The organism is Streptomyces clavifer (genome assembly GCF_036345975.1).
In the GTDB taxonomy this organism is placed as follows: Bacteria; Actinomycetota; Actinomycetes; order Streptomycetales; family Streptomycetaceae; genus Streptomyces; species Streptomyces clavifer.
Window position 1 is genome coordinate 6,068,621 of sequence record NZ_CP107793.1, and the last position, 115,343, is coordinate 6,183,963.

The 115,343-nt window shown below is 72.5% G+C and carries 95 protein-coding genes and 2 pseudogenes (2 of these 97 running past the window's edge); 56 read left to right on the plus strand and 41 right to left on the minus strand.

The annotated features are described in order from the left end of the window. Window positions 1–513, minus strand: the 5' end (the start) of a protein-coding gene (locus tag OG927_RS26350) for an MMPL family transporter (protein WP_330320880.1). 1,659 nt of this gene lie to the left of the window's left edge; only the first 513 of its 2,172 coding nucleotides appear in the window; it begins with the start codon at window positions 511–513; its stop codon lies off the left edge, out of view. 41 nt (window positions 514–554) lie between these two features. Then, window positions 555–1,103, minus strand: a complete 549-nt coding sequence (locus tag OG927_RS26355; protein WP_056791854.1) for a TetR/AcrR family transcriptional regulator — start codon at window positions 1,101–1,103, stop codon at window positions 555–557. 258 nt (window positions 1,104–1,361) lie between these two features. Between OG927_RS26355 and OG927_RS26360 the strand changes: the two genes are divergently transcribed. Then, window positions 1,362–3,431 carry a hypothetical protein gene (locus OG927_RS26360; RefSeq protein WP_330320881.1) on the plus strand — a complete coding sequence of 690 codons (2,070 nt, stop codon included), beginning with the start codon at window positions 1,362–1,364 and terminating at the stop codon, window positions 3,429–3,431. Window positions 3,432–3,723: 292 nt separating this feature from the next. Here OG927_RS26360 and OG927_RS26365 read toward each other — a convergent pair whose 3' ends face one another. Next, complete coding sequence (locus OG927_RS26365) at window positions 3,724–4,206, minus strand: hypothetical protein (RefSeq protein ID WP_124280784.1); 483 nt, start codon at window positions 4,204–4,206, stop codon at window positions 3,724–3,726. A 634-nt stretch (window positions 4,207–4,840) separates the two neighbouring features. Here OG927_RS26365 and OG927_RS26370 point away from each other — a divergent pair. From OG927_RS26370 to OG927_RS26465, 20 genes are all read left to right on the plus strand, one after another. Next, entirely contained in the window at window positions 4,841–6,691 is a 1,851-nt protein-coding gene (locus OG927_RS26370) for a phage tail sheath C-terminal domain-containing protein (protein ID WP_330320882.1), read from the plus strand. A 28-nt stretch (window positions 6,692–6,719) separates the two neighbouring features. Next, window positions 6,720–7,244: a phage tail protein gene (locus OG927_RS26375; protein WP_124280782.1), complete on the plus strand. Its 525-nt coding sequence runs from the start codon at window positions 6,720–6,722 to the stop codon at window positions 7,242–7,244. A 29-nt stretch (window positions 7,245–7,273) separates the two neighbouring features. Then, window positions 7,274–8,005, plus strand: a complete 732-nt coding sequence (locus tag OG927_RS26380; protein WP_124280781.1) for a T4 family baseplate hub assembly chaperone — start codon at window positions 7,274–7,276, stop codon at window positions 8,003–8,005. Further along, window positions 7,998–8,732, plus strand: a complete 735-nt coding sequence (locus tag OG927_RS26385) for a hypothetical protein (RefSeq protein WP_209469472.1) — start codon at window positions 7,998–8,000, stop codon at window positions 8,730–8,732. The genes OG927_RS26380 and OG927_RS26385 overlap by 8 nt, the downstream gene beginning before the upstream one ends. A 4-nt stretch (window positions 8,733–8,736) precedes the next feature. Continuing rightward, complete coding sequence (locus OG927_RS26390) at window positions 8,737–9,675, plus strand: DUF4255 domain-containing protein (protein ID WP_330320883.1); 939 nt, start codon at window positions 8,737–8,739, stop codon at window positions 9,673–9,675. Between the two features lie 33 nt (window positions 9,676–9,708). Further along, on the plus strand, window positions 9,709–11,748 hold the full coding sequence (locus OG927_RS26395; protein WP_209469470.1) for an ATP-binding protein: 2,040 nt from the start codon (window positions 9,709–9,711) through the stop codon (window positions 11,746–11,748). Continuing rightward, window positions 11,739–12,026 carry a hypothetical protein gene (locus tag OG927_RS26400; RefSeq protein ID WP_124280777.1) on the plus strand — a complete coding sequence of 96 codons (288 nt, stop codon included), beginning with the start codon at window positions 11,739–11,741 and terminating at the stop codon, window positions 12,024–12,026. The genes OG927_RS26395 and OG927_RS26400 overlap by 10 nt, the downstream gene beginning before the upstream one ends. After that, on the plus strand, window positions 12,023–18,355 hold the full coding sequence (locus OG927_RS26405; protein WP_330320884.1) for an eCIS core domain-containing protein: 6,333 nt from the start codon (window positions 12,023–12,025) through the stop codon (window positions 18,353–18,355). Before OG927_RS26400 ends, OG927_RS26405 begins: the two co-directional genes overlap by 4 nt. Before the next feature lie 251 nt (window positions 18,356–18,606). Beyond that, window positions 18,607–19,047 carry a hypothetical protein gene (locus tag OG927_RS26410; RefSeq protein ID WP_124280775.1) on the plus strand — a complete coding sequence of 147 codons (441 nt, stop codon included), beginning with the start codon at window positions 18,607–18,609 and terminating at the stop codon, window positions 19,045–19,047. Further along, a complete protein-coding gene (locus tag OG927_RS26415) occupies window positions 19,044–19,730 on the plus strand; it encodes a hypothetical protein (RefSeq protein ID WP_209469467.1) in 687 nt (228 codons plus the stop codon). Before OG927_RS26410 ends, OG927_RS26415 begins: the two co-directional genes overlap by 4 nt. A 5-nt stretch (window positions 19,731–19,735) precedes the next feature. Further along, window positions 19,736–20,110, plus strand: coding sequence for a LysM peptidoglycan-binding domain-containing protein (locus tag OG927_RS26420; protein ID WP_124280773.1), 375 nt, complete (start codon window positions 19,736–19,738; stop codon window positions 20,108–20,110). Beyond that, window positions 20,103–21,242: a hypothetical protein gene (locus OG927_RS26425; protein ID WP_124280772.1), complete on the plus strand. Its 1,140-nt coding sequence runs from the start codon at window positions 20,103–20,105 to the stop codon at window positions 21,240–21,242. The genes OG927_RS26420 and OG927_RS26425 overlap by 8 nt, the downstream gene beginning before the upstream one ends. A gap of 37 nt (window positions 21,243–21,279) precedes the next feature. Beyond that, window positions 21,280–21,810, plus strand: coding sequence for a phage baseplate assembly protein V (locus tag OG927_RS26430; RefSeq protein ID WP_330320885.1), 531 nt, complete (start codon window positions 21,280–21,282; stop codon window positions 21,808–21,810). A gap of 22 nt (window positions 21,811–21,832) precedes the next feature. After that, the gene (locus OG927_RS26435; RefSeq protein WP_124280770.1) at window positions 21,833–22,174 is read left to right on the plus strand and encodes a hypothetical protein; all 342 of its coding nucleotides are present in this window, start codon (window positions 21,833–21,835) and stop codon (window positions 22,172–22,174) included. Beyond that, window positions 22,171–22,548, plus strand: a complete 378-nt coding sequence (locus OG927_RS26440) for a GPW/gp25 family protein (protein ID WP_124280769.1) — start codon at window positions 22,171–22,173, stop codon at window positions 22,546–22,548. Before OG927_RS26435 ends, OG927_RS26440 begins: the two co-directional genes overlap by 4 nt. Further along, complete coding sequence (locus tag OG927_RS26445; protein WP_330320886.1) at window positions 22,545–25,706, plus strand: putative baseplate assembly protein; 3,162 nt, start codon at window positions 22,545–22,547, stop codon at window positions 25,704–25,706. Before OG927_RS26440 ends, OG927_RS26445 begins: the two co-directional genes overlap by 4 nt. Then, entirely contained in the window at window positions 25,703–29,455 is a 3,753-nt protein-coding gene (locus OG927_RS26450) for a putative baseplate assembly protein (RefSeq protein WP_330320887.1), read from the plus strand. The genes OG927_RS26445 and OG927_RS26450 overlap by 4 nt, the downstream gene beginning before the upstream one ends. 22 nt (window positions 29,456–29,477) lie before the next feature. Then, entirely contained in the window at window positions 29,478–31,649 is a 2,172-nt protein-coding gene (locus tag OG927_RS26455) for a hypothetical protein (RefSeq protein ID WP_124280766.1), read from the plus strand. Window positions 31,650–31,716: 67 nt separating this feature from the next. Beyond that, the gene (locus tag OG927_RS26460; protein ID WP_330320888.1) at window positions 31,717–33,261 is read left to right on the plus strand and encodes a DUF6519 domain-containing protein; all 1,545 of its coding nucleotides are present in this window, start codon (window positions 31,717–31,719) and stop codon (window positions 33,259–33,261) included. Between the two features lie 28 nt (window positions 33,262–33,289). Next, window positions 33,290–34,159: a peptidoglycan-binding protein gene (locus OG927_RS26465; protein WP_056791868.1), complete on the plus strand. Its 870-nt coding sequence runs from the start codon at window positions 33,290–33,292 to the stop codon at window positions 34,157–34,159. Window positions 34,160–34,267: 108 nt separating this feature from the next. Here the strand turns inward: OG927_RS26465 and OG927_RS26470 are convergent, their stop codons facing one another. Both OG927_RS26470 and OG927_RS26475 read right to left on the minus strand, forming a co-directional pair. After that, entirely contained in the window at window positions 34,268–36,682 is a 2,415-nt protein-coding gene (locus OG927_RS26470; protein WP_330320889.1) for a GTPase-associated protein 1-related protein, read from the minus strand. 514 nt (window positions 36,683–37,196) lie between these two features. After that, window positions 37,197–37,955 carry a DeoR/GlpR family DNA-binding transcription regulator gene (locus OG927_RS26475; protein ID WP_056791872.1) on the minus strand — a complete coding sequence of 253 codons (759 nt, stop codon included), beginning with the start codon at window positions 37,953–37,955 and terminating at the stop codon, window positions 37,197–37,199. A 74-nt stretch (window positions 37,956–38,029) separates the two neighbouring features. Here OG927_RS26475 and OG927_RS26480 point away from each other — a divergent pair, with 74 nt between their 5' ends. Further along, window positions 38,030–39,235, plus strand: coding sequence for an MFS transporter (locus tag OG927_RS26480; RefSeq protein WP_056791876.1), 1,206 nt, complete (start codon window positions 38,030–38,032; stop codon window positions 39,233–39,235). A gap of 48 nt (window positions 39,236–39,283) precedes the next feature. After that, window positions 39,284–40,144, plus strand: a complete 861-nt coding sequence (locus OG927_RS26485) for a hypothetical protein (RefSeq protein WP_245376672.1) — start codon at window positions 39,284–39,286, stop codon at window positions 40,142–40,144. Window positions 40,145–40,296: 152 nt separating this feature from the next. On the opposite strand, the gene OG927_RS26490 is transcribed toward OG927_RS26485, so the two are convergent. Both OG927_RS26490 and OG927_RS26495 read right to left on the minus strand, forming a co-directional pair. Beyond that, window positions 40,297–41,889 carry an MFS transporter gene (locus tag OG927_RS26490; RefSeq protein ID WP_330320890.1) on the minus strand — a complete coding sequence of 531 codons (1,593 nt, stop codon included), beginning with the start codon at window positions 41,887–41,889 and terminating at the stop codon, window positions 40,297–40,299. A gap of 155 nt (window positions 41,890–42,044) precedes the next feature. After that, window positions 42,045–42,518: a MarR family winged helix-turn-helix transcriptional regulator gene (locus OG927_RS26495; RefSeq protein WP_056791884.1), complete on the minus strand. Its 474-nt coding sequence runs from the start codon at window positions 42,516–42,518 to the stop codon at window positions 42,045–42,047. A 220-nt stretch (window positions 42,519–42,738) separates the two neighbouring features. Between OG927_RS26495 and OG927_RS26500 the strand changes: the two genes are divergently transcribed. The 4 genes from OG927_RS26500 to OG927_RS26515 all read left to right on the plus strand — a co-directional run bounded on the left by OG927_RS26500 (window position 42,739) and on the right by OG927_RS26515 (window position 46,792). Next, window positions 42,739–43,194: a MarR family winged helix-turn-helix transcriptional regulator gene (locus tag OG927_RS26500; RefSeq protein ID WP_056792488.1), complete on the plus strand. Its 456-nt coding sequence runs from the start codon at window positions 42,739–42,741 to the stop codon at window positions 43,192–43,194. A gap of 382 nt (window positions 43,195–43,576) precedes the next feature. Then, window positions 43,577–44,605 carry an L-threonine 3-dehydrogenase gene (gene tdh, locus OG927_RS26505; RefSeq protein ID WP_124280761.1) on the plus strand — a complete coding sequence of 343 codons (1,029 nt, stop codon included), beginning with the start codon at window positions 43,577–43,579 and terminating at the stop codon, window positions 44,603–44,605. Window positions 44,606–44,662: 57 nt separating this feature from the next. Continuing rightward, window positions 44,663–45,856, plus strand: a complete 1,194-nt coding sequence (locus OG927_RS26510; protein WP_056791886.1) for a glycine C-acetyltransferase — start codon at window positions 44,663–44,665, stop codon at window positions 45,854–45,856. A gap of 30 nt (window positions 45,857–45,886) precedes the next feature. After that, window positions 45,887–46,792, plus strand: a complete 906-nt coding sequence (locus OG927_RS26515) for a LysR family transcriptional regulator (RefSeq protein ID WP_209469460.1) — start codon at window positions 45,887–45,889, stop codon at window positions 46,790–46,792. Between the two features lie 15 nt (window positions 46,793–46,807). Here the strand turns inward: OG927_RS26515 and OG927_RS26520 are convergent, their stop codons facing one another. Both OG927_RS26520 and OG927_RS26525 read right to left on the minus strand, forming a co-directional pair. After that, entirely contained in the window at window positions 46,808–49,399 is a 2,592-nt protein-coding gene (locus OG927_RS26520) for an ABC transporter permease (RefSeq protein ID WP_209469459.1), read from the minus strand. After that, window positions 49,396–50,136, minus strand: a complete 741-nt coding sequence (locus OG927_RS26525; protein WP_056791892.1) for an ABC transporter ATP-binding protein — start codon at window positions 50,134–50,136, stop codon at window positions 49,396–49,398. Before OG927_RS26525 ends, OG927_RS26520 begins: the two co-directional genes overlap by 4 nt. A 146-nt stretch (window positions 50,137–50,282) precedes the next feature. On the opposite strand from OG927_RS26525, the gene OG927_RS26530 reads away from it, so the two are divergent. Then, window positions 50,283–51,512, plus strand: coding sequence for a sensor histidine kinase (locus OG927_RS26530; RefSeq protein ID WP_209469458.1), 1,230 nt, complete (start codon window positions 50,283–50,285; stop codon window positions 51,510–51,512). After that, window positions 51,500–52,171, plus strand: a complete 672-nt coding sequence (locus tag OG927_RS26535; RefSeq protein WP_056791896.1) for a LuxR C-terminal-related transcriptional regulator — start codon at window positions 51,500–51,502, stop codon at window positions 52,169–52,171. Before OG927_RS26530 ends, OG927_RS26535 begins: the two co-directional genes overlap by 13 nt. A gap of 187 nt (window positions 52,172–52,358) precedes the next feature. Here the strand turns inward: OG927_RS26535 and OG927_RS26540 are convergent, their stop codons facing one another. Then, window positions 52,359–52,745 carry a VOC family protein gene (locus OG927_RS26540; RefSeq protein WP_124280758.1) on the minus strand — a complete coding sequence of 129 codons (387 nt, stop codon included), beginning with the start codon at window positions 52,743–52,745 and terminating at the stop codon, window positions 52,359–52,361. 108 nt (window positions 52,746–52,853) lie between these two features. Between OG927_RS26540 and OG927_RS26545 the strand changes: the two genes are divergently transcribed. Both OG927_RS26545 and OG927_RS26550 read left to right on the plus strand, forming a co-directional pair. Further along, window positions 52,854–53,489 carry a nucleoside/nucleotide kinase family protein gene (locus OG927_RS26545; RefSeq protein ID WP_056791900.1) on the plus strand — a complete coding sequence of 212 codons (636 nt, stop codon included), beginning with the start codon at window positions 52,854–52,856 and terminating at the stop codon, window positions 53,487–53,489. Between the two features lie 69 nt (window positions 53,490–53,558). After that, window positions 53,559–54,689, plus strand: coding sequence for an aminopeptidase P family protein (locus tag OG927_RS26550; RefSeq protein WP_330320891.1), 1,131 nt, complete (start codon window positions 53,559–53,561; stop codon window positions 54,687–54,689). An 87-nt stretch (window positions 54,690–54,776) separates the two neighbouring features. Here OG927_RS26550 and treZ read toward each other — a convergent pair whose 3' ends face one another. Then, window positions 54,777–56,537, minus strand: coding sequence for a malto-oligosyltrehalose trehalohydrolase (gene treZ / locus OG927_RS26555; protein WP_056791903.1), 1,761 nt, complete (start codon window positions 56,535–56,537; stop codon window positions 54,777–54,779). 202 nt (window positions 56,538–56,739) lie between these two features. Here treZ and OG927_RS26560 point away from each other — a divergent pair, with 202 nt between their 5' ends. Both OG927_RS26560 and OG927_RS26565 read left to right on the plus strand, forming a co-directional pair. Further along, entirely contained in the window at window positions 56,740–58,098 is a 1,359-nt protein-coding gene (locus OG927_RS26560; protein ID WP_056791904.1) for a GH1 family beta-glucosidase, read from the plus strand. A gap of 246 nt (window positions 58,099–58,344) precedes the next feature. Beyond that, the gene (locus OG927_RS26565) at window positions 58,345–58,911 is read left to right on the plus strand and encodes a DUF1707 and FHA domain-containing protein (protein ID WP_056791905.1); all 567 of its coding nucleotides are present in this window, start codon (window positions 58,345–58,347) and stop codon (window positions 58,909–58,911) included. An 82-nt stretch (window positions 58,912–58,993) separates the two neighbouring features. Here the strand turns inward: OG927_RS26565 and treY are convergent, their stop codons facing one another. Together treY and glgX are read right to left on the minus strand one after the other, a co-directional pair. Continuing rightward, entirely contained in the window at window positions 58,994–61,399 is a 2,406-nt protein-coding gene (gene treY / locus OG927_RS26570) for a malto-oligosyltrehalose synthase (RefSeq protein WP_330321359.1), read from the minus strand. A 118-nt stretch (window positions 61,400–61,517) separates the two neighbouring features. Beyond that, window positions 61,518–63,674, minus strand: a complete 2,157-nt coding sequence (gene glgX, locus OG927_RS26575) for a glycogen debranching protein GlgX (RefSeq protein WP_330320892.1) — start codon at window positions 63,672–63,674, stop codon at window positions 61,518–61,520. A 378-nt stretch (window positions 63,675–64,052) separates the two neighbouring features. Here glgX and OG927_RS26580 point away from each other — a divergent pair, with 378 nt between their 5' ends. Further along, window positions 64,053–65,285: an SAV2148 family HEPN domain-containing protein gene (locus OG927_RS26580; RefSeq protein WP_056791908.1), complete on the plus strand. Its 1,233-nt coding sequence runs from the start codon at window positions 64,053–64,055 to the stop codon at window positions 65,283–65,285. Between the two features lie 243 nt (window positions 65,286–65,528). Beyond that, on the plus strand, window positions 65,529–66,242 hold the full coding sequence (locus OG927_RS26585) for a 3'-5' exonuclease (protein WP_056791910.1): 714 nt from the start codon (window positions 65,529–65,531) through the stop codon (window positions 66,240–66,242). Window positions 66,243–66,257: 15 nt separating this feature from the next. Here the strand turns inward: OG927_RS26585 and OG927_RS26590 are convergent, their stop codons facing one another. Together OG927_RS26590 and OG927_RS26595 are read right to left on the minus strand one after the other, a co-directional pair. After that, entirely contained in the window at window positions 66,258–66,611 is a 354-nt protein-coding gene (locus OG927_RS26590) for a DUF4333 domain-containing protein (protein WP_319102538.1), read from the minus strand. A gap of 198 nt (window positions 66,612–66,809) precedes the next feature. Continuing rightward, on the minus strand, window positions 66,810–67,676 hold the full coding sequence (locus OG927_RS26595) for a phosphotransferase enzyme family protein (protein ID WP_056791914.1): 867 nt from the start codon (window positions 67,674–67,676) through the stop codon (window positions 66,810–66,812). A gap of 125 nt (window positions 67,677–67,801) precedes the next feature. Here OG927_RS26595 and OG927_RS26600 point away from each other — a divergent pair, with 125 nt between their 5' ends. From OG927_RS26600 to OG927_RS26640, 9 genes are all read left to right on the plus strand, one after another. Continuing rightward, entirely contained in the window at window positions 67,802–68,737 is a 936-nt protein-coding gene (locus OG927_RS26600; protein ID WP_124280754.1) for a carbohydrate ABC transporter permease, read from the plus strand. After that, window positions 68,734–69,573, plus strand: a complete 840-nt coding sequence (locus OG927_RS26605; protein ID WP_056791918.1) for a carbohydrate ABC transporter permease — start codon at window positions 68,734–68,736, stop codon at window positions 69,571–69,573. The genes OG927_RS26600 and OG927_RS26605 overlap by 4 nt, the downstream gene beginning before the upstream one ends. Further along, entirely contained in the window at window positions 69,573–70,874 is a 1,302-nt protein-coding gene (locus tag OG927_RS26610; RefSeq protein ID WP_209469455.1) for an ABC transporter substrate-binding protein, read from the plus strand. The genes OG927_RS26605 and OG927_RS26610 overlap by 1 nt, the downstream gene beginning before the upstream one ends. 54 nt (window positions 70,875–70,928) lie before the next feature. Next, a complete protein-coding gene (gene mgt / locus OG927_RS26615) occupies window positions 70,929–72,128 on the plus strand; it encodes a macrolide-inactivating glycosyltransferase (RefSeq protein WP_330320893.1) in 1,200 nt (399 codons plus the stop codon). 388 nt (window positions 72,129–72,516) lie between these two features. Continuing rightward, a complete protein-coding gene (locus OG927_RS26620) occupies window positions 72,517–73,719 on the plus strand; it encodes a S8 family peptidase (RefSeq protein ID WP_056791924.1) in 1,203 nt (400 codons plus the stop codon). Between the two features lie 80 nt (window positions 73,720–73,799). Further along, entirely contained in the window at window positions 73,800–74,348 is a 549-nt protein-coding gene (locus OG927_RS26625) for a DUF1697 domain-containing protein (protein ID WP_124280751.1), read from the plus strand. Then, window positions 74,341–74,724 carry a nuclear transport factor 2 family protein gene (locus OG927_RS26630; RefSeq protein WP_056791928.1) on the plus strand — a complete coding sequence of 128 codons (384 nt, stop codon included), beginning with the start codon at window positions 74,341–74,343 and terminating at the stop codon, window positions 74,722–74,724. The genes OG927_RS26625 and OG927_RS26630 overlap by 8 nt, the downstream gene beginning before the upstream one ends. 729 nt (window positions 74,725–75,453) lie before the next feature. Beyond that, a complete protein-coding gene (locus OG927_RS26635; RefSeq protein WP_079099384.1) occupies window positions 75,454–76,368 on the plus strand; it encodes a S1 family peptidase in 915 nt (304 codons plus the stop codon). Window positions 76,369–76,538: 170 nt separating this feature from the next. Next, complete coding sequence (locus OG927_RS26640; protein ID WP_056791931.1) at window positions 76,539–77,189, plus strand: DsbA family protein; 651 nt, start codon at window positions 76,539–76,541, stop codon at window positions 77,187–77,189. Between the two features lie 26 nt (window positions 77,190–77,215). Here the strand turns inward: OG927_RS26640 and OG927_RS26645 are convergent, their stop codons facing one another. From OG927_RS26645 to OG927_RS26710, 14 genes are all read right to left on the minus strand, one after another. Next, window positions 77,216–77,968, minus strand: a complete 753-nt coding sequence (locus tag OG927_RS26645; protein ID WP_056791933.1) for a sirohydrochlorin chelatase — start codon at window positions 77,966–77,968, stop codon at window positions 77,216–77,218. 6 nt (window positions 77,969–77,974) lie between these two features. Beyond that, window positions 77,975–78,853 carry an ABC transporter permease gene (locus tag OG927_RS26650; protein WP_056791935.1) on the minus strand — a complete coding sequence of 293 codons (879 nt, stop codon included), beginning with the start codon at window positions 78,851–78,853 and terminating at the stop codon, window positions 77,975–77,977. Continuing rightward, window positions 78,840–79,631, minus strand: coding sequence for an ABC transporter ATP-binding protein (locus OG927_RS26655; protein WP_056791938.1), 792 nt, complete (start codon window positions 79,629–79,631; stop codon window positions 78,840–78,842). The genes OG927_RS26650 and OG927_RS26655 overlap by 14 nt, the downstream gene beginning before the upstream one ends. Before the next feature lie 48 nt (window positions 79,632–79,679). Next, a complete protein-coding gene (locus OG927_RS26660) occupies window positions 79,680–80,795 on the minus strand; it encodes an aliphatic sulfonate ABC transporter substrate-binding protein (protein WP_056791940.1) in 1,116 nt (371 codons plus the stop codon). Between the two features lie 234 nt (window positions 80,796–81,029). Then, window positions 81,030–82,385, minus strand: a complete 1,356-nt coding sequence (locus tag OG927_RS26665; RefSeq protein WP_056791944.1) for a sulfate adenylyltransferase subunit 1 — start codon at window positions 82,383–82,385, stop codon at window positions 81,030–81,032. 1 nt (window position 82,386) lies between these two features. Continuing rightward, window positions 82,387–83,322 carry a sulfate adenylyltransferase subunit CysD gene (gene cysD, locus OG927_RS26670; protein WP_056791945.1) on the minus strand — a complete coding sequence of 312 codons (936 nt, stop codon included), beginning with the start codon at window positions 83,320–83,322 and terminating at the stop codon, window positions 82,387–82,389. After that, window positions 83,319–83,888 (minus strand): adenylyl-sulfate kinase, encoded by a 570-nt coding sequence (gene cysC, locus OG927_RS26675; protein WP_079099393.1) that lies wholly within the window; start codon window positions 83,886–83,888, stop codon window positions 83,319–83,321. Before cysC ends, cysD begins: the two co-directional genes overlap by 4 nt. After that, entirely contained in the window at window positions 83,888–84,604 is a 717-nt protein-coding gene (locus tag OG927_RS26680; RefSeq protein WP_124280750.1) for a phosphoadenylyl-sulfate reductase, read from the minus strand. Before OG927_RS26680 ends, cysC begins: the two co-directional genes overlap by 1 nt. Continuing rightward, window positions 84,601–84,780, minus strand: a complete 180-nt coding sequence (locus OG927_RS26685) for a hypothetical protein (RefSeq protein WP_056791952.1) — start codon at window positions 84,778–84,780, stop codon at window positions 84,601–84,603. Before OG927_RS26685 ends, OG927_RS26680 begins: the two co-directional genes overlap by 4 nt. Further along, window positions 84,777–86,474 carry a nitrite/sulfite reductase gene (locus OG927_RS26690; protein ID WP_319105152.1) on the minus strand — a complete coding sequence of 566 codons (1,698 nt, stop codon included), beginning with the start codon at window positions 86,472–86,474 and terminating at the stop codon, window positions 84,777–84,779. The genes OG927_RS26685 and OG927_RS26690 overlap by 4 nt, the downstream gene beginning before the upstream one ends. Window positions 86,475–86,590: 116 nt before the next feature. Beyond that, window positions 86,591–86,674, minus strand: a complete 84-nt coding sequence (locus OG927_RS26695; protein ID WP_310591794.1) for a putative leader peptide — start codon at window positions 86,672–86,674, stop codon at window positions 86,591–86,593. Window positions 86,675–86,809: 135 nt separating this feature from the next. Further along, window positions 86,810–87,496 (minus strand): GNAT family N-acetyltransferase, encoded by a 687-nt coding sequence (locus OG927_RS26700; protein WP_079099383.1) that lies wholly within the window; start codon window positions 87,494–87,496, stop codon window positions 86,810–86,812. A gap of 47 nt (window positions 87,497–87,543) precedes the next feature. Beyond that, entirely contained in the window at window positions 87,544–88,836 is a 1,293-nt protein-coding gene (locus OG927_RS26705) for a GAF domain-containing protein (protein ID WP_056791958.1), read from the minus strand. Between the two features lie 266 nt (window positions 88,837–89,102). After that, window positions 89,103–90,734, minus strand: coding sequence for an acyl-CoA dehydrogenase family protein (locus OG927_RS26710; RefSeq protein ID WP_330320894.1), 1,632 nt, complete (start codon window positions 90,732–90,734; stop codon window positions 89,103–89,105). A 17-nt stretch (window positions 90,735–90,751) separates the two neighbouring features. Here OG927_RS26710 and OG927_RS26715 point away from each other — a divergent pair, with 17 nt between their 5' ends. Next, a complete protein-coding gene (locus tag OG927_RS26715; RefSeq protein ID WP_079099382.1) occupies window positions 90,752–91,948 on the plus strand; it encodes a YihY/virulence factor BrkB family protein in 1,197 nt (398 codons plus the stop codon). Between the two features lie 61 nt (window positions 91,949–92,009). After that, window positions 92,010–92,780, plus strand: coding sequence for a DUF6597 domain-containing transcriptional factor (locus tag OG927_RS26720; protein WP_330320895.1), 771 nt, complete (start codon window positions 92,010–92,012; stop codon window positions 92,778–92,780). Here OG927_RS26720 and OG927_RS26725 read toward each other — a convergent pair. The 4 genes from OG927_RS26725 to OG927_RS26740 all read right to left on the minus strand — a co-directional run bounded on the left by OG927_RS26725 (window position 92,708) and on the right by OG927_RS26740 (window position 96,560). Next, window positions 92,708–93,112, minus strand: coding sequence for a VOC family protein (locus tag OG927_RS26725; protein WP_330320896.1), 405 nt, complete (start codon window positions 93,110–93,112; stop codon window positions 92,708–92,710). The two genes, OG927_RS26720 and OG927_RS26725, sit on opposite strands and share 73 nt — an antisense overlap. A gap of 99 nt (window positions 93,113–93,211) precedes the next feature. Further along, the gene (locus OG927_RS26730; protein WP_330320897.1) at window positions 93,212–94,753 is read right to left on the minus strand and encodes a 3-hydroxyacyl-CoA dehydrogenase; all 1,542 of its coding nucleotides are present in this window, start codon (window positions 94,751–94,753) and stop codon (window positions 93,212–93,214) included. 59 nt (window positions 94,754–94,812) lie between these two features. Next, window positions 94,813–95,592 carry a CoA-transferase subunit beta gene (locus tag OG927_RS26735; protein ID WP_056791971.1) on the minus strand — a complete coding sequence of 260 codons (780 nt, stop codon included), beginning with the start codon at window positions 95,590–95,592 and terminating at the stop codon, window positions 94,813–94,815. A 50-nt stretch (window positions 95,593–95,642) separates the two neighbouring features. Then, window positions 95,643–96,560 (minus strand): CoA transferase subunit A, encoded by a 918-nt coding sequence (locus OG927_RS26740; RefSeq protein WP_199862764.1) that lies wholly within the window; start codon window positions 96,558–96,560, stop codon window positions 95,643–95,645. 155 nt (window positions 96,561–96,715) lie between these two features. Here OG927_RS26740 and OG927_RS26745 point away from each other — a divergent pair, with 155 nt between their 5' ends. From OG927_RS26745 to OG927_RS26760, 4 genes are all read left to right on the plus strand, one after another. After that, window positions 96,716–97,612: a LysR family transcriptional regulator gene (locus tag OG927_RS26745; RefSeq protein ID WP_056791975.1), complete on the plus strand. Its 897-nt coding sequence runs from the start codon at window positions 96,716–96,718 to the stop codon at window positions 97,610–97,612. 108 nt (window positions 97,613–97,720) lie between these two features. Beyond that, window positions 97,721–98,947, plus strand: a complete 1,227-nt coding sequence (locus OG927_RS26750; RefSeq protein ID WP_330320898.1) for an acetyl-CoA C-acetyltransferase — start codon at window positions 97,721–97,723, stop codon at window positions 98,945–98,947. A gap of 120 nt (window positions 98,948–99,067) precedes the next feature. Beyond that, complete coding sequence (locus OG927_RS26755) at window positions 99,068–100,411, plus strand: MFS transporter (protein WP_209469450.1); 1,344 nt, start codon at window positions 99,068–99,070, stop codon at window positions 100,409–100,411. A 25-nt stretch (window positions 100,412–100,436) separates the two neighbouring features. After that, window positions 100,437–100,895: a MaoC family dehydratase gene (locus OG927_RS26760; protein WP_056791983.1), complete on the plus strand. Its 459-nt coding sequence runs from the start codon at window positions 100,437–100,439 to the stop codon at window positions 100,893–100,895. Window positions 100,896–100,910: 15 nt separating this feature from the next. Here the strand turns inward: OG927_RS26760 and OG927_RS26765 are convergent, their stop codons facing one another. From OG927_RS26765 to OG927_RS26780, 4 genes are read right to left on the minus strand one after another with little or no spacing between them, the layout of a single operon-like run. Next, window positions 100,911–102,389: a sialate:H+ symport family MFS transporter gene (locus OG927_RS26765; protein WP_330320899.1), complete on the minus strand. Its 1,479-nt coding sequence runs from the start codon at window positions 102,387–102,389 to the stop codon at window positions 100,911–100,913. 41 nt (window positions 102,390–102,430) lie between these two features. Further along, on the minus strand, window positions 102,431–103,111 hold the full coding sequence (locus OG927_RS26770; RefSeq protein ID WP_056791987.1) for an N-acetylmannosamine-6-phosphate 2-epimerase: 681 nt from the start codon (window positions 103,109–103,111) through the stop codon (window positions 102,431–102,433). Further along, the gene (locus OG927_RS26775) at window positions 103,108–104,052 is read right to left on the minus strand and encodes an ROK family protein (protein WP_330320900.1); all 945 of its coding nucleotides are present in this window, start codon (window positions 104,050–104,052) and stop codon (window positions 103,108–103,110) included. Before OG927_RS26775 ends, OG927_RS26770 begins: the two co-directional genes overlap by 4 nt. Further along, complete coding sequence (locus OG927_RS26780) at window positions 104,049–105,008, minus strand: dihydrodipicolinate synthase family protein (RefSeq protein WP_056791990.1); 960 nt, start codon at window positions 105,006–105,008, stop codon at window positions 104,049–104,051. Before OG927_RS26780 ends, OG927_RS26775 begins: the two co-directional genes overlap by 4 nt. 155 nt (window positions 105,009–105,163) lie before the next feature. On the opposite strand from OG927_RS26780, the gene OG927_RS26785 reads away from it, so the two are divergent. Then, window positions 105,164–105,853: a FadR/GntR family transcriptional regulator gene (locus OG927_RS26785; protein ID WP_056791992.1), complete on the plus strand. Its 690-nt coding sequence runs from the start codon at window positions 105,164–105,166 to the stop codon at window positions 105,851–105,853. Window positions 105,854–105,941: 88 nt separating this feature from the next. On the opposite strand, the gene OG927_RS26790 is transcribed toward OG927_RS26785, so the two are convergent. From OG927_RS26790 to OG927_RS26805, 4 genes and pseudogenes are all read right to left on the minus strand, one after another. Then, the gene (locus OG927_RS26790; RefSeq protein ID WP_124280742.1) at window positions 105,942–107,114 is read right to left on the minus strand and encodes an FAD-dependent monooxygenase; all 1,173 of its coding nucleotides are present in this window, start codon (window positions 107,112–107,114) and stop codon (window positions 105,942–105,944) included. 97 nt (window positions 107,115–107,211) lie between these two features. Next, window positions 107,212–107,433 (minus strand): annotated as a pseudogene (locus OG927_RS26795) (NEW3 domain-containing protein); the annotation flags it as partial. Between the two features lie 81 nt (window positions 107,434–107,514). After that, a complete protein-coding gene (locus OG927_RS26800; protein WP_330320901.1) occupies window positions 107,515–108,516 on the minus strand; it encodes an acetylxylan esterase in 1,002 nt (333 codons plus the stop codon). Window positions 108,517–108,682: 166 nt separating this feature from the next. Then, entirely contained in the window at window positions 108,683–109,414 is a 732-nt protein-coding gene (locus OG927_RS26805; RefSeq protein ID WP_056792001.1) for a FadR/GntR family transcriptional regulator, read from the minus strand. 169 nt (window positions 109,415–109,583) lie between these two features. Here OG927_RS26805 and OG927_RS26810 point away from each other — a divergent pair. From OG927_RS26810 to OG927_RS26830, 5 genes and pseudogenes are all read left to right on the plus strand, one after another. Beyond that, window positions 109,584–111,179, plus strand: a pseudogene (locus OG927_RS26810) (ABC transporter substrate-binding protein). A gap of 74 nt (window positions 111,180–111,253) precedes the next feature. Further along, window positions 111,254–112,204 carry an ABC transporter permease gene (locus OG927_RS26815; protein ID WP_056792006.1) on the plus strand — a complete coding sequence of 317 codons (951 nt, stop codon included), beginning with the start codon at window positions 111,254–111,256 and terminating at the stop codon, window positions 112,202–112,204. A 1-nt stretch (window position 112,205) separates the two neighbouring features. Beyond that, window positions 112,206–114,176, plus strand: coding sequence for a dipeptide/oligopeptide/nickel ABC transporter permease/ATP-binding protein (locus tag OG927_RS26820; RefSeq protein ID WP_330320902.1), 1,971 nt, complete (start codon window positions 112,206–112,208; stop codon window positions 114,174–114,176). Then, window positions 114,173–115,192, plus strand: coding sequence for an ABC transporter ATP-binding protein (locus tag OG927_RS26825; protein WP_330320903.1), 1,020 nt, complete (start codon window positions 114,173–114,175; stop codon window positions 115,190–115,192). Before OG927_RS26820 ends, OG927_RS26825 begins: the two co-directional genes overlap by 4 nt. Further along, window positions 115,189–115,343, plus strand: partial view of a dihydrodipicolinate synthase family protein gene (locus OG927_RS26830; protein ID WP_330320904.1) — the 5' end (the start) only. 781 nt of this gene lie beyond the right edge of the window; only the first 155 of its 936 coding nucleotides appear in the window; its start codon is at window positions 115,189–115,191; its stop codon lies beyond the right edge, outside the window. The genes OG927_RS26825 and OG927_RS26830 overlap by 4 nt, the downstream gene beginning before the upstream one ends.

Genomic DNA, 115,343 nt, shown 5'->3' on the forward strand with positions numbered 1-115,343 from the left:
GGCCTCGGTCGAACCGATCTCCGGCACGCCCCGCATGATCTCGCCGCCGTGCTCGACCCGGAGGTCCGCGACGGACGAGCCCGCTTCCCTGAACGCCTCGCGCTGGGCGTCGGTGATGTCGTCGGTGACCGACGCGAACTGCACCTGGATGAGGGCGTAGCGGCCGTCCTGCGAGACGGCCTTGGACACGAACGGGTCGACGACCGCGAGGACACCGGGAACCTTCCCGGCCTCCTCGGTCACCGGCGCCACGGCCGAGGGTGTGAGCTTCGTGCCCTCGGGTGCGGCGACGACGATCGTCCCGGTGGCGCCACCCGCCTGCGGGAATTCCCGGGAGAGCGAGTCCAGGGCCTTCTGGGACTCGGTGCCCGGTATGGAAAACTTGCTGGTGGTGGGCCCCATGAAGGCTGCCGCGCCTCCCCCTAGCAGGGCGAGCAGCAGAAGCCACAGGGCGAGGACACGCCCTCGGCGGCGGAAGGAGAGCCGGCCGAGCCGGTACAGCAGGATAGCCATGCTAAAGAGGCGTCTTTCTCTTCGGTCTGGACGACTTCTGTTCAGCTGGTGGGATGTCCGAGGGTTCTGAGTGCTCCTCGGACCAGTTCGGTGCGCATGGTGTCCCGTGCGACGTCGACCTCGGACGCGACCGTGACGGCCACGCCCCCGATCACCATCTGGGCCGTGACACGCGCACGCGGTTCTTCGGACCGGCCGGCCAGCGCGTCCGCGAGCTCACCGACGGCTTCGGGGATGACGGCGAGCACCGGGTGGCCGAGCATGTCGGGCAGTTCGGCGAAGATGATCTTCACTTCCAGGTGGAAGCGCATCGCCAGGCCGACGTAGCCCGCCACTGCCGCCTCGACGGCCTGATCCCCGTCCAGCACCGCCAACTCCTGGCTCAGGGCGGAAAGTCCCTCCGCCGGTGAGGTCAGCAGTTCGGTGAGGATCGCGTCCTTGCCCGCGAAGTGGTAGAGCAGGGAGGCCTTGGAGCAGCCCGCCTCGACGGCGATGTCGTTCAGCGAGGTCCCCTTGAAGCCGTGCTCGGCGAAGAGGCGCAGGGCCGAATCGAGGATGTGACGGCGCATCGCGGAGGGCGGACGTGGCATGGGCTCACCGTAGCTGACCGATCGGTCAGCCCTGACCGATCGGTCAGGCGTTTCGCGTGACACCCATCACTCGGGCGCAGGCCGTCCGGTCCTGGTGCGTGAGGCTCGGAGGGCGGCACTCACCGGGACTGCGGCGCCGCGGGCGCCGTGCGCGGAGAGCCCCTCGGCCGGCCCCGGACTGTCGGACCCGCGTGGCAGGGTGGGTCACGGACGGGGGAGCCGTTCGCGAAGGATTCCGAACGGCCCGAGGAGCAGCACGTGAACGACCCCGGCACCGCCCAGGCCGCCCGCCGCACGAAGCGGACACGCTCGGACCTCGCCGTCATCACGGCCTGGTGGCGCGGGCTCGGAGACGACGGGTTCCTCGTGCTTCCGCCGCCGACCCGGAGCCGCTACACGCAGTCCGACGGCCACGAGGACGCCGCCGAACTCCTCGCGGTGCGGGGGCTCACCGGCCCCGTCTCCTTCGCGTACTGGCACTGGCAGTCCCACGGGCGGGCCTTCGGCCGCTCCGGTGCCCTGGAGGGTGAACTGCTGCTGCACTGGGGCGGGGACCACGCCGTCACCGCCGCCGGGCTCGGCGAGGGGCCGACCGGTTTCCGGGTCGTCGACGGCGGACCGAAGGGCGCCTTCCAGCTGGACCGGATCACCGGCCGGGACGACGCGGGCCTGCCCGACCCCGCGGACGCCGACGGGGTCCGGCAGTTCCTCGCCGCGCTCGACGAGCCGCTGGACCGCACCACCGCACCCTTCCGGTACCGGCCGCTGTCCGCCGCCGAAGCCGCCTGGCTCCACGAGCGGCTGCGAGCCCCCTTCAGCCTCTCCGACGCGACCCGCTTCGCGGTCTCGTTGGAGCGGCGGGACGAGCTCACGCCCGATGAGACGGAGCTGCTGCTGCGTGCCTGGCGGGAGGAGTACGAAGGGCGGCTCGCGGAGTGGCCGGCATGGAGGGAGTTGCTCCACGCGCTGCTGCGCCATGGTGATGAGGAGGCGTGGGAGATCATCGCCGCCCTCGGCTCCCGGGCGGCCGAAGTCCTGCCCCGAGTGCCGTCCGAGCGCGGCCTGGCCACGGCGCGAGCGTTCGCGCTCGGCGGCGACAGGGCCGCGGTCCGCCCCTGGCTGGCACTCCACCGGTCGCTCCGCGAGCCCGACGCGATACGGGCCACAGCCGCCATCGCGGCGGAACTGGAGGCGCACGACGTACCGGAGTCCTCACTGCGGGGGTTGCACGACGCGCTGACCGGGGCCGTCACGTCCGACTGGCGCCGGGAGACGGGCGAGGCATACCGGGCGGGCCGGTCCTACGCGGCCCTCGCGGCGGTCCGATTCGCCCTCGACGAACGGCTGCCGCGCGCCCTGCGGGCCCTCGCCGCTGACGCGGCCCGGGACCGGGTGGACCTCGTGCGCGAGGAGGCGCTCCGCCCCGGCGCGGCCCCGCTCGCCGGCACGGACACCTCCGAAGTGCTGGCCGACGTGGCCCGCTACGAGGCAGCCCGTGACGGGCTCCTGTCGGGCACCGGCCCGGACCTCACCGCCTCCGAAGGCTCACTGGGTGACGTGTGGCACCGGTACCGGACACTCACCGAAGCCGACGTGAGCTGGCTGCGGGGCAGGACGGCCGCCCCGGAGACGGGTCTGCAGGGGCTCGGGTTCTGCCTCGAACTCCTCCTCGCCCACGGCGTGGCCACGGCGTCCGATGTCGATGCGCTGCTGCCGCACCGCCTGAAGGACCTCACCAAGAAGTACCGGACCACGTACACCGAATGGCGCCACCCGCTCGTCACCCTGACCTGTCTCGCTCTGGACCTGGACCATCCGGTGGCGGGAAAGCTGGTCTCCTGGTGGAACGGGGCCCGGCCGCTCTGGAAGGACGAGCTGCGGCTGCTCACCCACCTCGGCGCCCCCGACGAGGCCAAGGCCGCCGAGCTGTGGGACTTCGTCACGTCGCCGGTCCACGACGTCGGCCAGCTGATGACCTGGGTACTGGTCCGGGCCCGCCTCGACGGGGAGCACCCCCTGCTCGTGGCCGACCGGCTGCTCGGCACCCCGGGCATCCGCGAGTACGTCCTGCACCGGGTGCTGATAGCAGTGGCCGACCCCGGACAGCCGCTGTGGCACTACAGTGTCGACCCCCGCAGCTGGAGCTGGTGGCAGCGCGCCCTGGAGGTCGCGGAGCACCCCGGCCTCTCGGCCGAGGCCCGCTCGGTCGGCCTGCGCGCCGCCCGTCAGCACTCTCTGGTCCGCTCTCCGGACCTGGTGAGCCCGGCGCCGACCGAGGCCGTACGTGAGGCGGCCCGGTCCTGGATCGAGCGGCACGCCGACGGGTGAGGAGCGGCCGGGATCGTGTCGCCGAGGTGGCCGGACGGCGTCCCTGACGCGTGTCGCCGACCGCGGCCACGACCTTCGACGAGTGGTGCCGCGCCCTCCGGGCCTGCGGCACCGCACCCGGGATCGCCCGTCGCGGCGCCCCGCACCGCTCAGGACCTGGCAGGGCACGCCGGGTCGCCGAGCGGACCTTCACCGGACTCCGCGGCGCCGGAGGCGCGACCACCTCGGCCGACTCCAGGTAGCGCTCGTCGAACTGCCGGCAGGACCCGCGCTCGAACGTCCACGGGTGATCTCAGGAGATCCCCTGGTCCCGGTCGGACTCCGAAGCCGCCTCGGCGCGCAGCAGCGGGTGCACGACCCCGGGGAACACCCGGGCCCGCACGACCTCCTCGGCCGACCCGCCCTGGATCACGGTCTCCGCGACGCCCCACGGCCGCCCGGCCAGGCGCACGGTCAGGGTGTACGACGACGAACAGCCCATGCACTCGTAGCGGTCCGCCCAGGCCTCCACGTCCGTGACGCTTCCCGGGTACCGCTTCACATGGCGGTGGCGGGCGTGGCAGTGGTCGCACGTCTCACCCGGCTCGCAGGTGCCGCCGCAGGGGCAGGGCACGTCCAGCGACTCGGCGGGCTGCCAGCGCTGGACGAGCATGGCGTCGCGGGTCGCGCCCATGTCCTTCATCGCCTTCAGATTGCGCGCGGCGACGTTGTACGACTCGCCGGTCGAAGCCATCCGGTCCCGGATGACGTCCTTGCGCCCGCGGTTCGTCGTCATGTGTTCCTCCTGGGTGTACGCAGCCCGCCAGGAGGCCCACGAAATCGTTCTCCCTACGGTACCTGCCGCCGCGCACCCGGGGCCCCGGGCCCGGCCGCCGCTCCGGCCGCCTCCGCCGGTGGCGCCCGGGGCCCCGGCCCCGTCGGCACGGCCCGTACGGTCCGCGGACATCCCTTGCGCCCCGAGTGTGATGTCTGTCCGAGATTCGAACCGAAAGGCAATTCTCTGTGATCCGCATGCACGGCGGCGCGCCGCCATCGAGCCAATTCGGCTTGAATCCCTCATGGGCTCCGGTTTTTCTGTGAAGCGATGGTGAATTGAATCTTCATACGCTGATGGGAAAATCCTCTGACCATGTCGAATCATTAATTGGCGAACCGGTCACGCGGCATATCCGAATGACTGAATCAATCCCTTGACCGTCTCTCGTGGTGCGCTCCACACTCGCAAGAGGAACTCATGCATCAGGAGCCACGAGCGCACACGGATGCGGATGGCCCTGCGAGACCGGATATCGCACGGGGTGAACGACGGGGGATACACGCGGGGGATCGTGCGTGCGGATTCGACATGGGCACGCGCTTCCTCCACCTCTTCCTCTCACCTCTTGGTGCGCAGCGGGAATGGAGGGGGAATGCCGACGCACATGGGCTATCCCGGTGTGTACATCGAAGAACTTCCCAGCGGCGTCCGCACGATCGCCTCGGTCACCACGTCGGTGACCGCGTTCGTGGGGCACACCCGCCGGGGTCCGCTCAACCAACCGGTACGGGTCACCAGCTTCGCGGACTTCGAGCGGCGCTTCGGCGGACTCACCTCGCAGAGCGCCCTCAGCTACGCGGCGCACCAGTTCTTCGGCAACGGCGGCACGCTCGCGGTGATCGTCCGGGTGGCCGCGGCCGGCACGGGCGAGGACGCGTGCGTCACCCTCCGCTCGACGGAGGGGCACAGCGAGTGCCCGGTCCTGGAGGTGCACGCGAAGGAGCCCGGCGTATGGGGCTCGGGTCTGCGGGTGGCAGTCGACCACGACACCCCCGCGCCGGACCGTACGTTCAACCTCCAGATCGTCGACGCCCGCGGCAGGGCCCGGGAGTCCTTCACGGGCCTGTCCATGGACGCCGGCCACGGCCGCTTCGTCGAGACAGTCGTCAATGCGGGTTCCTCCCTCGTCCGGGTGAAGGCATTGGACGAGGACCGGCCGGACCCGTCGGGCACGGTCTCCAAGCCCTTCGCCGCGGACCTGCCCGGCCTGGAAGTCGAGCTGAAGGTCAAGATCGGCGATGTGGATCGGGAGTTCACACTCTTCGAGCCCGACCGCGACGGCGAGCCGCCGTGCAATGTCACCGAGCTGGCCCTCCTGCTCGAACGCAAGCTGCGCGCCCTCCCCGACGCCCCCGGGAAGCACACGTTCGCCGGGTCCGAGGTCACCGCCTTCGGCAGGCGGCTCCAGGTCGTCGCCGGGTCCGTCGACCCGGACGACGTGGTCCGCTTCGTCGGCGAGTGCGCCAACGACCTCGGACTCGAGGCCTCGGTCAACCCGCCCGTCTTCGCGCTGGAGGGCGGCAGGGACGGCGACCCGCCCGGCCCGCGCGACCTCATCGGCAGCGAAGGGAGCAAGACCGGTGTCCAGGCGCTGCGCGACGTGGACGACGTCAACCTGCTGGTCCTGCCGGAGCTGTCGGCTTACGAGTCCACCGAGGACATGGTCACCGTCCTGTCGGCGGCCGAGCAGCTCTGCCGGGAGCGGCGGATCTTCCTGCTCGTCGACTCTCCCTCGACCTGGGGCAGCGTCGATGCCGCGCGGGCCGGCATCGGCGCGTTCGAACCCGTACGCAGCAGCCACGCGGCGCTGTACTTCCCGCACCTGCGGCTGACCGACCCCCTGACCGGCCGGCTGCGCTCCTTCCCGCCGTCGGGTGCCGTCGCCGGAGTGATGGCCCGTACCGACGGCGAGCGCGGGGTGTGGAAGGCGCCCGCCGGCACCGAGGCGCGCCTCGCGGGTGTCCGGTCGCTGACGGTCAGGCTGACCGACCGGGAGAACGGGTTGCTCAACCCCTTGGGCGTGAACTGCCTGCGCACCTTCCCCGTGGTGGGTCCCCTGGTCTGGGGCACCCGCACGCTGGAGGGCGCGGACGCGCTCGACAGCGAGTGGACGTACGTACCGGTGCGGCGGCTCGCGCTGCACGTCGAGGAGAGCCTCTACCGCGGCCTGCAGTGGGTCGTCTTCGAACCCAACGACGAGCAGCTGTGGCAGCAGATCCGGCTCAAGGCGTCGGCCTACCTCAACGACCTCTTCAGGCAGGGCGCGTTCAAGGGCGGCACACCGCGCGAGGCGTACTTCGTGAAGTGCGACAAGGACACCACGACCGACGCCGACGTCGACCGCGGCGTGGTCAACGTCGTGATCGGCATCGCGCCGGTCAAGCCCGCGGAGTTCGTGGTCGTCAGGATCCAGCAGTTCGCCGGGCAGTTCGACCTCTCGTAACCGAGGAAAAGGAACACGAAGGAAACCGATGGCTGAGTTCCAGATAAACGCCCATCGCTTCGACCCCTACAAGAATTTCAAGTTCCTGGTCCTCTGGGACGGTCGAACGGTCGCGGGCATCAGCAAGATCAGTCCCCTGAAACGCACCACAGAAGTGGTCAAACACCGTCACGGTGGGGACCCGAGCTCACCGCGCAAGTCACCGGGCCGCTCCGAGTTCGAGGGCGTCACACTCGAACGAGGCGTCACCCACGATCCCGAATTCGACCGCTGGGCCAACAAGGTCTGGCAGGTGGGCGCCGGGCTCGGCTCGGAGGTCTCGCTCCGGGACTTCCGCAAGGACCTCATCATCCAGGTGCTGAACGAAGCCGGGCAGGTGGCCGTCTCGCACAAGCTCTACCGGGCCTGGGTCAGTGAATACCAGGTCATCGGCGAGCTCGACGCCAACGCCAACGCCGTCGCCATCCAGAGCGTGAAGCTGGAGTGCGAGGGCTGGGAGCGCGACTACGAGATCCCGGAACCGGTCGAACCCTCGTTCACCCACCCCGCCTGAACGGCGCCGTGAATCCGGGGAGGGCCCCCGTGGGGCCCGACGAACTGCTGGCCGCCTGGGAGACCGGACTGCCTCTGGGGGCGGCCGAGAGGTCGCTGCTGCTGCACCGGGCGGCCCGCCCGGGGGCCGGTACCGACGAGCTTCTGTCGGTACCGGTCGGCGAGAGGGAGGCCGATCTGTTCGCGCTGCGCCGGTCGCTCTTCGGCGAACGGATGCAGGTGCGGATCGAGTGCGGTGCCTGCGGTGAGGCCATGGAGTTCGACCTCGACGCCGGTGCGCTGAGCACGCGTCCGGCGGACCGGCTGCTGCGCGTGACGGACGACGACTGGGTGGTCGATTTCCGGCTGCCCACCGTCGCCGACCTCGCGGCGGCCGGTGCGGCCGCCTCGTCCGCCGGGGCGCGCAGGCAGCTGGTGAACGGCTGCACGGTGCGGGCACTGCGGGGCGGCGAGCCCGTCCCCGCGGAGCGGCTGGACACCCTTCTGCCCGAACGGGTGGAGCGGCTCATCGCCGAGAAGGCCGCCGAGGCGGACCCGACGGCCGAGGTGACGCTGAACGTGGCGTGCCCGGAATGCGGTGGGGCGACCCGGGCCGAGCTGGACATCACCTCCTACCTCTGGACCGAGCTGGACAACTGGGCGAGGGACGTGCTCCTCGACGTCCACCTGCTCGCCACCGCCTACGGGTGGAGCGAGCCGCACATCCTGGCGCTGAGCCCCCTTCGGCGTCGCTACTACCTGGAGCTGTGCACCGATGGCTGACTACTTCGACCGGCTGCTCGCCCGGTACACGCCCGTGCCCGCGGCCGAGGGCAGCGGGGAACCCGCCGCACGGGTGCGGCCCAGGCTGTCCGGCCCGTTCGAGCGGGTCGAGGCGCTGCGGTACGGCCCGCCCGGGCCGGGCGAACCGGAGGCACTCGTCCCCTCCGCCCCGCGTGCCGATCGGCACCCGCCCCGGCCGCTGCGGCCGGTCCGGGAGGTGCGTACGGAGCGGCACACCGTGGTACGCACCGAGAGTGCGCCGCAACCAGGCGGGACGGAGCGTCCGCTCCGTCCGGCGACGGCTCCGGCGCCCCTGCTCCGGCCCTCGGCTGCTCCGGCCCCGAACGTCCGGCCGGGTGGGGCCGACCGAGCGCGTGAGGTACGCCGGGGGCGGCCCTCCGTGCCGGACGCCTCGACGCCGGCGTCCGCCATGGGGGATGCGCCGGCACACAGGGCCGCCCCACCGGCGCGCGCGGCAGCGCTCGCCGTGCCGCGCGGCTCCGACTCCGCCGCGGCACGGGGCGCGGCACTCGGCTCGGTGGGACGGCGCGCACCCCGCCCGGCGGAACGCGTCGTGCACGTACAGATCGGCCGGCTCGAGGTCAGCGCGGCGCCGCCGCCCGGTGCGGACGCGTCACCGGCCGGGCGCCCGGCACAGCGGCCCGGCCGGCCGGCCCCCGTACTGACGCTGGACGACTACCTGTCGCGCGGCGGGAAGAGGGACTGATGACATGAGCAACGCACTCGCCGTCGCCACGGTCACCCAGGCGCTCGCCCTGCTGATCGAGAGCAATCTGGGACCCGAGATGGACATCGCGGTCAAGGTGGAGACCCGCAAGCCCCCGTCGGAGGCACCGAGTGAGCCGACCGTGACGGTGTTCCTCTACCAGGTGACCCCGAACGCCGCGATGCGCAACAACGATCTGCCGACGCGAGCCGCCGACGGCACCCTGCGCAGCAGGGCGGCCGCGCCGCTGGACCTGCACTACGTGATCAGCGCGTACGGGGAGGAGACGGAGCTTGTCGGGCAGCGGCTGCTGGGCTGCGTCATACGGACGTTGCACGAGATTCCCGTGCTCCCGCGGGAGCTGATCGAACTGGCCGCCGAGCGGCCGCATCTGGCGGGCAGTGACCTGGCGGACTCGCTGCAGAAGGTCCGCTTCACACCGACGGTCATGGACGTCGACGAGACGTCCAAGCTCTGGGGCATGCTGCACCAGACCCCGTACACCCTGTCGGTGGCCTATCAGGCATCGCTGGTGGTGATCGAGGGCCGGGAGAAACCCGTCCCGGCGAAACCGGTGGAGCAACGCACGGTGCGGGTGGTGCCGTTCGGTGCTCCCGGTGCGCCCCTGCCGCCTGGAGTGGATGGGGTCGACGGGGGTGCCGCAGGGGCTTCGACGGCTCCGGCCGCTCCCGCACGGAAGGCCGTGGCGAAGAAGGCCGCCCCCGCACGGAAGGCCGCCGTCAAGAAGGCCGGGTCGGCGAAGGCCGCCGCGAAGAAGGCCGCGCCTGCGCGGACCTCCTCCGAAGCCGCGATGGGCGCACCCGCCCAGGTCCCTGGCGAAGCGGCGGCCGAGCCCACCGGGGCCGCCCGGCGAGCGACCCCGCCGCGTCCCCGCAGGACGACCGGGAGCGGCGGCACGACGACACCGGACGGCAAGGGCTGAGCCGGAGTGCGGAACACGGGGGGTGGTGAGGGCATGGGCACGTACGAAGGGGCCGGCCGGAGCGAGGGCCGCAGCGCCGCAGCACAGGGGCGGGCGCTCCTGACCGAGGTCCACGCCGTCCTCGCCCGCATCGACAGCCATGCCGGGCGTGCGACACACGGCTCGGGCCCGGCCACCGACGTCCCGTCCGGCAGCGCAGCCGGTCCTGCCGCGTCCGCCTCCGGAACCACTCCACCGGGAAGCGCCGTCGGTGCCCCACCGGGCGCTCTTCCCGGCCCCGCGGCTCTCGACGCCCTCGTCGCCTGCTTCGGCCTCAGCCCGTTCGAACGCGAGATCGTCCTGCTGGCAGCCGCGGCCGAGCTGGACCCCACGACGGGTGCCCGTTGCGCCGCGGCCTGCGGGGATCCGGAGCGCACGTACCCCACCTTCTCGCTCGCCCTTGCCGCGCTCGGCGATCCGCACTGGAGCGCCCTCACCCCCGTCGCCCCGTTGCGGCGCTGGCGCATCGTGGAGCTGGACGACGAGACCCGGCTGGCCACGTCCCGGATCCGGCTCGACGAGCGGATCCTGCACTTCCTGGCCGGCTCGCCGTACCTGGACGCGAGGCTGCACGGCCTGCTGCGCCGGACCACCGCACCGGAAACCCTGCCCGCCTCCTACGAGCTGGCGGCGGGCCGGGTCGCGGCGGGCTGGGCGGGGACGGGCCGCGATGTGCCGCTGCGGGTCGAGCTGGTCGGCGGTGATCTCCGTACCCGCGCGGACATCGCCGCGGCGGCGGCCCGCGACTCGGGGCTCGGCCTCTACGCGATGTCGGCCGCCGACCTTCCGTCCGCGCCGGCCCCCCGTGACCTGCTGGCCCGTCTGTGGCAACGCGAGGCGGTTCTGCTGCCTGCGGCACTGCTCGTGGAGGTCGGCGACCTGGACCGTGAACAGTCCGCTGCCACCGATGCGTTCGTCGGAACCGCGGCCGTCCCGCTGGTCGTGTCGAGTACCGATCCGCGGCAGACGGCACGCCCCCGCGGTACCCGCGTCGTCGTGCCGCCGCTTGGCGCGGACGAGCAGCTCGGGGTGTGGACCGAGGCGTTCGCCGATGTGCCGGACGTGTCGGAGGGCGACCTGCGTGACCTCGTCGCCCAGTTCTCGTTGCCGCCCCATCTGGTCCGTTCGGCGGGAGCGACCGTGGCCAGGGACCTGCCCGGCGAGGACCAGCTGGACGCCACCGGCCTGGCCTGGCAGGCCGGCCTCGCCGAGGCCCGGATGGGCATGGACGAGCTCGGCCGCCGGATCGAACCGCAGGCCGCCTGGAGTGATCTGGTCCTGGCGGAGCGGCAGTTGCGGGTGCTGCGCGAGATCACCGCGCACGTACGGCAGCGGCCGACCGTGTACGAGGAGTGGGGCTTCGCCGGGACGCTGCGCCGCGGGCTGGGCGTCACCGCGCTCTTCGCGGGCGGTTCCGGCACCGGCAAGACCCTCGCCGCCGAGGTGATGGCGAACGAGCTGGGCCTGGACCTGTTCGTCATCGACCTCTCCCAGGTGGTCAGCAAATACATCGGTGAGACCGAGAAGAACCTGCGCAAGGTCTTCGACGCCGCGGAGCAGGGGGGCGCACTGCTGCTGTTCGACGAGGCCGACGCACTGTTCGGCAAGCGCAGCGAGGTCAAGGACTCCCACGACCGGTACGCCAACCTCGAAGTCAGCTACCTGCTGATGCGGATGGAGGCGTACCGGGGACTGGCGATCCTCACGACGAACATGAAGCAGGCGCTGGACACGGCCTTCATGCGCCGTATCCGCTTCGTCGTCGACTTCCCGTTCCCGGGCGAGGGCGAGCGCGCCGAGATCTGGCGCCGGGTCCTGCCCGCGCGGGCGCCGACGAAGGGCGTCGACCCTGCGCTGCTCGCGCGCCTGACCGTGGCGGGTGGTTCCATCCGCAACATCGCGCTGTCCGGCGCGTTCCTCGCGGCGGAGGAGGGGGACCGGCTCCAGATGCGCCACATGCTGGAGGCCGCCCGTACCGAGTACCTGAAACTCGACCGTTCCCTGACACCGTCGGAGGTGCACGGATGGGTCTGAACGAGCAGCAGCGCACCGTACGGGTGGACATCGGCGAGCTGGTCCTCGACGGGTTCGGCACGGTGGACCCGGAACGCGTCTCGGAGGCCTTCCAGGCGGAGTTGGGCCGGCTCGTAAGGGAACGGGGCGTGCCGCTCGCCGCCGACGGCGGACAGGCGCTGGACGCCCTGGCGGGGCTGCCCCCGCTGCCCGCGTCGCTCTCCGCACGGCGGCTCGGCCAGGAGCTGGCGCGCGCGGTGCACACGGGCCTCTCGGGCGGGGGCGAGGTGACTCGATGAGTACGTCCCACTCGCAGGAGACGCGGCCGGACCAGGCCGGCAAGCGCCGTAAGCGCAAAGAGCGTGCCGCGACCCGCGCGCCCGAGCCGAAGAACATCGTCAGTGGTGCGGGCCAGCCGCTCGACCTGAGCGTACGACGGGAGCTGGAGGAACGGCTCGGCCACGACTTCGGCCGGGTACGGCTGCACACCGACCGGGACGCGGGCGCGCTCACCGAGATGCTCGGTGCGGACGCGGTCGCGGTCGGGCAGGACATCTTCTTCCGCGAGGGCGCCTACCGTCCCGGCACACCGGACGGTCAGCGCCTCCTCGCCCACGAGCTGCTGCACACGGTGCAGAACCCGCACGGTCTGGGTGCGCTGCGGGCCGGGCGTGACCTGGGCGAAGTGAGCCTGCCGCAGCAGGCGATGGAGCGTGAGGCGGAGTCGGCGGCGCAGGAGTCCGTACGGGACGGCGAGGCCGGAACCCAGGTCGAGGAGGGGCAGTCGACGCCCGGCTGGCTGCGGTACGCGACCGTGGACGCGGACCGGAACCGGCTGGAGCAGATCGATCCGGCAACGCTGGTGGAGCGGCTGGCCAACTCGGTCGTACGATCGCTGCGCGGCGACCCGGAGGACCGGTCCAAGCGCACCCGAAGGCAACTGGCGCGGTTGCCCGAGGAGTTGCAGGACACCGTGCTGGAGCGCCTGGAGACGAGGCTGCTCAGCTCGGAGCACGAGCGGCTGCTCGACCTCGTCGACGAGGTGGAGGCCTACGACGACCTCGAGCGGAGCTCGCTCGACGCCCCGGCTGCCGAGAGCGATCCGGTCGGGGAACTGCGGTACGAGCGCGAGACTGCGCAGCGGTCGGCGGAGGAGCAGCGGGAAGAGGAGCGGCAGCCCGCGCCCGCGCCGGGTCCGGAGAAGGACCAGGAGGACGAGGGCGGCGCTCCCGGCAGTACCCCGGAGAACGGAAGCTCCAGGGGGAGCGGCGAGCAGGGGCAGAGGCAGGGGCAGGGGCAGGGACGGGACCCGGGTGCCGCTTCTGCGGCGCCGGCCGCCGCACCCCGGCAGCAGGCATCGTCCGCCTCCTCGGGTTCCGCCTCGTCCTCGCCCTCCGGCGGTGGGGCGGAGACCGCAGGCTCAGGCGAAGGCAAGGAAGGCCAGGAGCAGCAGGGCGCCCCGGCCGCGAGCAGGGAGGAGTCCGCGGCAAGGAACCGTCCGGGCGCCGTCGACGCGCTCGTGGCGGGTCAGCAGCTGAAGCCGGAGGACAAGGGCGGCTCGGAGAAGCCCACGGGTTCTCCGTCCGCGGCCGGCAAGGACGCCCAGCTGTCCGGGGCGTTCGGCACGCTCGACGGCGTACGCGCCCAGGATCTCGACGGCCCGGAGGAGAAGTCCGACGACATTCCGTTCGGTACCGGCAGCGCGTCGGAGGTCGAGGTCGGCGGTGGGGAGCCGAGCGCCTGGGACGTCACGCTGCGTCCGGAGGACTTCCTGCCGACGCAGGACCTCGACGTGTCCGCCGTACCGACGGCGGACACGCCGGACTCCTACCCGTCCGCCACCCCGTCGTTCCCCGCGCCTCCGGTGACCAGGGCCGATCGGGTGCAGGCAGAGCGGGATGCGGAGGACGCAGAGGACGCGGCGGCGGAGTCCGAGCCCGAGCAGGACGGTGCCGTCGCACTTCCGGCTACGGTCCCGTCGGCCGAGGCGGACGAAGGCACGCAGGGGGACTCCCTGCTCGGCGGGATCGCCCTGGAACAGGCCACCGAGGTGCGGCCTGTGACGGGCTCCCGGGACCCCAAGAGCGGCGCCGACCCGAAGGCCGGTCCCGTTGCCGCGCAGATGGCCGTCGAGGAGGCACCCGGCACGTCGGAAGCCGGAAGCGACGCGAAGGAGGCGGCAGACAAGGAGGAGAAGGGCACTCCAGCCGGGGGCGGCGCGGCGGCAGCGCAGGAGAAGGCCTCGCCGCAGGCGGTGGCCGGCAACGCGACGGCGCCGGAGCCGGCGGTCAAGGAGGAGCAGAAGAAGGCGGACGCGGCTCCGACGGGCCGGAGCGGACCGGCGGCGGGCTCGCGGGCCCCTTCGCCCGCACGGGACACGCATGTCTCCGGCGGTTCCGCTGTGGACACGTCGGGCGGCGCACCGAGCGCGTCGACGGGCAGCGGCCCGGCGAAGAGCGGGCCCGTTTCCCGTACGGAGAGCCCGGCGCCGGAAACCCCCGTGCCCACCGCGGCCCCCGAGGCCACGAAGACTCAGGACGCCCCGACAGCGGCGAAGACCGCACCGGCTCCCCGGGCCGCGGCGTCAAAGCCGGCCCCCGCTCCCGGGGGGTCAGGCGGCGGAGGCGGAGGAGCGAAGGCTGCCGGACCGGGCAGGGGGAAAAGCTCAGGAGCGGCCCCGAACCTCTCCGGAGTGGCTCCGGAAGCGGGCCTGTCCACCGCCTCGAAGCTCAAGCCGCACAAAGCACTCCAGGCGATGACCGGCGTGAGCGGCTCCGTGGACCGCACCGTCGGCGACGAGCACAAGGCCCTCGCTGCCGCGCCGCCCTCGATGCTGCGCCCGGCGGGCGCCCCGCAGACTCTGGAGGGCAGGCCGAAGGCCGACGCGCCGGCCCGGTACGCGCAGGATCCGGCGGCGAGGTCCGAGGCCCCGAAGGGCGAGAAGGCCGAGGTCGAGGGGGCCAGGGAGCCCGAGGGCCAGATCGAGGCGGAGAAGGCGGAGGAGCCGGGCGGCTGGGACACCTTCAAGATGGCCCTCGGCTTCGGCCTGGCCAAGGTCGCCAACTTCTTCGGCGCCGACATCGACGAGTCGGAACTGGCCGCCAAGTTCGCCGGGCTGCCGACCAGGGACGAAGCGCTGAGGAAGGCCCAGGCGGGCAACGCGCCGGGTGTGGAGATGGAAGGCGCCGCCGAGCGGACGGCCGGCGAGCAGGGCGCGGCCGTCGACACCAAGGGCCGGGAAACGGTGGCGGCGGGAAGGGACGACGCCGCCCGCCCGATGGGAGAGAACCAGGTCTACCCCAACGCTCCGAAGAAGCAGATGACGGCGAAGGTCCCCGGCGGACAGGGCGGTGGGGGCGGCGCACCCGACGGTGGCGCCGGGACCGGGGCGGTACCCCCCGAGGCGGCCTCCGAGGTGGCTGAGCACGAGCGCGGACCGCAGTTCCGGGCGGCGTTCAGCGATGGCCGGAAGGGCATGTCGGAAGGACGTCAGACCAGGGACGCGGACTTCCGCGACTCGCAGCAGAAGCACAGGGCGAAGGTCGACGCCGAGATCGCGACCAACACCCGGAGCCAGGCCGGCGCGCGCGACAAGGCCCTGGACGAGGTCACCGCCGAGCGGGCCGACTGGCGCACCGAGCAGGACGCGGAACTCAAGACCCTCGGCACCAAGAAGACGGAGCGGCACGAGAAGGTCCGCACGGACGTCAAGGACAAGGAGAAGAAGACCGACGAGGACGTCGTCAAGGAGAAGGCCGACGGCGACAAGAAGATCCAGGACGAGAACACCAAGGCCGAGAAGGACGCCGAGAAGAAGCGCGACGACAGCGTCGAGGAATCGGGCGACTGGGTCAGTAAGGCCTTCGACTGGATCAAGAAGAAGGTCATCGAGATCAAGGACGCGATCGTCCGCGTCATCAAGGCGGCACGTGACGCGGTCGTCGGGGTCATCAAGAACTTCAAGGAGACGGTCGAACGCTGGATCAACGAGGCCCGCACGTTCATCGCCGACGCGATCAAGAACCTGATCAACGACCTGATCGAGTTCGCGAAGTCGATGGTTCGGGCCGTCGTCGAACTGGCCAACCGCATCAGGAAGACCATCACGGGGCTGATCGCGGCAGCGATCGCCTTCGTCAACAGGCTCGCCACAGCGCTGAAGCAGGCCGTCAGGGATCTCCTGGACGACATCGGCAAGCTCCTGAGCAGCATCCTCGACCTCCTGAAGAAGATGCTGCGGGACGTGGTCAAGGCAGTCGTGGACGCGATCAGGTCGGTGCTGGACTTCGCCGCCGCGCTGCTCGCCGCACTCGGCGATTTCATGCTCATCGCAGTCGACTTCCTCAGTGACCCGGGCGGATGGCTCGGCGGCGCCAAGAACTCCGCGGTGGACGGAGCGAAGAACCACCTGTTCCGGGAGGTTCGGGCGGCCGTCAAGCAGTGGTTCCAGTCGAAGATCGAAGAGATCATCGGCATTCCGAGGGCCGTCATCGAGAAGCTGATCAAGGGTGGCTTCACCCTGGAGAAGATCATCAAGGAGACGTGGGACGCCATTGTTCCGCAACTCCCCTTCATCATCGGCGAGATCGTGATCACCAAGGTCATCGCCAAGCTGATCCCGGGCGCGGGGTGGGCGATGGCCGTGATCGACGCGATCCGCGTGGCCATCGGTGCGCTCGGCGAGATCCTGCGGGCGATCGGAGCGGTCATCTCCTGGCTCAAGGCGGTCCGCCAGGGGGGCGCGGGCATCCTCTTCGCGAAGGCGGTCGCGGCGGGCATCGTGGCGCTGCTCGAAATGGCCTACGAGGCACTGCTCAGCGGCATCGGCAAGTACGTGGCGAAGGTGGGCCGGCGGCTGAAGGGGGTCGCCGCCAGCCTGGGCAAGGGCCAGGGCAAGGGCAAGAACAGGGACGGCGGAGGCTCGGACGACGAGGGCGGCGACAAGAAGGCCCGGGAGCAGGTCCCGAAGAGGGACACATCGCCCCCCGGCAACCGCCCGACCACCACCGCGTCCCCGAGGCCCGGCGCGAAGCCGGACCTCACCGGGCCCGGGAAGCCCAGGACCACCCCGGGCAAGGACAGGGACGACGCCAGGCCGGCCACCCGCCCGACGCCGTCCCCGAAGCCCGAGCCGAAACCGGAACCCCCGGCCGAGCCGAAGACCGAGCCGGACACGAAGCCCGGCCCGAAGGACGGCACCCCGGGCAGGCGACCGGGCGACGACAAGGACTCCACGAAGCGGGTGGCCGACGACAAGAACGGCCCGGACAAGCCGAAGGACCAGGACCCGGTCCGGCCCAGGACGAAGCCGGATGACAAGAACACTGCGGGCAGGCCCGGGCCCGACAGGGACAACGGCGGAAAGAAGCCCGAGCCCGAGGACGGGAAGAAGGACCCGAAGCCCAGGTCCGACAAGGACAAGGACAAGGACAAGGACAAGGACAAGGAAAAGGGCAAGGGCGGCAGGAACCCGGGCAAGGACGGAAGCAGGACCGGCCCGGGCAGGCCCAAATCCAGGACGGAAAGGGACCGGCGCAAGGACGAGGAGGACGATTCCAAGGCCGACCGTCTGCGGGCCATCGTGGCGCGCATTCGCCCTGTCATCGAGGCGAAGCTCGAGAGCGGAATTTCGCAGCCTTCACACCGCGCCATGCTCGAAGGGCTCCGCGCTCACTACCGTCTCACGAGCCTCGGTAAGTCCCACGACCAGGACTTCGAGGTCAGGGCGCGACTGAACCCGTCCATGCCCGTCACGGGCGGCCACACAAGCAGCGAGGACCGCAACGACTATCTGAGGCGGCAGAACGCCGTCGAGCCCCCGCTCCCGCCGACGAAACTCCCACCTTTCAAGGACGGGCCGGAGAGGGCTCCGAGTCTCAAGGCCCATCACATCAAGCCGACGACACCGGCGGGGTCGGAAGCGAAAGACAGGTTGAACGCATTGCCCAAGGGGTGGGACGCGGTCTCCCCCAAGTACAGCAGGGGCGGTGCGTGGGTACGCATGCACCTGCTACCTGCGCCGCTGGGAGGTGAAGCCACTACCTCCAACCTCGTCCCCGCGCGCGGGGACCAGAACAAGGATGCCGCGACGTCCGTGGAACATCCCGCCGCCAAGTCACTCGGCAACGTCGTCCGGAACTCCAAATGGAAGGGGAAAATCAACAAGATGATCTGGTACGACGTCAACGTTTCCTACTTCGGTGACGGCACATTCCCGGGGTTCCCGAATTCCGTGTCCGTCACCTGGGGAGGATATGGCCATCCCCACGGCCACTGGCAGCGGGATCCGGCCGCCGGGATCTGGTCGCGCGGGTTCCAGCCGCCACCGCACAAGGAGGACCTGCCGTCACCCGTCGCCGACGTGAATCAGGATGACGCACATGTCATCCGCAGGGCGACCGGAGTCAGCCTGTACTTCGCCAAGCGCATATCCGACTTGACGCAGCCGAATCGGGGCCGGGGCAAGACGTTCGCCAACATGCGCGCCTTGAGCAGGGCGCTCAACGTGGGAGATCACCTGCGGCCGGGGGAGTCCGACGAGACCCATACGGGTGGCAGTCACAGAAACAGACTGGAGGCTCTTGTCCTCCTCAGGAGAGCCGCGCGCAAGAAACGGCTGACCTTCTAGGTGATCGCGGAGAAATCGAAATGACGAACTTGACGGCATGGGAGCAGGAATGGGTCCAGGTCCAGGAAGATCTCCGGAGAAATCCTGGGGTACAGGTACTCCGGGACGTCCAAGGGCCCATCACCCGGGAAGACCCATCCCGTGATGCGGGAGGTTCGGAGGACGGCCCACCGCTCGACCCATCCCTCTACGAGCGGTCTGTCCGGTTCTCCGAGATCGGCAGTCAGTGGCAGACGGTGGAGCCGTACCCCTTGATCACCGGTGAGTTCTCTCTCACTCCTCTGGCACAAGCGGTGCGCGAGGATCCGCCCCCATTCGCATCCTCCTTCCACTCGAAGAAGGAACAACGCATAGGACGGGAGCTCCGCGTCATCGACGATGCTCCTTTCACCGGCGCAGGCTCGTTCGCCGCGATCAGGCTGCAGCCGGCGGTGACCAACCCCGAGGTGTGGTTCTCCGACGACGACCGCGGACTGTGGAAAATGGACCTCGACTACAGCACGTACGTCGGTCTTCTCCGTTTCACCAAGGGCGCGTTCGACTGGCAGCACCTCTTCACCCAGGCCCCGTTGGGGGACGCAGAGTTCCAGCGGACAGCCGAGCGGATCGTGAACATGGCCGACGCGCTTCCGCGGATCTTTCCGAACGTCGACCACTCCGGTTGGCACGCCCGGCTGGAGGCCCGTCTGTGACCCGCTACGCCGACATCCCCAAGCCCATCCGCTCCGGAATCGTCGTGGTCGACCCCGAACGCGGCACCCCCCAGCGCATCATCGTCCTCCAGTTCAACCCCGACACCCTGGAACGCAGCCTCGCGCCCCAGTCCGCTGGCGGGAGCGGGGATTCCGGGGGAGGCGGCAGCGGGTCCGGGGACCGTAACGAGGCTCTGAGGCTCAAGGGGCCCGCCCAGGAGACCTGGAAGTTCACCGCCGAGATCGACTCCACGGACCAGTTCGAGGTCGCCGCTCCCGACGGGATCCACCCCGAGCTGGCCACCCTCGAAATGCTGGTGCACCCGACCACCGCCCAGCTGCGCGAGGCCGGCCGGCTGGCCAGGCAGGGGACCATCGAGATCAGCCCGATCGAGATGCCGCTGACCCTCTTCACCTGGGGCAGCAAGCGCGTCATGCCCGTGCGGCTCACCGAACTGTCCATCAACGAGTCGGCGTTCGACGTGCACCTCAATCCGATCCGGGCGAGCCTCGGCATCGGCATGAAGGTGCTCAGCGTCAGCGATCTGCCCGCCGGGCACCGCGGGGCCGATCTGTACATGGCGCACCTCGCGCAGAAGGAGCAGCTCGCCAGGGCCGCGCGCGGCGGCGGGCTCACCTCGCTGGGACTGGCCGGGGGCAGCACCGTCATGGGGAGGGGCTGAAGGAGATGGCGGAGATCGAACCGTACGAGAACGCCCTGGACGCCATACCCGGCGCCCACCCCTACCCGCGCTCCAGCCGCTACCACGACGCCGAGATCGGAGTGCACCGGATGCCCGACGGGACCGAGGTGCGGTACACGAAGCGGCGGTTGCTGCCGGCGTTGGACGAGGCGGCTCGGGAGAGCGCCCCGCACACCGTCAGCAGCGGAGACCGCCCGGACCTGCTCGCACAGCGGTACTTCGGCGACCCCGGCCAGTGGTGGCAGATCGCCGACGCCAACCCGGTGCTGGACCCGCACGAGCTGACGGAGGAGGCGGGCCGCACCATCGCCGTCCCGCACGCCGGGGGCTTCCCAGGGACGGGAGCGCGGTATGTCTGACCAGCCCGTGGGGAGCGGGCCCATCCACATCACCCTGGAGACGGGGCCCCGGCTGACCCGGCCCGTCCCGCCCGAGGTCGTCGAAGCACTGCTGTCCGCCCAGATCACCGCCACCGCGGGCGAACGCAGCGGATTCCAGCTGGCGTTCGACCTCACGAAGCAGGGCGCGCTGTCCCGGCTGCTGCTGCCCGAAGGGTTCTTCGACCCGAAGACCCGGGTGATCCTCTCCGTGAGCGTGAAGGGCACGGCATGGGTGCTGCTCGACGGACTGATCGTGCGCCAGGAGGTCGGCACGAGCAACCAGCCGGGGCACTCCACCCTCACGGTGACCGGTGAGGACCTGACCCTCCTCATGGACCTGGAGGAGCGCACCGACCGGTACCCGAACCTCCGGCCCTCCGGACGCGTCGCCCGCATCCTCTCCAAGTACGCCGACTACGGCATCGAGGCACGCGTCTTCCAGGAACAGATCGAACAGCCGCCCCGCGAACAGCTGCGGGTCGACTACCAGTCGGGTACCGACCTGGGCTATGTGAACGAGCTGGCCCGGGCGAACGGCTACACGTTCTACCTCGAACCGGGGCCCCGCCCCGGCCACTCCACCGCCGTCTGGGGCCCGGAGCCCCGCGTCGGACAACGCCAGCACGCGCTCAACGTGAACATGGACGTCAACTCGACGGTGGACCAGCTGACGTTCGCCTACGACGGGACGGCGAGGGAGGAACCGCAGGCCCGGGTGCAGGACCCCGCCACCAGGAACAGCCGGCTCCTGCCGCAGCCCGACATCCGGCCGCTGCGCCCCCCGCTCGGCCGCCGCGCCACTCCCGCGCTCAAACGGCGGACGCTGTCCGGCACGGCGAAGAAGGAGTCGGCGCAGGCGCAGGCGGAGCTGCTCGCGCGGGCCGCCCTGTCCGCCGACGCCATCTCGGGTTCCGGATCGCTGGACGTGAACCGGCACGGCTACATCCTGCGTCCGCGTGAGCTGGTCGGGGTCCGGGGCGCCGGGGTGACGTACGACGGCGACTACTTCGTCAAGTCCGTCACCCACACCATCAGGCCCGGCTCGTACCAGCAGAACTTCACGCTCTCGCGCGAGGGCCTCATCGCCCGGAGCGGCACCGTACGACCGTAGCGGCCGCGGCAGCGGTGGCGGACCAGGAGAACTACGCATGGCTGCAGGACCGAACAACAACTTCCTCGGCAAGTTCCGGGGGCGGGTGGTGAGCAACGACGACCCCCTCAGGATCGGGCGGGTCACGGTCAAGGTGCCGGACGTCCTGGGTGACGAGACGTCCACCTGGGCCATGCCCTGCCTGCCGTTCACGGGACCGCAGTCGGGGCAGTACGCCGTGCCCGCCGAAGGGGCGGGCGTATGGGTGGAGTTCGAACAGGGGGACGTCAGCTTTCCCATCTGGACGGGCTGCTGGTACGGCGCCACCTCCGAGCTCCCGCCGGACGCACTGACCGGAGGACCCGCGCACCAGAACGTCGTGATCCAGACGTCCGACCGGCACAAGTTCGTCATGGGCGACGTGCCGGACGGCGGCGAAGGCATCCGCCTCCAGGCCGCGACCGGGGCGTACATCCAGGTGGACGGGAAGGGCGTGACGATCTCCGACGGCCAGGGCGCCTCGATCGTGCTGGCGGGTGGCGAGGTCGACATCAACGACGGCCGGCTGATCGTGGCCAAGAAGCAGTAAGCAGACAACGGGGAGAGAACTCTTGTCCACCAGCTCAGGGACCATCGTCAGCGCCACCGCGACGCTCCACTGCCCGCACGGTGGCCGCGCCTCGGCGACCTCCGGGCACGCGGCCGTCCTCCTGGACGGCCTGCCCGTGCACACCGCCACCGACACCTTCGTGGTGACCGGGTGTCCGCACACCGTCGATGGGGTGCCGCATCCCTGCACCACCGTCCGGTGGAGCCCGCAGCCGGGCGGCGTACGTGTCGACGGCGCGCTCGTCCTGCTGCACACGAGTGCGGCGCAGTGCTTCGGCGCGGCGCTCGTGCCGCAGGGCCCACCGGCCGTCGACGCGCCCCGGCGGGGGGTGACCTGCCGATGAGGACCGTACGCAGTGACCTGGCGTTCCCGTTCCGCAGCGACCGGCGCGGCCGGACGGCGCACGCCCCGTACGACGAGCACGTGCGGGATCTGGTCGAGCAGCTGCTGTTCACCAGCCCCGGGGAACGCCTGATGCGCCCCGACTTCGGCTGCGGACTGCTGGACCTGGTGTTCACACCGAACAGCCCCGAGCTGGCCTCGGCGCTCGAACTGTCCGTGCAGGCCTCGCTCCAGCGCTGGCTGGGCGAGCTCATCGACGTGGAATCCCTGGACGTGGTCAGCGAGGAGAACGTCGTCCGGGTGTATCTGCGCTACGTGGTGCGCTCCACCGGGAGCCTCCGCGACGAGGTGTTCGAAGGAAGCGGGCCCGTATGAGCGGCAGGGGCAGGGAGGTGGTCCTCCGGACGGACGGCAGGCGCGCAAAGGTGCGCGCGGCGCTGCTCCACGGCGTGGACGCCGTGGAGGTGGGCGACGACGGGTTGACCCTGACTGTGACGTTCCTCGGCAAGGCCCCGCACGGGCTGTGCGCCGAGAACATCCGCATCGACGGCGGCCGCCGCGTCACGGGCATCGAAGCCGTCGAGGTGACCGTGGAGCGGGAGGAAGACGCGGAGCTCGACGACCGGCTGCTCGTGACGGTCGACCGCACCGGGGACACCTCGCGCTACCGGCTGTCGGTGGTGGAGGCCGATGCGTACGGCCGTCCCGGCACGGAGCCGTTCCCCGGCTTCGACCAGCGCTACTTCGGGGCGGACTTCGACTTCCGGACCGACTGCCCCACGCCCTTCGACTGCGCGGACGACACGGGCGGCGGCGACCCCGGCCCCCGGGTCGAGGCGCCCGTCATCGACTACACGGCACGCGATTTCGACTCCGTACGCCGGCTCATCCTGGACCGGCTCGCGCTGACCACGCCCGACTGGGTGGAGCGCAACCCCGCCGACCTCGGCGTGACGCTCGTCGAACTGCTGGCCCACACGGCCGACCGGATCAGCTACCAGCAGGACGCGGTCGCGACGGAGGCCTACCTCGACACCGCCCGCAGGCGGGTTTCGGTGCGTCGGCACGTACGGCTGATCGACTATCCGATGCACGACGGATGCAACGCCCGGGCCCTGGTGACCGTCGAGGTGACGAAGCGGCTGACGCTGCTGCCGGGCACCTTCCGCTTCGCCGCGGTCGACGTCCGCACACCGGGAATCCGTGACCGGCCCGCGATCGGCACCGTCGTCGAGGACCGCGAGCTGGCGGTGCTGGCCGAGCGCGGTTCCGTGGAGGTGTTCGAACCGGTGGCGGACGCCGAACCGGCCGAAATGCGACCGGCGCACAACACGATCAGCTTCTGGACCTGGGGCGACGAGGTGTGCGTCCTGCCGACGGGCGCGGTGTCCGCCACACTGCGCGACGGATGGACCGACAAGAAGCGCACCGCGCGCTCGCTGGCCCTGGCGCCCGGCGACCTGCTGCTGTTCGAGGAGGTGCGCGGGGCGCGTTCGGGTACGCCGGGCGACGCCGATCCCGCACACCGGCAGGCGGTACGGCTGACCTCGGTCACCCCTGGTGTGGACGGGCTGACCGACCAGCCGGTGCTGGAGGTCACCTGGGCCCGCCAGGACGCGCTCGCCCTCCCCGTGTGCCTGTCGACGCGCGGCGGGCCGCACTGCGAGCCCGTAGCGGACGTGAGCGTCGCCCGGGGCAACGTGGTCCTCGTCGACCACGGCCGGTCGCTGACGTTCGGCGGGGCGCTCCCGGAGACGGTGACCGTACCCCCGGACCCCGCGGTCCCCGGCTCCTGCGAGCCGTCCGGCTCCGGCTGCGGGGACGCCGGCGCGGGGAACGCGCCGGCCCGGCTGCTGGGTGAGCGGCTGGAACAGACACGGTGCGGACGGCTGCTCACCGCCGAGCAGGTCGGAGAGCTCTTCGAGCAGGTGGGCCACGAGCAGGTGACGCGCGCCGGAATCGGCCTGGAGCTTGCGGGACGGCGGCGCGAGAGCGTCGTGCCGGGCACGGCGTACGAACAGGCCGAGGCACTGGCGGCGCTGCTCGCCCAGGTGGTGTACCCGGGCATCCGGCCCCGGTTCCGGCCGGTGCTCCAGCGCTCACCCGTGGTCCGGGCGGCGCCGTTCCCGCTGCCGGAGCACGTCTCGGCCGGGCAGGCCGACCGGCTGGCCGCCGTGCCCGGGCGGGTACGGGCACGGCTGGTGGAGCTGTGGCGCAGCGCCCGTGACCGCGACGGGCTGACCGAGGCGGAGATCGACGAGCTGACCGTGCTCTTCGGGCTGCGGGCGCTGGAGCACCTGGAACTGCACCTCCACCCGGTACGCGCGCTGCGGGAACTGCTCCACGCCGGCGACCGGCTGCTGGCACCGAAGCTGCGCAGGCTCCAGGTGCTGACGGCCCGGGCCCGGGCGGGTGCGGTGCTCGACGCGGGGATCGCCTGGGAGATCGCGCAGAGCTGGGGCCCCGGCCACGCGACCGGGCTGCACCCGGACGAGCCGGTGCTCCGCGGGCCCGCGGCCGCCCTCGTCCAGGATCCGCGGGCCGCGCTGCCTGCGGTGAGGGCCGTGGACGGCGACGACGAGTGGACCGCGCGGCGGGACCTGCTCGCCTCCGGCCACCGGGACCGGCATGTCGTCGGTGAGCTGGAGGACGACGGGCGGACCGCGCTGCGGTTCGGCGACGGGCGGCACGGTGCCCGGCCCCGTCCCGGAGCCCGGCTGGAACTGCACTACCGGCTCGGCGGCGGCACGGCGGGCAACGTCGGTGCGGAGGCCGTCAACCACCTGGTGCTGCACCGCGACCCGGATGCCGGGGAGGCACTGCCGGTCGCGGGCGTGCGCAATCCGCTGCCCGCGGTCGGCGGGACGGAACCCGAACCGCTCGAACAGGTCAGACAGCTGGCCCCGCTCGACCTGAGGCGCACCGTGCGGCGCGCGGTCACGGCCGAGGACTACGCGGCGCTGGCCTCCGCACTGCCGGGGGTGCAGCGGGCAGCGGCGGAGATCCGCTGGACGGGCAGTGTGCAGGAGGCCCACGTCGCCGTCGACACGCTGGGGGCCGGGGATCCGGAGCCCGAGCTGCTCGACTCGGTGGCCTACGCGCTGGAGCGCTACCGGCGGATCGGACACGACCTGGTGGTCGGCCCCGCGAGCAACGTACCGCTGGACGTCGCACTGTCGGTGTGCGCGGCCCCCGGGCACCAGCACGGTCGGATCCTGGCCGAGCTGTACCGGCTGCTGGGCAGCGGGCGGCTCCTCGACGGGCGGCTCGGCTTCTTCCATCCCGACGTCCTGGTGTTCGGCGAACCGGTGCGGCTCAGCCGGCTGGTGGCCGCCGCGGCCGGAGTGCGGGGGGTGGAGAGCGTGACGGTGACCCGGCTGCGCCGGCTCTTCGACGAGGCCGACGGAGGCGCCACGGCCCTGGAGACGGGCGTGCTGCGGCTCGGCGCACTGGAGGTCGCGCGCTGCGACAACGACCCCGACCGCCCGGACAACGGGCGGCTGGCCATCGAACTCGCCGGAGGCACCCGATGAGCGGAGCGGGCAAACGCGGCTGCGGCTGCGGTGGACACGACGAAAGCCGGGCCCCCGAGGCCCCGTACAACCCGCCGGGGCGCACCGCTCTCGACCACCGGGTCGGGGACCACGGATCGTTCCTGGCCGCCATGGTGGACCGGCTCGCCTCCCCGGCGTACCCGGCGCTGCGAGGACTGACGATCCGCACCCCGGACGATCCGGCGATCGGACTGCTGGACTCCTGGGCCGTCGTCGGCGACCTGCTGACGTTCCATTCCGAGCGGATCATGGACGAGGCGTACGTGCGCACCGCGAACGAGCACCGCTCGCTGGCGCTGCTCGGACGCCTGGTGGGGCACCGCCCGAGGCCGGGCATCGCCGCCGGCACCCATCTCGCCTACACCCTGGACCAGGACCCCCGGGGTGTGGACGTGGAGGTGATCGTGGGGCGCGGGGCGCGCAGCAACAGCGTCCCGCTCACCTCCGCGGAGGAGTCGCAGGTCTTCGAGACGGAGACCGACCTGGTCGCCCGCGCCTCGTGGAACGAACTCGCGGTGCGCCGGCGCGGGCCCGCGCTGCTCACCGAACAGGAGCTGACGCGGCGCTCCGAGATCCAGGTCTCGGGCACCACGACCGGCCTGCGGACCGGGGACCGGCTGCTGTTCGTCCTCAAGGGGCGGAGCGGCGACGGCCCGGGACAGCGGCTGCTCCGGACCGTGGCCAGGCTCCGGGTGGACCGCGAGGACGACGTGACGGGGATCGGGCTCCAGCAGTCCGCCCCGCCGTCGCTGGGAGAACTGGTGGAACTGCTCCGGGAGTGGATCACCGAGGACGAGCGGGCCGTCGAGGACGGAGCACCCACGCCCGGCAACCCCAATCCACGGCCGGTCAGCCCGTTCATCGCCGACTTCGACGCCCAGGTGCTCGCCCCGCTGCGGGCCGGTCTGGACTCCGTCACCTCACCGGCCGCCCTCGCGGCACGGCTTGCGGAGCCCCACGAGCGCCTTGCCGAGGCGCAGGCCGTCTCCCGCGCGCACCCCGATGTGGCTTCCTGGTTCGAGGAGTTGGAGGCGACGGTCGGTGAGGTCATCGCCCGGGCGGCGGACCTGGAACCCTCCCGGCCCGCCCCCACGACCGCGCACGCCGGCGCACCGGCGGCGGAGGCGCTGCGGGCGCTCGGCGCGGTGCTCCCCGGACTGCGCAGCGGGGCCGTACGGCCCACCCGCGGCAGGCGGACGTCCGCCGGCGCGTCCCCGGCGGCGCCGGGCTCCGACCTGGGCGCACGGCTGCTGGCCGCACTCGACCCGCGCATCGCCGACGGGATGTACCCGGCGTGGCGCCGGGCCGCCCCCACCGCCGCGCCCCTCCTGCACGAGGTGCAGGCGATGCGGGTGACGGCGGCACCGTTCGGGGCGATGGCCCCGCTGCGGCCGGTGCAGGACGAGCGGGGGCGGGTGATCAGGCAGGCGGACTGGCCGCTGACCGGTTCGGCCCTGACGACGATGCGGGTGGTCCTCGACACGGCGGGCAAGGTGCCGGTGCGCGCCGAGTTCCAGCACACGGAGACGGGTTCGTCCGTCCAGCACGCGGAGAACCTTCCGTCGGAGGCGACGTTCGACCTGGGGCCCGGCCGGGTGGCGGTCATGACCCGGACCGCTCAGGACCACGATCCGAGCTGGCTGAACAGACGTCCCGCCGACTCGCAGGAGCCCGGTGTCACCGCCCAACTGCTCGACGGGCTGCCCGAGCGGACGCTGTTCGTGTCCAGGCCGGCGGACGACGGCCGCGTCCACGTCGCCGTGCACAACGGGGAGACGAGGAGCTGGCGTCTGGCCCCCGGCGAGCACCAGCAGATCAGGCACGCGGGCTACGAGATGACCGTGCGCTACACGGTCGGCGGCGAACCGGCGAACGTGGTGATCGGCATCGCCACCGTGCCGGAGCCCGCGAACCGGCGGGTGATCGCCCTGGACTCGGTGCGGGACTCGATCACGGTCGGCAGCTGGGTCGCGATCGAACGCCCCCGCAAGGGCGCCGACCGGCCGGACGGCATTCCGGGCGATCCGGCGCTCGCATTCGTCACCACCAGGGTCACCTCCCTGCGCACCGCCGTGTACACCGACTTCGGCATCACCGGCCGCGGTACGGAACTGACCCTGGCCGACCCCTGGCTGGACGAGCACGACGTACTGCTGTCCACCATCCGCGACGCCACCGTGCACGCGGGCGGGCAGCCGCTGCGGCCCGCCGACGAGCCGCTCGCCGAGGACGTCCACGGCAACGAGCTGGAACTGGCCGAGCTGTACGACGGGCTGCGCCCGGGGCGGCGGCTGATCGTGTCGGGTGAGCGCGCCGACGTCCCCGCCGCGCCGGCCACCGAACTGGTCACGATCGCGGCCGTCGAGCAGGTGCTCGACCCGGTGCTGCCCGGAGACCACGTCCACACGAGGCTGACCCTGACGAACGACCTCCTCCACCGCTACCGGCGCGCCACCGTACGCGTCCGGGGCAACGTCGTGGCGGCCGGCCACGGAGAGAGCCGGGACGAACCGATCGGCAACGGGAACGCGGACCTCGCCCACCAGGTGTTCGCACTCTGGCAGGCGCCACTGACCTGGCTGCCCGCCGACAACCCGCTGGGCGCGACCCCGGCCCTCGAGGTGCGCGTCGACGGACTGCTCTGGCACAGGGTCGACAGCCTCGCCGGACGCGGCCCGCGCGAGCGGGTCTACGTCTGCGGCGCCGCGGGCGGCCGGACGACGGTGACCTTCGGCGACGGGGTCCACGGTGCCCGGCTGCCCACCGGCCACGAGAACGTCCGGGCCCGCTACCGCTTCGGCACCGGCCGGGCCGCCAACGTCCGGGCCGACCGCGTCACCCAGGCGGTCACCCGGCCGCTGGGCGTCACCGGGGTCACCAATCCCCGGCCCGCCACGGGCGGCGCGGACGCGGACGGCCCGGGCCGGACCCGGACCGCGATCCCGCTCGCCGTGTCCGCCCTCGACCGGCTGGTGTCGGTCGCCGACTACGAGGACTTCACGCGCTCCCGGGCCGGGATCGGACGGGCGGTGGCGCGCGAACTCTTCGACGGCAGACGGAGGATGCTGCACATCACCGTCGCCGGGGTCCGGGACAGCCCCTTGGCGGACGACTCCGACGTGCTCACCGCACTGCGCTCCTCGCTCGCCCGGTACGGCGACTCCCTGCTCCCCGTACGGGTGCAGGTGCGCGAACTGCTGCTGCTCCTCCTCGCGACCAGGGTGAAGGTGGCCCGCGACCACAGCTGGCGGACCGTCGAGCCGAGGCTGCGCCGGGCCCTGCTCACCCGGTTCGGCAGCTCCCGGCGCGAGCTCGGCGGTCCCGCACACCTGTCGGACGTCCTGGCGACGGCCCATTCCGTGCCCGGAGTCGACCACGTCGACGTGGACGTCTTCGGCGGAGTGCCCGCCTCCCTCACCCCCGACGGACTGCCCGGCCTCGCGGACACGCTCGCCGAACACCGGACGACCGTCCCGGCCCGCCTCGCCGGGTACGACGAGGACGTGCACCGGGTGGCCGGACCGGACGGCGAGTCCCTCACCTCGATCGCGGCCCGGTACGGCATCACGCTCGCCGGACTGCTGCGTCTCAACCCGGACATCACGGAAACCCGGCGCCTGGGGAAGGGCCGCGCGGTGTGCGTCTTCCGCGGGATCCGGCCGGCCCAGCTGGTCCTGCTGTCACCGGATGTCCCGGACACGCTCGTCCTCACGGAGGTCACCGCATGAACACCCAGGAAGGGAGCGTCGCATGAGCAGGGAACCGGACGGACTCACGGAGCTGCTCCCGCAGTGGCACCGGCTGCGGGACACGGAGGGCGGGGAGCAGTTGCGGGCCCTGCTCGCGGTGATCGCCGAGCAGGTCGACCGGGTGCGCGACGGGGTCGACCAGAGCTATGAGGACCTCTTCGTGGAGACGGCAGCGCCCTGGGCGCTGCCCTACATCGGCGACCTGGTGGGCTACCGGCCGCTCGCCGGGTACGAGCGGGTCCTGACGGCCGGACTGGGCGGCACGGACGGGGAGGCCCGCACACGGCTTGCCGAGGCCCTCGCCCCGCGCCGCGACGTCGCGGCCACGGTCGCGAACCGCCGCCGCAAGGGCACTCTCGCCCTGCTGGAGGAGCTGGCCCAGGAGGTCGCCGGGTGGCCCGCCCGGGCCGTCGAGTTCTCCCGGCTGGTCTCCCACCAGCAGCCGGTCAGGCTGTACGGCACCGGCGCGGCGGCGGGCGACGCACGCAGGAGCGGGCGCGGCAGGCTGGCCGACGTGCGCGACGGTACGCGACTCGACCTGGCGGGCGGGCCGTTCGACGTACTGGCCCGGTCCGTCGACGTACGCGCGGCGGCCTCGTCGCGGCGCCGGGGCGGTCATTCCCCCGCAGGAACAGGACTGTTCGTGTGGCGGCTGAAGCCCTACCGGGTGAGCCGGTCACCCGCGTACTGCGTCGACCGCGCCCGCGGCCTGTACACGTTCTCGATCCTGGGCAACGACACCGCGCTGGTGACCCGCCCGGTGCCGGAACCCTCCGCCACGCACCTCGCGACCGTCGACAACGTGCCCGCGTCCATCAGCAGGCGGCAGCTCGCGGACCGGCTCGCCGACCACTACGGACCGGGCAAGAGCTTCACGGTCCGGCGCGACGGCCGGGACGAGCCCGTGCCGATGTCGGACATCGTCGTGGCGGACCTGTCCGGCTGGCGCTACCGCCCGAAGCTCGGACAGGTGGCCGTCGACCCGGTGCTGGGCAGGATCGCCTTCGGGTCCCGCTCGGCACCCCGGCAGGGCGTCTGGGTCACCTACCACCACGCCTTCGGCGACGACACCGGCGGGGGCGAGTACCCGCGTGAGCGCGTCACCCCGCCCGCCGCCCGGATCTACCGGGTGGGCCCCCGCCAGGCCCACCAGCGGATCATGGACGCGTACGCGCAGTGGCGCACCGACCGGCGGTCCGGGCACTGCGGTGCCGAGGGCATCATCGAGATCACGCACAGCGGCGCCTACCAGGAACAGCTCGACTTCGACCTCTGCCGCGGCGACCAGCTGGAACTGAGGGCGGCCGAGGGCTGCCGCCCGGTGATCCGGCTGCTCGACTGGTACAGCAACCGCCCCGACGCGCTCAACATCCGGGCGCAGGAGGACGGGCGGACGGCCGGACAGGACGGCGAGGCCCCCCGGATCGTGCTCGACGGCCTGCTGGTCACCGGACGCGGGCTCCACGTCAGCGGCCCCGTCGGCGCGGTCGTGCTGCGGCACTGCACCCTGGTGCCGGGCTGGTCGCTGGAGACGGACTGCGGTCCGCACTCCCCCGAGGAGCCGAGCCTGGTCCTGGACCGGACCACCGCGTGCGTGACCATCGACCGCAGCATCCTCGGCACCATCGAGGTGACCGGGGAGGAGGTGAGCCACGATCCGCCGGCGATCCACATCCGCGACAGCATCCTGGACGCCACCGGCCACGACCGTCCCGCGCTGTCCGCCCCGGACTGCCGTCACGCGCACGCCGTGCTCCACGCGTACCGCACCACCATCATCGGCGAGGTCCACACCCACGCGGTGCGGATCGCCGAGAACAGCATCTTCACCGGGCGGCTGAGGGTGGCCCGGCGCGGCATCGGCTGCCTGCGGTACTCCTACGTGCCGCCCGGCTCCCGCACCCCCCGGCGCCACCGCTGCCAGCCGGACCTCGTGGGCGCCGACCTCGCCGGGGAGGTGCGCCCGCTGCTGAGCAGCGAGCGGTACGGCACTCCTTCGTACGGGAGGCTCGCCGACGGCGGACCGTGGCAGATCCGGCGGGGCGCCGACGACGGCTCCGAGATGGGGGTCTTCCACCACCTGTACGAACCACAGCGCGAGGACAGCCTGCGGGCCAGGCTCGCCGCGTTCACCCCGGCCGGTACGGATGCCGGGATCTTCCCCGTGACGTGACGGCCCGGAACCGTCCGCACCGATCTCTTCCGACCCACCGACGTACTTCCGAGGGGGACCCCTTCCCATGCACGCAGATCTCTCCCGTGACACCTTCCGGCCGGACCGGCACTACGCGGCGGTCCTCACCCAGCAGGGCCGGGTACAGCTGGACGCCGACGCGAACGAACAGGCCGCGATCCAGCTGCACCGGGCCCGGACCACCGCCGCCGACCTGATCGGGCAGCACGGCGGCCCGCGCGGCGCGACCGGATTCGAGGTGGGGTTCCTGGGCGGCAGCCGGGAGCTCGACGACCTCTCGATCGGCGGCGGACGCTACTACGTCGACGGGATCCTGCTGGACTCGACCCGCCCCGAGCCCGGTGTCCCGGCACAGGAGGACGCCGACGACGACGGGGAGGCCCCGGCGACCTGGACCTACTGGGACCAGCCGGACGGCCACCGGGACCCGGAGCGCCCCGGCGACCGGCTGCCCACCCGGTTCCCCTACCTCGCCTGCCTCAAGGTGTGGGAACGCTCGGTGACCGCGGCCGAGGACCCGCTGCTGCGCGAGGTGGCCCTCGGCCCGGCGATGCCCGACACGGCGGCCCGGATCAAGACCGTCTGGCAGGTGCTCCCGCTGCCCGGCGCACAGCTGGAGGTGGAGGACGGGGCCGCCAAGGACCAGGTCCGGGAGGCGTTCGCCCGCTGGGCGGCGGCGCAGGCGTCGACGGCCCGGATGGCGGCGCGCAGCGAGCGTCCCGGACACACGGACGACGCGCCCTGCCTGGTGGATCCGGACGCCCGCTACCGGGGGCCGGAGAACCAGATGTACCGGGTGGAGATCCACGAGGGCGGCGCGGCCGAGGAGGCCACCTACAAGTGGTCGCGTGAGAACGGCTCCGTGACGCTCCCGGTCGACGGGACCGACGGGACCTGGGTGGAGCTGTCCTCGCTCGGCAACGACGACAAGCTCGGTCTGCACGTCGGCGACCAGGTGGAGTTCGTCGACACCGGCTACACCAGCCGGGGCGAGCCGCTGCCGCTGCTGCGGATCGAGGAAATCGACCTGCCGGGACGGCGGGTACGGCTCTCGGACGAGCCCCACCCCTCGGTCGGGCGGCGCCCCGAACTCCACCCGTACCTGCGGCGCTGGGACCAGCGGTCCGGCTCCCGGCACGGGGGCGGACCGGGCCGTGCGAAGGGGTCCGCGAGGCTGCGCAACGGTGCGGTCCGGATCGACGAGGGCGGCTGGCTGCCGCTGGAGGACGGCGTGTTCGTCTACTTCGAGCCAGGCGGTGCGTACCGGTCCGGTGACTTCTGGACCGTTCCGGCCAGGACCGCGACGGGCGGTGTCGAATGGCCGGCGGACGCGGCCCGCCGCCCGCTGCTGCAAGCCCCGAACGGCATCCGCGTCCACTACGCACCGCTGGCCTGGGTGCTGGGGGAGGGGTCGGTCGCGGACCTGCGCATGACGTTCGCGCCCCTGGCCGCCGCCGTCCCCGCGGCGGACGAGCAGGAGCTGGCCGCGGAAGCGGAGGCCGAGGCGGAAGCGGAGGCCACCGAGAGTGCCGCCGCCGGTTCGGACGGCCGGACGGCGGGGCAGGACGACGATGGACAGCCCGAGAGCTGACGCACCACCTGGGTAAAGGAGCACCACGATGGCAACGCCTCTGTCCGCCGACAAACTGCTCAGGGCCCTGCGGGACGAGGGCCTGCGCGTCGTCGAGCACCGGAGCTGGCGCACGCACAACCGGAACCACAAGGGCGCGTGGGGACCCGTGTACGGGGTGATGATCCATCACACCGTGACCTCGGGCACGCAGAGCTCCGTGGACCTCTGCTACGACGGCCATTCGAGTCTGCCGGGCCCGCTGTGCCACGGCGTGATCGCCAAGGACGGCACCGTCCACATGGTCGGCCACGGCCGGGCCAACCACGCCGGCCTCGGCGACGACGACGTCCTGCGTGCGGTGATCAACGAAACGGCGCTGCCCGCCGACAACGAGGCCAACACCGACGGCAACCGCTCCTTCTACGGCTTCGAGTGCATCAACCTCGGCAACGGCAAGGATCCGTGGCCGGCCGCCCAACTGCTGGCCATCGAGAGGGCGGCGGCCGCGATCTGCCGGGCCCACGGCTGGAACCAGCGCTCGGTCATCGGCCACAAGGAGTGGCAGCCGGGGAAGATCGACCCGCGCGGGTTCACGATGGGCTCGATGCGCACCAGGGTCAGGACCCGCCTCGCCGGCAAGCCGGACGGCCCGGCCAAGCCCCCGGCGACCTATGAGCCGTTCCCCGGGGCGGCGTTCTTCCGGGCCGGCCGGCGAAGCGCCGTCATCACGGCGATGGGAAAGAGACTGGTGGCCGAGGGCTGCGGAAAGTACGAGGTCGGCCCCGGCCCGGCGTGGTCCGAGGCCGACCGCGCGTCGTACGCAGCCTGGCAGCGCAAGCTGGGCTACTCGGGGAGCGGCGCGGACGGCGTCCCGGGCCGGACCAGCTGGGACAAGCTCAAGGTGCCCAACGTCTGAGTCCGCCGTACCCGGCACCGACCGGGCGGCCCTCGGCCCTCACCGCGCCGAGGGCCGCTGCGCCCGGGCCGGCCACATCCTCGTAGGCACGTGCCGTACTGCCCGCGGTCATCCTCGGCGCACCCGCCCCACGATGCGTCTGCCGAGGCGTCCGATCGAGCGTGACGGCCGGTTCCAGGTGCGGAAGGCCTCCAGGGTGCGGCTGTTGCCCTCGCGTTCCACCGCCTCCTCCACCGCTGCCAGCCCCTCGGGGGGCAGGGCGCGCACCGCGGGGCGCAGCACCTCTTCGAGCAGGGCGGTACGCGTCCGGGTCCAGGCGGTGCCGGCGTGCGGGTGGGCGTTCCACACCGCGAAGCAGTCCGCCACGTACGCGGGGTCGTCCCGCAGCAGGGCGGCGACCCCGGCGCCCCGAGCGGCCCTGCCGTAGGCGGCGATCAGGTCCTCGTCCTCGCTGTGGACGAAGGCGTAGAGCTCCGCCTCGGGCCGGCCGGCCGTGAGCAGCCGCTCCGACAGGGCGCCGTGAGCGTGTTCCAGTACCAGGGGCTCCACGGGTTCGGCACGGGCGCGCAGCTCGCGGGCACGGTCCGCCCAGCCGGGTTCCGCCGCCCCCGCGTTCATCCCGCGGGCGAAGTCCAGCAGCATCAGGCACGCACGCACCCGGGCGGTGAGCTCCTGCGGGAAGCCGCGCAGGAGGTCGTGGGCGAGCTCGGGAGCGTCCTCGTCGCCGTAGGGGGCGGCGAGCGCGGCGTCGACCAGGTGCGCCCAGGTACCGGCCGCCCGGTGGGCGTCCGACGTGGTCTCGGTGAGCAGTGACCGGGCCTCGCCCGCGGTCGGCGTCTCCTCGCCCCAGACCAGCCCGACCGCTGTCCGCAGCACCAGCGGCTCGGCGAAGGGGGACATACCTGCCGCGCGCAGCACCGTGTGCAGGGTGCCCACCCGGTCCGTGCCGCGCGTCTTCGCCCCCGGCGCCTCGGCGCACATCCGCAGATGCGGCAGCGCCTGCGTCCCGGTGAACGGCAGCGCGACCCGGACCAGCAGCCGCTCGGCGCCCGCGGGGTCGTCCGGGGCGAGCCCGTCCAGCTCGCCCAGCAGCGCGGTACGCACGTCGAACTGTTCGTCCAGCAGATCCAGCAGCGCGGGGCACGCGCCCGTCTCCGGGTCGTCGAGCAGTGTGCGGGCCAGCCGGTGCACGACGTCGGGCAGCAGCTCCTCGCGGTCCACGCCGAGCAGCCGCACGATCCGCAGCAACTGCACGGTCCGCGCGACACTCCGGGGGACCCCGGGCGCCAGTTCGGCCAGCAGGTCGTCGCCGAGCTCCTCGACGAGTCCGGTGAGGGCACGCTCCCCGGCGGGCTCCTCGAACGCCGACCGCGCGGGCGGCTCCAGCCCGACGTCGCCGCCCCGTACCGCCTCCCTCACCAGCAGCGCGGCCAGCGGCGCGGTGACGGCGGCGGGGCAGCGCCCGTCGAGCGCCGTCAGCAGACGCAGCGCGGCGGCGCACTCCGCCGCCGTGCGGTCGTCGGCGGGCGAGGTCAGTGCGTCGGTCAGCTGACGGGTGCGCTTCTCGTCCAGGGCGTACGGCCGCACGGCCGCCCAATCGGCCGCCGCGGCACGCTCGTTCGACCCGAGCGCGATGCCCGCGCCGAGTGCCGTCACCGCGAGCGGACCGGCAGCGAACGGCTCGCCCGGCAGCTCCGCCGCCTCCCGGAACAGCTCGGGGGCCCGGCTGCGCCAGATCCGGGCGGCGGTCCCCGCCCACGCGTCGTCCACCGCTCCCGCGGGACGCGGGCCGGACCCGGCGTGCACGCGGAAGCGGGGGTCGCGGGCGTCGGGAGCGTCCTCGGGCAGGACACCGATGACCTGGTGCGTCGTGTGTCCGGGCCGGCGCGTGTACGTGGTGAAGGTCAGCCGTTCCGCGTGCTCCCTGGGCAGCACGGCCGTGGCCAGCGCGACCCACCGGGCCACGTCGGCGCTCTGCCGCTCCACGAGCACGACCGGCGGCGCGGACGGGTCCTCGCTCACCCGGCGCAGATCGCTGAGCACGGCGGCGAGCCACGGGCTGCGGGACACGGCGAAGTCTCCGAGGCCCTCCCTGGTGAGCCCCCGGGAGGGGCCCTGCGCGGTGGACATCGCGGTCAGCGGGTCGTGCGGCGTGCGGTCCGGCGCCGCGGAGAGCCAGCCCGCGGCCCCCCAGGCGGCCACCGGGAGCGCCCGGCCCGGTATCGGCGTACCGGACGGGATGTGCACGGCGTGGGCGTGGAAGCCACCCGCACCCGTGGCCACCGTACGGCTCAGCAGGTGGCTGCCGTCGGTGAGCGCGGCGAAGGCGAACGCGACCGGCAGTGCCCGGAGCCGGGCGTCGCCGAGCCGGTCGGGGGTGCCCGCCGGTGCGTCGTAGGCCAGCAACGGTGCCGCCTCCGTGCGCACCGGCCCGGGTATCGCGGGGTCGACGGCGGTGAACCGGCCGGAGGGCTCCCCGTCCCCGGCCGCGACGGAGGTGTAGTGCAACTGCGGGAGGCTCATGCGTAGGCCCTCATCGTCCCTGCCACGTGCGTCCCCGTCACACGCACCGGCCACCGCTCGCCGTCCTGTCGGCGCGGCCCGGCCCAGCGGAGCGACGACCCCGGCGGGGAGCTTTCCGTAGTCGTGCGGGCGACGCTATCAAGCCCTGACGGCCTGTTGGGCCGCGCGAGGCAGGAGGAGGCCCCGGGCCGGGCGAATGACCGAAGTGCTGCTGTCCGCGGGCGCGGTGGGGTACGAGGGCACGGGTGGTGGCGGGCACGTCGTGGAACTGCCGCACGGGGCCGCGACGAACGGCTCGCTCCGACGCGCCACGCGCCACGCGCCACGCGGTCGGCGGGCCGCGCCCCGCTTTCGGTGCATCGTGCCCACGAAGTACCCGCCGGGACCGTACACGCTCCGGAACCACGTACCCGCCGGTGCCGTGCCGCTCCCGGGCGCCGCGCACCCCCGGGGACGGCGCGTCCCGGGCCCCGGCGCCTCCGGTGCCTGCCCGGCTCGCCGCGCACCCGCCGGCTCACACCGTCCGTACGTCCACGCCCAGGGCGCGCAGTGCCTCCACCTCGTCGCCGGGGGCCGCGGTGTCGGTCACGACCGCGTGCAGCGCGGACGCCGGGGTGACGAGGGCGAGGGCGGTGCGGGAGAGCTTGGCGGCGTCGGCCACGGCAATGACGCGGCGGGCGGACGCGATCGCGGCCCGCTTGACCGCCGTGTCCTCCAGGTCGTAGGCGGTGAGCCCGTCCTCGGCGGTCAGGCCGCAGCAGCCGATCACCGCGGTGTCGAAGCGCAGCGAGGCCAGGGACGCCTCGGCCAGCGGTCCGGTCAGCGCGAGCTCGCCGGGGCGCGGCCGGCCACCGGGCAGCAGCAGGGTCAACCCGGTCGCGCCGGTCAGGGCGTTGGCGGCGTGCAGGGACAGCGGCATCACGGTCAGCCGACGGTCCGCGAGCGCGTGCGCCACCTCCAGGCAGGTGGTGCCGCTGTCGACGACCACCGACTCGCCGTCCGCGATCAGTGAGGCGACCCCGGCCGCGATGCGGCGCTTGGTCTCCAGGCCCTCCCGGGCCCGCAGAGCGAACGGAGGTTCCTCACCGCGCAGCACCAGGCTCCTCGCCCCGCCCCGGTACCGCTCCAGGACGCCCTGGCCGGCCAGCGTCTCCAGATCGCGTCGGATCGTCATCTCCGAGGCGCCGGTGAGCGCGGCCAGCTCCGCGACCGTTCTGCGGCCCGTCTCCAGGACCGCGTGCGTGATCTGCTTCAGTCGGTCTGCGCTCGCCATGACGCGAAGTGAACACCAGAAGTGTGCGGAAAACCAAGTTCCGCTCATAAAATCTGTTTGTTAGGTTGGCGCGCATGGAAAGATCTCTGCGGGTCGGCCGCCTGGCCACCTTCGTCTACTTCACCCTCTGCGGCTTCATCCTGGGCATGTGGATCGTCCACATCCCCACCATCGAGCAGCGGGTGGGGATCAGCCACGCCGTCCTCGGCTGGCTCCTCCTGCTCCTGGGCGGCGGGGCCTTCGCGGGGATGCAGCTGATCGGTCCGCTCAGTGACCGGTTCGGTGCCCGCAAGGTCGTTCCCGTCAGCGCCGTGCTGTCCTGTGCGGCCCTCGTCCTGCCGGGCCTGGCCACCAGTCCCTGGACGCTGGGAGCCGCGCTCTTCGTCCTGGGCTGCACGACCGGATGCCTGGACGTGGCGATGAACGCCCACGCGGTGCAGGTCGAGCGGGGCTACGGCCGGCCCGTGATGTCCGCGTTCCACGCCATGTTCTCGATCGGCGGCGTCTTCGCCGCGCTGGTCGGAGCCTTCACCCTCGGCCGAGAGTGGAGCCCGGCCGTCACGCTCGGCGCCATGGCCGCGCTCAGCCTCGTCGTCACGCTGGCCGCCGTGCCGGCGCTGATGCCCCCGGAAGCCGCCCCGGTGGGCGCGGATGCCGGTGCCGGTGAGAAGTCCGCCCGGCGTCCCGTACCCCGCCGCATCTGGATCATGGCGGCGCTGGCCCTCATGTTGATGCTCTCCGAGGGCGTGGCAGGGGACTGGAGCGCCCTGCACCTCAAGGACGTACTCGACGCGTCCCCGTCGACCGCGGCCTTCGCGTACGGCGCCTTCGCCACCGCCATGACCATCGGCCGCCTACTCGCCGACCCGGTCGCCGCGCGCTTCGGCCCGGTCGCGATCCTTCGCTACGGCTCCGGAGCGGCTGCCGCAGGACTCGTCCTGGCCGCGCTCTCGCCCACGATCCCGGTCGCGCTGATCGGCTGGACCGTCTTCGGCATCGGCCTGTCCGGCACCATCCCGCAACTCTTCAGTGCGGCGGGCCACATCGATCCGGCCGCCGCCGGAACGAACGTCTCACGCGTGGCGGGCCTCGGCTACATCGGCATCCTGGCGGGCCCCGCGGTGATCGGCCCCATGACGCACTTCATGCCGCTGAACCTCACCTTCTTCCTGCCGGTGGCGTTCTGCGTCATCGCCTGCCTGACCGCCCCGATCCTCACGTCCGGTGAGACGAGGGCGCCCGGGGCCACCAGCAAGGAGCCCGCACCCCAGGAGGCCTGAACCCCGCGCACATCGTGACCCGAAGTCCGTTGACGGCGTCACGGTGCATTGGCGAAGCTGCCGGTCCGGAACGAGTGGGGCGGGGACATGGAGCGGCAGCAGTACGAACAGCGGTGCTCGGAGCTGTACGAGGTGGGTGGCTACGCCGAAGTCAGGGAGGCGGCCCGGGCCGGGCTCGGCGAGCTGGGTCCGGATCCGGTCCTCCTCTGCTGGCTGGGACAGGCGCACGCCGCCGAGGACGACGACGACCACGACGCCGAGGCCGAGGCGGCGTACCGCGAGGGGCTCGCGCTCGCGCAGGACGATCTGGGGCTCCTGGTGTCGTACCTGGAGCTGTGCCTGCGGTCCGACTCCTTCACCTACCCGGGGCGCGCGGCCCGCGGAGCGGCCCTGCGGACGCGGCTCGAAGAGCTGGCGCCGCCCGGGTCGGCCGAGCGGGCACGCGTGGACGCCGTGACGGGGTGGGCCGGCCGAGGGTACTGGGACGACTTCAAGGACTCCGCCGCGCAGGCCCGTTCGCGGCGTGAGGGAGCGGCCGAACAGAGCATGCAGGTCACCGACGCGCTGCGGCGTGCCGCTCGCGGCGAGTCCGGGGGCGAACCCGGGGAGGACCTGCGTGCCGCCGAACTGGCCGCGGCGGTCGAGCTCCTGCAGGGGCGCCGCAACGCCCTGCTGCGCCTGCTCCTCGCCCACCGGGCCGCGGCGTACGCGCTGACCGTCGGCCTCTGCCTGGGCGTCAACCAGGCGCTGGTGTCGAGCGGAACCCTGCGGTTCAGCCTGTGGGGCTGGCTGCTCGGGATCCCCATGGCGGCCGCGGAAGCCAAGCTCCGCAGGGCCCGGCGACTGGGACGGGAACGGGTCGTCGCCCGCATCCGGGACCGTCATGAGCGGGCGGACGCCGCCGCGTGACGGCGGACGGGGCCGCAGCGCCGGCCCCGTCCGCGGGGTACGGGCGGTGCGACACGGCCCGCCCGTACCCCGGACACCAGCCCGGCCGGGATGCGGGAGCCGCGCCTTCGCGCCTGCCCCGCATCCCGGCCGGTCCCGGTCCGTCGTGTGCGTCAGTGCCCGGCGTCCACCGGTGCGGCGCCGCGCCGCAGGCCGAATCCGGCCAGCAGGGCGCCGACGACGCACAGGACCGCGGTGACGATCACCGCGCTGTGCACTCCGTTCATGAACGCGTTGCCGCTGCCCTCGATGACGGCGGCCCTCAGCTGGGCCGGCATGTCGCCGGAGACCGGCGACACGCCCATCGCCACCGCGTCCTTGGCCTCCGCGAGGCCCGCCGCGGCCGGTGCCGGTACTCCGGCCGCGGTCAGTTCGCCGGTGAGGGTGGAGCCCACCTTGCCGCTGATCAGGGAGATCAGCACGGACGTGCCGAGCGCACCGCCGATCTGCAGGGCGGTGGCCTGCAGGCCACCGGCGACACCGCCGTCCTTCTTCGGCGCGTTGCCGACGATCGCGTCGGAGGACGCGGACATCACCATGCCGACCCCCAGGCCGATCGCGAGGAACGGCGGCCAGAGGGCGGCGTACGAGGACTCCGCGTCCCAGGTCAGCATCCAGAGGGAGGCCGCGGCCTGGAGCACCATGCCGAGCGGCATGGTCAGACGCGGGCCGAAGCGCTGGGTCAGAGCGGCGCCGAGCGGGGACGCGACGACGGTCGCCAGGCTCAGCGGCAGCGTGCGGACACCGGCCTCGACGGGGGTGAAGCCGCGCACGTTCTGCAGGTACAGCATCAGGAAGAAGATGACGCCGAGCAGGACGAAGAAGTTGATCGCGGTGACGAGCGTGCCGATCGTCAGGGACGGGTTGCGGAACAGCCGCATCGGCAGCAGCGGGTGCTGGACCCGGGTCTCGTACCAGCAGAACACCGCCAGGACGACCAGACCCGCGCCGAGCGAACCCAGGGTCCCGGCGGAGGTCCAGCCCCAGGTCTCGCCCTTGACCACGCCGAAGACGAGCGCCACCAGTCCGGCGGCGAGCAGGATCACGCCGGGGACGTCGAAGCGGTGATCGCCCGTGGAGTCCTGGCTCCTCGGCAGGACGAGGGCGCTGAAGACGAGGGCGGCCACGCCGATCGGCGCGTTGATCAGGAAGACGGACTCCCAGTTGACGTGTTCGACGAGCAGCCCGCCGACGATCGGGCCGAGCGCCGTGGAGCACGACGCCACCATGGCCCACAGGCCCACCGCCATGCCGAACTTCCGCGGCGGGAAGACCGCGCGCAGCAGACCGAGGGTGTTCGGGATGAGCAGCGCCCCGAAGAGGCCCTGCAGCGCGCGGAAGGTGATGACGCCCTCGATCGACCCCGACAGGGCGATCGCGACCGACGCCACGGTGAATCCGGCGGTGCCGATCATGTAGAACGTGCGCCGTCCGACACGGTCGCCGAGCTTGCCGCCCAGGATCAGGAAGGCGGCCATCGCGATCAGGTACGCGTTGGTGACCCACTGGAGGTCGGCGGTGGACGCGTTCAGCCTGCGGCCGATCTCCGGGTTGGCGATCGAGACCACGGAACCGTCGAGGTTGACCATGAAGAGGCCGATGGCGACGGCGATCAGCGTCAGCCAGGGATTGGCGCGTCTGCCCTTCGGGGCGTCCGGGGGAGCGCCTGCGGGCAGGGGGGACTTGTCCACGGTCGTGGAGGACATGGGAACGCCTTGTCTGTGTACGTACTTCGGGGTGCGGAGGAGGCGCGTCGCGTCAGCACGCGTGAGCGCCCGGCCGCGGTGACGAGAGACCGGCAGCGGTCAGGGTCCGGGGTCCTCGTGAGGACCCCGGACCCTGACCGGGCGGCGAGCGGGTGTCAGCCGGCGGAGGTGCGGAGACGCCCGCTCAGTGACGTCAGCGCACCCAGCGCCGCACCGAGGGCGTCGAGATCGCCGTCGGTGAGGGTGCGGAGCGCGCGCGCCATGTGCCCCTCCTTGAGCAGCCGCGCCTCGGCGAGCCGCTCCCGGGCCGTGGCCGTGGGATACAGATGGGCGACCCGCTTGTCGGCCGCGTCCTGCCTGCGCTCCAGCAGTCCCAGTTCGGTGAGCTGGGAGACGAGGGCGCTGACGTTGTTCGGCTTCATCAGCAGTGCCTCGGCGGACTCCCGGACGGTGATCCCCTCACGCTCCTCGACGAGGAACAACAGGGCGAGCTGGCCCTCCGGAAGCCGCGGGTGCGGGAACTCGCGGCCGACGTGCCGCTCGAGGCTCCGCTGCAGCGCGGGCAGGACGGCCACGAGCGCGGAGGCCACGCGGTCGACGTCCTGGGAGGGCGCGCTGGAATCGGGCATGCCCGCAGCATAGGTACCCCGAGATACCTATGTCAACGTACCTAAATGTTCTGCCGGGCCGTGACGGACCGTGTTCCCGTTCCGTGTCCCCGGCGCGGCACCGATCCGCCCGCACGGGCGTGCCGCCGACGAGGTCGGGCGGCTGAGGCGCCCTTTCGCCGTGGTGGTATATCTGCAGTCGAGAGACCCGGCGCACGTGAAGGCGGTCGAGAGAAGGACCATGGACAAGCCCACGCACTTGATCGAATTCGAGACCATGCTGCTCGGGCGGCACCTCCAGCTGAGCGCACCCCGGCTGAGGCGGAACAACCAGTCCCTGGACCGCAGCGCGTACACCCTGCTCAGCCGTATCCGGATGGAGGGCCCGATGTCCATCGGGCAGCTCAGCGAGGCCTTCGGGCTGGACGCCTCCACCCTGAACCGGCAGACCGCCGCCATGCTGCGCGCCGGGCTCGTCGAGCGCATCCCGGACCCCGAGGGCGGGATCGCCCGCAAGTTCCGCATCACCGAGGAGGGCGGGCGCGGCCTCGATGCCGAGCGGTCCGCGAACATCAGCGGTCTGGAGAAGGTCATGGCCGCGTGGGAGCCGGAGGAGGTCGCCGCGTTCGCCGCGTACCTCAAGCGCCTCAACACCGACATCGAGAACCTCGACGGGCGCCCCTGGCCCCGCCCCTGACCGACCGCCCCGCCCGCGCCTCCGCCGGGACGCCCGGTGCGCGCGGGAGCCATGGGTGTACCCGCCCCCGGGGCGTACGCCGCGGCCGGCCCGACCGCCCCGCCGCCGGGTCGGCCGGTAGCCGTGGGCCGAGACCTGAGGAAGATCCGGGCCACGGCCTGAAGAAGATCTACGGCTGCGCTTAAGAAATCCTCGATGGACCTGAGGGGCCGGGGTGCGGCACAGTCTCCATGACGGCGGAGAGCACCGGCGGGCCGTGCGCGGAGCCGATCCGGGCGCCCCGTCCCGTCCGCCGAACCCCATCGACCCCGGGCCGCAGGCCGCCTTCGGCATGCCCCGGCCCGGGGCGTTCACCAGGTACCAGGTACAGGGAGCCGCAGCCGTGAAGGCACTCGTGAAGCAGAAGGCCGAGCCGGGGCTCTGGCTGATGGACGTGCCGGAGCCGGAGATCGGCCCCGCGGACGTCCTGATCAAGGTCCTGCGCACCGGAATCTGCGGCACCGACCTCCACATCCGCGACTACGACGGCTGGGCGCAGCAGGCCGTGCGCACCCCCCTCGTCCTCGGCCACGAGTTCGTCGGCGAGGTCGCGGACCTCGGCTCCGACGTCGTCGACATCAAGGTCGGCGACCTGGTCAGCGGCGAGGGCCACCTGGTCTGCGGGAAGTGCCGCAACTGCCTCGCCGGACGGCGTCACCTCTGCCGCTCCACCCTCGGACTCGGCGTCGGCCGGGACGGGGCGTTCGCCGAGTACCTGGCACTGCCCGCGTCCAACGTGTGGGTGCACCGGGACAAGGTCGACCTCGACGTCGCCGCGATCTTCGACCCGTTCGGCAACGCCGTGCACACCGCCCTGTCGTTCCCGCTGGTCGGCGAGGACGTACTGATCACCGGCGCCGGGCCCATCGGCATCATGGCCGCCGCCGTCGCCCGCCACGCAGGCGCCCGCAGCGTCGTCATCACGGACGTCAGCGAGGCCCGCCTGGAACTGGCAAGGAAGGTCGGCGTCAGCCTCGCCCTCGACGTCGGCAAGGAGACCATCGCCGACGGCCAGCGCCACCTCGGCCTGCGGGAGGGCTTCGACATCGGCCTGGAGATGTCCGGCCGCCCCGAGGCGATGCAGGACATGATCGCGAACATGACGCACGGCGGCCGGATCGCGATGCTGGGGCTCCCGGCCGGACAGTTCCCCGTCGACTGGTCCCGCGTCGTGACGTCGATGCTCACCATCAAGGGCATCTACGGCCGTGAGATGTACGAGACTTGGTACGCCATGTCCGTGCTGCTGGAGGGCGGACTCGACCTCGCCCCCGTGATCACCGGACGGTACGGATACCGGGACTTCGAAGCCGCGTTCGACGACGCGGCGAGCGGTCTCGGCGGCAAGGTCCTGCTCGACTGGTCCGCCTGATCCGCACCCCGCCCGCCTCGTAGCCCCCGGCCCGTACCCACCTGGGAGACATCCTTCATGTTCGACTCCGTACGCGACGACCTGCGCACCACCCTCGACGAGATCCGGGACGCCGGACTCCAGAAGCCGGAGCGGGTGATCGGCACCCCGCAGTCCGCCACCGTCGGCGTCACCTCAGGGGGCCGCGCGGGCGAGGTCCTCAACTTCTGCGCCAACAACTACCTGGGCCTCGCCGACCACCCCGAGGTCGTCGCCGCCGCCCACGAGGCACTGGACCGCTGGGGCTACGGCCTGGCGTCCGTCCGCTTCATCTGCGGCACCCAGGAGGTCCACAAGGAGCTGGAACAGCGGCTCTCCGCGTTCCTGGGCCAGGAGGACACGATCCTCTACTCCTCCTGCTTCGACGCCAACGGCGGTGTCTTCGAGACCCTCCTGGGCCCCGAGGACGCGGTCATCTCCGACGCCCTCAACCACGCCTCCATCATCGACGGCATCCGCCTCTCCAAGGCGAAGCGCCACCGCTACGCCAACCGCGACATGGCCGACCTGGAGCGGCAGCTCAAGGAGGCGTCCGGGGCGCGGCGGAGGCTCGTCGTCACCGACGGCGTCTTCTCCATGGACGGATACGTCGCCCCGCTGGCCGAGATCTGCGACCTGGCCGACCGCTACGACGCCATGGTCATGGTCGACGACTCGCACGCCGTCGGCTTCGTCGGCCCCGGCGGCCGGGGCACCCCCGAGCTGCACGGAGTCATGGACCGCGTCGACATCATCACGGGCACGCTGGGCAAGGCACTGGGCGGCGCGTCGGGCGGCTACGTCGCGGCGCGCGCCGAGATCGTTGCGCTGCTGCGCCAGCGCTCCCGTCCGTACCTGTTCTCCAACTCGCTCGCCCCGGTCATCGCCGCCGCCTCCCTCAAGGTCATCGACCTGCTGGAGTCCGCCGGCGACCTGCGCGAGCAGCTCGACGCCAACACCGCGCTCTTCCGCTCCCGGATGACCGAGGAGGGCTTCGACATCCTGCCCGGCGACCACGCCATCGCCCCCGTCATGATCGGGGACGCGGCGAAGGCGTCCCGGATGGCGGAGCTGCTCCTCGAGCGCGGTGTGTACGTGATCGGATTCTCCTACCCGGTCGTCCCGCAGGGTGCCGCGCGCATCCGGGTCCAGCTCTCCGCCGCGCACTCCACCGAGGACGTCCACCGTGCCGTGGACGCGTTCATCGGCGCACGGGCCGCACTGGAGGCGTAGCACCCTCCCGCGACCTGGGACAATGGGCGCATGATCGATGCACGGCGGCTGCGCATCCTCCGTGCGGTGGCGGACCACCGCACGGTGACCGCCGCAGCCGCCGCGCTGTACCTCACCCCCTCCGCGGTCTCCCAGCAGCTCGCCGCCCTGGAGCAGGAGACCGGTCACCGGCTCGTCGAACGCGGTGCGCGGGGGGCCAGGCTCACCGCCGCCGGGGAGATCCTGCTGACCCACGCCAACGCGGTGCTGGCCCAGCTGGAGCGGGCCGAGGCGGAGCTCGCCGACTACGGCGCGGGAGTCGCGGGGACGGTCACGGTCGCCGCGTTCGCCACCGGCATCGGCCTCGTCCTCGCTCCCGCCATCGCGGAGCTGACCCGTACCGCCCCCGGCATCCGGGTCCGGGTGCAGGACGCCGAGGGCGACGCCAGCGTGCCGATGGTGCTGGACCGGCAGGTCGACGTGGCGGTCGCCGTCGAATACCGCGGCGCTCCCGGCGACGACGACCGACGGCTGACCCGGGTGCCGCTGTACTCCGAGCCCTTCGACGCGGTGCTGCCGGTCGGCCACCGCCTCGCCGGGCAGGAGCACATCGCCCTGGCCCACCTCGCCGAGGACGGGTGGATCGGTCCCTACCCCGGCAACCCCTGCCACGACGTGGTGGTCCTGGCCTGCGAGTACGCGGGATTCGCGCCCCGTCTGGAGCACTCGTCGGACGACTTCCACGCGGTGGTCGCGCTGGCCGGCGCGGGCGCCGGGGTGGCGCTCGTGCCACGTTCGGCACTGCGTGGCACGGAGCTCGGCGGTGTCGTCGTCCGGCCGGTGGAGGGCAGTGCCCCCACCCGCCGGGTCTTCGCCGCGGTGCGGCACGGGGCCGAAGGGCATCCGCTGATCAAGCCGGTGCTGGACGCGTTGGGGGCGGCGGCCGCGCCCGCGTAGGGCGCGGCGCGGCCCTCATCGGCGGGCGGCCGGAAGCAGGGTCCCCGCCGCGGCCGCCACCGTCACGGCCAGGGCCAGCGCCCCGTACTGCGCGGGCGCCATGTACGGGGCCGCACCGGCCAGTCCCACCGAGAACGCCGTGAGCGGCACCGCGGCGACCAGCGTGCCGATCGCCAGGCCGGCGACCGCCACCAGCCCGGTCTCCAGGACCAGCATCCGGGTCAGCTGGCCCCTCCCCGCGCCGACCAGCCGCAGCAGCCGCAACTCGCTCCGCCTGCCCGCCGAGATGAGGGCGAGGGTGCTGACCACCGCCAGGAGCGCGAAGCCGCCGATGACCCCGACCCCGACGACGATCAGCGCGTCGTCCCGCGCGGAGACCGGCGGGGCGATCCGCACGTCGTCCGCCGTCGCCCGGCGGACCGTCGCACCGCCGTACGGGGCGAGCGCGTCCCGTACGGCGGCAGCCGCCCTGCCGTCACCCGCGCCGGATTCCGTGCTGATCAGGACCGCCTGGTCGCGTGGGGCCGACACATGGTCCGTGAGCGCTGCCTGGGGAAGCATGAACTCACCGATTCCCAGGGCTCGTTCGTAGACCGCGACCACCCGCAGGCCGACAGCCGTGCCGTCCCCGAGCCACAGCTTCACGGTGCCGCCGACGCCCGTGTCCAGGGCGTCGGCCCGGTCCGCACCGACCGCCACCGTGTCCGTGCCCGTCAGGTCCCCGAGGTCGCCCGAGGTGACCCGCGGATCCAGGGTGCCCCGGAGCTGATCCGCCGTCACCCCCAGGACGGGGAGCCGGTCCAGTACGGGTTCGCCCGCCTCGCGGCGGGACAGCACCACGGACGACCGCAGCACACCGGTGGCCTCCGCGACACCGGGCGCCCGGCGCACCGCCTCCGCGGCCCCGGCCGGGAGCCCGCCGGGCGGGCCCGTCACCACCAGCTCCGCACGCAGTGCCGCGGCGGCCTCCCGGTCGGAGGCCCGCTCCATCGTCGACGACGCCGCCAGCTGCACACAGACGAACGCGACCACCAGCACGACCGGGGTGAGCGCCGCGCCCAGCCTGCGGGTGTGCGCGGCGGAGGACCTGGCCGCCAGGAACCCGGGGGCCCCGCCCGCCCGGCGTACCGGCCGGCCCAGCACACGGACCGCCACCCGGGCGATCCCCGGGCCCAGCAGCGCCACCGCGATGATCAGCGAGGTCGCGGAGCCCGACGCGGCCAGCGCCGCCGCCTGGCCGCCCTGCGTCGTGGCCAGACCTGCCGAACCGACCCCCGCCAGCGCCAGGAGCAGCCCGGTGACCGTACGCAGGCGGCCCGGATCGCTCGGCTCGGGCGCACCGGCGGCGTCCAGCGCGGCGGACGGCCGCATCCGGGTGATGCCCCGGGCGGCCAGCGCGGCAACGGGCCGCGCGGCCAGGGCGACGACCAGCGCTCCGGCGGCGCCCCCCGCGCACGGGAGCCAGACCGGCACGGGCAGCGGCAGCGGATCCGTGGCCAGCAGGGACCGGACCGCGAGCCCGAGCGGCACCGCCGCGACCCCTCCCACGAGCGCGGCGGCCCCGGCCACCCGGCCCGCCTCCCTGCCGATCGCCGACCGCAGCTGACGCGGGGACGCCCCCACGGCGCGCAGCAGCGCCAGCTCGCCCGAGCGTTGGTGGACGGCCTGGGAGAGGGTGGAGGCGATCACCAGGAGGGCCACCATCACGACGGTTCCCGCGAGGGAGGCCAGCAGCGCCAGGAGATCGTCCCGACTGCCCGGCGCGTCCACCCGCTCGCCCTCGCCGCGCTCCGCACCGGTCAGGACCCGCACCTCGCCGCCCGTGTCCGCCACGGCGGCGCGCAGCGACTCCCGCAGGGCCTCCGGGGCGACACCCGGCCCGGCGACGATCCCGATGGCGTCGACCGTGCCGGGGTGCCCGGCCAGCTCGGTCAGACGCGCCTCCGTGAAGAAGACGGCGGGGGAGCCCGGGTTCCGGCCGGTCCCGGCGAGTCCGCTGACGGTGTACTGCCGTGCCGGCCCGTCGGCCCGGAGCATCACGGTGGAGCCCGGCACCGTACCGGCCGGTGCCAGAGCCCTGTCCAGGACCACCTCGTCCGGGGTCCTCGGCGCCCGGCCGTCGGACAGCCGGTACGGAGTCAGCTCGGCGGAGGGCCACGAACGGCCCGTCGCCGGGGCCCCGTCGGCCAGGGCCACCGGCACCGCGTCGTCGGCGACGGCGCGCGCGACCCCGTCGGCCGCCGCCGCCCTCGCCACCAGTGCGCGGTCCAGACGGACCCGCTCGGGCAGATACGCCGTCACGGTCCGCGGCTCGTCGCCCCACGGCTTCGCGGTGTACCAGACCTTCTGGCCGGCCGCGACCACCGCGTCGGCGCCCGCGTACCGCTCCACCGGCGGCTGTGCGAGCAGCAGCGAACCGATGGCCGTCGCGAACGCGCCGAGCAGGGCCGCCGCGGCTGCCACGGCGGTGAACACCGCGGCCCAGGAGCGGCGATGGGCGGTCAGCGAGCGCCGGGCGAGGAACGCCGACGCCCGCCGGGAACCCGCCCGCGCGACCGCCACACGCGCCCGCCCCGTGCGCACGTCGGTGCGCGTGTCCGTGCTCATCGCAGCCGTCCGCCGTCCATCGTCAGCACGGTGTCGGCCCAGCTCGCCGCCACCGGGTCGTGGGTCACCATCACCACCGTGCGGCCGTCGACGCGCACCGCGTCCCGCAGCAGCGCCATCACCAGGGCCGCCGACTCCGGGTCCAGGGACGCCGTCGGCTCGTCCGCGAAGATCACGTCGGGCTCCGTCACCAGGGCCCGTGCCACCGCCACCCGTTGCTGCTGGCCGCCCGACAGCGTCGAGGGGCCGTCCTTCCCGCGCCCCGCGAGCCCCACCCGCGTCAGCAGCTCCCGCCCACGGGCGAGCACCCCGGCCCCTGCCGGGTCCGCTCCCGCCAGGACCAGGGGGAGGACGACGTTCTCCTCGATGCTCAGGGAGGGCACCAGGTTCAGGGCGTGGGACTGGAAGACGAAGCCGACCCGGTCCCGGCGCAACCGGGTCAGTGCCGCCTCGGACAGCGGACCGAGATCCGTCCCCCCGATCCGCACCGTCCCGGACGTGGGCCGGTCCAGGCCCGCCGCGCACTGCAGGAAGGTGCTCTTGCCCGACCCGGACGGGCCCACCACCGCGGTGAAACTCCCCGCGGGGACGGCGCAGCTGACCGTGTCCAGCGCGGTCGTCCCCCGGCCGCCGCCCCGCCGCCCGTAGTGCCGGCTGACCGACTCCAGACTCAGCGCGGCCGATCGCACCTCCGTGACCGTGTTCACGTCTGCTCCACCGTTCCTCTCGTTGCACATGCCCTTTGACCTGCATAAACGCTAGTCATCGCGAGGAGTTGGGGCGAGGGTGCGCACTCCCTGACCCGGGGTGGAGCAGACTCCACCCCGGCCGGGGGGAGGGCACCCCTCCGTACGGGGGTGAGCCCCCCGTACGGTGGGCTGCCATGACCTCCACTCCCTCCCCGCTGACGGTGGCCGTCCGGCGTTCGTGGGACGCGTCGCGCTACCTCCTCATCGGTATCCCGGTGGCGCTGACCGCCTGTGTGGGCGTGTTCCTCGTCCTCGCGGTGCTGCTGTCCGCCGTCGTGGTCATCGGGCTCCCCGCACTCCCCGAGGCGGCCAAAGTCCTTCGCAGGTTTGCGGAGTCCGAGCGCCGCAGGGCCGCCGCACGGCTGGGCGTCCCCTTCCGGCCGACGCCGTACCTGCCGCTGGACGCGGAGGAGCTCTCCGACCGGGTGCGCCGCGCCCTCACCGACCCGGCGACCCTGCGGGACGTGTTCCGGCTGCCGTTCCAGGCCCTCGCCGGCAACGCCCTCGGGTACCTCACGATGCTGCTGTGGCCGGTCGGCCTGCTCGTCGACGGTGCCGCGCTGACCGTCGTCCACCTGCTGGACCGGCGTACGAGCGACGAGTACGGCACCCCGGTGCCCGTGCGCCGGGGGTGGGTACTGCGCTGGCACCCGGTCCTCGCCGACCTCTCGGCGAGCTGGACGAGGGACGTCCTCACCTCCCCGGTGTCCGCCGTCCTGGACGAGCGCATCGCCCAGCTGACGGAGAGCCGGGCCGGGGCGGTGGAGGCCCACGGCGCCGAACTGCGCCGCATCGAAAGGGATCTGCACGACGGGGCGCAGGCCAGGATCGTCGCCCTCTCGATGCGCATAGGGCTGGCCAAGCAGCTCCTCGACCGCGACCCGGCGGCGGCACGCGTCCGGCTCGACGAGGCGCAGGACGGTGCGGAGGCGGCCCTGGCGGAACTGCGGCACGTGGTGCGCGGCATCCATCCGCCGGTGCTGACGGACCGTGGACTCGGCGGGGCGGTCCGGGCGCTGGCCGCCGGTGTGGCCGTGCCCGCCGAGGTGGTGCTGCACGGGATCGACGACGGGCGGCGGCTCCCGGCCGCGATCGAGGCCGCCGCCTACTTCGTCGTCGCCGAGGCCCTGACCAACATCAGCAAGCACAGCGGGGCGACGGCGGCGACCGTCCGGATCGCCAGGGGCCCCGGCACGCTCCGCGTACGCATCGGCGACGATGGGCGCGGCGGCGCGGACGAACGCGCCGGCAGCGGGCTGGTCGGGATCAGGCGGCGGGTCGCCGCCCTGGACGGCACCACCCGGATCAGCAGCCCCGCCGGGGGGCCGACGGACATCGAAGTGGAGCTGCCGTGCGGATCGTGATCGCCGAGGACAACGCGTTGCTGAGAGAGGGCATCATCCTCCTCCTCACCGGCTCGGGGCACGAGGTGGTCGCCGACGCGGCCACCGGTCCGGAGATCCTGCCCGCGCTGCTGGAGCACCGCCCCGACGTGGCCGTGCTCGACGTACGCCTCCCGCCGACCTTCCGCGACGAGGGCCTGCGCGCCGCGCTCGCGGCCCGGGCCGAGCTGCCCGGTCTGCCGATCCTCGTCCTGTCCCAGTACGTCGAGGAGACGTACGCCGCCGAGCTGCTGGCCCGGGGCGCGCAGGGCATCGGCTATCTGCTCAAGGACCGGGTGGGGCGCGTCGAGCAGTTCCTGGAGGCCCTGGACAGGGTGGCCGCCGGCGGCACGGCCCTGGACCCCGAGGTGGTGTCGCAACTGCTGACCCGCAAGGCGTCCGCACGGCCGCTGCAGAGCCTCACCGCACGGGAGCGGCAGGTCCTGGAGCACATGGCGCAGGGCAAGGCCAACAGCACCATCGCGGCCGAACTGGTCGTGACGGAACGAGCGGTGAGCAAGCACATCGGTTCGATCTTCGCCAAGCTCGGACTGGAGCCCGACGACGGCACGGTGCACCGGCGCGTGCTCGCGGTGCTGGCCTACCTGGAGGGCAGGGGCGAGGACCGGGGCCATCGGTGACGGCCGGCGCTCCGGGGCGCCGGGGTCCGTCCCCCGGGCCCGGCCGGCCGCTCGACGGCCGACGTGGGCGGCCGCGTCGTGACGGCGGGCTCCCCGCACGCGGCGGTCGGGGTGAGGACCGGACGTCCCCGTGCCTGCTCGTCGGCGGCTGCGGCGACGGGCTCGCCTCCCCCGTCCGCGAGGTGGCTCACGCGGGCTGCAGGAGGTCCCACCGGTTGCCGTACAGATCCTCGAAGACCGCGACCGAGCCGTACGCCTCGTGCCGCGGCTCCTCCAGGAAGCGCACCCCCGCGGCCCGCATCCGCTCGTGGTCGCCCGCGAAGTCCTCCGTGTGCAGGAAGAACCCGACCCGGCCGCCCGTCTGCGCCCCGACGCTCTCCAGCTGAGCGGCGTCCTTGGCGCGGGCCAGCAGGAGCCCCGTGCCCTGCGTGCCGCGGGGACGCACCACCACCCAGCGCGAGCCGTCACCGCGGTCGGTGTCCTCCACCAACTCGAAGCCGAGGGCGTCCGTGTAGTAGGTGAGGGCCTCGTCGTAGTCGCGGACGACCAGGGTGACCAGGGCGATGTGGGACATGGCGATCCTTCGGGACAGGGGGCGGCTGCGCGCACCCGGGACGTTATACGTAACACTTCTCGGCGCCACACTAACGCCGTCCGGCCCGCGCCGGGGACAATGCCCAGCATGGACACGACCGACCTCACCGAGCTGACGGCCCGCGCGCGCCGCCTCGCCGTCCCCGGCGCCCGCCGCGTCCTGGGCATCGCGGGAGCGCCCGGAGCCGGGAAGTCCACTCTGGCCGCCCGGCTGGTCGACTCGCTGGAAGGGCGCGCGGTCCTCGTGCCGATGGACGGCTTCCACCTGGCAGGGGCCGAGCTGGAGCGCCTCGGCCTGGCCGGCCGCAAGGGCGCCCCCGACACCTTCGACGCCGCCGGTTTCGCGGCCCTGCTCCGGCGGCTGCGGCACCCCGAGGGGGCCGGCCCGGTGTACGCGCCCACCTTCGACCGTAGCCTGGAGGAACCGATCGCCGGTGCCGTACCCGTCCTGCCGGAGACCCCGCTCGTCGTGACCGAGGGCAACTACCTCCTCCTGGACGACGGGCCGTGGGCGCCGGTGCGCGGGCTGCTCGACGAGGTGTGGTTCCTCGACCCCGATCCCGGCCTGCGGGTGCGCAGGCTCGTGGAACGCCATGTGCGGTTCGGCAAGCCGCGTCCGCAGGCCGAGCGCTGGGTCGCCGCCTCCGACGAACGCAACGCCCGGCTGGTCGAGCGCGGCCGCGACCGGGCCGACCTCGTCGTACGGGTCGGCGACATGTCCTGATCCTGGTCGCGCACGCCGACCCGCACGGGCAGGATGCTGTGTGCCGCGTCGCCCCGCCAGGAGGTCCACATGTCCAGCCCCGACCAGCCCGTCCCCTTCACCGCCGACGACTACCGGGCCCGGATGGCCCGCGCGGCCGAATCGGCCGATGCCGCGGGGCTCGCGGGTGTCCTCGTGGCGCCGGGCCCCGACCTGGTGCACCTCACCGGCTACCGGCTGCCCGCGGAAACCGAACGCCTCACCCTCCTCGTCCTGCGGGCCGGGCAGGACCCCGTCCTCGTCGTCCCGGCCCTGGAGGCCCCGGACGCCGAACGCGCGACCGGAGCCCCGGCACTCACCCTGCGCGACTGGACCGACGCATCGGATCCGTACGCCCTGACCGCCGGACTCCTCGACGGCCAGGGACGGTTCGGAGTCAGCGACAACACCTGGGCGCTGCACCTCCTCGCGCTGCAGCAGCGCCTCCCCGGCACCTCCTACGCCTCGCTCACCGCCGCGCTGCCGATGCTGCGAGCCGTGAAGGACGCGGCCGAACTGGAACGGCTCACAGCGGCGGGTGCCGCCGCCGACGCCGCGTACGAGAAGATCCTCGGGGTCCGCTTCTCCGGGCGGAAGGAGACCGAGGTCGCCGCCGATCTGGCCGCCTTCCTCACGGAGTCCGGTCACTCGCAGGTCGACTTCACCGTGGTCGGGTCGGGCCCGAACGGCGCGGTCCCGCACCACGAGGCAGGCGACCGGACCATCGAGCGGGGGGACATGGTCGTCCTCGACTTCGGCGGCCTGAAGCACGGCTACGGCTCCGACACCTCCCGCACGGTCCACGTCGGCGAACCCACCGCCGAGGAGCAGCGGGTGCACGATGTCGTACGGCAGGCGCAGGAGGCGGGCTGCCGTGCGGTGCGGCCCGGGGTCGCCTGCCAGGACATCGACCGGGCGGCGCGCGCCGTCATCACCGGGTTCGGCTACGGCGAGCGCTTCATCCACCGCACCGGTCACGGCATCGGCGTCACCACCCACGAGCCGCCCTACATGATCGAGGGCGAGGAGCAGCCGCTGGTGCCCGGGATGTGCTTCTCGGTGGAGCCCGGCATCTACCTCCCCGGCCGCTTCGGTGTGCGCATCGAGGACATCGTCACGGTCACCGAGGACGGCGGGCGGCGGCTGAACACCACGTCGCGCGAGATGGCGATCGTCGAGTAGGCCGGCACCCGGCGCCCCGATGCCGGCCCCGCGGGGCCCGGTGACGTGGGCGGTGCGGGACGCCGTACGCGCAGAGGGCCGGCCTGCTCAGTCGTCCGCCAGTACCACGCACGACTCCGGTGGCAGGTGCAGCAGCCCGTCGCCGGCCGGTGCGCCGACCGGGTCCCAGGCGGCCAGCACCCGGCCCCCGCCGGTGCGGTGACGGCCGCCACCCAGCGCGATGACGACGGGTTCCCCGGACAGGTTGACCGCGATCCGCAGATCGCCCCTGCGGAAGGCCAGCCAGCGGGCCTCCTCGTCGTACGCCGTCCTGACCGAGGCCAGATCGGGGTCGGAGAGATCGGGCATGGCCCGGCGCAGCGCGATCAGTTCGCGGTACCAGGCCTGGAGGCGGGCGTGCGGCTCGCGCGCGGGTTCGCTCCAGTCGAGGCGGGAACGGTCCCGGGTGCGCGGGTCCTGCGGATCGGGGATGTCCTCCTCGGCCCAGCCGTGTGCCGCGAACTCCCGCCGTCTGCCCTCGCGTACGGCCCGGGCGAGCGCCGGGTCGGTGTGGTCGGTGAAGAACTGCCACGGGGTGCGGGCGCCCCACTCCTCGCCCATGAAGAGCATCGGGGTGAAGGGACCGGTGAGCACGAGGGCCGCCGCGCAGGCCTGGAGCCCGGGGGAGAGGCCGGCGGCGAGCCGGTCGCCCAGGGCCCGGTTGCCGATCTGGTCGTGGGTCTGGGCGTACCCGACGAAGCGGTGGGCGGGGGTGCGGGCGACGTCGACGGGACGGCCGTGCGTCCGGCCCCGGAAGCCGGAGTACGTCCCGTCGTGGAAGAACGCGCCGGTCAGGGTCTTGGCCAGGGCGGCCAGCGGGGCGACGGCGAAGTCGGCGTAGTAGCCCCGGGACTCGCCGGTCAGGGCGGTGTGCAGGCAGTGGTGGAAGTCGTCGTTCCACTGGGCGTGGAGTCCGAGACCGCCCTCCTCGCGCGGGGTGGTGGTGCGCGGATCGCACAGGTCGGACTCGGCGATCAGGGGGAGCGGGCGGCCGAGCTCCGCGGCGAGGGCGTCGACGGCCGTGGAGAGCTCTTCCAGGAAGGTGAGCGCCCTGCTGTCGGCCAGTGCGTGGACGGCGTCCAGGCGGAGCCCGTCCAGCCGGTAGTCCCGGAGCCAGGCGAGCGCGCTGCCCAGGAGGTAGGCGCGGACCTCGTCCGAGCCCGCGGCGTCGAGGTTGACGGCCGAGCCCCAGGGGGTCTGATGCGTGTCGGTGAAGTACGGGCCGAAGGCCGGGAGGTGGTTGCCGGACGGGCCCAGATGGTTGTGGACCACGTCCAGGACGACCGCGAGGCCCAGACCGTGCGCGGTGTCGACGAAGTGCTTCAGGCCGGCCGGGCCGCCGTACGGTTCGTGCACGGCCCACAGGGACACCCCCTCGTACCCCCATCCGTGGGTGCCGGGGAAGGGGCAGACGGGCATCAGCGACACATGGGTGATGCCGAGCTCGGCGAGGTGCCCGAGGCGCCCGGCCGCCGCGTCGAAGGTGCCCGCGTCCGTGAACGTACCGATGTGCAGCTCGTACAGGACGGCGCCCGGCAGTCCGCGCCCCGCCCACGCGTTGCGCCAGGCGTACGCCGTCTGGTCCACGACCGCGCTCTCGCCGTCGGGGCCGTCCGGCTGGCGGCGCGAGCGCGGGTCGGGGAGCACGGGCCCGTCGTCGAGCGCGAAGCCGTAGCGGTCGCCGTCGGCCGCCTCGGCGTCGGCCGTCCACCAGCCCTCCCGCAGCGGATCGCGCACCATCGGCCGCGGCCCGTCCGCCGTCCGCAGCACGGCCGACTCGGCCTCCGGCGCCCACACCTCGAACTGCATCCACCACTCCTCGTCCATGAACCGGAAGCCCGGCAGCGGGCCCGTACTCGGCGGAAGTCGCACTCGGGGCCCCGGAAGACTGGAGCGAGCCCATGACTGGCGATTAGGGTCTGGTCCTGATCATTGCCCTACCGGGTTCTGCTCATACGTAGAGAAGCCGGGCAGTAATCCGAGGTCCCCCTTACGGCTGCTGGAGTCCGAGATGACCGTGCCGACCTTTCCACCCGGCTTCCTCTGGGGAGCCTCCGCCTCCGCCTTCCAGACCGAAGGGGCGTTCGACGCCGACGGAAAGGGGCTCTCCGGCTGGGACGCGTTCGCCGCACTGCCTGGCCGGATCAAGGACGGCACGGACACCACCCGGGGTACCGGCTTCCACGAGCACTACCGCGAGGACGTGGCCCTGCTCGCCGGACTCGGCGCGGACGCCTTCCGCTTCTCCATCAGCTGGCCGCGGGTCGTGCCGGGCGGCAGCGGCGCGCTCAACCCCGCCGGGCTCGACTTCTACGACCGGCTCGTCGACGAGCTCTGTGCCCACGGCATCACACCCGCCCCCACCCTCTACCACTGGGACACCCCGCTCCCGCTCGACGAGGCGGGCGGCTGGCTCAACAGGGACACCGCCTACCGCTTCGCCGAATACGCGGGCATCGTCGCGGAGCGCCTCGCGGACCGCGTGCCCATGTGGATCACCATCAACGAACCGGCCGAGGTGACGATGCTCGGCTACGCACTCGGAGAGCACGCACCCGGCCGCACCCTCCTCTTCGACGCGCTTCCGGCCGCCCACCACCAACTCCTCGCCCACGGGCTGGCCGTGCGCGCGCTGCGTGCCGCGGGCGCCGACAACATCGGCATCGCGCTCTCCCACAGCCCCGTCTGGACGGCCGGGGACACCGAGGAGGACCGGCAGGGCGCCGCGCTCTACGACACCCTGACCAACTGGCTCTTCGCCGACCCGGTCCTGACCGGCCGCTACCCCGACGAGGGCTTCGCCGCCCTGATGCCGGGCCCCGTCGAGGACGACCTCAAGGTGATCTCCACCCCGCTCGACTGGTACGGGGTCAACTACTACAACCCCACCCTCGTCGGCGCACCGAGGCCCGAAGCCCTCGGCTCCTTCTCCGGCTACACGATGCCGGCCGAACTCCCCTTCGGGATCAGGGAGATCGAAGGGTACGAGACGACCGACTTCGGCTGGCCCGTCGTCCCCGAGGGCCTCGCCGAGACACTCGGCGGCCTGAAGGACCGCTTCGGGGACCGGCTGCCGCCCGTCTACATCACCGAGAACGGCTGCGCGGTCGACGAACCCGTCGCCGACGGCCGCCGCATCGCCTTCCTGGAAGGACACCTGGGGGCACTGCGCACGGCCATCGACGCCGGCGTCGACGTGCGCGGATACTTCACCTGGTCGCTGACCGACAACGTGGAGTGGACCGAGGGCGCCAGCAAGCGCTTCGGCCTGGTCCACATCGACTACGAGACGCTGCGGCGCACGCCCAAGGACTCGTACGCCTGGTACCGCGACGTGATCCGCGCCCAGCGCCCCGCCGGCACGGGCTGACGGCCGCTCAGTCCGGGCGGACGCGCTCCCGCGCGATGCGGTGACCGGCCCAGGCACTCGCTCGGACGCACCGAGGTGCCGGCAGGGCGACAGCGGACGCACCGAGGTGCCGGCAGGGCGACAGCGGACGTCCTCGGCGCCACGGAGCGCCCGTCGGGCCGGATCCCGGTGCTGCCGCGCAGGTCAGGAGGGGCCGAAGAAGCGCTCTTCTGGACACCTCGGGCCTGTCGGGCCGACAATCACACTGTGACGTCCTCCTTCGAGTCCCACACGTACCCCGCGCGGCTGTCCGACGCCCAGCGCGACCGTGTCCTCGGTGTGCTCAGAGACGGCGCGGCGCAGGGGAAGCTGTCCCACGACACGTTCCTGCGGCGTATGGAACTGGCCCTGACGGCGCGGCGTTCCGAGGAGCTGGCGGCGCTCACCTCCGACCTGGAGAGCGGCGGGCGCTGGACCCGCCGGCTGTTCCGTGCGGTGGGGGGCGTCTCCGCCTTTCCCGCGGGGGTGCGCAGGGCCTGGCAGTCCGAGCGGCTGCCCAAGCTCCTGCTGCCCGTCCCCGGCCCGCACCCGCTCCGCATCGGCCGCGACCCGGGCAACGGGCTGCGGCTCAGCCACGAGACGGTCTCACGGCTGCACGCCGAACTGACCGCGCACGGCAGCCGGTGGATCCTGCGCGACCTCGGCTCGACGAACGGCACCTGCGTCAACGGCCAGCGCGTCATCGGTGCCGCCGCGGTCCGCGACGGTGACCAGGTGAGCTTCGGCCGGATGGCCTTCCGGCTCTCCGCACCGCTGCCGGGGCCGCCGGCCTGAGCGGTCCACGCGCGGGGCGCCGTGTGCCCGCCCGGCCCGCGCGTCGACCACCCGGCCGTGGACGCCCCGCGTACCGGTCCGCTCACCCGTGGTCCGCGGACCCTCCCCGTACCGCCTTCACGAGCAGCGCCACCGGCCGCTCCGCGAAGAGCTCGGCCACCGCGACCGCGGCCCCCGTGAACTCCCGCCCGGGGGACAGGAGGTCCTGCCACGGGCCCTCGTCCGGCAGCGTCAGTTCCGTCGCGCCCCAGCCGCCCTCCTCCGCGAGCCGCAGCGACAGCCTGGTCACCGCGGTGACCGCCTCGCCCGACCGGCAGAACGCCACGCAGTGGGCCGCGGCGGGGCCCCGGGCGGCCAGCGGGGCGTACGTACCCGACTCGCCGAAGACCTCGGGACGCTCCCGCCGCAGGCGCAGGGCCGCCGCCGTGAGGTCCCCCTTCTCGTCGCGCCCCCCGGCAGGCCGGGCGAAGGGCCGGCGGTTGTCCGGGTCGACCAGCGCGATGTACTCCCGCTCCGTGCCCTGGTACAGATCGGGCACGCCCGGCATCGTCAGGTGCACCAGTGCGGCCCCCAGCACGTTGGCGCGCACGAACGGGGCGAGCGTGTCCGCGAACCGCGCCATCATCGTCCGCGCCCCGCCCGCGTCGCTGCCCGGACCGGCCGCCACGAAGTCGGTCACCGCGCGCTCGTACGCCGGATCCGGCTCGGTCCAGCTGGTGAACAGGCCCGCCTCGCGCACGGCCTTCAGCAGGGCGGGTTCCAGCCTGCCCGCCATCTCCCCGGCGGGCAGGCTCGCGCAGCCGTACGCCGACTGCCAAGCCTGCCAGGCCAGTTGCGGATCGGGAGCGGCCGCGGACGTCGCCCGGGTCAGCTGCGCCACCAGCGAGGACCACCGCTCGGGGCACTCCGACAGGACCGCGATCCTGGCCCGCACGTCCCCGCTGCGCTTGGTGTCGTGCGTGGTCAGCACCGTGCCGGTGGCGGGCCAGTCACGGGCGATCCGCTCGCAGAAGCCGTGGAACTCCTCCGGGCTCACCGCCGGCCGCCCCGGGTCGCCGCCCACCTCCGTCGCCGAGATCAGCGGGACGTAGCGGTAGAACGCCGTGTCCTCCACGGACTTGGCGTGCAGCGCGGACGCCGTCTGGGCGAACCGTGCGCAGAACGCCGTGTGGTCCGGACCGTCCCCGAGCCGGCCCAGCGCCAGATCCCGCACCACGTCGACGGCCGCCGACTCCTCCGGCACCGAGAACACCGCCTTGGCGTCCCGCACCGCCTCCGGCGGCAGCGCCGCCGCCGCGATCTCCGTGAGCGGCCCGCCCGCCGTGACGTACGGACGGTAGACGGGGACCCGGACCAGCAGCTCGCGCACCGCCGTGTGCAGCGCCCACGGGGCGTGGTCGTGCAGCGCGGGGTCCCCGGCGCAGGCCCGGACGGCGAGTCGGGTCAGCCACCTGGTCTCGGCGGCCAGCTCATGGGTGACGACGCGGTACGCCGCCCGGCGGACCGTCGCCGTCCAGTAGCCGCCCCGGTCCCCGGGCGGGCCCGCGAAGTCCCGGTACCGGCCGAGCAGGTCGGCCGCGCCCATCGGGTCGGTGAACAGTCCGTCGATCCGGTGCAGCGCGTCGTACCCGGTCGTCCCCGCGACCGCCCAGCCGGCCGGCAGCACCTCGGAGCCGGTGAGGATCTTCTCGACCACGGTCCACCTCCCGTCGGTGGCCGCCGCGAGCCGCTCCAGGTACCCGGCGGGGTCCGCCAGCCCGTCCGGGTGGTCGATGCGGAGCCCGTCGGCGACGCCCTCGATGACGAGCCCGAGGACCTTGTCATGGGTGGCGGCGAAGACCTCCAGGTGCTCCACCCGGAGGCCGATCAGGTCGGAGACGGTGAAGAACCTCCGGTAGTTGAGCTCCGTCCGGGCCAGGCGCCACCAGCCGAGCCGGTAGTGCTGGGCGTCGAGCAGCTCCGGCAGCGGAAGGCCCGCCGTGCCCTCGCGCAGCGGGAACTCCAGGTCGCCGTAGCGCAGCACCGGGGCGCCGTCGTCCCGGGCGCCGACCTCGAAGCGGCCGCTCTCCTCCCCGATCCGCCCCACGAGGACGGGCAGCAGCACCTTGCCGCCGCCCGCCGCCCAGTCGATGTCGAACCACCGGGCGTACGGGGACTCCGGGCCTTCGCGCAGCACCTCCCACAGGGGGAGGTTGTGCCGGGGCGCCGCCGCCATGTGGTTGGGCACGAGGTCCAGGACCAGCCCGAGGCCGTGCGCACGGGCCGTGGCGGAGAGCAGCCGCAGCCCCCTCTCGCCGCCCAGCTCGGCCCGCACCCGGCCGTGGTCGACGACGTCGTAGCCGTGCCCGGAGCCGGGCACGGCCTCCAGGACGGGGGACAGGTGCAGATGGGAGACGCCGAGCTCGGCGAGATACGGCACGGCGTCCGCCGCGGCGGCGAACGGGAAGTCCGGCTGGAGCTGCAGCCGGTACGTGGCGGTGGGCGTCATGGAGACGTACGTACCCACCCTGGCGGCTTCTGTGTCACCGGTCACCGCACCGGGGCACCAGCGCCGCCCCCGTGACCCGTTCGGCCCATGCCCGGGCGGCGCCCCGTGCCCGTGCGGCCTACGCCGGGCGCTGGAGCACCGTCAGGCTGCGGCCGACGAGCGTCACCCGGTCGCCCGCGGACACCTTCGGACCCGCGCCCGGCGGCACCCCGTCCGGGACGGCCGTGTCCACGACGACCCGCCACTGCCGCCCGTGGTTCACCGGGACGGTGAACACCAGCGTCTCGGCCCCCGCGTTGAACATCAGCAGGAAGGAGTCGTCGGAGATCCGCTCGCCGCGCGGCCCCGGCTCCGAGATCGCGTGCCCGTTCAGGAAGACCGTCATGGCCTTGGCGTGCGCGGCCTGCCAGTCCCGCTGCGTCATCTCCTCGCCCCTGGGGGTGAACCAGGCGATGTCGGAGAGCTCGTCGTGGGTTCCCTCCACCGGCCTGCCGTGGAAGAAGCGCCTGCGCCGGAAGACCGGGTGGTCGCGGCGCAGCCAGACCATGGAACGGGTGAACTCCAGCAGGCTGCGGTCCGTCCCGCCGGCCCCCGCGTCCCCGGCCTCCTGCCCGCGTGCGGCGTCCGGATCGGGCCAGTGGACCCAGGAGAGCTCGTTGTCCTGGCAGTACCCGTTGTTGTTGCCCCGCTGGGTCCGGGCGAACTCGTCGCCGTGGCTCAGCATGGGCACCCCCTGGGAGAGCATCAGCGTGGCGATGAAGTTGCGCATCTGGCGGCCGCGCAGCTCCAGGACCTCCTTGTCCTCGGTCTCGCCCTCCACGCCGCAGTTCCAGGAGCGGTTGTGGCTCTCGCCGTCCCGGTTGCCCTCGCCGTTGGCCTCGTTGCGCTTGTCGTTGTACGAGACCAGGTCGTGCAGCGTGAAGCCGTCGTGGCAGGTGGTGAAGTTGATCGAGGCCAGCGGACGCCTGCCGTCGTCCTGGTAGAGGTCCGAGGAGCCCGTGAGCCGGCCCGCGAACTCCGCGAGCGTCCGGGGCTCGCCCCGCCACAGATCGCGCACGGTGTCCCGGTACTTGCCGTTCCACTCGGTCCACAGCGGCGGGAAGTTCCCCACCTGGTACCCGCCCTCGCCCACGTCCCACGGCTCGGCGATCAGCTTCACCTGGCTCACCACCGGGTCCTGCTGCACCAGGTCGAAGAAGGACGACAGCCGGTCCACCTCGTGGAACTGGCGTGCGAGGGTCGCCGCCAGATCGAAGCGGAAGCCGTCCACGTGCATCTCGGTCACCCAGTACCGCAGCGAGTCCATGATCAGCTGCAGGACGTGCGGCGACCGCATGAGCAGGGAGTTCCCGGTGCCCGTGGTGTCCGTGTAGTACCGCTGGTCGTCCGCCAGCCGGTAGTACGAGGCGTTGTCCAGCCCTCGGAACGAGAGCGTCGGCCCCAGGTGGTTTCCCTCCGCCGTGTGGTTGTAGACCACGTCGAGGATCACCTCGATGCCCGCCTGGTGCAGTGCCTTCACGGCCTGCTTGAACTCCAGCACCTGTTCACCGCGGTCGCCCCAGGAGGCGTAGGCGTTGTGCGGGGCGAAGAAGCCGATGGTGTTGTAGCCCCAGTAGTTGGCGAGGACCGCGTCGGCGAGGCGGTGGTCCTGGACGAACTGGTGCACCGGCATCAGCTCGATCGCCGTGACGCCGAGCTCCGTGAGATGGGCGATGATCTCGGGGTGGGCGAGCCCGGCGTACGTCCCGCGCAGTTCCTCGGGCAGACCGGGGTGAAGCATCGTCAGGCCCTTCACATGGGCCTCGTAGATCACGGTGCGGTGGTAGTCCGTACGGGGGCGGCGGTCGTCGCCCCAGTCGAAGTACGGGTTGACCACCACCGAGCTCATGGTGTGCGGCGCCGAGTCCAGGTCGTTGCGCGCGTCGGGCCGGCCGAAGGGGTAGCCGTACACCTCCTCGCCCCACTGGATCCGCCCGGAGATCGCACGCGCGTACGGATCGAGGAGCAGCTTCGCCGAGTTGCACCGCTGCCCGTGCTGCGGCTCGTAGGGACCGTGCACCCGGAAGCCGTACCGCTGCCCCGGCATCACTCCGGGCAGGTAGGCGTGGCGGACGAAGGCGTCGGTCTCGCGGAGCTCCACCGCCGTCTCCGAACCGTCGTCATGCAGCAGGCACAACTCGATCCTGTCGGCGGCCTCGGAGAAGACCGCGAAGTTGGTCCCGGCGCCGTCGTACGTGGCACCGAGGGGATACGCCTGTCCCGGCCAGACCTGCATAGATAGGACTCTTCCACTTCTGATCCGGGTGCGGGGGTTATCGACCCGATTCTCCCCGAAAAATGGGCGCGTACCTAGGACGTCGGCCGGTGCGGCCGGGTCCCTTCGGCGCGAGTGGGGCGCGCCGGTCAACTTCGGACACCTCGGTGTCGCCCGGGGAGGGGCACGAATGACAGATGCGCCCCCTCGTCCGGTATGCGGCATGCGAGGGGGCGGTCAAACGCTATGAATCAGCTCACTACGCCCGATCTCGCCGCAGAGAACAAGCCTGCGATACAGGGGAGTTGAGTGAGGAGCCTGTGCATCCGGCTGCACCGGCTCCCGCTCCCGGAGTACCCTTCCTTGATCGTTGGTGGGGGAGCGGAAGGCGGTACACGGGTGAGCTCGGGAGGGTTCGAGCTGCCTCCAGGTGACGCAGGTCACGAGGGGGAGTCGACCGATGCCCCGCCGGGGGCGGTCTCCCTCGTGCAGCCCATGGAGATCGGCGCCGAGCTGGACTGGGGAGCGGACGCCTGGAACGAGGTGCGCACCCGGGCCCAGCGCGCCGGGCGGGCCTACATCTGGCTGAATCTGGTGGAACAGCGGCTGCGTGCCGTGGTCTCCGCCGTGATCCGGCCGATCTACGAGCCGGTGCACGGCGAGGACTGGGTGGTGGCCGCCGCCGGGCCCGCCGGGCAGGAGTGGGTGCAGCGCGCCGTCGCGGTCCGGGAGGTCTCACGCCGCAAGGGCTATCTGCTGGACCCGGCCGACGACAACGTCCTCAGCTTCCTGACGCTGCCCCAGTTGCGGGAGCTGATGGTCCAGCACTGGCCGTGCTTCGAGCCGTACTTCGACGACCGCCGCGAGGTGGAGCTCGCGCTGGACGAGCTGGAGGTCGCACGCAACGTCGTCTCCCGCAACCGCGCGCTCAACGAGGCGGTCCTGGCACAGGCGGAGCGCGCCTCGGCCCGGCTCCTGGAGATCCTCGGCAGCGGGGCGGCGGTCCCGTCCGCCGACCGGCTGCCCGTGGACGCCGTGGAGGAGCTGGTCGGTGACCGGTACGCGGACGTCGTCTCCGTCCACCCCGACCGCGTCAGGCTCCAGCGCCAGCTGCCCGCCGAGGACCTCTTCGGCGGCGCGCGCCGGCTGGACGCGATCGGCATAGGCCTCAATCTCCTCACGCAGAACTTCTCGGGCCGCCGGCTGGTCCGGCTCGCCGAGTCGGGCTGCCGGGTGCGGCTGCTGTTCATCAACCCGGCGAGCAGCGCGGTCAAGCGCAGGGAGCGGGAACTGGGCCTCAAGAAGGGCGAGCTGAGCCGCTCCGTGGAGATGAACATCCTCCACATGCGCCGGGTCCGCTCCAAGCTGCGCGACCCCGGCGCCTTCCAGATCCACGTCTTCGACGAGACACCGCGCTTCACGGCCTACCTGGTCGACGGCGACGGGCCGGACGCGGTCGGGGTGGTCCAGCCCTATCTGCGGCGGGCCCGCGGCATGGAGGCTCCCGTGCTGGTGCTGCGGGGCGGCGGACGCGCGGTCGTCCGGGCGGGGCAGGACAGCGAGCACGGCCTCTTCGAGACGTACCGCGAGGAGTTCGAGTCGGTATGGACGGACTCGCGGCCCGTCTCCTGACCCCGGCCTTCCGGCGGCGCCCCTCCTGACGCCCCCTCCTGTGTTGTCAGTGGTGCGTGCGAAGGTGGTCACCACATGGGGGAGCAGCACAGAAGGAGGTATGCCGATGAGCCGGTACGGGGAGCACCCGATCGGGTTCGACCGGGCCGTCACAGGTGCGCGGCCGCCGAGCGGATGCGTCGGGGAGGCCGCGGGCACCACCCGCCCGTCGACAGGGGTCCGCACCGGGGCGGAGGCGGCGCGATGACCTGGATGAGCGGGCCGCTGGCGGCCTTCGACCTGGAGACCACGGGCACCGACATCGAGACCGACCGCATCGTCACGGCGGCCGTGGTGCGGCTGGACCCGGACGGGACGGTCGCACGGGAGCGGACCTGGCTGCTCGATCCCGGCGTGGTCATACCGGAGCAGGCCTCGGCGATCCACGGCATCTCGACGGAACGCGCCCGCAGGCACGGCGCGTCGCCCGCCACGGCGATCGAGGAGATCACCGCGGCCGTGGCCGAGGGGATGGCCTCGGGCACACCCCTCGTGGTGATGAACGCCCGGTACGACCTGTCCCTGCTCGACCGCGAGTGCCGGCGGCACGGCATCGAGCCGCTCGGCGAGCGGCTCGGGGGCGCGCCCCTGCCGGTCATCGACCCCCTGGTGATGGACAAGCACGTCGACAAGTACCGCAAGGGCAGGCGGGCGCTGCACGCGCTGTGCGCCCACTACGGCGTGCCACTCGACGACGCGCACGACGCTCGGGCCGACGCCGTGGCGGCGGCCCGGGTGGTGCGGCGCATGGGCGAGAAGTACCAGCCCTTCGGGGTGATGTCCCTGCCCGACCTGCACGACCTCCAGGTGCGGGCGGCAGCCGAGCAGTCCGTCTCCCTCCAGGCCTACCTCCGGCGCACCGCGGACCCGGCCGCCGTGGTCGAACCCGCCTGGCCCCTGGTCCCCAGGAGGCCGTGACCGGGGCGGTGCCGGTCAGCCCGGGGCGGGTGAAGCCGTGTCGTCGGCCTCGATGTCGAAATCGATCCGGCCCCCGTCGACCGAGGTGACGGTGACCGTCACACCCACGGTGCTGCCGTCGCCCGCGGTGAGGGTGCAGCGCGTGGTCGTGCCGACCTTTCCGGCGAGGTCCTCGGGGCACGTGACGTCCGGCGTCGGCTGCCCCGTCGTGGCGGCCAGTTTCTTCGCGACGGTCGTGGCCAGCTTGTCCGAGGACAGTTCCGGGTCGGCGTTCCCGACCGAGACCGAGCCCGAGCAGCCGGTGAGCAGCACACCGGCGGTCAGCGCCGCGAGGCCCCGAACCGGTGTGGACGGACGGGGTATGGGCATGGCTGTGTTCCATTCGTTCGGCTCGGGACGAGCAGTCGGCAGCATACGTGCCGAAGTGCCACCAGGTGCCGCCGACGCCTTCGCGCCGGCTCAGGGCCGGCCGGGGGTGAGGTTCGGCAGAGGGCCGCGCCGATCCGCCCCGGCGCTGCGGAGGGTTCCGCCCGCCCGGTGCGGGCCGCCGGGTGTTTCCGGCCGTTCTCAGAAGGGGTACCAGCGGACCTCGGGGTCGTCCTCGCGCAGTGACGCCACCCGGCGGCGGAATTCGGCCAGCGCCTTCGGGTTGGCCGGGGCGTGCTGGGAGACCCAGGCGCAGCTCGCGGTCTCGCGGGCTCCGCGCAGGACCGCGCAGCCCTCCCACGCGCGCACGTCCCAGCCGTAGGCGGCGGTGAAGGCGTCGTACGCCTCGGCGGGCAGACCGTAGCGGTCGCGGGAGAGCGCGAGGACCACCAGGTCGTGCTCCCGCAGATCGGCCGAGAAGGTCTCCAGGTCGACCAGTACGGGCCCGCCGGGACCGACGTGCACGTTGCGGGGGAGGGCGTCGCCGTGGAGGGGACCGGGCGGAAGGTGCGGGACCAGGGCGGCCGCGGCCTTCGCGAAGCCGTCGCGTCGGCCGCGGAGGTAGTCGGCGTCGGCCGGATCGATCGCGTCGCCGGCGAGGCGCAGCCAGCGCTCGACACCGCCGAGCAGTTCACGGCGGGGCAGCGTGAAGCCCTCCGGAGCGGGCAGGGCGTGCACCTGGATGAGCAGCGGGGCGAGATCGCGCGGCTCGGGCGGGCGCACGGCCTCGGGCAGCCGGTGCCACAGGGTCACCGGATGCCCCCCGACCAGCCGGGCCCGGGGCTCGGCGGCGCGGACGGCGGGCACGCCCGAGGCGGCGAGCCACTGGGCGACGGCGACCTCGCGCTCCGCCCGCTCCCGTAGCTCCGGGTGGACCGTGGCGTCCCGGCCGACCTTGACCACCAGGTCGCCGACGCCGAACACCGCGTTCTCACCCAGTGCGAGCAGCTCCGCGCCGCCGGGCAGCCCGGCGGCGGTCAGTACCTCGCGCGCACGCTTCTCGTCCATGGCCGGATTTTCTCATCCGTGCAGGCCACCTTGACGAACGGATCCCCCGTCAGCACGATGACGGAGGACGCTCGGGCGGCCATACGGGTGTGAAACCGATCCAATGAGGTAAAGGGGTCGAATTCATGACATCGGTGACCGTGAAGGCGCGGTCCGGACGTGAGGCGCCGCCGGATCGCGGTGACCGCCGCAGAAGGGACGGGGCCGCCTGGTTCCTGGTCCTGCCCGCGCTGATCCCGATCCTGATCCTGAGCGTGGGACCCCTGCTGTACGGCATCGGGCTGGCCTTCACCGACGCCCAGTCGGGCCGCACCCGCTCCACCCAGTGGGTCGGCGTCCTCAACTTCCAGGACCTGTGGCACGACACCCTGTTCTGGGACTCCTTCCGGATCGGCCTGCTGTGGGCCGTCGGCGTCACCGTCCCCCAGTTCGTGCTCGCGCTCGGCCTCGCCCTCCTCCTCCACGCGAACCTGCGGATGCGCTGGGCGGCCAGAGCGCTGGCGATCATTCCCTGGGCCATGCCCGAGGTCGTCGTCGGCATCATGTGGCGGCTGGTCTACAACCCGGACGCGGGCATCCTCAACGAGACCGTCCGCGATCTGGGGCTCGGTGACGGCCGGGACTGGCTGACCGGACTCGCCACCGCCCTGCCCGCCGTGATCGTGGTGGGCATCTGGGCCGGAATGCCTCAGACCGCCGTCGCGCTGCTCGCCGGACTGCAGAACACCCCGCAGGAACTCCACGAGGCGGCGGCCCTCGACGGTGCCGGGGCCTGGCGCCGCTTCCGTACCGTCACCTGGCCCGCCATCAGACCCGTGGCACTCGCCATCAGCGCGCTCAACTTCATCTGGAACTTCAACTCCTTCGCCCTGGTCTACGTCCTGACCAGCGGCGGACCGGGCGGCCGCACCCGGCTGCCCATGCTCTTCGCCTACGAAGAGGCTTTCCGCTACGGACAGTTCGGCTACGCCGCCGCGATGGGCTGTGTGATGGTCGCGGTGATCTCCGTGATCCTCGCCTTCTACCTCGTCGGCCGGCTCAGGGGAGGGGACGACGCATGAGTCTGCGTACCAGCGGGTCCGCGCGGGCGGGGCAGTACGCCGCGCTGCTGTGCTACCTCGTCTTCCTCGCGTTCCCCTTCCTGTGGCTGATCTCCACCGCCTTCAAGCCCGCCCGCGAGCTGGGGTCGCTGCACCCCACCTGGATCCCCGAACAGCCCACGCTCGACAACTTCCGGCAGGCCTTCGACGAGCAGCCGCTGCTCCGGGCCGCCGCCAACTCGCTCACCGCCGCACTGTGCGCGGCGCTGATCGCCGTCGTCGTCGCCACACCCATGGCCTATGTGATGGCCCGCCACCGGGGCAGGCTGGCCACGGCCGCCACCGGCTGGGTCGTGGTCAGCCAGGCCTTCCCCTTCGTCCTGGTGATCATTCCGCTCTTCCTCGTCCTCAAGAACCTGCACCTGATCAACTCCCTGTGGGGGCTGGTCATGGTGTACGTGGTGTGGTCGCTGCCCTTCGCCCTGTGGATGCTGGCCGGGTACGTGCGGGCCGTACCGCCGGAGCTGGAGGAGGCGGCCGCGGTCGACGGAGCCGGGAAGGTGCGGATCCTCGTCTCGGTCACCGCGCCCCTGCTGGCCCCGGGGATCGTCGCCACCGCGCTCTTCGCGTTCATCACCGCATGGAACGAGTTCTTCTTCGCACTCGTCCTGCTCAAGACACCGGAGAAGCAGACCTTGCCGGTCGTACTCACGCACTTCCTCGGCGCGGAGGGCGTGGCCGACCTCGGGCCGCTCGCCGCCGCCGCGTTCCTCGCGACCCTTCCCTCACTCGTCCTCTTCGCGGTCATCCAGAAGCGCATCACCGGCGGCCTCACGGCCGGGGCGGTGAAGCACTGATGCGCCGGCCCGTGCTCCGCGCCTCCGCCACGATCGCCACCGTGCTGGCCCTGCTGCTCACCGGCTGCACGGGCGCCGGACCGGACGGCGCCGACGCCGGCGGCACGATCCGGCTCAGCTTCCAGTCGCTGGCCTGGCAGAAGGAGTCCGTGGACGCCAACAAGGAGCTGGTGAAGGAGTGGAACGCCGCCCACCCCCGCATCCAGGTGGACTACGTCCAGGGCAGCTGGGACAACGTCCACGACCAGCTGCTCACCTCCTTCGAGGGCGGCGAGGCGCCCGACATCATCCACGACGCCTCCGACGACCTGGCGGACTTCGCGTACGGCGGCTACCTCGCGGACCTGCGCACCCTCCTGCCGGACCGGCTCACCCAGGACATCCCGCAGCAGTCCTGGCGCACCGCGACCTTCGGCGACGGGGTCTACGGCGTCCCGTTCCTCCAGGAACCCCGGGTGCTGATCGCCAACACCGAGATCCTCGAGGAGTCCGGCGTACGCGTCCCGACGCCCTCGGAGCCGTGGAGCTGGCCGGAATTCCGCCGTGTCACCGCGAAGCTGACGGGGAAGGGGAGATTCGGGGTCGCCTGGCCGCTCAAGGAACCGGTCTCGGTCACCCTCAACCTCGGCCTCTCGGCGGGCGGGCAGCTCTTCCACCGTGACGCCGACGGCAAGGTGACCATCCGTTTCGACGAGGGCGACGGAGTCATGCCCGGCACCGTCCGGGACCAGGTCGGCACCGACCGCAGCGCCGCCCGTACCGCGCTGGGGATGAGCGGCTCGGACACCCTGCCGGGCTTCTTCGGCGGCAGGTACGCCATGGTCCCGCTCGGCTTCTCCTACCGTCAGCAGGTCGTCGAGCAGGCCCCCGAAGGCTTCGAGTGGACGGTCCTGCCCGCCCCGGCCGGCAGTGGGGGGCTCGCCCAGGGCGTGAGCCCGCAGACCCTCTCGGTCGCCGAGGACAGCCCGCACAAGGAGGAGGCCGTCCAGTTCATCGACTTCCTGCTGCGCCCGGCGAACATGGTGCGCCTGGCCCGGGGCGACTGGATGCTGCCGACCGGCACCCAGGCGCTGGCCGACCCGGCGCTGCACACCGCGGAGCACGGCTGGGCGACCGGCACGGCGCTCGCCCGCGACCTGCGTCCCGCCCCCGCGCAGTCGGTGCGCGGGTACCCCGAGTGGAAGGACAAGGTCGCCACGCCCGCGCTCCAGGAGTACTACAGCGGGGCGATCGGCGCAGGGGAGCTGAGGAAACGCCTGGTCGACGACGGGAACCGGGTGCTGGCCCGCTACCAGCGCTGAGACCGCCGCGGAAATACGCTGGACGAGACGTATCGTCTTGTTTACGGTGGCGCCATGACAACCACTCCGCGCGCCCATGTCGCCATGTTCTCCATCGCCGCCCACGGGCACGTGAACCCGAGTCTCGAAGTGATCCGGGAGCTCGTCGCCCGCGGGCACCGCGTCAGTTACGCCATCCCGGCCTCCTTCGCCGAGAAGGTCGCCGCCACCGGCGCCGAACCGGTGATCTACACCTCCGTGCTGCCCACCGAGGACAACCCGGAGGACTGGGGCACCGAACTCATCGACAACATCGAGCCGTTCCTCGCCGATGCGGTCCAGGTCCTGCCCCAGCTCGTGGAGGCCTTCCGGGGGGACGAGCCCGACCTGGTCCTGCACGACATCACCTCCTACCCGGCGCGCGTGCTGGCCCACCACTGGGGCGTGCCGGCCGTCTCGCTCTGGCCCAACCTCGTCCCGTGGGAGGGGTACGAGGAGGAGGTCGGCGAGCCGGCGACCGCCGAGCTCAGACAGACCGACCGGGGCCGGGCGTACTACGCGCGCTTCGAGGAGTGGCTCACGGAGAACGGCCTGGGCGACGTGCCCCCGGACGACTTCGTCGCCCGCCCGCGCCGGGCCCTCGTCCTGATCCCCGAGGCGCTCCAGCCGAACGCCGACGGGGTGGACAGGGACGTCTACACCTTCGTCGGCGCCTGCCAGGGCGAACGCGCCGACCAGGGGGAGTGGAAGCGTCCGGCGGACGCCGGGAAGGTGCTGCTGGTCTCGCTCGGATCGTCGTACACCAACGAACCCGCGTTCTACCGCGCCTGCCTCGCGGCGTTCGGTGACCTGCCGGGCTGGCACACGGTGCTCCAGATCGGGGCGCACGTCGACCCGGCCGCCCTCGGGGACGTACCGGCCCATGTCGAGGTGCACGCCTGGGTGCCGCAGCTGTCCGTGCTGAAGCAGGCGGACGCCTTCATCACCCACGCGGGCGCGGGCGGCAGCCAGGAGGGACTCGCCACGGCCACCCCGATGGTCGCCGTCCCCCAGGCCGTGGACCAGTTCGGCAACGCGGACATGCTCCAGGCGCTCGGTGTGGCCCGGCACCTGCCGAAGGAGGAGGCCGATGCCGCGTCCCTGCGGGCCGCGGTCCTCGCCCTGGTGGACGACCCGGAGGTCGCCGCCCGGCTGGAGCGGTTGCGGGAGCGGATGGCGGCGGAGGGCGGCACGAAGCGGGCGGCCGACCTCATCGAGGCCGAACTGCCGTCCTGACGCGGGGCCGCGGCTCCGGGGCCGTCGATCGGGGCCGCGGGCCGGGATGCCGCCGGCGGCCGAGTCGTGGTAGCGGACCGGCTGCCGTCGACGGTGGCGCGGAGGTGGGAGGGAGGCGGGACGCGGCAGCCGCGGTCGGCCCGAACCGGTCGGTGCGTGACGGTCCGGTCCGTGCAAGCCCCCTACCCGTGGCGGACGTTGCGCCGGGCTGTCCGACTTGATCGGGAGTGGTTCGGTTTCTTATGGAGACAACCGGGTGACTGCGTGACGGCTACATGAAGGTCTTGATCTGGGCGCGTCAATCGAGCAGGGTTTCGAGGCAACCCCCGGAGATCTTCCGGCCGGGGGTCAATCCCCCCACAAAGAATGACGAGGAGATCCCTCCTTCATGGCAATTCACAAGCGCGCACGCCGTATCAAGCTGACCGCCGCGATAACCGCCGTGGCGGCCGCGGCCGGGGTCACCCTGCTCAGCACCTCGTTCGCGGGAGCCGCCCCGGCCCCCGCCACGGGCACGGTCTACGGTGCCGACGCGGCCACGGCCGTCTCCGGCAGCTACATCGTGATGCTGGACCGGAAGACGGACAAGGCCGAGCTCGCCGAGGAGTACGGCGGCAAGCTCAAGCGGAACTACAGCTCGGCCATCAACGGCTTCTCCGCCAGCGGGCTTTCGGAGACCGAGGCCAAGCGGCTCGCGGCCGACCCCGCCGTCGACAAGGTCGTCCAGAACAAGAAGTTCCACATCAACGCCACGCAGGACAACCCGCCGTCCTGGGGCCTGGACCGGATCGACCAGGCCGGGACCGCGGGCGACAGTGCGTACACCTATCCGGACGCCGCCGGCGACGGTGTCACGGCGTACGTGATCGACACCGGGGTCCGGGTCACCCACACCGACTTCGGTGGCCGGGCCACCTCGGGCTTCGACGCCGTGGACAACGACGACGACGCCAACGACGGCAACGGGCACGGCACCCACGTGGCCGGCACCATCGCGGGTGCGTCCCACGGCGTCGCCAAGAAGGCGAAGATCGTGGCCGTCCGCGTCCTGGACGACTCGGGCTCGGGTACGACCGAGCAGGTCGTCGCGGGCATCGACTGGGTCACCGCCCACCACGAGGGGCCTTCGGTCGCCAACATGAGCCTGGGCGGGGGCGCCGACCCGGCCCTCGACGCCGCGGTGGAGAAGGCGATCGCCTCCGGTGTCACCTTCGCGGTGGCCGCGGGCAACGAGTCGAGCGACGCCGGCGAGGGCTCGCCCTCCCGCGTCCCCGACGCCATCACGGTCGCCTCGTCCACGGAGGACGACGAGCAGTCCTCGTTCTCCAACTTCGGCTCGGTCGTGGACATCTACGCCCCGGGCTCGGACATCACGTCGACTTGGAACGACAGCGACGACGGCACGAACACCATCTCCGGCACCTCCATGGCGACCCCCCACGTCGTCGGTGCCGCCGCCGTCTACCTGGGCGGGCACCCGGACGCCACCCCGGGCGAGGTCGCCACGGCGCTCACCGACGGGGCCACCCCGGACGCGATCTCCAACGCGACCGCGGGCACGGCGAACAAGCTCCTGAAGATCGTCGAGTAGTCGGGTGCACAGGCCGCCGTGCCCTCCCCCACGGGGCGCGGCGGCCGTCACCGGTGGGACGACCGTTCTAGGGTGGGGTCATGAGTACGAGGTATGCGGCGCTGCTGCGCGGAATCAACGTCGGCGGCCACCGCAAGGTCCCCATGGCGGAACTCCGCACACTGCTGGGGGAGCTGAAGTACGACGGCGTCGCCACGTACCTGCAGAGCGGGAACGCCGTGTTCAGCAGCGCGTCGGGTGACGAGGACTCCCTGGCGGCCGAGCTGGAGCAGGCCCTTGCCGACCGGTTCGGGTTCCCCGTCGACTGCCTGGTCCGTACGGGCGGGTATCTCGAGGCGCTGGCCGGTGCCTGTCCCTTCCCGGCCGCCGAGCTCCAGGGCAAGCAACTGCACGTCACCTTCTTCGACCAGCCCGTCGAGGCCGGCCGCTTCGCCCCGGTCGACGCCGCCGCCTTCGCCCCCGAGGAGTTCCGGCTCGGCGACCGCGCCCTGTATCTGTACGCCCCCGACGGGCTGGGCCGCTCGAAGCTGGCCGAGGTCCTGGCCCGGCCCGCCCTCAACCGGGGCCTCGTCGCAACCGCCCGCAACTGGAACACCGTGGTCAGACTTGTGGAGATGACGCGTGACTGAGCCCTCGCCCGCCGTGGCGGCAGCCATCGAGGCCGAACTCCGGCTCCTCGACCCGGTGGTCCGGGTCTCCGAGGATCTGCTGGCCTCGATGCTCCACCCCGACTTCCGCGAGATCGGCACCAGCGGCCGGATCTGGGACCGGGACACGATCATCGGTGTGCTCACCGCGGCCGACGCGCCGCGGCCCGGCCCTCTGACCGCGTCCCGGATGCGGGGGGAGCGGCTCGCTCCCGACCTGGTGCACCTCACCTTCGACACGGAGTCCAAGGGGCTGCGTTCCCACCGCAGTTCGCTGTGGCGACTGACCGGGCGCGACTGGCTGCTCTACTTCCACCAGGGGACGCCGTTCATCGACGACCCCTTCGCCGAGGTCTGAACGCGCTCCGTGCGCCGAGGCCCGCCCGCGAACCGGGGGGCAGGGGGTCCGCCCGCGGACCGTGCGCGGGGGTCCGTGAGCGATCCGCCCGCGAGGGCCCCGCCCGGGACGCGGACGCGGAGCCGGCTCGTGACCCGGCGCCGGGACCCCTGCGGCCTCCCCGCCGACTCCTGCATACGACCTGGGCCCGGATACCGGCCCGGCCGGCGCCGCAGCACGGGCCGCGGCGGGCGCGCAAGAGGGCGGAGCCGGTCTGATCCGGGCCGGGTAACCGGCCGGATCTCACCGGAAGGATGGATTCCGGCCACCCGGTGCGCCCGGGCAATTCAGCTATAAGTCGGCCGTACGGTCGCGTCCCCACGGGGCCCGGTCCGGGCCGTGGCCGGGCGGGCGCGGTCGGCTCGCGGGCAGCGGGGGTGTGTGTGAACGCGACGCCTCCCGGCACGGCCCGACGTCGTGCCCGTCTTCCGGGGTTTGCTGCAATTCGCTGCCGACGTCCGTTCGGTGAGCGGCTGCCGGTGTTCGGAGGTCACCCGGTCGCGTATCGGAGTTCACTGTCCGTTCTCCGCCGCGGGTCCGGAAGCGCACCTTGTCACCGGGTCGGGTGGCGTCAAGGATTCGGGGCGTGCGGTTGGCAGGTCCACGACTAGAACCCACTGGTTGCGGACAGCCGCACACCCCCGGCCCGCCCACCCAGTGGGCCGCGACACCCCCCTGATGGAGGATCCTGTGACCTTCAAGCGCCTCGCCCCCCTCGGTTCCATCTCCAGACGTGCACGGCTCATCGCCGTGACCTCCGGTCTGGTCACCGCCGTCGCGCTTGCGGCCCCGACCGCGGTCGCCCAGGCCGCTCCGGACACGGTGACGAAGGCCGAACTCGCCGACGCCAGCTCCGCCGTGCGCGGCGCCGACATCGCGGGTACCGCCTGGTACACCGAGGCGAAGACCGGCAAGGTCGTCGTGACCGTCGACAGCACGGTCTCCAACGCCGAGATCGCCACGATCAAGAAGTCGGTCACCGACTCCGGTGCGAAGATCGACCTCAAGCACACCCCGGGCACGTTCAACAAGCTCATCGCCGGCGGCCAGGCCATCTACGCGGGCGGCGGCCGCTGTTCCCTCGGCTTCAACGTCCGCAGCGGCAGCACCTACTACGCGCTGACCGCCGGGCACTGCACCGAGATCGGCAGCACCTGGTACACGAACTCCGGGCAGACCGCGCTCCTCGGCACGCGGACGGGAAGCAGCTTCCCGACCAATGACTACGGGCTGATCCGTCACTCCAACTCCGCCAACGCGGACGGCCGGGTGTACCTCTACAACGGCAGCTACCAGGACATCACCACGGCCGCCAACCCCACGGTCGGCCAGGCGGTCAAGCGGAGCGGTTCCACCACCGGTCTGCGCAGCGGCACCGTCACCGGTCTCAACGCGACGGTGAACTACGGCGGCGGCGACGTCGTCTACGGCATGATCCAGACCAACGTCTGCGCCGAGCCGGGCGACAGCGGCGGCTCGCTCTTCGCCGGCAGCACGGCGCTGGGCCTCACCTCGGGCGGCAGCGGTAACTGCAGCTCCGGCGGAACCACGTTCTTCCAGCCCGTCGTCGAGGCGCTGAACGCCTACGGCGTCAGCGTCTTCTAGGACCCCACCGGACGCAGGGCACCACCACCCGGCTCACCCCCGACGGGCCGCGCTCCCCGAGCGCGGCCCGTTGTCGTGTCCGTCCCTCTTCGCGAGGCCCCGAAGTTGCCCGGCCGGACCATGACGGATTGGCCCAGCACCTCAGGCCGGAGACTCCCTAGGCTCGTGCCATGAGCACCCACGAAGCCCCCGTGGCGGACAGGACGGTCGTCGACCTCTACTTCGACCCCGCCTGCCCGTTCGCCTGGATCGCCTCCCGCTGGATGCTGGAGGTCGAGCAGCGGCGCGACATCGAACTCCGCTTCCACGTCATGAGCCTTTACCTGCACAACGCCGGCAACGAACTCCCCGCCTGGTACCGCGAGCTGGTCGACAGGTCGATCGGTCCGGTGCGCGTCGTGGCCGCCGCGGCCGAGGAGCACGGCCCCGGCATCATCCGCGACCTCTACACCGCCCTGGGTACCCGCATCCACCAGCAGGGGAACGAGGACTACGACACCGTCACGGCGGAATCCCTGGCCGAACTGGGACTGCCGGCCGGGCTCGCCGCAGCCGCCCACTCGGATGCGCACGACGACGCCGTGCGCCGCAGCCACGACCGGGGCAAGGACCCCGCGGCGGACTCCTACGTCGGTACGCCCACGATCCACGTCGACGGCACCGTGTGGTTCGGGCCGGTGCTCAACTCGGTCCCGCGCGGGGTGGAAGCGGCACGGCTCTTCGACAGCTTCCGGGTCCTGGCGGGGCACAGCGACTTCTTCGAGCTGAAGCGCACCCGCACGGGAAGCCTGGACCTCGGGCGAGCGTCCACCGCGGGCTGAGCGAGCCACTTCGGGCGGCCCGCCCGCTACGCGCTGAGTGCCCTCGGCACGGCCGCCGGCACGCACACCTCGTCGTACCGGTTCAGCAGCAGCCGGGCCAGGGGCAGGGACGGCCCCAGGACCCCGGAGAGCACATCGGCCTCCGCGGCGCCCTCGGCGATCCGGTCGGGGAGCCTGCCGGGTGCGATGACGTACGGGGCCACCGCGACCCGCCGTACGCCCTCGGCCCGCAGGGCCCGCACCACGTCCGCGGTGCGGGGAAGGGATGCGGAGGCGAACGCAGGCCGCACGGCGCACCAACCGGTGTGCCGCAGCTCCCGCGCGATTTCAGCGATCACTGCGATCGCCTCCGGGTCCGAGGAGCCCGCCGAGGCCAGGACCAGCCCGGTCGAGCCCTTGTCGCCGGGGGTCAACCCGGCCTCGTGCAGCCGCTGTTCCAGCGCCGTGTTCAGCAGCGGGGACGGGCCCAGCACCCCGGCCTGCCGGATCGCCAGCTGCGGCAGGCGGGTCCGGGCCTCGTGCAGCACCGACGGGATGTCGGACTTGGCGTGGAAGGCCCGGGTCAGCAGCAGGGGAAGCGCGACGACCTCGGCGGCCCCCTCCGCGGCCAGGCGTTCGAGCACCCTCGGCACGGACGGGGCGTTGAAGTCGAGGAAGCCCGTCTCCACGCGCAGGCCGGGCCGCAGCGACCGCACCCGCGCGGTGAGCGCGTGCACGGTCGCCGCGTGCCGCGGATCGCGGCTGCCGTGGGCGATGACGAGGAGGACGGGAGCGGACATGACGACTCAGCTCTTCACGAGGAGACCGCGGCCGCGCAGCACCCGCCGCTCCAGCGGACTGAAGATCAGCAGGTCGATCGCGATACCGACGAACAGGATGAGCAGGATCGCCAGGAAGATCCCCGGCATGTCGAAGTTGTTCCGGCCGTTCTCCAGCAACTGGCCGAGCCCCAGACCCAGATCGGGTGAGGACGCGATGATCTCGGCGGCCATCAGGGACCGCCAGGAGAACGCCCAGCCCTGCTTGAGCCCCGCCAGATAGCCCGGCAGCGCGGCCGGCAGGACGATGTGCCAGGTCCCCCGGAGCCCGGTCGCGCCGATCGTGCGGCCCGCCCGCAGGAACAGCGGGGGCACCTGGTCGACCCCGGAGACCAGTCCGTTGGCGACGGACGGCACGGCACCCAGCAGGATCACCGCGTACATCATCGAGTCGTTGAGCCCGAGCCAGATCACGGCCGGCGCCACCCAGGCCACCGACGGCAGGGACTGCAGCCCGGACAGGATCGGGCCGATCGCCGCCCGGACCAGCTTCACCCGGGCCACCAGCAGACCCAGCGGCGTGCCGATCGCGACGGCCATCAGGAAGCCGAGGAGACCGCGCGACACACTGGTCCAGACGACCTCCAGCAACGTCCCCTGCGCCCACATGTCGGCGACGCTGTTCCACACCGCGGAGGGCGGCGGCAGCTTGTAGTCCTCGGTGACCTTCGCCCAGACCAGCAGCTGCCAGACGAGGACGACCAGGACCACCGCCACGACCGGCGGCAGGACCTTGTTCAGCAGGACCTCACGAGCCGGCGTCCGCCGCACCTGGACGGCGTCCAGCGCGTCCAGCCCGGCTTCCAGCCCGGCCAGATCGTCGGACTTGGTGTCAGTGCTGGCCATGACGGCGGATCTCCCCACGCAGTTGTTCGGTGATCTCGACGGACAGCTCCGCCACGGCGGTGTCCTCGATGCGGCGCGGCTGCTCGATGTCGACCGTCCACTCCCGGGCTATCCGGCCCGGCCGTGACGAGAGCAGGATGACGCGCTGCGCGAGCCGTACCGCCTCGCGCACGTTGTGGGTGACGAAGAGGACCGAGGCGTTCGTCTCGCGCCAGATGCGGGTCAGCTCGTCGTGCAGCACGTCGCGGGTGATGGCGTCGAGCGCGGCGAACGGCTCGTCCATCAGCAGCAGCTGGCTGTCCTGGGCGAGCGCCCGGGCCATCGCCACCCGCTGGCGCATCCCGCCCGAGAGCTCGTGCACCCGCTTCCCGTACGCACCGCCCAGGCGCACGAGTTCGAGCAGCCGCTCCGCCTCGGTCCGGCGGTCCGACTTGGGGACCCCGCGCAGCCGCAGGGCCAGCTCGATGTTCTTGCCCGCGGTCAGCCACGGGAAGAGGGCGTGCTCCTGGAACATCAGGGCCGGCCGCCCGCCGGGGGTCTCGATGGACCCCGCGGTCGGGCGGTCGAGTCCGGCCACCAGGTTGAGCAGCGTCGACTTGCCGCACCCGGAAGCTCCCAGGAGGGTGACGAACTCGCCCGGAGCGACATCGAGCGTGATGTCGTCCAGGACGAGCTGCTGCCCCGTGGGTCCGGCGAAGGACTTGGAGACGTGCGTGATGCGAGCGGCGTGCTCGACCACCGCACGGTCCTCGGCCTTGGTGAGCGTGTTGGTCGCCATGGTCGTCACCTCCTGGGAATCCTGGAATCCGAATCGCGGACCGGTCGGTTACTTGACGCCGAGACCGGCGTCGGCGACCTCGGGCTGACCCGCGGCCCCGAGGATCTTGTTCAGCGGCTTCAGGTCGTAGATGCCGTTGAGGTCGGGCTTCTCCAGGAGACCGGCCTTGACCGCGTGGTCCGCCTGCGACTGGAGCGTCGCGGCCAGCGGGTCGTCGGTGATCTGGATGGACTCCCACGCCGGGTCGAGTACCTCGGCGGGCAGCGCCTTGCCGCTCAGCTCCTCGAGCGCGGCGTTGGCCGAGGCCTTCGCCTCGTCCGGGTTGGCGTTGATCCACTTGTTGGTGTTCACGGTGCCGCGCAGCACCGCCTCGACGACGTCCGGGTGCTCGGTGAGGAACTTCTGCGACACGATGATGTTCGTGATCACGAACTTGTCGTCGGGCCACAGCGACGACTCGTCGAGCAGGACCTTCCCGCCCTCGGCGACCAGCTTGGACGCGGTCGGCTCCGGGACCCAGGCGCCGTCCAGGGAGCCCGACTTGTAGGCGTCCGGAGTCACCTTGTTGTCCGAGCGGACCACGGACACGTCGCCCTTGCCGCTCTGGGCGTCGACCTTCCAGCCCTTCTCGGAGATCCAGTTGAGGAACGCCACGTCCTGGGTGTTGCCCAGCTGCGGGGTGGCGATCTTCTTGCCCTTGAGGTCGTCCAGCGTCTTGATCTTCTTCGGGTTGACGACCAGCTTCACTCCGCCGGACGCCGAACCGCTCACGATCCGCAGGTTCTTGCCCTGGGACTTGGTGAAGCCGTTGATCGAGGGGGAGGGGCCGATGAAGCCGATGTCGATCGAGCCCGCGTTGAGCGCCTCGATCTCCGAGGGCCCTGCGTTGAACGTGGAGGGCTTGACCGTGGTGCCGCCCAGCTCCTTGGCGATGAGGCCTTCCTGGATGCCGACCAGGGCGGTCGCGTGCGTGAGGTTCGGGAAGTAGCCGATCTTCACGGTGTCCGCGGAGAGCTTCTTTCCGTCGGCGGAGACGTTCGACTTCTCGGCGTCGTCGTCCTTCGCCTCGGAGCCGTAGCCGCAGGCGGTGAGCGCCACGGCGAGCAGCGGCAGAGCGGCGGCAGCGGCGATGCTGCGGCGAACGGTGGTACGGGGGGCAGACACGGGAGGCTTTCCTCTCGGTGGCCCGGTGCTCACGTCCCTCTGAAGTCGGGGAGCGCGGCCGGGAAGTCGGCAGGTCTTCGCCGCACCTGGTGGTGCGGATGGTACGAGCGGGCGCGCAGGCAGTGCGCGTACGTCATCACGCACATCGCCCGACCCCGCCCTGGCCGCTGCCGAGGGCGCCGCTGCCGACACGGCCGCCCTCCTTCGCGAAGGTCGAGAAGAAGTCCGTACTCATCAGAAGTCCCACTCCGCGTCGTCGGCGGCCGTGCCGGCGGTCTCGGCGGCACCCGCGGTGACGGCGGCGAACGAGGCGCCCGCCATGCCGGCCGTCAGGGTCGTCCCGTCCGCCGGGTCGATCAGGAGGAACGAACCGGTGCGCCGGGAGGCCGCGTAGGCGTCGAGCGCGAGCGGCTCGGCGGTACGGACCACGACACGGCCGATGTCGTTGGCGACGAGCTGTCCCGGTGCGGGGTGCTGGGACAGGTCGTCCAGCGTGAGCCGCGAGGGGATGTCCTTGACGATCGCCTTGACCGTGCGGGTGGTGTGCTTGAGCAGCACCCGCTGGCCCACGGCGAGCGGCCGGTCGGCGACGTGGCAGACGGTCGCCTCGACGTCCTGCGTGACGGCGGGGGCGTCGTCCGCGGGGGCGAGCAGATCGCCGCGCGAGACGTCGATGTCGTCGGCCAGCCGGATCGTCACCGACTGCGGTGCCCAGGCGACGCCGACGCTCTCGCCGAGTGCGTCGATCCCCTCGATCGTCGTGGTGCGTCCGGACGGCAGTACGGAGACGGTCTCGCCGACCCGGAACACCCCGGCGGCGATCTGACCGGCGTAGCCCCGGTAGTCGGGGTGCTCGGCGGTCTGCGGGCGGATCACGTACTGCACCGGGAAGCGTGCGTGGCACTCGGTCAGGTCGTGGCTGACCGGGACGGTCTCCAGGTGTTCCAGCACGGTCGGACCGCCGTACCAGTCCATGTGCGCGGACGGTTCCACGACGTTGTCGCCGGCCAGCGCCGAGATCGGGATCGCGGTGATCTCCGGGACGCCGAGCGAGGCGGCGTACGCGGTGAACTCCTCGGCGATCGCGGCGAAGACGGGCTCCGCGTACTCCACGAGGTCCATCTTGTTCACGGCGAGCACGACGTGCGGGACGCGCAGGAGCGCGGCGACGGCGGCGTGCCTGCGGGTCTGCTCGACGACGCCGTTGCGGGCGTCGACCAGGACGACGGCGAGCTCGGCGGTGGAGGCGCCGGTGACCATGTTCCGGGTGTACTGCACATGGCCCGGGGTGTCGGCCAGGATGAAGCGGCGGCGGGGCGTGGCGAAGTAGCGGTAGGCCACGTCGATGGTGATGCCCTGCTCGCGCTCGGCCCGCAGCCCGTCGGTCAGCAGCGCCAGGTCGGGAGCCTCCTGGCCGCGGTTGGTGGAGGCCAGTGCGACGGCTTCCAACTGGTCGGTGAGGACCGACTTGGAGTCGTGCAGGAGGCGTCCGACGAGGGTGGACTTGCCGTCGTCGACCGATCCGGCCGTGGCGAAGCGCAGCAGGGTGGTGGCCGCCGACTGCTCGGCCGGCTGAACGGATGCGGTCATTTTAGAAGTACCCCTCGCGCTTGCGGTCTTCCATCGCGGCCTCGGACATCTTGTCGTCGGCGCGGGTCGCGCCCCGCTCGGTGAGCCGGGAGGCGGCGATCTCGGTGATCACGTCGTCCAGCGTGGTGGCGTCGGAGTCGACGGCACCGGTGCAGGACATGTCCCCGACCGTGCGGTAGCGGACCTGACGCGTCTCCACCCTCTCGTGCTCCTTGGGGCCGCCCCAGTCACCGGCGGTGAGCCACATGCCGGAGCGGTTGAACACCTCGCGCTCGTGGGCGAAGTAGATCCCGGGGAGCTCGATGCCCTCGCGCTCGATGTACTGCCAGACGTCCAGCTCGGTCCAGTTGGAGATCGGGAAGACGCGGACGTGCTCCCCGGGGGCGTGCCGGCCGTTGTAGAGCTGCCACAGCTCGGGGCGCTGGCGGCGCGGGTCCCACTGGGAGAACTCGTCGCGCAGCGAGAAGACGCGCTCCTTGGCCCGGGCCTTCTCCTCGTCGCGCCGGCCGCCGCCGAACACGGCGTCGAAACGGTGCTGCTGGATGGCCTCGGTGAGCGGGACCGTCTGCAGCGGGTTGCGGGTGCCGTCGGGGCGCTCGCGGAGCTTGCCGGCGTCGATGTACTCCTGGACGGAGGCGACGTGGAGGCGCAGCCCGTGCTCCGCCACCGTCCGGTCGCGGTATTCGAGGACCTCGGGGAAGTTGTGCCCCGTGTCCACGTGCAGCAGCGTGAAGGGCACGGGCGCCGGAGCGAACGCCTTCAGTGCCAGGTGCAGCATCAGGATCGAGTCCTTGCCGCCGGAGAACAGGATCACCGGGCGCTCGAACTCGCCCGCGACCTCGCGGAAGATGTGCACCGCCTCCGACTCCAGGGAGTCGAGGTGGCTGAGCGCGTACGGGTGGACGGTGCCTTCCGGCACGGTGGCGACGGTGCTCACGCCAGGCCCCTCTCGGTGAGCAGCGCGCGGAGCGCCGCTGCGGACTCCTGCACGGTCTGCTGGTGCGACTCGATCCGCAGATCCGGCGACTCGGGTGCCTCGTAGGGGTCGTCGACCCCGGTGAGGCCACTGATCTCGCCGGCGGCCTGCTTGGCGTACAGCCCCTTCACATCGCGTACGGAGCACACCTCGACGGGGGTCGCGACGTGCACCTCCAGATACGTGGTGCCCTCGGCCAGATGGCGCTTGCGCACCGCGTCACGGCTGTCGGCGTACGGCGCGATGACCGGCACGAGCACCTTCACACCGTTGGCGGCCAGCAGACCGGCGACGAAGCCGATCCGAGCCACGTTGGTGTGCCGGTCCTCGCGGGTGAAGCCGAGGCCCGCGGAGAGGAACTCCCGGATCTCGTCGCCGTCCAGGACCTCGACCCGGTGGCCCTCGCCCCGCAGGCGGCCCGCCAGTTCGTACGCGATGGTGGTCTTGCCCGCGCTCGGCAGACCGGTGAGCCAGACGGTGGCTCCCGTCTCCGTCACGCTCATCGATATCTCCTGATCAGTCGTCATCAGCCGTGCAGCCCGCATTCGGTCTTCCCGCGGCCGGCCCAGCGGCCGGCCCGTGCGTCCTCGCCCTCCAGCACCCGCCGGGTGCAGGGCGCGCAGCCGACGGAGGCGTAGCCGTCCATCAGCAGCGGGTTGGTCAGTACGCCGTGCTCGGCGACGTACGCGTCCACGTCGTCCTGGGTCCAGCGGGCGATCGGGGAGACCTTGACCTTGCGGCGCTTCTCGTCCCAGCCGACGACCGGGGTGTTCGCCCGGGTGGGGGACTCGTCGCGGCGCAGACCCGTCGCCCAGGCCCCGTACGCGGTCAGGCCCTCTTCCAGCGGCTTGACCTTGCGCAGCGCGCAGCACAGGTCGGGGTCGCGGTCGTGGAGCTTCGGCCCGTGCTCGGCGTCCTGCTCGGCCACCGTCCGCCGCGGCGTCAGGGTGATGACGTTGACGTCCATCACCGCGTCGACCGCGTCACGGGTGCCGATGGTCTCCTCGAAGTGGTAACCCGTGTCGAGGAACACGACGTCCACGCCGGGGGCGACGCGGGAGGCGAGGTGTGCGACGACCGCGTCCTCCATGGAGGAGGTGACGCAGAACCGCTTGCCGAAGGTGTCGGTGGCCCACTTCAGGATGTCGAGCGCGGAGGCGTCCTCCAGCTCGCGCCCCGCCCGCCCGGCCAGCTCCTTCAGGGCCTCGTCGGTGAGCTCGTCCGTGTGCAGCGTGTCCGTCATGTCCCGTCCCCTTCCACGTCGTCGCGCTGGAGTCCGTGGGCCAGCAGGCCCAGGAACTTCAGCTGGAACGCGCGATTGCAGGAAGCACATTCCCAGGCGCCGTGCCCGGCCTCGTGCGGGCGCAGGTCCTCGTCACCGCAGTACGGGCAGTAGAACGGCGCGGCACGCCCGCTCATGACAGGGACTCCGCACTGGCGCGGGCCGCCCAGGTGGCGAAGCGCTCGTCGTCCTCGCGCTCCTCCTGGAACCTGCCGAGCACCCGCTCGACGTAGTCGGGGAGTTCGGCCGAGGTGACCTTGAGACCGCGGACCTTGCGGCCGAAGCCGGCCTCCAGGCCGAGTGCGCCGCCGAGGTGCACCTGGTACCCCTCGACCTGGTTGCCCTCGGAGTCCAGCATCAGCTGTCCCTTGAGGCCGATGTCCGCGGTCTGGATGCGGGCGCAGGCGTTCGGGCAGCCGTTGATGTTGATGGTGAGCGGCTCCTCGAAGTCCGGCAGGCGGCGCTCCAGTTCGTCGATGAGCGCGGCGCCCCGCGCCTTCGTCTCGACGATCGCCAGCTTGCAGAACTCGATGCCGGTGCAGGCCATGGTGCCGCGCCGGAAGCTGGAGGGCTTCACCTGGAAGTCCAGCGCCTCCAGCCCGGCGGACAGGGACGCGACCTGGTCCTGCTCCACGTCAAGGATGATCATCTTCTGCTCGACGGTGGTGCGCACCCGGCCCGAGCCGTGCGCCTCGGCCAGCTCCGCGATCTTGGCCAGGGTGGAGCCGTCCACCCGGCCGACGCGCGGCGCGAAGCCCACGTAGAAACGGCCGTCCTGCTGCTGGTGGACGCCGATGTGGTCGCGCCAGCGGGAGGAGGGTTCGGCGGGGGCGGGGCCGTCCAGCAGCGGACGCTTCAGGTACTCGTCCTCCAGTACCTGGCGGAACTTGGCGGGACCCCAGTCGGCCATCAGGAACTTCAGGCGGGCGCGTGTCCGGAGCCTGCGGTAGCCGTAGTCGCGGAAGATGCCCACGACACCGGCCCAGACGTCGGCGACCTCGTCCAGCGGGACCCAGGTGCCCAGGCGCTCGGCCAGCCGCGGGTTCGTGGACAGACCGCCGCCGACCCACACGTCGAAGCCGGGGCCGTGCTCGGGGTGGTCGACGCCCACGAAGGCGATGTCGTTGATCTCGTGCACCACGTCCTGGACGGGGGAGCCGGAGATCGCCGTCTTGAACTTGCGCGGCAGGTTGGAGAATTCGGGGCTGCCGATGTACCGCTCGTGGATCTCGTCCACCGCGGGCGTGCCGTCGATGATCTCGTCCGCGGCGATGCCCGCCACGGGAGAGCCGATGATCACACGGGGGCAGTCGCCGCACGCCTCGGTCGTGGAGAGCCCGACGGCCTCCAGCTTCTCCCAGATCGCCGGGACGTCCTCGATGCGGATCCAGTGCATCTGGACGTTCTGCCGGTCGGTGATGTCGGCCGTTCCGCGCGCGTACTGCTCGGAGATCTCACCGATCACCCGCAGCTGCGTGGTCGTCAGCCGTCCGCCGTCGATGCGCACCCGCAGCATGAAGTACGAGTCCTCGAGCTCCTCGGGCTCCAGCACCGCGGTCTTGCCGCCGTCGATGCCGGCGCGGCGCTGCGTGTAGAGGCCCCACCAGCGCATGCGTCCGCGCAGGTCGTTCGGGTCGATGGAGTCGAATCCGCGCTTGGAGTAGATCGTCTCAATGCGCGTCCGCACGTTGAGACTGTCGTCGTCCTTCTTGAACTGCTCGTTCCCGTTGAGTGGCGTGAAGTGACCCATGGCCCACTGACCTTCGCCACGGTGCCGGCCGGCCTTGCGGCGGGGCGTGGCGGTAGCAGGCTTTTCGGGGTTGGCGGCCATGGCAAGTACGTCCTTCGGGACTGCAGGAGGGCGGCTCTGAACTGCACACTCGCGTGAGGCGCGGCGGTGCGCAGGGGTGATGCGGGGATCTGGGTTCGCGGCGGTGCTGGAGTCTCTCAGCGTGCCGGACAGATGGCGCTGGACATGCGGCCGAGGTCGACGTGCCGCCGACTCACCAAGGCAATTCCAGTTCCAGACATGACGGAAGCGTGTCACGCGTATCTTGGGCCAGTCCACCACGATCCACCATGTGGACGAGATGGTCCCGGATTGTGAGACGCTGTGGTCTCCGTCACGTCCGGACTGTCGACAAAGCTGTTTTTCCGGTACGGAAGTCAGTACGAGGTCTCCGTGTACGCGCCGGGCCAGGGCCCCGGGTGCGCCACGTCGGGCTCGCGTTCGGTCCTGGTGTCGAAGAGCCGGAAACCGCGGCGCAGGTAGTTGTCCATGGCGTGCGGACCGTCGTCGGAGCAGGTGTGCACCCACACCCGCTCGGTGGGCAGCCGGCCGGGGTGCCGCTCCGCGAGGTCCCAGGCGCGCGCCACCCCGTACGACAGCAGGTGGCCGCCGATCCGGCGGCCCCGGAAGGCCGGGATGAGCCCGAAGTAGGCGATCTCGACCACGCCGCCCTCCTGCGAGTCGAGCTCGATGAATCCGGCGGGCGTCCCGTTCTCGTACGCCACCCAGGTCTCGCCGCCGGGCCGCTCCAGGATCTCCCGCCACTGCGCGTACGTCAGCCCCAGGCGGTCGGTCCAGCGGACGTCGCCGCCCACCGCGGTGTAGAGGAACCGGCTGAACTCGGGCAGCGGCGTCCCGGACCGCACGATCCGCACCCCGGGCGGAGGATCGGCGGAGGCGCTCAGATCGGTGGGCGACGTCTGTTCAAGGGACCAGACGGTCACTTCGGAGGTGGACGTCCGGGAGGGGGACTCCTCGGGACCGGGCGGGGCCGGAGCGTCGGACCGCGGGACAGCCGCAGAGCCGGACTCCGGGGGACCAGGGGCGTGCAGGGGGTTGCTCATGGCCGCCAGGGAATCATGCCGCCCGCCCGCCCTCCCATCCGGCCCGCTCACACCGCACCGGCGGACGCACGTGCCCTGACCACCACCGGAGCCGTCGAGCGGGGCAGCAGGTCGGCCGGCTGGTCCGGATGGACCACCTCGACCTCGACCTCCTCGTCGAAGCGGTACGGGCGGTGGGCGAGCACCTCCGCGAGATGGCGCCGTACCCGGGAGATCTCGGCCCGCACCGTCACCGTCCTCGTCGGGTCGCCGAAGAGGTCCTGGGCCAGCTCCGCCGCGGTGCGCCCCTCCCGGTGCAGGGCCAGCGCGTACAGCAGCTCCGCGTGACGCGGTGAGAGCCGGCGGGACCACGTGCCCACCGGACCCGTCACATGGACCGCGAGCCCCCGCTCCCGGCTCAGGTCGAGCACCACCCGGCGGGGCGGCCCGTCCGGCGAGCCGTCCGCGACCCGCACCAGCCAGCCGCCCGGCAGCGGCTCCACGCGGCACATGCCGAGCGAGGCCAGCCACACCTGGCCCGGCCGCATCGACCTGGGCAGCGGGAGCCGGTCCACGGGCGGCATCCCGCTGACCGCGGCCGGCCATCCGTGGGCGTCCACCACCAGGGCCCGGCCGCCCAGCCGGCACAGGATCGGCGCTGCCACCGACCGCAGCCGCTCGATCGCCACCAGGTGCCGGTTCCGCAGCTCGCTCTCCGCGAGCGCGGCCACCGAGCCGACCAGGGCCAGCGTCGTCGGATGGAAGGCGGACGCCGGTCCGCTCACGTCGACGATGCCCACCAGCCGCCCGTCGCGCGGATCGCGCACCGGGGCCGCCGCGCAGGTCCAGGTGTGCAGGACCCGGACGAAGTGCTCGGCCGAGTGGACCTGGACGGGGGCGCGGGTGGCCAGCGCGGTACCGATGGCGTTCGTACCCGTCGCCGACTCCGACCAGGCGGCCCCCTCCTCCAGACAGATGTCCTTGGCCCGGTGCATCACGGCAGGGTGGCCCTGGCGCCACAGCACCCGGCCCTCGTCGTCGGTCACGACCATGATCTGCCGCGTCGCGTCCGCGATGACGGCCAGCCCGTCCCGCAGCAGCGGCATCACCCCGCCGATGGGCGTGCTCCTGCGCCGGTGCTCGATCTCCTCGGTCGCCAGCAGCCTGCTCTCCGTCGACTGCTCGGGATCGACACCGCTGCGCAGCGCACGGTTCCAGGACGCGTCGATCTCCGCGCGCGGGCCCGCGGCCGCGCGCTCACCCGCCAGCCTGGCCTCCCGGGCCCGGTGGACCAGGCGGGTGGTCGCCGCCGAGTACGGGTCGGCCACCGGTCGCGGCGCCGCGACGGGGCTTGCTTCCATGACTGGATTCCCCCAATGAGGCGTGGGCCCGATCCGGAACGGGGCACCGGACCCAGGAGACCCATCCTTGCGTGCCGAGGGTCCCGCTACCCCGCACTCCACACAATGGTTGCAACCCTTTGCAACTCTGGTGGCACGGCGCCGGTCGTCGGACAATGGCGGAACACCGTGCGCGGCGTCATCGACCCCGCCGTGCGGTGGTGCAGAAGCGTGGAGGGTGGTGCCGTGTCGGCGCAGCACCACCCTCCGTCGTTTCCCGCGGTGGACTACCGGGCCCGTGCCCGCTCCACGACCGAGGCCAGATCCAGACTGTGCGGGAGCGTTCCGAACGCCGAGCCCCAGTCGCCGCCCAGCCGTGAGGCGCAGAAGGCGTCCGCCACCTCGGGCGGCGCCCAGCGCAGCAGCAGCGAGCCCTGGAGCACGAGCGCCATCCGCTCCACCAGCCGCCGGGCCCGCGCCTCGACCGCGTCCAGATCAGCCAGCTCGGTCAGCAGGTCCTTGATCGCCGCGTCGAGCCGGTGATCGGCCCCGCGCGCCTTCCCGACCTCCTGCAGGAAGGCGTTGAGCGCCTGCGGCTCGCGTTGCAGGGCCCGCAGCACATCGAGGGCCTGTACGTTGCCCGAGCCCTCCCAGATCGAGTTGAGCGGCGCCTCGCGCAGCAGCCTGGGCATGCCGGACTCCTCCACGTACCCGTTGCCGCCGAGGCACTCCAGGGCCTCGCCGACCACCGCGCCGCACCGCTTCGTCACCCAGTACTTGGCGGTCGGGACCGCGATCCGCAGGAAGGCGCGCTCCTCCTCCGTGTTTGCGTCGTACGCGGCGGCCAGCCGCAGCGCGAGCGTCGTCGCCGCCTCCGACTCCAGGGCCAGATCGGCCAGCACGTTGCGCATCAGCGGCTTCTCGATCAGCAGCCCGCCGAACGCGCTGCGGTACGCGGTGTGGTGGACGGCCTGCGCCACCGCCTGCCGCATCAGGGCGGCCGAACCCACCACGCAGTCCAGCCGGGTCGCCGCCACCATCTCGATGATGGTGCGCACCCCGCGCCCCTCCTCGCCGACCCGGCGGGCCCAGGTGCCGTCGAGCTCGACCTCGCCGGAGGCGTTGGACCTGTTGCCCAGCTTGTCCTTGAGCCGCTGGACGGCGAACGCGTTGCGGGTGCCGTCCGGCAGGACGCGCGGTACGAGGAAGCAGCTCAGCCCGCCCGGCGCCTGCGCCAGCACCAGGAACCCGTCGGACATGGGTGCGGAGCAGAACCACTTGTGGCCGGTGAGCAGATATTCCCCGTCGGCTGCCAGCGGCTGCGCCCGGGTGGTGTTGGAGCGGACGTCCGTGCCGCCCTGCTTCTCGGTCATGCCCATCCCGAAGAGCACACCGGCCTTCTGCGACGCGGGCCGCAGCCCTTCCTCGTACACGTGCGAGGTCAGCAGCGGCTCCCACTCGGCGGCCAGCGCCGGGTCGGTCCGCAGCGCCGGGACGGCCGCGTGCGTCATCGACAGGGGGCAGCCGTGGCCCGCCTCGGCCTGCGTCCACACCAGGAAGCCGGCCGCGCGCCGGACGTGCCCGCCCGGCCTGCCCCAGGCGTCGGTGAGTCCGGCCCCGACGGCGTGCCCCAGCAGCCGGTGCCAGGCCGGATGGAACTCCACCTCGTCGATGCGGTGCCCGTACCGGTCGTGCGTCCGCAGCTTCGGCGGGTTCTCGTTCGCCTGCGCACCCCACGCCTGGGCCTGGGCGGAGCCGGCGGAGAGGCCGAGCTCTTCGAGTTCCGTCCGCGCGCCGGCGAGGATCCCGGGCTCCAGGTGCCGTTCGACGGCCTCCGTCAGGGCACGGTCGGTGGCGAAGACGTCATAGCCGACCAGCGGCGGAACCTGGTTGGTCACTGTGTGGGTCGTTGCTGCCATGCCGATACGGTAAGGAGGTGCAGGCAGCAAAAGAAACACCCGAGCGCCCACCGGGTCGGCTCCACCGGGCTCGAGTCCTCTACCGCAACGTATCCAAGCGGCAGATGGCGTGGCAGTTGCTCAAGGACACGGTCAACTCGTGCATCGAGTACCGCATCCTCGGCCTCGCGGCAGAGGCCGCGTTCTTCACGCTGCTGTCCCTGCCCCCGCTGCTGCTCGGCCTGATCGGGCTGCTCGGCTACGTCGACGAATGGACGGCCACCACCACGGTCGCCTCCATCGAGCGCAACATCCTGGGCGCGGTGCAGACGGTGCTGTCCGAGCGGGGCGTCAACGACATCGCCCGGCCGCTGATGGACGACGTCACCACCGGGGCCCGCCCCGACGTCATCTCCATCGGCTTCGCGATCGCCCTCTGGTCGGGATCGCGCGCGGTGAACGTCTTCATCGACACCATCACCGTGATGTACGGGCTCGACGGGCACCGCGGCATCGTCAAGACCCGGCTGCTCGCCTTCCTGCTGTACGTGGTCGCGCTGCTGCTGGGAGCGGTGGTGCTGCCCCTGCTGGTGGTCGGCCCCGACCGGGTGGTGGAGTTCGTCCCGTGGGGCACCGAGGTGCTCGCCGTCCTGTACTGGCCCTTGGTCATACTCCTGTCCATCGCGTTCCTCACGACGCTCTACCACGTGTCCGTGCCGGTCCGCTCGCCGTGGATGGAGGACGTCCCCGGAGCGCTCGTCGCCCTGGGGATGTGGGTGATGGGCAGCTTCCTCCTCCGGATCTACCTCACCAGCACCGTCGAAGGCCCCACCATCTACGGCTCGTTGGCCGCGCCCATCGCCGTCCTGCTCTGGATAGGCATCTCCGCCTTCGCGGTACTCGTCGGAGCCGCGGTGAACGCCGCGATCGACCACGTGTGGCCGTCACTGGCCACGGCCGCCGCACGAGCGGCGACGGAGCGGGTGCGCGCGGCACAGGCGGCGGAACTCGTGGCCCGTGCCCGGGCGGCCCAGTGGGAGGCCTACGCGGACGACGAGGAGGAGGACGTCTGCATGCCCTCCGAATTCCCGGAACGCTGGTCGCGCTTCCTGCCCCCGGACGACGTGAAGTCCCGGCTGCACACCGGCCGGGACACGAAGGACACGAAGGACACCCGGGACACCAAGGGCTTCGGGACACCGGGGAATCCCCCCAGGGACCAGGATGGGCGGTAGCGGGGGCAGGAGGCGCCTGGAACCCGGCAGCCCCGAGGACCTCTCTTCTCATCTTGCGGTCATGAGCGGGCGGTACACGGAGCGGCCGACGGGGTGGGGCGGAGCGGTCGTCTGGACCTGGCAGGGGCCCCGCGGGCCCGAGCGGCCGGTGCTGCCGGACGGCTGCATGGACCTGATCTGGGCCGGTGGGCACCTGCTCGTCGCGGGGCCCGACACCCGTGCCGTCACGGTGGCCGACACCGGCGACGGACTCCGTGCGGGGATCCGCTTCGCCCCCGGTACGGGGCCCGCCCTCCTCGGTGTACCGGCGCACGAACTGCGCGACCGGCGGGTCGCCCTCGACGCGCTCTGGAGGGGGGCGGAGGCCCGCAGGCTCGGCGAGCGGATGGCGGAGGCCGCCGACCCGGCCGCCGCACTGGAGGACGTCGTCCTCGGCAGGGCGGCCGCCGCGGCGCCGCCGGACCCGGTCATGGTGTCCGTCGCCGGCCGGCTGGAGCAGGGGCACTCCGTCGCGGCCACCGCGGGTGCCGCCGGCCTCGGCGCGCGCCAGTTGCACCGGCGCTCCCTGGCCGCGTTCGGCTACGGGCCCAAGACGCTGGCCAGGGTCCTGCGGCTGCAGCGGGCCCTGACCCTCGTACGGGCGGGGACGCCGTACGCCGAGGCCGCGTACGCGGCGGGCTGCACCGACCAGTCCCACCTCGCCCGTGAGGTGCGGGACCTGGCCGGTACAACACTCGGCGGCTACCTGGCCGGACTGGGCTACGGGCCGGCCGGCGCGCTCGCCGCGAAGAGCGACACGGCGCAGCCGTCGGGATCCAGGACGACCGCGTAGCGCTGCCCCCAGACGGCGTCCCAGGGTTCGAGGTGGCCCTGGTACCCGGCGCCGGTCAGTTCGGCGTACACCGTGTCGACCTCCGCCGGGCTGTCGCAGAGGAAGGCGAGACCGAGCCGCTCGCCGCCCTTGGCCGGGGTCCAGCCGGGGTCCATGGAGCGGGCGACGTCCTCGGTGTCCCACATCAGACGCTGTCCGCCCGGGAGAGCCACCTCCACATGGGGTGCGGACGCGGCGTCGGCGGGGATGTCGAGTCCGAGGCGGCGGTAGAAGGAGAGGGATGCGGCCATGTCGGCGGTGGTGACGGAGATCGCGTCAAGTCGTGGAGTCATGGTCCGAACCTATGCGGGCGGCTCCGGGGGCGTCTTGTAGGAAACGGTCATCCGCGCGGGCACGGCGGGCAGCCGTCCGGGGCCGCCCGCCCGCACGGTTCACCGGTCCGTGCAGGCGTCCGGTGAGGTGCCCGGGTCCGTCAGCGGCAGGCCCAGCTGGGCCCGTTCCGTCAGCCAGCGGGTCGGGCGGTGGCGCGGGTCGCCGGTCGTGGTGTGCAGGGCCCGCTGCAGCTCCAGCATCCGGGCGGCGCCGATCCGGTCGCCCCAGGCCAGCGGCCCCACCGGGTAGCCGAGCCCGGTCGTCACCGCCAGGTCGATGTCCGCCGGGGCGGCGAGCGAGCGCTCCGCGATCGACGTAGCGACGGACACCACCGAGGCGAGCAGCCGCTGCGCGACCGAGCCCGCCGTGTCCCGGACCACCGACACGGCGTACGGCTCCTCGCCGTCCGCCGCGCGGGCCAGCACCGCGCGAGCGTCCCGCGCGGCGGCCGGGTCGGCGGCGGGCGTCACCGCGAGCACCCGGCGGCGGCCCGCGGCGGGCAGCGGGTCCACGCCGAAGGTGCGCCCGGGGGGCAGCCCCAGCGAGGCGACCGCGGCCGCCGCCGTGGTCCCCCAGACCGGGACCAGCACAAGCGCCCCGGCCGAGGGAACGGCGCCGGTCTCGACGGCGGCCCCGGCGGAGGCCAGGGCCTCGCGGAGCGCCGCGGAGCCGGGGACGGCCGGGCCGGCCATGAACAGCGGCCGGTCCGCGTCGCCCGTCACCGGCGGCTCCGCGTCCGGTCCCGGCGCCTCGGAGCCGTACGCGAACCAGCCCTGCCCGGTCTTGCGGCCGTGCAGTTTCGCGGTCACCCGGTTCGGGGTCAGGTACGAGGGGCGGAGCCGGTCCTCGTGGCGGAATCCCTGCCAGATGGAGTCGATCACGGCCGCCGTCACGTCGAGCCCGGTGAGGTCCATCAGCTCGAACGGGCCCATCCGCAGGCCCAGCACGTCCCGGGCGATGCGGTCGATGTCGGCGGGGCCGGCCACCGACTCCTCCAGCAGGGCCAGCGCCTCGGTCACCAGGCCGCGTCCGGCATGGTTCACCAGGAAGCCCGGGGTGTCGGCGACCGTGACCGCGCGGTGGCCGCAGCTCTCGACCAGCGCGGTGAGGGCCGGCGGGATCTCCGGACGCGTCGCGGCACCCGGCACGACCTCGACGATCCGCATCAGCGGTACGGGGTTGAAGAAGTGCAGGCCCGCCAGCCGCGTCGGGTCGGTGAGCGAGGCGGCGATCGCGGTCACCGACAGGGACGAGGTGTTGGTCGCGAAGACGGCGGAGGCGGGCAGCGCCTGCTCCAGCTTCCCGAACACCTCGGCCTTGGTGTCCAGATCCTCCCGCACGGCCTCGACGACCAGCTCGACGTCCGGACCCTGCGCCCAGGGATCGTCCAGCGGGACCAGCCGCCGCAGGGCCGCGTCCCGCTCCCCGGCGGACATCCGTCCCTTCTCCACGGCGCGTTCCAGCATGGACCGCACGAAGCCGACGGCCGCCGTCACCGCCTCCGGCCGGACGTCGCACAGCTCGACGGTGTGTCCGCCGGTCACCGCCCACTGGGCGATACCGCGGCCCATGGCTCCGGCGCCGACGATCCTGATACGCATGGCAGTTGCGGTCCTCTCGGGAGGGAATCGGGGAGAGCCCCGGGACCGGGGCGGTGTTCTCAGCGAAGATAGACGCGGCCGGGGTCGACGTCCTCCCGGAGCAGCCGGAGCTCCGCCGCGGTCGGCGGCGGTACGGTCCCGACCTCGTCGGACACCTTCAGGTCCCAGCCGGTCGCCTCCCGGACCTGCTCGACCGTGACACCCGGGTGGACGGCGATCAGCCGCAACTCCTCGCCGATGCCGCCGCGGGCCAGGATCCCCAGCTCGGTGATGACCCGGGTGACGCCCACGCCCAGCGGCCGGATGCCCTCCGAGAGCGCCCGGTCAGGCCCCGGCGTGGTGCAGAAGTCGAGGGACCCGGTGAAGGACCGGGGGTCGTGACGGCGCATCACCACGAAGACCTCGCGGGAGTTGGCCATCACCTCGATACCGCCGCCGGAACCGGGCAGCCGCACCCGAGGGCTCTCCCAGTCGCCGATCACGGAGGTGTTCAGGCTTCCCCACCGGTCGATCTGCGCGGCGCCCAGGAAGCCCACGTCGATGTGACCGCCCTGCAGGACGCAGCCGAACAGCGCCGGCATGGACAGCACGGCCTCCGCACCCGAGATCAGCACGGCGTCGGCGATGGTCTCCGGCAGGTGCGAGGGGTGCGCGCCGCAGACCCCGGACTCGTACACGACCTCGATCTGCGGGGCGACCGTCAGACGCGCCAGCTCGGTGGCGAGGGTCGGCAGCCCGATCCCGGCGAACACGGTTCGGCGTGAGGCCAGTTCGCGGGAGGCGACGACGGAGAGCAGCTCCGAGGACGTGACGGCGTCCGGCTCGGTGGTGGTGGTCATGGCCGCTCCTTCTCGTGGTCCGTGGTCCCGCGCGGTCCTGTCGTCCGTGCTCACAGCCGCCGTCCGTAGTTCACCGGCTCGCTGAGCGCCTCGCCGACCGCGAGCCCCGCCCAGAACTCCTCACCCTGCTTGGCGACGTACGCGGCGTGGTCGGCCGTCCCGTACACCCACTCCGCCAGCCATGCCCGCAGCCGCTCCGGGTCCTTGCTGATGTGCGACCAGGCCCGGTAGAAGTCGTTGTCGCGGTCGTAGTAGCCCTGCGCGAAGGACGGGTGCGCGCCCCGCGGGCACACCACGACGGCGTCGACCGCGTGCGAGGGGACGAGCGTGCGGTTGGGGTCCGAGCGGACCACCTCGTCCCCGACGATCTCCTCGACGACGACGATCGCCTTGTCCGCCGCGTACACCGCTTCCGCCTGGATGCCCGTCAGGCCCCAGATCTGGGTGTTGCCCCTGCGGTCGGCGCGCTGCGCGTGGATGATCGTCACGTCCGGGTTCACGGGCGGAACGACGTAGATCTGCTCCGGTCCGCCGTCCGGGCCCGGGTAGGGCGACGTCATCCTGCGCAGCGCGCTGTTGACGGACGGCAGATCGCTGCCGCCGTAGCTGCGCAGCGGATAGAACGGCAGCCGCTGCGAACCGGCGAGGTAGCGGCAGACCATCCCGTAGTGGCTGTACTCCTCGAAGGCGAGCGGCTCGGGGTCCGCGCGCTCGATCCTGCGCCGGAGCTCACCGAGCGAACCGGCGGAGGAGTTGCCGACGAAGGAGGAGACCAGCCGCGAGACACAGCCCGCGGCGAGCATCTGGTCCACCACGATGTCCGCCGTCATGCGGACGACCGTGAGGTCCCGACGACCCTGACGGATGATCTCGTGCCCGGCGGCGGTCGGGACGAGGTGGGTGAAGCCCTCCAGACTGACGGTGGAGCCGTCGTGCACGAAGGCGGCGACGGCCTCCCTCATCGACATGACTTTGCTGGGCCCGTCGGCCGTGTCCGTCCGTTCCACGGTGCTCCTCGGCGAGGTGTGTGCTGGTCCGCACCACCGTGTCAGCGGGCATTGATTGCTGTCCAATACCAAATTAAGGTCGCATCCAGACCGCTGGCTAATGAATGGACAGTCGTATGGAGCTGCGTCATCTGACCGCGTTCACCGCCGTGGCCGAGGAACTGCACTTCGGCCGGGCGGCCAAACGGCTGCAGATGGCCCAGCCGCCGCTCAGCCAGCAGATCAGGCAGCTGGAGAAGGAGCTCGGCGTCCAGCTCTTCGAGCGCAACACCCGCTCCGTGCGGCTCACCGGCGCCGGGGAGTCGTTCCTCGAACCCGTACGGGCGGTCCTGGAGGATCTCGACACCGCCGTACGGGCCGCCAAGGCCGCCGGACGCGGGGAGTACGGGCGGGTCACGATCGGTTTCGCCGGTGCCTCCAGCCACGAGACGCTGCCCCAGCTGACCAGGGCCGTGCGGGCGGCTCACCCGGCTCTGGAGCTGGTCATGAAGGGGCAGACGTATGCCAACGTGGCCCTGTCCCGGGTCGCCGACGGCTCCCTCGACCTGGGCTTCGTCCGGCTCCCCGTGACCCAGCCCGGCGTGGCCCACCGGGTGATCGAGGAGGAGGAGCTGCTGTGCGCGCTGCCCTCCGACCACCGACTGGCCGCACTGGAGAGCATCCCGATCGGGATCCTCGCCGACGAACCCTTCGTCTCGTTCCCCGCCAACGCCGGATCCACGGTGCGCGACGCGATGGTCGAGGCCTGCGAGGCCACCGGCTTCAATCCGCGCGTGGTGCAGGAGGCGCCCGACTCGTACACGATCCTGGCCCTCGTCGCCGCCGGGGTGGGGGTCACGCTCACGGTCTCCTCGTGCCGGCACATCCAGCAGAACGGGCTGGTCTACCGGCCCCTCGCGGGCCCGCCCATCCGGCGCCAGGCCGCACTGGCCTGGCGAGCGGACAACCCGTCCCCGGCCCTCCGCGCGGTGCTCGCGGTCGCCGAGGAGGCCCTGCCCACACCCGGAGCCTGATTGAGACGCGCAGCGTCTCGAAGACCGGTGAACTCGATATTGGACCGACTCAGTGATCCAGTGCGAAGGTCACCCCACACACCCGAAACCGCCGAAAGGTGTTCCGCCGTGCCCGACCATGTCGATGTCGTCATCTGCGAACCGCTGCGCACCCCCATCGGGCGTTTCGGCGGAGCCTTCGCCCGGCAGACGCCCGCCGCGCTCGCCGCACGCGTCATCGCCGAGGTCGTCGCCCGTACCGGGATCGACCCCGAGCGGGTCGACGAGGTGATCCTCGGACACGCCTACCCCACGTCCGACGCCCCGGCCATCGGCCGCGTCGCCGCCCTGGACGCCGGACTCCCCGCCTCCGTCACCGGCGCCCAGATCGACCGGCGCTGCGGTTCCGGCCTCCAGACGGTGCTCGACGCGGCCATGCAGATCCGGGCCGGGTTCAGCGACGTCGTGATCGCGGGAGGCGTCGACGTCATGAGCGCCGCCCCCTACTACACGCACGACGGCCGGTGGGGCATCAAGGGCCCCGGCCTCCAGCTCCACGACTCGCTGGCCCGCGGCCGGGTCACCGCGGGCGGCGTCAACCACCCCGTGCCCGGCGGCATGATCGAGACCGCGGAGAACCTGCGCCGCGCCTACTCCGTCAGCCGCGCCGACCAGGACGCCCTGGCCCTGCGTTCGCAGGCCCGCGCCGCCCGCGCCGTGAAGGAGGGGCGCTACGCGGCGGAGACCGTCCCCGTCACCGTACGCAGCCGCAAGGGCGACACGCTCGTGACCGCCGACGAGCACCCCCGCCCCGACACGACCGCCGGGCAACTCGCCGCGCTGCGCCCCCTCATGGGTGCGTCCGACCCGGAGGCGACCGTCACCGCGGGCAACGCCAGCGGTCAGAACGACGCGGCCGCCGCCTGCCTCGTCACCAGTGCCGCCACGGCGGAACGGCTCGGACTCACCCCGCTCGTCCGGCTCGTCTCCTTCGCCCGCGCCGGCGTCCCCGCCGCCACCATGGGCATCGGGCCCGTCCCCGCCACCCTCGCCGCCCTCGGCCGCGCCGGGCTCACCCTCGCCGACCTCGACCTGATCGAGATCAACGAGGCCTTCGCCGCCCAGGTCCTGGCCTGCACCAGGGAGCTGGGCCTCGGCGAGAAGGACCACGAGCAGCGGATCAACGTCAACGGGTCCGGAGTCTCGCTCGGCCACCCGGTGGGCGCCACCGGTGCCCGCATCCTCGCCACGCTCGCCCGCGAGATGCACCGCAGCGAGGCCCGCTACGGCCTGGAGACCATGTGCATCGGCGGCGGCCAGGGCCTCGCCGCCGTCTTCGAGCGCGTCACCGCCTGACCTCCCTCCCCGTCCCCCTCTGCTCCGCCCCCTCCTCAGCGCGACCCAGGGCGTCTCGGGCGACGCCCCGGTCCGCCATGCCCTCATCCGCTTGATCAACGATGTTCACGGGAGCCACCCATGAGTGCGTCCACCGCAACCGCACGCGAGAAGACGAAAGCCGCCAACCGCGCCGGGTTCGGAGCCTTCATCGGCTCCACCATCGAGTGGTTCGACTTCTACATCTACGGAACCGCGGCGGCGCTCGTCTTCGACAAGGTCTTCTTCCCCGAACTCGAGGGCCCCCTGGGCACCCTGGTCGCCTTCGCCACCTTCTGGGTCGGCTTCCTCGCCCGCCCGATCGGCGGCATCGTCTTCGGCCACTACGGCGACCGCCTCGGCCGCAAGAAGACCCTCGTCATCACCCTGCTGATGATGGGCGTCTCCACCACCGCGATCGGTCTGCTGCCCGGCTACGCCTCCATCGGCATCGCCGCCCCGATCCTGCTGGTCTGCATCCGCATGATCCAGGGCATCGGCCTCGGCGGGGAGTGGGGCGGCTCCGTCCTGATCGCCTCCGAGCACGCGCCCAAGGGCAAGTCGGTGCTGTACGGGGCGTTCGCCCAGCAGGGCTCGCCCGTCGGCAACACCCTCTCCACCCTGAGCTTCCTCGCCATCAGCCAACTGCCGGACGAGGCCTTCGTCTCCTGGGGCTGGCGGGTTCCCTTCCTCGCCTCCGCCGCCCTCGTCATCGTGGGACTGCTGGTCCGGCTGAAGGTCGCCGAGTCCCCGGCCATGGCCAAGCTCATCGAGAAGAAGGAAGTCGTCAAGCTCCCGCTGACCGAGGTCCTGCGCAGCCACCCCATGCTGATCGTCCTCGGCATAGGCGCCTGCACGATCGGCCTGTCGGCGACGTACTTCAAGTCGACGTTCGCCCTCTCCTGGGCCACCACGTCGCTCGACTTCGACCGCAGCTCGTTCCTGACGATCATCCTCGTCGCCAACGTCACCCAGATCGTCGTCCAGCCCTTCGGCGCGCTCATCGCCACCCGGATGAAGAGCTGGTCCCGCGCGGTGACCGTGATGCTGGTGCCCGAGCTGATCCTGATGCCGGTGATGTTCGTCCTCATCAGCACCGGGGACTACGGCCTCGCGATGCTCGGAGTCGCCGTCGCCACCATCCCGCACTGCCTCTACTACGCGGCCCTCGCCGGCATGCTCGCCAGCCGCTTCCCCGCCCATCTGCGCTACACCGGCATCTCGCTCTGCTACCAGCTGTGCGGCACCCTCCTCGGCGGGACGACCCCGATCATCGGCCAGTTCCTGCTCAACCGGACGGGCTCGATCACCGCCGTCATCGCGTACGCGGTGTTCCAGGTGGCGCTGACCCTGGGCTGCATGCTCCTCCTGCTGAAGCGGCCCAACCACGACGAGTTGGCCGCCGAGCCGGCCGCCGCTCCGCGCACCGCCCCCGTCTCCGCCTGACCCCGCGAGCAGAACGGACCACATCATGCCCCTGACCGTGCACGGCATCCCGGAGATCCTCGCCCTCGGCGGGCGCGACCTCGGGCACTCCGGCTGGAAGGAGGTCACCCAGGAGCTCATCGACGCCTACGCCCACGTCTCCGGGGACCACCAGTGGATCCACACCGACGTCGCCCGCGCCGCGGACGGCCCGTACGGGCGCACCATCGCCCACGGCTACATGGTCCTGAGCTGGGGCATCCCGATGTTCGGCGAACTGCTCCAGGTGAGCGGGGTGGGACGCGCGCTCAACTACGGGGTCGACCGGGTCCGCTACCCGGCGCCCGTCCCCGTCGGCAGCCGCGTGCGGCTGCACGCCTCCGTCACCGGCGTGACGGAGGTCGCGCGGGGCGGCGTACGGATGACCCGGGCCTTCACCTTCGAGCTGGAGGGTTCCGAGAAGCCGGCCTGCGTCGCCGAGTCGCTGACGCACTTCTACCCGTAGGCCGACGCGACCGCACTACCCGGCCCGGTCCGCGGTCTCCGGCTCCCGGGCCGGTGCGGGGGCCGGTGCGGCCAGATGGTCCCTGGGGCCGTCGGGGTCCGTCAGCCGGTTCAGCCGTGCCGGCACGTCGAAGCCGATCAGCAGCACCACGATCACCGTGCCCGCGAACGTCAGTACGGCGAGCGCCTGCCCGAGATCCATCCCGGACGCCAGATGTGCCCCGAGGACCGGAGCGACGGCCCCGCCGAGCGCCCCCACGTTGTACGTGAAGCCCAGCGCGGCGCCGCGGCTCGTGGTCGGGAAGTGGCCGCCGATGTATCGCGGCAGCAGACCGGAGATCCCGAAGCTCGTCGCCTGGAGCAGGAACAGCAGGCAGCCCAGCAGCAGGAGGTTGTCCCGTACCGCGAAGACCGGGTAGACGAAGGCCAGCGAGGCGAGCAGCGTCAGTGCGTAAGCCTTCCTCGCCCCGATCCGGTCGCCCAGGAAGCCCGCCGCCCAGCAGCCGGCCATGGTCCCGAAGCCCGCGAAGTAGAGGACGTCGGTGACCTGCCCGGTGCTGTATCCCAGCTCGGTCTTCAGATAGGTGGGCAGCAGCGCCTGGATGGGCCACGAGTACAGGAACGCGAAGAACAGCGTGACGATCATCGACACGTAGAGCAGCCGGCTCCGCTTCCCGCCCAGCTGCACCGCGAACGCGGCCAGTGCGAGGCCCGCCACCACCGACAGGACCGGCACGAGGCCGTCACCGCCCGGTACGAAGATCAGGAACAGGGAGAGTGTGGCGGCCACGACGAGGACCGTGTTGGCCACGGCCCGTCCCCGGGTCATGAACAGCGGCCGGAACGGACTGGGCCTGGACTCCTCGTCCGCGACGGCGTCGGCCCATTCCCCGGCCTCCGGCAGCGCACGCCGCATCCACAGCGCGACCGCGATCGGGATCAGGCCCAGATAGAACATCCACCGCCAGCCGAGCGACGGCACCACCCAGGTGTAGACCTGGGCGGCGAGCACCGAACCGACGGAGAAGCCCGAGATCAGTAAGCCGCTGGCACGGCTGCGGAGCCTGGCCGGCCAGCTCTCCATGACGTACGTCGCACTGGCGCTGTACTCCCCGGCCATCCCCATGCCGATGGCCAGCCGGGCGGCGAAGAGGCTGTGGAAGTCCCAGGCGAATCCGCAGGCGAACGTGCCCAGGGAGTACAGCATGATGCTCAGCACCATCGACAGCTTGCGGCCGTACCGGTCACCGATGGCGCCGAGCACGGCGCCGCCCAGCCAGCGGGTGATGAACGCACCGGAGACCAGGCCGGCGGCCTGCACCGTGCTCAGGCCGAAGTCGTCGCTGATCTCGGTCAGCACGAGCGTGATCAGGACGAAGTCGAAGCCGTCGAGGACGTAGCCGATCCAGGCGGCGAAGAACGACTTCCACTGGGTACGGCTCACCTCGCGGTACCAGGGGAGCGTGGGGGGTGATGTCTGCACGGTGCACTCCATGATGCGGGACGGTGGCCGGCCGTCCCGCGTGGTGGGGCGGGTCAGGGCCGGGTGAGGCCGGCCACGAAACGCGCGGTCAGAGCGGTGGGCGCGGTGATGGCGGTGCCGACGACGACGCTGTGGGCGCCGCGGGCCAGTGCCTCGGCGGCCTCCGCGGGGGAGTTGATGCGCCCCTCCGCCACGACCGGGACGTCGATCGCGGCCGCGAGGGATGTGACCAGATCGAGATCCGGGCCGGTCTGCTCGGGAGTCCCCGGGACATAGCCGGACAGGGTCGTGGAGACGAAGTCCGCCCCCTGCGCCGCCGCGGTCACGCCCTCGGCGAGCGTGGACACGTCGGCCATGACCAGCGCACCGGCCGTGTGCACGGCGCTCACCAGCTCGGCGAAGGTGGAACCGTCGGGCCGCGGCCGGTCGGTGGCGTCGGCGGCGACCACGGCCGCACCGGCCTCGGCGACCGCCAGGGCGTGCCGGACCGTCGGCGTGATGTAGACGCCGGTGTCACCGTCCTTCCACAGGCCGATGACCGGCAGGTCGACGGCCGCGCTGATCGCGGCGACGACCGCCGGCTCGTTGGCGCGGATCGCGGCGCCGCCGCCCGCGACGGCCGACCGCGCGAGCCGGACGAGGGTGGCGGTGTCCCGCATCGGGTCGCCGGGCGGTGCCTGGCAGGAGACGATCAGCCGGCCGCGGAGGGTGGCGGTCAGGTCCTGTGCGCTCATCGGAGAACTCCCGGGTGGTGGAGGGGAAGGGTGGTGGTCAGGGCCGCCGCGCCGAGCACGGCCGCGTCGTGGCCGAACAGCGGCGGAACGGGGACGAGTCCGCGCAGCGGCGGCATCAGTTCGGCGGTGAACGCGGCGGCCAGGGCGTCCCCGTACAGCGCGCCGATCCGGGGGACCCCGCCACCGACGACGACCCGGTCGGGGCCCAGCGCGTTGGCGAGCCCGCCGAGGACGCGGCCGGTGGCCGCCGCGCCGGTGGTGATGGCGTGGACCGCCGCCTCGTCGCCCAGGGCGGCCCGGGACGCGACGGTCTCGAGCCGGTCCGCCGAGGTACCGGCGAGGCGCTCGTAGTGGGCGGTGATGCCCGGACCGGAGGCGATGACCTCCAGGTGCCCGGTGGCGCCGCAGGTGCAGGGCAGTCCGGCCGCCTCGGCGGCCGGCAGATGACCGAGGTGACCGGCGATGCCCGAGGCGCCGTGCAGCATCCTGCCGGCGACGGCGACGGCGCCGCCCACCCCCGTGCCGACCGCCGTGAACAGCAGCGACCCATGGGTGCCGGGCAGGGCCGCGAGCTCCGGCCCGGCGGTGGCCCGCACATCGTTGTCGCAGGCCACCGGCAGCCCCGTACGGTCCGCGAGCCCGGTGCCGAGCGCGGTACCCGCCCAGCCGCGTATGGAGTCGGTGGCGCTGGTGACCATGCCGGTGCGGGGGTCGACGACCCCGGCGGCGGCGATGCCGAGGGCCGTGGCGAGCCGGCCGGGGTCGGCCGCGGCGGCGGCCGCGGCGAGTGCGTCGAGCACCGCCGCCGCACCGTCGAGCGCCGGGGTGGGCCGGGTGAGCCGGGCCAGCACCGTGCCGTCGGCGGCGAACAGCGCAGCGGCGATCTTCGTGCCGCCGAGATCGAGCCCGAGGACCGGAGTGCCGGTGGCGGACGGGGTCATCGGACCGGCGGCAGACCGGCGCCGCGCAGCCGCTGCGAGACCAGCGCGACCGACTCGGCGGAGAGCTGGATCTGGGGGAACACGGTGGCACCGTCGTCGATGACACCGAGCAGCCGCAGCGCCGCCTTGAAGGAGCCGAGCGCCGACGAGCTGCGGCCCATGTCGGCCTCCGGGCCGGCGTCGACCATGGCGAACAGCTCGATCAGCCGCTCCTGCTCCCGGGCGGCGGTCGTCCAGTCACCGGCGCGCGCGGCGTCGTACAGCCGTACGTACCCGGCCGGGTCCACGTTGCCGATGCCCGGCACCACGCCGTCGGCTCCCGCCAGCAGGGCCGCGTCCACGGTGAGTTCGGAGCCGGTCAGCACGCTGAAGTGCGGCGCGGGCCCCCGCGCCCGGCCGTCCCGGCCGCCCAGCCCGACGAGGAGCCGGCGCAGCCCGCCCTCGTCCCCGCTGCTGTCCTTGAGACCGGCCAGGGTGCCGTCCTCGGCCAGCTCGCGGATCAGTGCGGCGGACAGCTTGGAGTGCACGGCGACCGGGATGTCGTACGCGAAGAGCGGCAGGTCCACGGCCGCGCGCAGCCGGCGGAAGTGCCCGGCGATCTCCTTGGGGTGCGTACGGGTGTAGAAGGGCGCCGTGGCGACGAGGGCGTCCGCGCCCAGGCGGGCGGCGGTCCTGGCGTGCTCGACGACCCGGGCGGTCGTGGTGTCGATGACGCCGGCCAGCACCGGGACCCGGCCGTCGGTCGCGTTGACCACGGTCTCCAGCACGGTGCCGCGCTGGTCATCGGTGAGGTAGGCGACCTCGCTGGTCGAACCGAGCGCGAACAGCCCGTGCACGCCACCTCCGACGAGGTGCTCGACGAGCCGCGCGAGGGATGCCGTGTCGACCTCCCCATCGCGGTCGAGCGGGGTGCAGACCGGCGGTACGACGCCGTGCAGCGGTGCGGTCAGAGACATGGTGAGGGCTCCAGCTCGGTGGAATCCGGTCCGGGGCCGCGCGGCCGGGACCGTGACATGAGACGTAAGATGTCCTATGTCTGACTCACCTTAAACAGATGCCCCGGCGGGCGGTCAAGAGGCACCGGCGGCCGGCACCACCCCAGGAGGACGTTGTGGCGCGCCCCACCATGGCTCAGGACATCGAGCGACGGATCAGGGAACTCATCCTGGAGCGCCGGCTCGGCCCCGGCGACCCGCTGCCCACCGAGGCGGAGCTGATGGAGCTCTTCGACGCGGGCCGGGTGTCCGTACGCGAGGCGCTCAAGGCGCTCCAGGCGATGAACGTGGTCGAGATCCGGCGCGGCTTCGGGACCTTCGTCGGCTCGCTCTCCCTGTCCCCCTTCGCGGAGGGCCTCGCCTTCCGCGCCGCCGTCCGGCACCGGCAGGGCGAGCCCGGTCTCCTGGAGCTGATGAAGGTGCGGGAGGCGCTGGAGGCGGGACTGGTCGGCGCAGTCACCGCCGGTATTCCGGCGGAGGACCTGGCCGTGCTGCGGGAACTGGTGGCGACCATGGAGTCGGAGGCCCGCACCGGCCGCGTCGGCCGCGCCACGGACCGGGCCTTCCACCTCGCGCTCTACGCCTCACTCGACAACCACCTGCTCAGCGAGGTGCTGGACGCGTTCTGGGCGGCCATGGACCAGGTGCGTGAGGACCTCGACGACGGCCACCAGGACCCGGCGACCACCGTCGCCCAGCACCACGAGATCGCCGAGGCGGTCGCGGCGGCCGACGGTGCGCGCGCGGTCCGCGCGATGCGCACCCATTTCGACGGTGTCCGCGCCCGGCTGGGGGCCGAGGGCTGACGCGTCCTCGGGCGCACCGGTCCCGGGTGCGTCCTGCCTGCCCGGCGGGGTGCCGGCGCGGCCCGGGCGCCGCAGGCCGGCGGCGGCCTCAGCCCTCGTACAGATAGCTCTTCGTCCCGGCCAGTGCGGCGCGGAACCAGGCGTCCACCTCCGCCTGCCCCATCGCACCCCAGTCGGGAGTCCGCTCCACCTGCGCCGCACCCAGCCGACGCCCCAGCTCCACCAGCCTGGATCCCTCGGCGGTGCGTTCGGTCCCGTAACGCAGCAGGGCCTCGGCCGGTGACGCGCAGGCGCCCAGTGCCCCCTCCAGGCAGAGCGCGTCCTGGAGTGCCTTGACCGCCCCGCTGGCGGTGTGGGGCCGGGTGATGCCCGCCGCGTCACCGGCGAGCACGAACGGCGGATCCGCCGCGCGCGGGGCGTGCAGGTCGGTGACCGGGTGGCACACCAGAGAGGCGTGCTCGCCCCGGGCCACGATGTCGGCCCACTCGTCCGGGAAGTGCTCCTCGGCGATCTCCCGCACGTGGGGCGCGGGGTCCCCCGCCCCGGTGGGCCCGCGGAAGTAGATCGCGTAGGCCAGCAGCCGGTCGTCCGGATCGGTCCCGGCCACGCCCGGGATGAGGTAGAAGATGCCGTGTCCGCCGGGGAAACCCAGGGTGATCCATGCCTTCCGCAGCAGCTCCAGCTGCCGCGGGGCGCCCGCCACGACGCTCATCGGGATCGTGCCGCGCCACACCAGGTACCCGGCCGGTGAGGGCCGCAGCCCCGGTGCGATCGCCTGCCGGGTCAACGAGCGGTGCCCGTCGGCCCCCACGACGATGTCGTACACCGCCTCGCCGGCCGCCGTACGGACCAGGGCGCCGCCCGCGGCAGCCCGCTCGACGGAGACGACGGGCCGCCCCCGGTGATGGCGGGCGCCGCCGGCGTTCTCCCGCAACGACTGCCACAGCCGCCCCCAGTTGCACGGGGTGACCGGGCTCGGCTGCCGGGCGATCTCACGGGTCCGGCCGCGCCCCGGCGAGCGGGTCAGCCAGACGTGCTCGGTGACCGGGGCCGTCGGCATCGCGGCGTCCAGATAGCCGAGGGCGACGAGCTCTCCGTGCAGGGCGGGCGGGATGACGATTCCGAGGCCGCGGTCCTGCAGCTCGCCGTCGCTCCGCTCGTACACGGTGACGTCGGCGCCCGCCCGGGTCCCCGCGATCGCCATCGCGCACCCGGCGATGCTGCCGCCGACCACACCCATCCGTAACCCTGTCGCCGCCATGCCCCTGCCACCTGTCCTCGTACCGGAAGATGCCGTCCCCATCGTCGCAGCCGGTCCGGCGGGACCGGGGGCGCAACACCTCCTCCGGGACCGGGTGTCACGGCGTCACGGTCACCGTCCGGCTGCCGGAGGCCTGCTTGCCGTCGGACCTGTAGGTCGCGGTGAGCCCGGCGTCCCCGGAGGCGCCGGCCGGGACGGTGACCGGGACCTTGATGTTCGCGCCCTCACCCGGCCGCGTCGCGGGGAACGCCACCCGCTCGGCCGTCCAGCCGCCGGGCACCGCGAGGTCGAGGGTCCCGGCACTGCGGGCCACGTCCATGGTGCGGAGAGGGGGGCGGCGCGACGGGCCGACGCGTGCAACGGGCGCGCACCCGGTGTCGATCGAGGAGCCGGCCCTCCGTCAGGAGGTGGCGGTCCGCCCGGCCGACAGGCCGGCGAACAGGGAACGCACCCAGGCCAGCTGCTCCGCACGGTGGTGTTCGCCGCCGCCCTCGTGCCCGTTGAACTCGTAGACGCGGAGGTCCTTGGGCCCCGCGTAGTGGTTGTAGGCCGTGAAGCACGTGGAGGGCGGGCAGATCTCGTCCATCATCGCGATGGAGAACAGTGCGGGCGCGGTGGCCCGGGCGGCGTGCAGGGCCGCGTCGAAGTAGGACAGGGTGCGGAACACCATGTCGGTGCGGTCGTGGTGGAGCCGCAGGTAGGAGGCGATCTCGGTGTACGGCGGCAGCCCGCCGACCCGCGCCCCGCGGGGGATGTTGCACAGGAACGGCACGTCCGGCATCACTCCGGCCAGTCCCGGAACCAGCCCGGCGACCGCCAGCGCGATGCCGCCGCCCTGGCTGATCCCGGTCACGACCACGCGGGCCGGATCGATCTCGGGGTGCCCGCGCATCATCTCGACGCAGCGGACCGCATCGACGAACACCCGTCGGTAGTAGTAGGTGTCCGGACTCTCGATGCCGCGCGTCGCGAAGCCCGGGACCGCCCCGGCGGCCCCGGGATCCGGGTCCGCCGTCGCTCCGGACGCGGCCGACCAGCCCTGCCCGCGGGTGTCCATGACCAGGTGGGCGTATCCCGCGCAGGCCCACAACAAGTCCTGGTGCGCCGGCCCCCGGCCACGGCCGTAGCCGAGGAACTCGATGACGCAGCCGAGCGGTTCGGTGGCCCCGGTGGGCATCCGCAGCCAGCCGCGTACGGTCTGCCCGCCGTGGCCCGCGAAGGCCACGTCGTAGGTGCGTACCTGGGTGAGCCCGGTGTCGACGAGGGTGACACCGGGCTTGTCCCGGCCTCCGGGTGGCACGTCGCCCAGGGTTCGCGCCCAGAACGAGTCGAAGTCGACGGGCACCGGCAGCTCGGGCCGGAAGGCGCGGCAGTCCGGGAGCGGGAGATCGGCCGACGGCATGGCGGTGCCTTCCTGGAGGTCGGAACGCGACAGGACAGAAGACGTCTGATGTCCTGGGGCTAAACGGACTTTAGGGATCGCTGCGGCCGGTCGTCAAGGGGCCGGCCGGGGCGGGCCCCGTGCGGACGGAGGCCCGCCCCGGCCGGGACGTGGGGGGTGGAGGAGGTCAGGGAGTGATGCCGTTGCGCGCCCGGGCTTCGGCGATCCGCCGTCTGACCGGGGAGTAGTGCTCGCCGATCGCCTTCAGGAAGGCGGTGGTGTCACCGGCCCGTGCGGCGTCCACGATGTTCTGGTGGGCGGCGATCGTCGCCGTCTCGTCGGCGTGCGTGAACCCGTCGAGATGAGGCGCCACGATCGTGTACACGTCCCAGAAGGCCATCGTGAGCTGGCCGATCAGGTCGTTGCCGAGCGGGGCCACGAGCAGGGCGTGGAAGGCCCGGTCGGCTGCCACGAAGCCGTCGCCGTCGCCGGCCCCGGTCTCGCGCATGGTGGCCACCAGGCCGTCCAGCCGGTCGTGCTGCTCCGGGGTGAGCGACGAGAGGATCCGATCGGCCATGCCGCGCTCGAAGAGTTCGCGCACGTCGACCAGGTCGGCCATCACCTGGAAGTCGTCGTCGGGGGAGAGGAGCCCGCGGAACGTGAGGCTCTCCACCAGGGCTGACATGCTCAGTCGGCCCACATAGGTGCCGTGCCCGTGGCGCACCTCGACGATGTCGAGGGCGTGCAGGATCTTGACCGCCTCGCGGACGCTGGAACGGCTCGCTCCGAGCGCCTCGCACAGCGCGGGCTCCGTGGGCAGAGGGTCGCCCGGACGCAGCCGCTTCTCCAGGATGTAGCGCTTGATGCCCTCCACGACTTCCTGCCGGAGAAGCGTCCGGCCGGACCGGATGCCGGACATATGTGAACTCCCCACCTCTTGACCCCTCTCGATTGTCAAGCTACGTTCCCACGCTATCAAGGCATCAGACATCTGACGTCTGATGCTCGGTGATCGGAAGTCCCTCGCGATCACCGAGCGGCACCCCGTCCAGTCCCATCCCGCTCCCTCAACGTCCCTTGGAGGACCCGTGCCCGAGCTGAGGCCAGCCGGCGTCGAGCGCCGCACCTTCCTGCGATACACCAGTGCCCTCGGCGCGGCCGCCGCCCTGACGGCGAGCCTCTCCGCCTGCGGCGGGCCGACCTCGACCGCGGACGGCGCGGCGGGCGAGGGCGACGCCAACGGCACCATCGAGGCCGGTCTGTCGTACCCCCTGTCGACCGGATTCGACCCGATGATCACCTCGGGTGCGACCCCGTACGCCGCCAACATGCACATATTCGAGGGCCTCGTCGATCTCGATCCGGCCACCCTGGTGGCCCGCCCCGCGCTCGCGACCGAGATGCCCAAGAAGATCAACGCCACCACCTACCGGGCCACCCTCCGCGACGGTGCGACGTTCCACGACGGATCGCCGGTCACCGCCGAGGACGTCGTGTTCAGCTTCGAACGCATCCTCGACGAGAAGAACGCGTCGCTGATGGCGCAGTTCGTCCCCTTCATCGACACGATCACCGCCGTCGACGCGAAGACGGTCGAGTTCAAGCTCACGTACGCCTTCGCGCTCTTCCCCTCCCGCATCGCGGTCGCCCGCATCGTGCCGAAGAAGATCGTCGAGGCGGACGTCAAGGGATTCGACGCCAAGCCGGTCGGCTCCGGGCCGTACAAATTCATCGAGGCGACCCGCGAGGACAAGATTGTCTTCGAGAAGTACGACAAGTACAACGGCCCGCACCCGGCCAAGGCCAAGAAGATGGTCTGGCGCCTGATGTCGGACCAGTCCGCCCGCGTCAGCGCCATGGAGTCCGGCCGCGTCCAGGCCATCGAGGATGTTCCGTACATCGACGTGAAGCGGCTCTCCGCCACCACGAAGACGGAGTCCGTACAGTCCTTCGGCCTGCTCTTCCTGATGTTCAACACCGCCGACAAGCGGTTCGCCGACAAGCGGGTCCGCCAGGCCCTGCACTACGCCCTGGACACCGAGAAGATCATCTCCACCGCGATGGTCGGCAACGCGGCAGCCGCCACCGGCTACGTTCCGAAGACCCATCCGGACTACCACGAGGCCTCCACCGTCTACACGCACGACGTGGCCAGGGCGAAGAAGCTGCTCGCCGAGGCCGGCGTCAAGAACCTCTCCTTCACCGTCCTGACCACGGACACCGGCTGGGTCAAGGACATCGCCCCGCTGCTCAAGGAGAGCTGGGCCGCGGCCGGCGTGTAGGTCACCCTCGACATCGCCCAGTCCCCGGCCCAGTACGCCAAGATCGACAGCGGCGACTTCGAGGTACTCGTGGCGCCCGGCGACCCGTCCGTCTTCGGCAACGACGCCGACCTCCTGATGCGCTGGTTCTACTACGGCTTCTGGCCGGAGAAGCGCTACGGATGGGCCGGGTCCGCCGCGTACAAGCAGGTCAGGCAGACCCTCGACAAGGCCGCACAGGCCGCCGACGAGACGACGCGCAAGCAGCTCTGGGGCCAGGTCACCGACCTGGTCGCCGACGAGGCCGCGCTCTACCCGATCCTGCACCGCAAGCTGCCCACCGCCTGGGACGAGAAGACCCTGTCCGGCTTCGAGCCGCTGCCCACCACGGGCCTGTCCTTCGTGGACGTCGGCCGCGCCTGACCCCCCGCCGGTCCGGGCCGCCGCCCTCCCGGCGGCCCGGACCCGCCGTCCGCCCAATCGCAAGGAACCCGACGATGGTTGCTTTTCTCCGGCTCGCGCTGCGCCGCGTCGCGATGATGCCGGTGATGATCCTCGGTATCGCGCTGCTGGTCTTCGTGGTGCTCCAGTTCTCGCCGGTCGACCCGGCCTTCAACGCGCTCGGGGAGAGCGCCACCCCCGAGGCCCGAGCGGCCTTCGCCGAGGCCAACGGGCTCAACGACCCGCTGCCCGTGCGGTACTTCGACTTCCTCGGCCAGCTCCTCCACTTCGACCTCGGGATGACCGTCCCGCCCAGCCAGCCCGTCATCGACCGCATCACCGCCGCCTTCCCGCTCACCCTCCAGCTGACCTTCCTCGGCCTGCTCCTCGCGGTCGTCCTCGCCGTCGTCTCCGGCGTCCTGGGCGCGATGTACCGCGACCGCTGGCCCGACCAGCTGTTCCGGGTGTTCTCCATGGCCGGGGTCGCCATCCCGTCCTTCTGGCTGGGCGTCCTGCTCATCCAGCAGTTCGCGCTGAACGTCCGCATCTTCCCGACCGGCGGATACACCAACCCCGCCGACTCGTTCAGCGGCTGGCTCACCACCATGGCCCTGCCCGCCTTCTCGCTCGCGGTGCCCGTCGCGGCCTCGCTCGCCCGCCTCGTACGGACGTCGATGGTCGCCGAGCTCGACCGCGACTACGTCCGCACCGCCCGCGGCAACGGCCTGCCGGTGTTCCTCGTGGTCCGCTCGGTGCTCCGCAACGCGCTCGTCACCCCGCTCACGGTGCTCGGCGTCAAAGTCGGCTACCTGCTCAGCGGCGCCGTGGTCATCGAGGCCATCTTCGACCTGCCCGGCATGGGAAAGCTCATCCTCGAAGGTGTCACCGGCGGCGACGTCGCCCTGGTCCAGGGCACCGTACTGACCATCGCCATCGCCTTCCTGGTGGTCAATGTCGTCGTCGACCTGCTCTATCTGCTCGTCAACCCGCGCATCAGGACGGTGTGACATGTTCGCCACGGGCCGTCTGGCCACCACACTCTCCCGACCGGGCATCGCCTTCCGCGCCCTCCCGGCCACCTCCCGCGTCGCACTCGGCGTCCTGGTCGTCGTCCTCCTCGGCGCCGTCCTCGCCCCGCTGCTCACCCAGGACCCGCTGACCACCGGCACCCCCGTGCAGCCCCCCGGCGCCGAACACTGGTTCGGCACCGACCGGGCGGGCCGCGACGTGTTCGCCCGCGTCGTCCACGGCTCGCGCTACTCGCTGGTCATCGGCCTCGGCGCGACCGCCGTGGCCCTGGTCGCCGGCGCCGTCCTCGGCTCGCTCGCCGCCACCTCGCGCAAGCTCGGCGACGAGTCCGTCATGCGCACCCTCGACATCGTGATGTCGTTCCCGCCGATCGCCCTGGCAGCCGTCCTCGTCGCGGTCTTCGGCACCAGCGTTCCGGTGATCATCTTCACCATCGCCTTCGTCTACACCCCGTCACTCGCCCGCGTCGTACGCGCCAACGTGCTCTCCCAGTACGGCGAGGACTACGTGGCCGCCGAGAAGGTCATCGGCGCCCGGCGCGGCTACATCGTGATCCGTCACGTCGCCGTCAACTGCATGGCACCGGTCATGGTGTTCGCCACCGTCATGGTCGCCGAGGCGATCATCTTCGAGGCCAGCCTCTCCTTCATCGGAGCCGGAGTGCAGGACCCCGACCCCAGCTGGGGCAGCGTCCTCGCCTACGGCCGGCAGATCCTCCTCGCCGGCGGCTGGTGGGCCACGTTCTTCCCCGGCCTGGCCCTCCTGATCACGGTCCTCGCCCTCAACATCCTCTCCGAAGGGCTCACCGACGCCTCCGCCGCGCCCAAGAGCGCCCGCGCCGCCGTCGACACCACCAGGACCACGGCACCGGACCCCGTCGAGGCCGCCTCCACCGTGGACGTCGACGCCGCCCTCGCCGAGCTCGCCCGGCACATCAACGCCACCGGGCCCGCCGTCACCCCGGTACCCGAGGACGCCGCCGAACTCCTCGTCGTGCGCGACCTGGCGATCCGCTTCCCCGACCGCTACGGCGACATCCCCGTCGTCGACTCGCTGGACTTCACCGTCCACGAGGGCGAAACACTCGGCCTGGTCGGCGAGTCCGGCTGCGGCAAGTCCATCACCAGCCTCGCCGTCATGGGGCTCCTCGCCCGCAACGCCGAGGTCAGCGGCGAGATCCTCTACCAGGGCCGGAACCTCCTCGAGCTCCCGCCGAAGGAGCGCCGCGCCTTGATGGGCCCCGAGATCGCGATGGTCTACCAGGACGCGCTCTCCTCGCTCAACCCCTCCGTACTCGTCGGGACCCAGCTCAGGCAGCTGACCTCGCGCGGCGGTACGAAGACCCCGGCCGAACTGCTCGACCTCGTCGGCCTCTCACCCGAACGCACCCTGCGCAGCTACCCGCACGAGCTCTCCGGCGGTCAGCGCCAGCGCGTCCTCATCGCCATGGCACTCTCCCGCAGCCCCCGGCTGCTGATCGCCGACGAACCGACCACCGCCCTCGACGTCACCGTCCAGGCCCAGGTCGTCGAGCTCCTCATCCGGCTCCGCGACGAGCTGGGCTTCGCCATGGTCCTGGTCTCCCACGACCTCGCCCTGGTCGGCGACCTCTCGCACCGGGTGGCCGTGATGTACGCGGGCCGCCTCGCCGAGGTCGGCGACACCCGGTCCGTCCTCACCGACCCCGCCCACCACTACAGCCGGGGCCTCCTCGGCTCCGTCGTCTCCCTGGAGGCGGGCGCCGACCGACTGCACCAGATCAGGGGGGTCGTCCCGGCACCCCAGGGCTTCGGAGCGGGCTGCCGCTTCGCCTCACGCTGCGCCGCCGCGACCGAGCTGTGCCGCAGCACCACACCGGCACTCGCGGAACGCGGCACCACGCAGGACCACGGCTTCGCCTGCCACCACCCCTCCGAGGCCACCGCACAGCTCGAAGGGAGCGCCCTGTGATCAGGCTCGACGGCGTCCACGTACGCCACAAGGCACGCAGCGGCGGCGTGTTCCGCCGCGACGCCGTGCACGCGCTCACCGACGCCACCCTGGAGGTCCGGCGCGGCGAGATCGTCGGCCTGGTGGGGGAGTCGGGCTGCGGCAAGTCCACCCTCGCCCGTGTCCTCACCGGTCTGCAGAAGCCCACCGAGGGAGAGGTCCGCTTCCACGGCCGCGACCTCTGGGAGATGTCGGCGGCCCGGCGCCGCGACGACTTCGGCTCCGCGGTCGGCGTCGTCTTCCAGGACCCGTCCACCGCCGTCAACCCCCGGCTCACCGTCCGTCAGATCCTGCGCGACCCGCTGGACGTGCACCGGCGCGGCACCCGCGAGCAGCGCGAGGCACGCGTCGAGGAGCTGCTCGACCTGGTCGGACTGCCCGGCCACACCCTGGAGGCCCTGCCCGGACAGCTCTCCGGCGGCCAGCGCCAGCGCGTCGCCATCGCGCGGGCCCTGGCCCTGGAGCCGGAGCTGATCGTCGCCGACGAACCGACCTCGGCGCTCGACGTCTCCGTACGCGCCCAGGTGCTCAACCTCCTCGTCGACCTGCGCGACCGCCTGGGCCTCGGCATGGTGTTCATCTCGCACGACATCCAGACCGTGCGCTACCTCGCCGACCGCATCGCCGTGCTCTACCTGGGCCGCATCGTCGAGGAGGGCCGGGCGGCCGATGTGGCGGGCACCCCCCGTCACCCGTACACCGAGGCGCTCCTCTCCGCGACGCCCAGCCTGCTGGAGACCACCGAGCGCATCGTGCTCACCGGTCCGGTGCCCTCGGCCACGAACCCGCCGCCCGGCTGCCCGTTCAGCACCCGCTGCTGGAAGGCGGACGACGCCTGTGCGACGGCGTTCCCCGCCGAGACCTCCGCGGCCGGCGAACACCGGTGGCACTGCGTCCACCCCCAGCCCGTCACGTCCCCCTCCGTGTCCCCCGCGGGGGACACGACCTCCGTACCGTCCGCAAGGAGCACCGCATGACCACCCGCACCGCCCCGTACTCGGGTGTGATCCCGCCCGTCGTCACCCCGCTCACCGCGGACGGCGAACTCGACCGCCCCTCCCTGGAGCGGGTCGTCGGCCACCTCCTCGACGGGGGCGTCAGCGGCCTCTTCGCCCTCGGCAGCTCGGG

Coding starts and splice junctions, on each gene's coding strand:
- OG927_RS26355 (WP_056791854.1), bottom strand. CDS start 1,103: ATGCCACGTCCGCCCTCCGCGATGCGCCGTCACATCCTCGATTCGGCC.
- OG927_RS26365 (WP_124280784.1), bottom strand. CDS start 4,206: ATGACGACGAACCGCGGGCGCAAGGACGTCATCCGGGACCGGATGGCT.
- OG927_RS26370 (WP_330320882.1), top strand. CDS start 4,841: ATGCCGACGCACATGGGCTATCCCGGTGTGTACATCGAAGAACTTCCC.
- OG927_RS26375 (WP_124280782.1), top strand. CDS start 6,720: ATGGCTGAGTTCCAGATAAACGCCCATCGCTTCGACCCCTACAAGAAT.
- OG927_RS26385 (WP_209469472.1), top strand. CDS start 7,998: ATGGCTGACTACTTCGACCGGCTGCTCGCCCGGTACACGCCCGTGCCC.
- OG927_RS26390 (WP_330320883.1), top strand. CDS start 8,737: ATGAGCAACGCACTCGCCGTCGCCACGGTCACCCAGGCGCTCGCCCTG.
- OG927_RS26395 (WP_209469470.1), top strand. CDS start 9,709: ATGGGCACGTACGAAGGGGCCGGCCGGAGCGAGGGCCGCAGCGCCGCA.
- OG927_RS26400 (WP_124280777.1), top strand. CDS start 11,739: ATGGGTCTGAACGAGCAGCAGCGCACCGTACGGGTGGACATCGGCGAG.
- OG927_RS26405 (WP_330320884.1), top strand. CDS start 12,023: ATGAGTACGTCCCACTCGCAGGAGACGCGGCCGGACCAGGCCGGCAAG.
- OG927_RS26420 (WP_124280773.1), top strand. CDS start 19,736: ATGGCGGAGATCGAACCGTACGAGAACGCCCTGGACGCCATACCCGGC.
- OG927_RS26425 (WP_124280772.1), top strand. CDS start 20,103: ATGTCTGACCAGCCCGTGGGGAGCGGGCCCATCCACATCACCCTGGAG.
- OG927_RS26430 (WP_330320885.1), top strand. CDS start 21,280: ATGGCTGCAGGACCGAACAACAACTTCCTCGGCAAGTTCCGGGGGCGG.
- OG927_RS26440 (WP_124280769.1), top strand. CDS start 22,171: ATGAGGACCGTACGCAGTGACCTGGCGTTCCCGTTCCGCAGCGACCGG.
- OG927_RS26445 (WP_330320886.1), top strand. CDS start 22,545: ATGAGCGGCAGGGGCAGGGAGGTGGTCCTCCGGACGGACGGCAGGCGC.
- OG927_RS26450 (WP_330320887.1), top strand. CDS start 25,703: ATGAGCGGAGCGGGCAAACGCGGCTGCGGCTGCGGTGGACACGACGAA.
- OG927_RS26455 (WP_124280766.1), top strand. CDS start 29,478: ATGAGCAGGGAACCGGACGGACTCACGGAGCTGCTCCCGCAGTGGCAC.
- OG927_RS26460 (WP_330320888.1), top strand. CDS start 31,717: ATGCACGCAGATCTCTCCCGTGACACCTTCCGGCCGGACCGGCACTAC.
- OG927_RS26465 (WP_056791868.1), top strand. CDS start 33,290: ATGGCAACGCCTCTGTCCGCCGACAAACTGCTCAGGGCCCTGCGGGAC.
- OG927_RS26470 (WP_330320889.1), bottom strand. CDS start 36,682: ATGAGCCTCCCGCAGTTGCACTACACCTCCGTCGCGGCCGGGGACGGG.
- OG927_RS26475 (WP_056791872.1), bottom strand. CDS start 37,955: ATGGCGAGCGCAGACCGACTGAAGCAGATCACGCACGCGGTCCTGGAG.
- OG927_RS26480 (WP_056791876.1), top strand. CDS start 38,030: ATGGAAAGATCTCTGCGGGTCGGCCGCCTGGCCACCTTCGTCTACTTC.
- OG927_RS26490 (WP_330320890.1), bottom strand. CDS start 41,889: ATGTCCTCCACGACCGTGGACAAGTCCCCCCTGCCCGCAGGCGCTCCC.
- OG927_RS26495 (WP_056791884.1), bottom strand. CDS start 42,518: ATGCCCGATTCCAGCGCGCCCTCCCAGGACGTCGACCGCGTGGCCTCC.
- OG927_RS26500 (WP_056792488.1), top strand. CDS start 42,739: ATGGACAAGCCCACGCACTTGATCGAATTCGAGACCATGCTGCTCGGG.
- OG927_RS26510 (WP_056791886.1), top strand. CDS start 44,663: ATGTTCGACTCCGTACGCGACGACCTGCGCACCACCCTCGACGAGATC.
- OG927_RS26515 (WP_209469460.1), top strand. CDS start 45,887: ATGATCGATGCACGGCGGCTGCGCATCCTCCGTGCGGTGGCGGACCAC.
- OG927_RS26520 (WP_209469459.1), bottom strand. CDS start 49,399: ATGAGCACGGACACGCGCACCGACGTGCGCACGGGGCGGGCGCGTGTG.
- OG927_RS26525 (WP_056791892.1), bottom strand. CDS start 50,136: ATGTGCAACGAGAGGAACGGTGGAGCAGACGTGAACACGGTCACGGAG.
- OG927_RS26530 (WP_209469458.1), top strand. CDS start 50,283: ATGACCTCCACTCCCTCCCCGCTGACGGTGGCCGTCCGGCGTTCGTGG.
- OG927_RS26540 (WP_124280758.1), bottom strand. CDS start 52,745: ATGTCCCACATCGCCCTGGTCACCCTGGTCGTCCGCGACTACGACGAG.
- OG927_RS26545 (WP_056791900.1), top strand. CDS start 52,854: ATGGACACGACCGACCTCACCGAGCTGACGGCCCGCGCGCGCCGCCTC.
- OG927_RS26550 (WP_330320891.1), top strand. CDS start 53,559: ATGTCCAGCCCCGACCAGCCCGTCCCCTTCACCGCCGACGACTACCGG.
- treZ (WP_056791903.1), bottom strand. CDS start 56,537: ATGCAGTTCGAGGTGTGGGCGCCGGAGGCCGAGTCGGCCGTGCTGCGG.
- OG927_RS26560 (WP_056791904.1), top strand. CDS start 56,740: ATGACCGTGCCGACCTTTCCACCCGGCTTCCTCTGGGGAGCCTCCGCC.
- treY (WP_330321359.1), bottom strand. CDS start 61,399: ATGACGCCCACCGCCACGTACCGGCTGCAGCTCCAGCCGGACTTCCCG.
- glgX (WP_330320892.1), bottom strand. CDS start 63,674: ATGCAGGTCTGGCCGGGACAGGCGTATCCCCTCGGTGCCACGTACGAC.
- OG927_RS26585 (WP_056791910.1), top strand. CDS start 65,529: ATGACCTGGATGAGCGGGCCGCTGGCGGCCTTCGACCTGGAGACCACG.
- OG927_RS26590 (WP_319102538.1), bottom strand. CDS start 66,611: ATGCCCATACCCCGTCCGTCCACACCGGTTCGGGGCCTCGCGGCGCTG.
- OG927_RS26595 (WP_056791914.1), bottom strand. CDS start 67,676: ATGGACGAGAAGCGTGCGCGCGAGGTACTGACCGCCGCCGGGCTGCCC.
- OG927_RS26600 (WP_124280754.1), top strand. CDS start 67,802: ATGACATCGGTGACCGTGAAGGCGCGGTCCGGACGTGAGGCGCCGCCG.
- OG927_RS26605 (WP_056791918.1), top strand. CDS start 68,734: ATGAGTCTGCGTACCAGCGGGTCCGCGCGGGCGGGGCAGTACGCCGCG.
- OG927_RS26610 (WP_209469455.1), top strand. CDS start 69,573: ATGCGCCGGCCCGTGCTCCGCGCCTCCGCCACGATCGCCACCGTGCTG.
- mgt (WP_330320893.1), top strand. CDS start 70,929: ATGACAACCACTCCGCGCGCCCATGTCGCCATGTTCTCCATCGCCGCC.
- OG927_RS26620 (WP_056791924.1), top strand. CDS start 72,517: ATGGCAATTCACAAGCGCGCACGCCGTATCAAGCTGACCGCCGCGATA.
- OG927_RS26625 (WP_124280751.1), top strand. CDS start 73,800: ATGAGTACGAGGTATGCGGCGCTGCTGCGCGGAATCAACGTCGGCGGC.
- OG927_RS26640 (WP_056791931.1), top strand. CDS start 76,539: ATGAGCACCCACGAAGCCCCCGTGGCGGACAGGACGGTCGTCGACCTC.
- OG927_RS26645 (WP_056791933.1), bottom strand. CDS start 77,968: ATGTCCGCTCCCGTCCTCCTCGTCATCGCCCACGGCAGCCGCGATCCG.
- OG927_RS26650 (WP_056791935.1), bottom strand. CDS start 78,853: ATGGCCAGCACTGACACCAAGTCCGACGATCTGGCCGGGCTGGAAGCC.
- OG927_RS26655 (WP_056791938.1), bottom strand. CDS start 79,631: ATGGCGACCAACACGCTCACCAAGGCCGAGGACCGTGCGGTGGTCGAG.
- OG927_RS26665 (WP_056791944.1), bottom strand. CDS start 82,385: ATGACCGCATCCGTTCAGCCGGCCGAGCAGTCGGCGGCCACCACCCTG.
- cysC (WP_079099393.1), bottom strand. CDS start 83,888: ATGACGACTGATCAGGAGATATCGATGAGCGTGACGGAGACGGGAGCC.
- OG927_RS26680 (WP_124280750.1), bottom strand. CDS start 84,604: ATGACGGACACGCTGCACACGGACGAGCTCACCGACGAGGCCCTGAAG.
- OG927_RS26685 (WP_056791952.1), bottom strand. CDS start 84,780: ATGAGCGGGCGTGCCGCGCCGTTCTACTGCCCGTACTGCGGTGACGAG.
- OG927_RS26690 (WP_319105152.1), bottom strand. CDS start 86,474: ATGGCCGCCAACCCCGAAAAGCCTGCTACCGCCACGCCCCGCCGCAAG.
- OG927_RS26695 (WP_310591794.1), bottom strand. CDS start 86,674: ATGTCTGGAACTGGAATTGCCTTGGTGAGTCGGCGGCACGTCGACCTC.
- OG927_RS26700 (WP_079099383.1), bottom strand. CDS start 87,496: ATGAGCAACCCCCTGCACGCCCCTGGTCCCCCGGAGTCCGGCTCTGCG.
- OG927_RS26705 (WP_056791958.1), bottom strand. CDS start 88,836: ATGGAAGCAAGCCCCGTCGCGGCGCCGCGACCGGTGGCCGACCCGTAC.
- OG927_RS26710 (WP_330320894.1), bottom strand. CDS start 90,734: ATGGCAGCAACGACCCACACAGTGACCAACCAGGTTCCGCCGCTGGTC.
- OG927_RS26720 (WP_330320895.1), top strand. CDS start 92,010: ATGAGCGGGCGGTACACGGAGCGGCCGACGGGGTGGGGCGGAGCGGTC.
- OG927_RS26725 (WP_330320896.1), bottom strand. CDS start 93,112: ATGACTCCACGACTTGACGCGATCTCCGTCACCACCGCCGACATGGCC.
- OG927_RS26730 (WP_330320897.1), bottom strand. CDS start 94,753: ATGCGTATCAGGATCGTCGGCGCCGGAGCCATGGGCCGCGGTATCGCC.
- OG927_RS26735 (WP_056791971.1), bottom strand. CDS start 95,592: ATGACCACCACCACCGAGCCGGACGCCGTCACGTCCTCGGAGCTGCTC.
- OG927_RS26740 (WP_199862764.1), bottom strand. CDS start 96,560: ATGTCGATGAGGGAGGCCGTCGCCGCCTTCGTGCACGACGGCTCCACC.
- OG927_RS26745 (WP_056791975.1), top strand. CDS start 96,716: ATGGAGCTGCGTCATCTGACCGCGTTCACCGCCGTGGCCGAGGAACTG.
- OG927_RS26755 (WP_209469450.1), top strand. CDS start 99,068: ATGAGTGCGTCCACCGCAACCGCACGCGAGAAGACGAAAGCCGCCAAC.
- OG927_RS26760 (WP_056791983.1), top strand. CDS start 100,437: ATGCCCCTGACCGTGCACGGCATCCCGGAGATCCTCGCCCTCGGCGGG.
- OG927_RS26765 (WP_330320899.1), bottom strand. CDS start 102,389: ATGGAGTGCACCGTGCAGACATCACCCCCCACGCTCCCCTGGTACCGC.
- OG927_RS26770 (WP_056791987.1), bottom strand. CDS start 103,111: ATGAGCGCACAGGACCTGACCGCCACCCTCCGCGGCCGGCTGATCGTC.
- OG927_RS26775 (WP_330320900.1), bottom strand. CDS start 104,052: ATGACCCCGTCCGCCACCGGCACTCCGGTCCTCGGGCTCGATCTCGGC.
- OG927_RS26780 (WP_056791990.1), bottom strand. CDS start 105,008: ATGTCTCTGACCGCACCGCTGCACGGCGTCGTACCGCCGGTCTGCACC.
- OG927_RS26790 (WP_124280742.1), bottom strand. CDS start 107,114: ATGGCGGCGACAGGGTTACGGATGGGTGTGGTCGGCGGCAGCATCGCC.
- OG927_RS26800 (WP_330320901.1), bottom strand. CDS start 108,516: ATGCCGTCGGCCGATCTCCCGCTCCCGGACTGCCGCGCCTTCCGGCCC.
- OG927_RS26805 (WP_056792001.1), bottom strand. CDS start 109,414: ATGTCCGGCATCCGGTCCGGCCGGACGCTTCTCCGGCAGGAAGTCGTG.
- OG927_RS26815 (WP_056792006.1), top strand. CDS start 111,254: ATGGTTGCTTTTCTCCGGCTCGCGCTGCGCCGCGTCGCGATGATGCCG.
- OG927_RS26820 (WP_330320902.1), top strand. CDS start 112,206: ATGTTCGCCACGGGCCGTCTGGCCACCACACTCTCCCGACCGGGCATC.